Annotated in this window: 100 protein-coding genes, 4 tRNA genes, 2 pseudogenes and 1 riboswitch (1 of these 107 only partly in view); of the genes and pseudogenes, 53 read left to right on the forward strand and 53 right to left on the reverse strand. The window is 70.7% G+C overall.

The window, feature by feature from the left end:
* Positions 1-66 precede the first annotated feature (66 nt).
* The 4 genes from GTY47_RS17905 to GTY47_RS17920 all read right to left on the reverse strand — a co-directional run bounded on the left by GTY47_RS17905 (position 67) and on the right by GTY47_RS17920 (position 3,853).
* The gene (locus tag GTY47_RS17905) at positions 67-576 is read right to left on the reverse strand and encodes a hypothetical protein (RefSeq protein ID WP_010032741.1); all 510 of its coding nucleotides are present in this window, start codon (positions 574-576) and stop codon (positions 67-69) included.
* 123 nt (positions 577-699) lie between these two features.
* Positions 700-1,962, reverse strand: coding sequence for an MFS transporter (locus tag GTY47_RS17910; protein ID WP_010032743.1), 1,263 nt, complete (start codon positions 1,960-1,962; stop codon positions 700-702).
* Between the two features lie 89 nt (positions 1,963-2,051).
* The gene (locus GTY47_RS17915; protein ID WP_010032744.1) at positions 2,052-3,134 is read right to left on the reverse strand and encodes an inositol-3-phosphate synthase; all 1,083 of its coding nucleotides are present in this window, start codon (positions 3,132-3,134) and stop codon (positions 2,052-2,054) included.
* A 44-nt stretch (positions 3,135-3,178) separates the two neighbouring features.
* Positions 3,179-3,853: a PadR family transcriptional regulator gene (locus GTY47_RS17920; RefSeq protein ID WP_010032746.1), complete on the reverse strand. Its 675-nt coding sequence runs from the start codon at positions 3,851-3,853 to the stop codon at positions 3,179-3,181.
* 403 nt (positions 3,854-4,256) lie between these two features.
* Here GTY47_RS17920 and GTY47_RS17925 point away from each other — a divergent pair, with 403 nt between their 5' ends.
* Together GTY47_RS17925 and GTY47_RS17930 are read left to right on the forward strand one after the other, a co-directional pair.
* Positions 4,257-6,896 carry a transglycosylase domain-containing protein gene (locus GTY47_RS17925; RefSeq protein WP_010032748.1) on the forward strand — a complete coding sequence of 880 codons (2,640 nt, stop codon included), beginning with the start codon at positions 4,257-4,259 and terminating at the stop codon, positions 6,894-6,896.
* A gap of 118 nt (positions 6,897-7,014) precedes the next feature.
* Positions 7,015-8,526: a glycosyltransferase 87 family protein gene (locus GTY47_RS17930; protein WP_029180682.1), complete on the forward strand. Its 1,512-nt coding sequence runs from the start codon at positions 7,015-7,017 to the stop codon at positions 8,524-8,526.
* An 81-nt stretch (positions 8,527-8,607) separates the two neighbouring features.
* Here the strand turns inward: GTY47_RS17930 and GTY47_RS17935 are convergent, their stop codons facing one another.
* From GTY47_RS17935 to GTY47_RS17945, 3 genes are all read right to left on the reverse strand, one after another.
* A complete protein-coding gene (locus GTY47_RS17935; protein WP_010032753.1) occupies positions 8,608-9,639 on the reverse strand; it encodes an alanine racemase in 1,032 nt (343 codons plus the stop codon).
* 96 nt (positions 9,640-9,735) lie between these two features.
* A complete protein-coding gene (gene femX / locus GTY47_RS17940; protein WP_010032754.1) occupies positions 9,736-10,857 on the reverse strand; it encodes a peptidoglycan bridge formation glycyltransferase FemX in 1,122 nt (373 codons plus the stop codon).
* A gap of 166 nt (positions 10,858-11,023) precedes the next feature.
* Positions 11,024-11,341 carry a hypothetical protein gene (locus GTY47_RS17945; protein WP_010032756.1) on the reverse strand — a complete coding sequence of 106 codons (318 nt, stop codon included), beginning with the start codon at positions 11,339-11,341 and terminating at the stop codon, positions 11,024-11,026.
* A gap of 263 nt (positions 11,342-11,604) precedes the next feature.
* Here GTY47_RS17945 and rpsF point away from each other — a divergent pair, with 263 nt between their 5' ends.
* The 4 genes from rpsF (at position 11,605) to rplI (ending at position 13,303) form a co-directional block, all read left to right on the forward strand.
* On the forward strand, positions 11,605-11,895 hold the full coding sequence (gene rpsF, locus GTY47_RS17950; RefSeq protein ID WP_003991486.1) for a 30S ribosomal protein S6: 291 nt from the start codon (positions 11,605-11,607) through the stop codon (positions 11,893-11,895).
* 71 nt (positions 11,896-11,966) lie between these two features.
* Positions 11,967-12,557: a single-stranded DNA-binding protein gene (locus GTY47_RS17955; protein WP_010032761.1), complete on the forward strand. Its 591-nt coding sequence runs from the start codon at positions 11,967-11,969 to the stop codon at positions 12,555-12,557.
* A 44-nt stretch (positions 12,558-12,601) separates the two neighbouring features.
* Positions 12,602-12,838, forward strand: coding sequence for a 30S ribosomal protein S18 (gene rpsR, locus GTY47_RS17960; RefSeq protein WP_003949403.1), 237 nt, complete (start codon positions 12,602-12,604; stop codon positions 12,836-12,838).
* Between the two features lie 18 nt (positions 12,839-12,856).
* On the forward strand, positions 12,857-13,303 hold the full coding sequence (rplI, locus tag GTY47_RS17965) for a 50S ribosomal protein L9 (RefSeq protein WP_010032778.1): 447 nt from the start codon (positions 12,857-12,859) through the stop codon (positions 13,301-13,303).
* A gap of 154 nt (positions 13,304-13,457) precedes the next feature.
* On the opposite strand, the gene GTY47_RS17970 is transcribed toward rplI, so the two are convergent.
* Complete coding sequence (locus tag GTY47_RS17970) at positions 13,458-14,795, reverse strand: MATE family efflux transporter (protein WP_029180683.1); 1,338 nt, start codon at positions 14,793-14,795, stop codon at positions 13,458-13,460.
* A gap of 460 nt (positions 14,796-15,255) precedes the next feature.
* Between GTY47_RS17970 and dnaB the strand changes: the two genes are divergently transcribed.
* Together dnaB and GTY47_RS17980 are read left to right on the forward strand one after the other, a co-directional pair.
* On the forward strand, positions 15,256-16,737 hold the full coding sequence (gene dnaB, locus GTY47_RS17975) for a replicative DNA helicase (RefSeq protein ID WP_010032782.1): 1,482 nt from the start codon (positions 15,256-15,258) through the stop codon (positions 16,735-16,737).
* An 82-nt stretch (positions 16,738-16,819) separates the two neighbouring features.
* Entirely contained in the window at positions 16,820-18,205 is a 1,386-nt protein-coding gene (locus GTY47_RS17980) for a serine hydrolase domain-containing protein (RefSeq protein WP_029180684.1), read from the forward strand.
* Positions 18,206-18,263: 58 nt separating this feature from the next.
* Here GTY47_RS17980 and GTY47_RS17985 read toward each other — a convergent pair whose 3' ends face one another.
* Positions 18,264-18,716 (reverse strand): GNAT family N-acetyltransferase, encoded by a 453-nt coding sequence (locus GTY47_RS17985; protein WP_010032787.1) that lies wholly within the window; start codon positions 18,714-18,716, stop codon positions 18,264-18,266.
* 40 nt (positions 18,717-18,756) lie between these two features.
* Positions 18,757-19,221, reverse strand: coding sequence for a MarR family transcriptional regulator (locus GTY47_RS17990; RefSeq protein ID WP_010032788.1), 465 nt, complete (start codon positions 19,219-19,221; stop codon positions 18,757-18,759).
* Between the two features lie 143 nt (positions 19,222-19,364).
* Here GTY47_RS17990 and GTY47_RS17995 point away from each other — a divergent pair, with 143 nt between their 5' ends.
* Positions 19,365-20,573, forward strand: coding sequence for an MFS transporter (locus GTY47_RS17995; RefSeq protein ID WP_010032791.1), 1,209 nt, complete (start codon positions 19,365-19,367; stop codon positions 20,571-20,573).
* Between the two features lie 79 nt (positions 20,574-20,652).
* The gene (locus tag GTY47_RS18000; RefSeq protein WP_010032792.1) at positions 20,653-21,075 is read left to right on the forward strand and encodes a heme-binding protein; all 423 of its coding nucleotides are present in this window, start codon (positions 20,653-20,655) and stop codon (positions 21,073-21,075) included.
* A gap of 72 nt (positions 21,076-21,147) precedes the next feature.
* Here GTY47_RS18000 and GTY47_RS18005 read toward each other — a convergent pair whose 3' ends face one another.
* Positions 21,148-22,014, reverse strand: a complete 867-nt coding sequence (locus GTY47_RS18005; protein ID WP_029180685.1) for a GNAT family N-acetyltransferase — start codon at positions 22,012-22,014, stop codon at positions 21,148-21,150.
* Positions 22,015-22,550: 536 nt separating this feature from the next.
* Here GTY47_RS18005 and GTY47_RS18010 point away from each other — a divergent pair.
* Positions 22,551-24,152: a globin domain-containing protein gene (locus tag GTY47_RS18010; protein ID WP_078602707.1), complete on the forward strand. Its 1,602-nt coding sequence runs from the start codon at positions 22,551-22,553 to the stop codon at positions 24,150-24,152.
* Between the two features lie 13 nt (positions 24,153-24,165).
* On the opposite strand, the gene GTY47_RS18015 is transcribed toward GTY47_RS18010, so the two are convergent.
* From GTY47_RS18015 to GTY47_RS18035, 5 genes are all read right to left on the reverse strand, one after another.
* Complete coding sequence (locus tag GTY47_RS18015; RefSeq protein WP_010032803.1) at positions 24,166-24,648, reverse strand: NUDIX hydrolase; 483 nt, start codon at positions 24,646-24,648, stop codon at positions 24,166-24,168.
* Positions 24,649-24,781: 133 nt separating this feature from the next.
* Positions 24,782-25,687, reverse strand: a complete 906-nt coding sequence (locus GTY47_RS18020) for a LysR family transcriptional regulator (protein WP_010032810.1) — start codon at positions 25,685-25,687, stop codon at positions 24,782-24,784.
* A gap of 197 nt (positions 25,688-25,884) precedes the next feature.
* Positions 25,885-27,108 carry a cystathionine gamma-lyase gene (locus GTY47_RS18025; protein WP_231911153.1) on the reverse strand — a complete coding sequence of 408 codons (1,224 nt, stop codon included), beginning with the start codon at positions 27,106-27,108 and terminating at the stop codon, positions 25,885-25,887.
* Complete coding sequence (locus tag GTY47_RS18030; protein WP_010032817.1) at positions 27,105-27,596, reverse strand: low molecular weight protein-tyrosine-phosphatase; 492 nt, start codon at positions 27,594-27,596, stop codon at positions 27,105-27,107. Before GTY47_RS18030 ends, GTY47_RS18025 begins: the two co-directional genes overlap by 4 nt.
* A 6-nt stretch (positions 27,597-27,602) precedes the next feature.
* On the reverse strand, positions 27,603-27,980 hold the full coding sequence (locus GTY47_RS18035; RefSeq protein ID WP_010032821.1) for a phage holin family protein: 378 nt from the start codon (positions 27,978-27,980) through the stop codon (positions 27,603-27,605).
* A gap of 60 nt (positions 27,981-28,040) precedes the next feature.
* On the opposite strand from GTY47_RS18035, the gene GTY47_RS18040 reads away from it, so the two are divergent.
* From GTY47_RS18040 to GTY47_RS18055, 4 genes are all read left to right on the forward strand, one after another.
* Complete coding sequence (locus GTY47_RS18040; RefSeq protein ID WP_010032823.1) at positions 28,041-28,358, forward strand: cupin domain-containing protein; 318 nt, start codon at positions 28,041-28,043, stop codon at positions 28,356-28,358.
* Positions 28,359-28,522: 164 nt separating this feature from the next.
* Positions 28,523-28,735: a DUF5326 family protein gene (locus tag GTY47_RS18045; protein WP_010032826.1), complete on the forward strand. Its 213-nt coding sequence runs from the start codon at positions 28,523-28,525 to the stop codon at positions 28,733-28,735.
* Positions 28,736-29,064: 329 nt separating this feature from the next.
* A complete protein-coding gene (locus GTY47_RS18050; protein WP_324604434.1) occupies positions 29,065-29,790 on the forward strand; it encodes an IclR family transcriptional regulator C-terminal domain-containing protein in 726 nt (241 codons plus the stop codon).
* Between the two features lie 99 nt (positions 29,791-29,889).
* Positions 29,890-30,324, forward strand: coding sequence for an SsgA family sporulation/cell division regulator (locus GTY47_RS18055; protein WP_010032831.1), 435 nt, complete (start codon positions 29,890-29,892; stop codon positions 30,322-30,324).
* 102 nt (positions 30,325-30,426) lie between these two features.
* On the opposite strand, the gene GTY47_RS18060 is transcribed toward GTY47_RS18055, so the two are convergent.
* Positions 30,427-32,175 carry a YibE/F family protein gene (locus GTY47_RS18060; protein ID WP_078602708.1) on the reverse strand — a complete coding sequence of 583 codons (1,749 nt, stop codon included), beginning with the start codon at positions 32,173-32,175 and terminating at the stop codon, positions 30,427-30,429.
* 72 nt (positions 32,176-32,247) lie between these two features.
* Positions 32,248-32,437: riboswitch (TPP riboswitch) on the forward strand.
* On the opposite strand from GTY47_RS18060, the gene thiC reads away from it, so the two are divergent.
* The gene (gene thiC / locus GTY47_RS18065) at positions 32,430-34,214 is read left to right on the forward strand and encodes a phosphomethylpyrimidine synthase ThiC (protein ID WP_010032836.1); all 1,785 of its coding nucleotides are present in this window, start codon (positions 32,430-32,432) and stop codon (positions 34,212-34,214) included. (Overlaps the previous riboswitch by 8 nt.)
* A gap of 90 nt (positions 34,215-34,304) precedes the next feature.
* Here the strand turns inward: thiC and GTY47_RS18070 are convergent, their stop codons facing one another.
* From GTY47_RS18070 to GTY47_RS18080, 3 genes are all read right to left on the reverse strand, one after another.
* Positions 34,305-35,171 (reverse strand): membrane protein, encoded by an 867-nt coding sequence (locus tag GTY47_RS18070; RefSeq protein WP_010032838.1) that lies wholly within the window; start codon positions 35,169-35,171, stop codon positions 34,305-34,307.
* 183 nt (positions 35,172-35,354) lie between these two features.
* Positions 35,355-36,446 carry a metallophosphoesterase gene (locus GTY47_RS18075; RefSeq protein ID WP_010032840.1) on the reverse strand — a complete coding sequence of 364 codons (1,092 nt, stop codon included), beginning with the start codon at positions 36,444-36,446 and terminating at the stop codon, positions 35,355-35,357.
* Between the two features lie 280 nt (positions 36,447-36,726).
* A complete protein-coding gene (locus GTY47_RS18080) occupies positions 36,727-37,839 on the reverse strand; it encodes a LacI family DNA-binding transcriptional regulator (RefSeq protein ID WP_078602709.1) in 1,113 nt (370 codons plus the stop codon).
* Positions 37,840-38,270: 431 nt separating this feature from the next.
* On the opposite strand from GTY47_RS18080, the gene hisC reads away from it, so the two are divergent.
* On the forward strand, positions 38,271-39,350 hold the full coding sequence (gene hisC, locus GTY47_RS18085; RefSeq protein WP_010032845.1) for a histidinol-phosphate transaminase: 1,080 nt from the start codon (positions 38,271-38,273) through the stop codon (positions 39,348-39,350).
* A 14-nt stretch (positions 39,351-39,364) separates the two neighbouring features.
* Here hisC and GTY47_RS18090 read toward each other — a convergent pair whose 3' ends face one another.
* The gene (locus GTY47_RS18090; RefSeq protein WP_010032846.1) at positions 39,365-39,757 is read right to left on the reverse strand and encodes a cyclophilin-like fold protein; all 393 of its coding nucleotides are present in this window, start codon (positions 39,755-39,757) and stop codon (positions 39,365-39,367) included.
* Positions 39,758-39,906: 149 nt separating this feature from the next.
* Between GTY47_RS18090 and GTY47_RS18095 the strand changes: the two genes are divergently transcribed.
* The 4 genes from GTY47_RS18095 (at position 39,907) to GTY47_RS18110 (ending at position 47,113) form a co-directional block, all read left to right on the forward strand.
* On the forward strand, positions 39,907-41,415 hold the full coding sequence (locus GTY47_RS18095) for a cytochrome ubiquinol oxidase subunit I (protein ID WP_010032847.1): 1,509 nt from the start codon (positions 39,907-39,909) through the stop codon (positions 41,413-41,415).
* Between the two features lie 20 nt (positions 41,416-41,435).
* Positions 41,436-42,440 carry a cytochrome d ubiquinol oxidase subunit II gene (gene cydB, locus GTY47_RS18100; protein ID WP_010032851.1) on the forward strand — a complete coding sequence of 335 codons (1,005 nt, stop codon included), beginning with the start codon at positions 41,436-41,438 and terminating at the stop codon, positions 42,438-42,440.
* A gap of 12 nt (positions 42,441-42,452) precedes the next feature.
* The gene (gene cydD / locus GTY47_RS18105; RefSeq protein WP_010032853.1) at positions 42,453-45,947 is read left to right on the forward strand and encodes a thiol reductant ABC exporter subunit CydD; all 3,495 of its coding nucleotides are present in this window, start codon (positions 42,453-42,455) and stop codon (positions 45,945-45,947) included.
* Positions 45,948-46,054: 107 nt separating this feature from the next.
* The gene (locus GTY47_RS18110) at positions 46,055-47,113 is read left to right on the forward strand and encodes a M23 family metallopeptidase (protein WP_010032854.1); all 1,059 of its coding nucleotides are present in this window, start codon (positions 46,055-46,057) and stop codon (positions 47,111-47,113) included.
* A gap of 50 nt (positions 47,114-47,163) precedes the next feature.
* On the opposite strand, the gene GTY47_RS18115 is transcribed toward GTY47_RS18110, so the two are convergent.
* The 4 genes from GTY47_RS18115 to GTY47_RS18130 form a co-directional block, all read right to left on the reverse strand.
* On the reverse strand, positions 47,164-48,051 hold the full coding sequence (locus tag GTY47_RS18115; RefSeq protein WP_010032855.1) for a Cof-type HAD-IIB family hydrolase: 888 nt from the start codon (positions 48,049-48,051) through the stop codon (positions 47,164-47,166).
* A 76-nt stretch (positions 48,052-48,127) separates the two neighbouring features.
* Positions 48,128-49,030 (reverse strand): LLM class flavin-dependent oxidoreductase, encoded by a 903-nt coding sequence (locus tag GTY47_RS18120; RefSeq protein ID WP_010032856.1) that lies wholly within the window; start codon positions 49,028-49,030, stop codon positions 48,128-48,130.
* 83 nt (positions 49,031-49,113) lie between these two features.
* Positions 49,114-49,662 carry an RNA 2'-phosphotransferase gene (locus GTY47_RS18125; RefSeq protein WP_010032857.1) on the reverse strand — a complete coding sequence of 183 codons (549 nt, stop codon included), beginning with the start codon at positions 49,660-49,662 and terminating at the stop codon, positions 49,114-49,116.
* 137 nt (positions 49,663-49,799) lie between these two features.
* Positions 49,800-51,557 carry an SDR family oxidoreductase gene (locus GTY47_RS18130; protein WP_010032858.1) on the reverse strand — a complete coding sequence of 586 codons (1,758 nt, stop codon included), beginning with the start codon at positions 51,555-51,557 and terminating at the stop codon, positions 49,800-49,802.
* Between the two features lie 168 nt (positions 51,558-51,725).
* On the opposite strand from GTY47_RS18130, the gene GTY47_RS18135 reads away from it, so the two are divergent.
* From GTY47_RS18135 to GTY47_RS18160, 6 genes are all read left to right on the forward strand, one after another.
* Positions 51,726-52,694 carry an ABC transporter ATP-binding protein gene (locus GTY47_RS18135; RefSeq protein WP_010032859.1) on the forward strand — a complete coding sequence of 323 codons (969 nt, stop codon included), beginning with the start codon at positions 51,726-51,728 and terminating at the stop codon, positions 52,692-52,694.
* Positions 52,684-53,598, forward strand: a complete 915-nt coding sequence (locus tag GTY47_RS18140; RefSeq protein ID WP_010032860.1) for a membrane protein — start codon at positions 52,684-52,686, stop codon at positions 53,596-53,598. Before GTY47_RS18135 ends, GTY47_RS18140 begins: the two co-directional genes overlap by 11 nt.
* Entirely contained in the window at positions 53,595-54,506 is a 912-nt protein-coding gene (locus tag GTY47_RS18145) for an ABC transporter ATP-binding protein (RefSeq protein ID WP_010032863.1), read from the forward strand. Before GTY47_RS18140 ends, GTY47_RS18145 begins: the two co-directional genes overlap by 4 nt.
* A gap of 9 nt (positions 54,507-54,515) precedes the next feature.
* Positions 54,516-55,235 carry an ABC transporter permease subunit gene (locus GTY47_RS18150; protein ID WP_010032865.1) on the forward strand — a complete coding sequence of 240 codons (720 nt, stop codon included), beginning with the start codon at positions 54,516-54,518 and terminating at the stop codon, positions 55,233-55,235.
* A 102-nt stretch (positions 55,236-55,337) separates the two neighbouring features.
* The gene (locus GTY47_RS18155; RefSeq protein WP_010032866.1) at positions 55,338-55,592 is read left to right on the forward strand and encodes a hypothetical protein; all 255 of its coding nucleotides are present in this window, start codon (positions 55,338-55,340) and stop codon (positions 55,590-55,592) included.
* A 276-nt stretch (positions 55,593-55,868) separates the two neighbouring features.
* Positions 55,869-55,973, forward strand: a tRNA-OTHER gene (locus GTY47_RS18160).
* A 39-nt stretch (positions 55,974-56,012) separates the two neighbouring features.
* Here GTY47_RS18160 and GTY47_RS18165 read toward each other — a convergent pair.
* The 9 genes from GTY47_RS18165 to GTY47_RS18205 all read right to left on the reverse strand — a co-directional run bounded on the left by GTY47_RS18165 (position 56,013) and on the right by GTY47_RS18205 (position 65,870).
* Entirely contained in the window at positions 56,013-56,819 is an 807-nt protein-coding gene (locus GTY47_RS18165) for an HAD family hydrolase (RefSeq protein ID WP_010032868.1), read from the reverse strand.
* Complete coding sequence (gene serS / locus GTY47_RS18170; protein ID WP_010032869.1) at positions 56,816-58,093, reverse strand: serine--tRNA ligase; 1,278 nt, start codon at positions 58,091-58,093, stop codon at positions 56,816-56,818. Before serS ends, GTY47_RS18165 begins: the two co-directional genes overlap by 4 nt.
* A 518-nt stretch (positions 58,094-58,611) precedes the next feature.
* Positions 58,612-59,544 (reverse strand): prephenate dehydratase, encoded by a 933-nt coding sequence (pheA, locus tag GTY47_RS18175; protein ID WP_010032872.1) that lies wholly within the window; start codon positions 59,542-59,544, stop codon positions 58,612-58,614.
* 62 nt (positions 59,545-59,606) lie between these two features.
* Positions 59,607-60,896 carry an iron uptake transporter deferrochelatase/peroxidase subunit gene (efeB, locus tag GTY47_RS18180; protein WP_010032875.1) on the reverse strand — a complete coding sequence of 430 codons (1,290 nt, stop codon included), beginning with the start codon at positions 60,894-60,896 and terminating at the stop codon, positions 59,607-59,609.
* A gap of 6 nt (positions 60,897-60,902) precedes the next feature.
* Positions 60,903-62,927 (reverse strand): copper resistance protein CopC, encoded by a 2,025-nt coding sequence (locus tag GTY47_RS18185; RefSeq protein WP_010032880.1) that lies wholly within the window; start codon positions 62,925-62,927, stop codon positions 60,903-60,905.
* A gap of 13 nt (positions 62,928-62,940) precedes the next feature.
* Entirely contained in the window at positions 62,941-63,414 is a 474-nt protein-coding gene (locus tag GTY47_RS18190) for a copper chaperone PCu(A)C (protein ID WP_010032883.1), read from the reverse strand.
* On the reverse strand, positions 63,411-64,064 hold the full coding sequence (locus tag GTY47_RS18195) for an SCO family protein (protein WP_010032885.1): 654 nt from the start codon (positions 64,062-64,064) through the stop codon (positions 63,411-63,413). The genes GTY47_RS18190 and GTY47_RS18195 overlap by 4 nt, the downstream gene beginning before the upstream one ends.
* Positions 64,065-64,156: 92 nt before the next feature.
* A complete protein-coding gene (locus tag GTY47_RS18200; protein WP_010032886.1) occupies positions 64,157-64,897 on the reverse strand; it encodes a YcnI family protein in 741 nt (246 codons plus the stop codon).
* Positions 64,898-65,054: 157 nt separating this feature from the next.
* Positions 65,055-65,870 (reverse strand): hypothetical protein, encoded by an 816-nt coding sequence (locus tag GTY47_RS18205; protein WP_010032887.1) that lies wholly within the window; start codon positions 65,868-65,870, stop codon positions 65,055-65,057.
* A 222-nt stretch (positions 65,871-66,092) separates the two neighbouring features.
* On the opposite strand from GTY47_RS18205, the gene GTY47_RS18210 reads away from it, so the two are divergent.
* Entirely contained in the window at positions 66,093-66,563 is a 471-nt protein-coding gene (locus GTY47_RS18210) for an ATP-binding protein (protein WP_010032889.1), read from the forward strand.
* A 98-nt stretch (positions 66,564-66,661) separates the two neighbouring features.
* On the opposite strand, the gene GTY47_RS18215 is transcribed toward GTY47_RS18210, so the two are convergent.
* A complete protein-coding gene (locus tag GTY47_RS18215) occupies positions 66,662-69,655 on the reverse strand; it encodes a glycine--tRNA ligase (RefSeq protein WP_010032894.1) in 2,994 nt (997 codons plus the stop codon).
* Positions 69,656-69,829: 174 nt separating this feature from the next.
* Here GTY47_RS18215 and GTY47_RS18220 point away from each other — a divergent pair.
* Both GTY47_RS18220 and GTY47_RS18225 read left to right on the forward strand, forming a co-directional pair.
* Positions 69,830-70,159, forward strand: a pseudogene (locus tag GTY47_RS18220) (hypothetical protein); the annotation flags it as partial.
* Positions 70,159-71,046, forward strand: coding sequence for a triphosphoribosyl-dephospho-CoA synthase (locus GTY47_RS18225; RefSeq protein ID WP_010032900.1), 888 nt, complete (start codon positions 70,159-70,161; stop codon positions 71,044-71,046). The pseudogene GTY47_RS18220 and the gene GTY47_RS18225, both read left to right, overlap by 1 nt.
* Here GTY47_RS18225 and GTY47_RS18230 read toward each other — a convergent pair.
* Both GTY47_RS18230 and GTY47_RS18235 read right to left on the reverse strand, forming a co-directional pair.
* Positions 71,036-72,523 carry an aminopeptidase P family protein gene (locus GTY47_RS18230; protein WP_040902375.1) on the reverse strand — a complete coding sequence of 496 codons (1,488 nt, stop codon included), beginning with the start codon at positions 72,521-72,523 and terminating at the stop codon, positions 71,036-71,038. The genes GTY47_RS18225 and GTY47_RS18230 overlap by 11 nt on opposite strands.
* Before the next feature lie 76 nt (positions 72,524-72,599).
* Positions 72,600-74,132, reverse strand: coding sequence for a PP2C family protein-serine/threonine phosphatase (locus GTY47_RS18235; protein WP_078602710.1), 1,533 nt, complete (start codon positions 74,130-74,132; stop codon positions 72,600-72,602).
* A gap of 500 nt (positions 74,133-74,632) precedes the next feature.
* Between GTY47_RS18235 and GTY47_RS18240 the strand changes: the two genes are divergently transcribed.
* Positions 74,633-75,298 carry a bifunctional DNA primase/polymerase gene (locus tag GTY47_RS18240; RefSeq protein WP_010032907.1) on the forward strand — a complete coding sequence of 222 codons (666 nt, stop codon included), beginning with the start codon at positions 74,633-74,635 and terminating at the stop codon, positions 75,296-75,298.
* Positions 75,299-75,353: 55 nt separating this feature from the next.
* On the forward strand, positions 75,354-76,022 hold the full coding sequence (locus GTY47_RS18245) for a hypothetical protein (protein ID WP_029180693.1): 669 nt from the start codon (positions 75,354-75,356) through the stop codon (positions 76,020-76,022).
* Between the two features lie 256 nt (positions 76,023-76,278).
* On the opposite strand, the gene GTY47_RS18250 is transcribed toward GTY47_RS18245, so the two are convergent.
* From GTY47_RS18250 to GTY47_RS18260, 3 genes are all read right to left on the reverse strand, one after another.
* Positions 76,279-77,244: a DUF5926 family protein gene (locus GTY47_RS18250; RefSeq protein ID WP_010032913.1), complete on the reverse strand. Its 966-nt coding sequence runs from the start codon at positions 77,242-77,244 to the stop codon at positions 76,279-76,281.
* Positions 77,245-77,417: 173 nt separating this feature from the next.
* Positions 77,418-78,056, reverse strand: coding sequence for an ATP-binding protein (locus tag GTY47_RS18255; RefSeq protein ID WP_040902377.1), 639 nt, complete (start codon positions 78,054-78,056; stop codon positions 77,418-77,420).
* Between the two features lie 144 nt (positions 78,057-78,200).
* Complete coding sequence (locus GTY47_RS18260) at positions 78,201-79,028, reverse strand: glycerophosphodiester phosphodiesterase (RefSeq protein WP_029180694.1); 828 nt, start codon at positions 79,026-79,028, stop codon at positions 78,201-78,203.
* A 285-nt stretch (positions 79,029-79,313) separates the two neighbouring features.
* On the opposite strand from GTY47_RS18260, the pseudogene GTY47_RS18265 reads away from it, so the two are divergent.
* From GTY47_RS18265 to GTY47_RS18280, 4 genes and pseudogenes are all read left to right on the forward strand, one after another.
* Positions 79,314-80,671 (forward strand): annotated as a pseudogene (locus tag GTY47_RS18265) (trypsin-like peptidase domain-containing protein).
* 63 nt (positions 80,672-80,734) lie between these two features.
* Positions 80,735-80,821 (forward strand) — tRNA-Ser (locus tag GTY47_RS18270).
* A gap of 822 nt (positions 80,822-81,643) precedes the next feature.
* A complete protein-coding gene (locus tag GTY47_RS18275; protein WP_231911154.1) occupies positions 81,644-81,958 on the forward strand; it encodes a hypothetical protein in 315 nt (104 codons plus the stop codon).
* Positions 81,959-82,185: 227 nt separating this feature from the next.
* Entirely contained in the window at positions 82,186-82,944 is a 759-nt protein-coding gene (locus GTY47_RS18280; protein ID WP_010032927.1) for a glycosyltransferase family 2 protein, read from the forward strand.
* Positions 82,945-82,962: 18 nt separating this feature from the next.
* Here GTY47_RS18280 and GTY47_RS18285 read toward each other — a convergent pair whose 3' ends face one another.
* The 3 genes from GTY47_RS18285 to GTY47_RS40295 all read right to left on the reverse strand — a co-directional run bounded on the left by GTY47_RS18285 (position 82,963) and on the right by GTY47_RS40295 (position 84,524).
* The gene (locus tag GTY47_RS18285) at positions 82,963-83,724 is read right to left on the reverse strand and encodes a PIG-L deacetylase family protein (protein WP_010032930.1); all 762 of its coding nucleotides are present in this window, start codon (positions 83,722-83,724) and stop codon (positions 82,963-82,965) included.
* A 9-nt stretch (positions 83,725-83,733) separates the two neighbouring features.
* Positions 83,734-83,970, reverse strand: coding sequence for a ferredoxin (locus GTY47_RS18290; RefSeq protein ID WP_010032932.1), 237 nt, complete (start codon positions 83,968-83,970; stop codon positions 83,734-83,736).
* An 89-nt stretch (positions 83,971-84,059) separates the two neighbouring features.
* Positions 84,060-84,524 (reverse strand): hypothetical protein, encoded by a 465-nt coding sequence (locus GTY47_RS40295; protein WP_040902380.1) that lies wholly within the window; start codon positions 84,522-84,524, stop codon positions 84,060-84,062.
* 358 nt (positions 84,525-84,882) lie between these two features.
* On the opposite strand from GTY47_RS40295, the gene GTY47_RS18295 reads away from it, so the two are divergent.
* Complete coding sequence (locus GTY47_RS18295) at positions 84,883-89,034, forward strand: hypothetical protein (protein ID WP_010032935.1); 4,152 nt, start codon at positions 84,883-84,885, stop codon at positions 89,032-89,034.
* Positions 89,035-89,196: 162 nt separating this feature from the next.
* Here the strand turns inward: GTY47_RS18295 and GTY47_RS18300 are convergent, their stop codons facing one another.
* Genes GTY47_RS18300 through GTY47_RS18315 form a run of 4 tightly spaced genes read right to left on the reverse strand, consistent with a single transcriptional unit; the run spans position 89,197 to position 91,705 of the window.
* Positions 89,197-89,784 (reverse strand): GNAT family N-acetyltransferase, encoded by a 588-nt coding sequence (locus tag GTY47_RS18300; RefSeq protein WP_010032938.1) that lies wholly within the window; start codon positions 89,782-89,784, stop codon positions 89,197-89,199.
* Positions 89,785-89,796: 12 nt separating this feature from the next.
* Entirely contained in the window at positions 89,797-90,330 is a 534-nt protein-coding gene (locus tag GTY47_RS18305; RefSeq protein ID WP_010032939.1) for a DinB family protein, read from the reverse strand.
* 9 nt (positions 90,331-90,339) lie between these two features.
* Positions 90,340-90,804, reverse strand: coding sequence for a hypothetical protein (locus GTY47_RS18310; protein WP_010032940.1), 465 nt, complete (start codon positions 90,802-90,804; stop codon positions 90,340-90,342).
* A 34-nt stretch (positions 90,805-90,838) separates the two neighbouring features.
* Positions 90,839-91,705 (reverse strand): bifunctional DNA primase/polymerase, encoded by an 867-nt coding sequence (locus GTY47_RS18315; RefSeq protein ID WP_010032941.1) that lies wholly within the window; start codon positions 91,703-91,705, stop codon positions 90,839-90,841.
* A 329-nt stretch (positions 91,706-92,034) separates the two neighbouring features.
* Between GTY47_RS18315 and GTY47_RS18320 the strand changes: the two genes are divergently transcribed.
* The 6 genes from GTY47_RS18320 to GTY47_RS18345 all read left to right on the forward strand — a co-directional run bounded on the left by GTY47_RS18320 (position 92,035) and on the right by GTY47_RS18345 (position 97,534).
* Positions 92,035-92,358: a hypothetical protein gene (locus tag GTY47_RS18320; protein WP_010032942.1), complete on the forward strand. Its 324-nt coding sequence runs from the start codon at positions 92,035-92,037 to the stop codon at positions 92,356-92,358.
* 165 nt (positions 92,359-92,523) lie between these two features.
* A complete protein-coding gene (locus GTY47_RS18325) occupies positions 92,524-93,483 on the forward strand; it encodes a bifunctional MaoC family dehydratase N-terminal/OB-fold nucleic acid binding domain-containing protein (RefSeq protein ID WP_010032946.1) in 960 nt (319 codons plus the stop codon).
* Positions 93,480-93,869, forward strand: a complete 390-nt coding sequence (locus tag GTY47_RS18330; protein ID WP_010032948.1) for a MaoC family dehydratase — start codon at positions 93,480-93,482, stop codon at positions 93,867-93,869. The genes GTY47_RS18325 and GTY47_RS18330 overlap by 4 nt, the downstream gene beginning before the upstream one ends.
* Positions 93,866-95,038, forward strand: a complete 1,173-nt coding sequence (locus GTY47_RS18335) for a lipid-transfer protein (RefSeq protein ID WP_010032949.1) — start codon at positions 93,866-93,868, stop codon at positions 95,036-95,038. Before GTY47_RS18330 ends, GTY47_RS18335 begins: the two co-directional genes overlap by 4 nt.
* A gap of 133 nt (positions 95,039-95,171) precedes the next feature.
* A complete protein-coding gene (locus GTY47_RS18340) occupies positions 95,172-95,732 on the forward strand; it encodes a SigE family RNA polymerase sigma factor (protein WP_010032950.1) in 561 nt (186 codons plus the stop codon).
* Between the two features lie 125 nt (positions 95,733-95,857).
* Positions 95,858-97,534, forward strand: coding sequence for a long-chain fatty acid--CoA ligase (locus GTY47_RS18345; protein ID WP_029180696.1), 1,677 nt, complete (start codon positions 95,858-95,860; stop codon positions 97,532-97,534).
* 28 nt (positions 97,535-97,562) lie between these two features.
* On the opposite strand, the gene GTY47_RS18350 is transcribed toward GTY47_RS18345, so the two are convergent.
* On the reverse strand, positions 97,563-98,774 hold the full coding sequence (locus GTY47_RS18350) for an MFS transporter (RefSeq protein ID WP_010032953.1): 1,212 nt from the start codon (positions 98,772-98,774) through the stop codon (positions 97,563-97,565).
* A gap of 131 nt (positions 98,775-98,905) precedes the next feature.
* Between GTY47_RS18350 and GTY47_RS18355 the strand changes: the two genes are divergently transcribed.
* Complete coding sequence (locus GTY47_RS18355; protein ID WP_010032954.1) at positions 98,906-99,484, forward strand: TetR family transcriptional regulator; 579 nt, start codon at positions 98,906-98,908, stop codon at positions 99,482-99,484.
* 25 nt (positions 99,485-99,509) lie between these two features.
* Here GTY47_RS18355 and GTY47_RS18360 read toward each other — a convergent pair whose 3' ends face one another.
* Together GTY47_RS18360 and GTY47_RS18365 are read right to left on the reverse strand one after the other, a co-directional pair.
* Entirely contained in the window at positions 99,510-104,234 is a 4,725-nt protein-coding gene (locus tag GTY47_RS18360; RefSeq protein ID WP_078602711.1) for a PAS domain-containing protein, read from the reverse strand.
* A gap of 328 nt (positions 104,235-104,562) precedes the next feature.
* Entirely contained in the window at positions 104,563-105,147 is a 585-nt protein-coding gene (locus GTY47_RS18365; RefSeq protein WP_078602712.1) for an SSI family serine proteinase inhibitor, read from the reverse strand.
* A gap of 241 nt (positions 105,148-105,388) precedes the next feature.
* Here GTY47_RS18365 and GTY47_RS18370 point away from each other — a divergent pair.
* Positions 105,389-105,479 (forward strand) — tRNA-Ser (locus GTY47_RS18370).
* Positions 105,480-105,567: 88 nt separating this feature from the next.
* Here the strand turns inward: GTY47_RS18370 and GTY47_RS18375 are convergent.
* Entirely contained in the window at positions 105,568-106,416 is an 849-nt protein-coding gene (locus tag GTY47_RS18375) for an arginase family protein (protein WP_010032960.1), read from the reverse strand.
* Positions 106,417-106,593: 177 nt separating this feature from the next.
* Between GTY47_RS18375 and GTY47_RS18380 the strand changes: the two genes are divergently transcribed.
* A tRNA-Arg gene (locus tag GTY47_RS18380) sits at positions 106,594-106,666 on the forward strand.
* A gap of 97 nt (positions 106,667-106,763) precedes the next feature.
* Here GTY47_RS18380 and GTY47_RS18385 read toward each other — a convergent pair.
* Positions 106,764-107,060 (reverse strand): GYD domain-containing protein, encoded by a 297-nt coding sequence (locus tag GTY47_RS18385; protein WP_010032962.1) that lies wholly within the window; start codon positions 107,058-107,060, stop codon positions 106,764-106,766.
* 217 nt (positions 107,061-107,277) lie between these two features.
* Between GTY47_RS18385 and GTY47_RS18390 the strand changes: the two genes are divergently transcribed.
* On the forward strand, positions 107,278-107,997 hold the full coding sequence (locus tag GTY47_RS18390) for a hypothetical protein (RefSeq protein WP_010032963.1): 720 nt from the start codon (positions 107,278-107,280) through the stop codon (positions 107,995-107,997).
* A 64-nt stretch (positions 107,998-108,061) separates the two neighbouring features.
* Positions 108,062-108,388: a GYD domain-containing protein gene (locus GTY47_RS18395; protein WP_010032964.1), complete on the forward strand. Its 327-nt coding sequence runs from the start codon at positions 108,062-108,064 to the stop codon at positions 108,386-108,388.
* Positions 108,389-108,500: 112 nt separating this feature from the next.
* On the opposite strand, the gene GTY47_RS18400 is transcribed toward GTY47_RS18395, so the two are convergent.
* Complete coding sequence (locus GTY47_RS18400) at positions 108,501-108,977, reverse strand: MarR family transcriptional regulator (RefSeq protein WP_010032965.1); 477 nt, start codon at positions 108,975-108,977, stop codon at positions 108,501-108,503.
* Positions 108,978-109,082: 105 nt separating this feature from the next.
* Between GTY47_RS18400 and GTY47_RS18405 the strand changes: the two genes are divergently transcribed.
* The 5 genes from GTY47_RS18405 to GTY47_RS18425 all read left to right on the forward strand — a co-directional run.
* Complete coding sequence (locus GTY47_RS18405; protein ID WP_010032966.1) at positions 109,083-109,496, forward strand: HGxxPAAW family protein; 414 nt, start codon at positions 109,083-109,085, stop codon at positions 109,494-109,496.
* A gap of 75 nt (positions 109,497-109,571) precedes the next feature.
* A complete protein-coding gene (locus tag GTY47_RS18410; protein ID WP_029180699.1) occupies positions 109,572-110,444 on the forward strand; it encodes a DUF2797 domain-containing protein in 873 nt (290 codons plus the stop codon).
* A 105-nt stretch (positions 110,445-110,549) separates the two neighbouring features.
* Positions 110,550-111,290, forward strand: coding sequence for a response regulator transcription factor (locus GTY47_RS18415; protein ID WP_010032969.1), 741 nt, complete (start codon positions 110,550-110,552; stop codon positions 111,288-111,290).
* On the forward strand, positions 111,287-112,897 hold the full coding sequence (locus GTY47_RS18420) for a HAMP domain-containing sensor histidine kinase (protein ID WP_010032971.1): 1,611 nt from the start codon (positions 111,287-111,289) through the stop codon (positions 112,895-112,897). The genes GTY47_RS18415 and GTY47_RS18420 overlap by 4 nt, the downstream gene beginning before the upstream one ends.
* A 14-nt stretch (positions 112,898-112,911) precedes the next feature.
* Positions 112,912-113,677: the 5' portion of a bifunctional glycosyltransferase family 2/GtrA family protein gene (locus tag GTY47_RS18425; RefSeq protein ID WP_029180701.1), read on the forward strand. 638 nt of this gene lie beyond the right edge of the window; only the first 766 of its 1,404 coding nucleotides appear in the window; it begins with the start codon at positions 112,912-112,914; its stop codon lies off the right edge, out of view.

Below are 113,677 nucleotides of genomic sequence, written 5' to 3' on the forward strand. Positions count from 1 at the left end.
CATGACCCCGGAGACGGACCGAGGGGCGGTGTTTCACGTGAAACACCGCCCCTCGCCGTGTCTGCCTTACTTCTTGTCCTTCAGGCAGAGCAGGAAGTCCTTGCCGTCACCGCTCTCGGTGTACGTGTACTGGAAGTCCTTGGCTTCGGCCTCGCACTTGCTCGACGCCAGGGTCTGCGTGAGGTACGAGCCCTCGATCTTGGCGAGCACCTCGTACTGAGCCTTCGCATCGCTGCACTCGACGACTTCGAGGTCCGGGTTGTTGTCGTTGGTGCTGCCGCGGTGCATGCAGTCGCCCACGGACGCCGTATTGGCGTCGTCCCGGCTGGTTATGTAGCCGCCGATGGCTATGCCCGCCACCGCGATGACGATGGCGATGTTCTTGATGGTCTTGAAGCTGAGCTTGCGGCCGGTCGGCTGAGGCGGAACCGGAGCGTACGGAGCCGCACCCTGGGGCGGGAAGCCAGGCTGGCCGGGCTGCTGGGGGTAGCCGCCCTGCGGCGGGTACGGGGCCTGGGGCTGACCCGCGGGCTGGCCCTGTGCGAACGGGTTGCCCTGGGGCGGCGGAGTAGTCACTTGGGGGTCCCCCTAGAACATGGTTGAGTGACGCGAACATGTCGCGAGATAAGACCCACGTAAGGTAGCGGTCCCACTGACACCGCAGTAGCCGGATGTGGCTCTGTGTCATTGATGTGACACTTACTGGCGGCCAAACCGGCCCATAGTCACAGCTACTGCCGCGTAGATAACGGCGATCGTGATCACCAGCGGCACGGATCGACCGTCCGGTGGCAGCATCAGGGCGGCGACGGCGGCGGCGCCGACGAAGGAGACGTTGAAGAGGACGTCGTAGACCGAGAAGATCCGGCCACGGAATCCGTCCTCGACGGAGGACTGGACGATCGTGTCCGTGGCGATCTTCGCCCCCTGGGTGGTCAGACCCAGGACGAAGGCCGCGGCCAGCAGAGGCGCAGCGGCGAACGGCAGCCCGAGAGCGGGCTCCAGCAGCGCGGCGGCCCCCGCGCACACGACGATCCAGCGGCCCGGCCCGAGTCGGCCCGCGGTCCAGGGCGTCACTACGGCCGCCGCGAAGAATCCGGCGCCGGAGACAGCCAACGCCAGGCCCAGCAGGGCGAGTCCGTCGTCCGTGGTCGTGGTGAGCGCGTACCGGCAGAGCATCAGCAGCATCACCAGCAGGGCGCCGTAGCAGAAGCGCATCAGCGCCATGGCCGCGAGCGCCCAGGCCGCTTCCCGGCGCTGTTGCGCGGCCAGGTGACGTACGCCCGCCACCAGGTCGCGAGCAGTGCTCGTGAGAGCCGTCGCGATGCGCTCACCCGCCCATGTCCGGTCCGGACCGAGGAGTTCCCGCGCCATGCTGAGCGATCCCAGGGCAGCGCACAGATACAGCACGGCTCCCACGAGCACCACGGCGGCGTCGGAGTCCGCCACCACCAGGCGGACGACGAAGGCGAGACCGCCGCCCGCGGTCGCCGCCAGTGTTCCGGCGGTCGGGGAGAGGGAGTTGGCGATGACGAGGCGCTCGGCGTCGACCACGCGGGGCAGGGCGGCGGACAGGCCGGCCAGGACGAAACGGTTGACAGCGGTGACGCACAGGGCGGAGACGTAGAAGAGCCAGTCCGGAGCGGGGCTGAGTATCAGCAGGGCCGTGGCGCAAGCCAGCAACGCGCGCAGCAGGCTGCCGTACAGGAGGACCTGGCGGCGCCGCCAACGGTCCAGCAGGACACCGGCGAAAGGGCCGACGAGGGAGTACGGGAGCAGCAGCACCGCCATGGCGGAGGCGACCGCGGCCGCCGAGGTCTGCTTCTCGGGCGAGAAGACCACGTACGCGGCGAGCGCGACCTGGTAGACACCGTCGGCGCCCTGGGAGAGCAGTCGCACGCCGAGCAGGCGCCTGAAGCCCTGGAAGCGCAACAGGACACGCAGGTCACGGACTACGGCCATGGGGCACAGCCTCACATACGGAGAGGGTCCCCGGGTCGTACGACCCGGGGACCCTCACAGCCCTGGCAGGAGCGACTGGTTGCGGCGCCTCAGCGCTCGACCTCACCCTTGATGAACTTCTCGACGTTCTCACGGGCCTCGTCGTCGAAGTACTGAACGGGCGGGGACTTCATGAAGTAGCTCGACGCGGAGAGCACGGGGCCGCCGATGCCGCGGTCCTTGGCGATCTTCGCGGCGCGCAGGGCGTCGATGATGACGCCGGCGGAGTTCGGGGAGTCCCAGACCTCCAGCTTGTACTCCAGGTTCAGCGGGACGTCACCGAAGGCGCGGCCCTCGAGGCGGACGTAGGCCCACTTGCGGTCGTCCAGCCAGGCGACGTAGTCGGACGGGCCGATGTGGACGTTGTCCGCACCCAGGTCGCGATCGCGGATCTGCGAGGTGACGGCCTGCGTCTTGGAGATCTTCTTCGACTCGAGGCGGTCGCGCTCGAGCATGTTCTTGAAGTCCATGTTGCCGCCGACGTTCAGCTGCATCGTGCGGTCCAGGATGACGCCCCGGTCCTCGAACAGCTTTGCCATGACGCGGTGCGTGATGGTGGCGCCGACCTGGGACTTGATGTCGTCGCCGACGATCGGGACGCCCGCCTCGGTGAACTTGTCGGCCCACTCCTTGGTGCCGGCGATGAAGACCGGAAGGGCGTTGACGAAGGCGACCTTGGCGTCGATGGCGCACTGGGCGTAGAACTTCGCCGCGTCCTCGGAGCCCACGGGCAGGTAGCAGACGAGGACGTCGACCTGCTTGTCCTTCAGGACCTGGACGACGTCGACCGGCTCCTCGGCGGACTCCTCGATGGTCTCGCGGTAGTACTTGCCGAGGCCGTCGAGCGTGTGGCCGCGCTGGACCGTCACACCGGTGCGGGGCACGTCGCAGATCTTGATGGTGTTGTTCTCGGAGGCGCCGATGGCGTCCGCCAGGTCGAGGCCGACCTTCTTGGCGTCCACGTCGAACGCGGCGACGAACTCGACGTCGCGGACGTGGTAGTCGCCGAACTGGACGTGCATCAGGCCCGGCACCTTGGACGCCGGGTCGGCGTCCTTGTAGTACTCGACTCCCTGCACCAGCGATGCGGCGCAGTTGCCCACACCGACGATGGCTACGCGAACCGAACCCATTCCGGTTGCTCCCTGTGTGTACGAGTGAGGCCCTGGGCGGGCTCTCACGTGGCGGTGTCGCCGGGCGTATCCGGACGGGGGTCGTCCCCCGGCCGGGGCAGGCCGCCCGACGCTCCAGATGTGGTGTCACGCGAACCGGGCTCCCCCGAGGCGGGACCCTTCAGGTCCCGACCCGCCCGCTCGCTCTCGATGAGCTCGTTCAGCCAGCGCACTTCGCGCTCCACGGACTCCATCCCGTGGCGCTGGAGCTCAAGCGTGTAGTCGTCGAGGCGCTCCCGGGTCCGGGCCAGGGAGAGGCGCATCTTCTCCAGGCGCTCCTCCAACCGGCTGCGGCGGCCTTCCAGAACGCGCATGCGGACGTCGCGTGAGGTTTGCCCGAAGAAAGCGAAACGGGCGGCGAATGTCTCGTCCTCGTACGCGTCGGGCCCGGTCTGTGAGAGCAGCTGCTCGAAGTGCTCCTTACCCTCCGCCGTCAACCGGTAGACGATCTTGGCGCGGCGGCCGGTGAGGGGAGCGGCCTCGGTGTCGTTCCCCGGCTCCTCGATCAACCAGCCGTTGGCGACCAGCGTCTTGAGACAGGGATACAGCGTCCCGTAGCTGAACGCACGGAACACACCCAGTGACGTGTTGAGCCGTTTGCGCAGCTCATAGCCGTGCATCGGAGATTCGCGGAGCAGGCCGAGTACGGCGAACTCGAGGATCCCGGAACGCCGGCTCATCGTCGCCTCCTCTCTGCCGCGGTACCGATGCCTCGGGTCGATGTGTCGGCCCGATGTGTCGCGCTGATGTATCGACTCGATACATCACGACGATAGAACGGCCTTCCGGATGCGACAAGAGGGGGTGTGGTGAACGGGATCACATCACCGATTCATCGGACGCGAGTTGCCTGATTTGAGGGGAACTTCTGGCCTCGGCAGGTTTTGACGGTGCGTAGTCTGTGCGCCATGCACATCACCGGGAACCAAGTGGCGCCTGAGGGCGTCGTCGTCTTCGGTGTAGTACGGGTGCATGCGGGACCGATGAATGCGGAGCCGACCGCATCCGTACTTCGGGGGGACCGGAAACCAGCCGCCGTTTCCAGGCGCGCAAGGGTGCGCCTGCCCGAGGAGTAGTCGTTCGATGAGCGAGCACCGTCGCAAACCGCCGCAGCCGCAGGGAGGCGGACGTGCCGCGGCCCGACGCGGCCAGTCCGGCTCGGCCTCCGGCCGCCGCGCGGCCCCGCGAGGCGCCACCGGGTCTCCGTCCGACTCCTATGGGTCGGACTCCTACAGCTCGGGGGGTGAGGAGCGCCCGTACGGCGGTCGTGCCGAGGCCCGGCGTGCGGCGCAGAGAAGCACGGGAGGCGGCCGACGCAGAGCGGCCGAACCGGCCCGTGGCGGCCGGCGCGCCGCCCCCGGAGGGTCGGCCGGGCCCGGGCGAGGCAGGGGGCGGGCGGCTGCCGTCTCCGACAAGAAGCGGCTGATCGACTATCCGCGGGCCGGTAAGTACGGCTGGCAGCGCTGGCTGCCGTCCTGGAAGCTCGTCTCCGGTCTGTGCATCGGCTTCTTCGGCAGCCTGGTGGCCGTGGCGGGCATCGGGTACGCCATGGTGGGCGTCCCCAACGAGGAGAACGCGGCGGCCCTGTCGCAGAACAACGTCTACTACTGGGCCGACGGCAGCCAGATGGTCGCGGCGGGCAGCGGCCAGAACCGGCAGAACGTCACGATCGAGCGCATCCCCAAGGCCATGCAGTGGGCGGTGATCTCGGCCGAGAACAAGAGCTTCTACCAGGACTCCGGCGTCGACCCCATGGGTATCGCCCGGGCCCTGGCGAACATGGCCCGGGGCGGTGACACGCAGGGTGGTTCGACGATCACCCAGCAGTTCGTCAAGAACACCTACCTGAGCCAGGAACAGACGATCACCCGGAAGTTCAAGGAGATGTTCATCTCCATCAAGGTGGGCACGAAGCTCTCCAAGCCGGAGATCCTCCAGGGCTACCTGAACACCTCGTACTACGGCCGTGGTGCCTACGGCATCCAGGCCGCCGCCCAGGCCTACTACGGCAAGGAAGCGAAGGACCTCAAGCCGAGCGAGTGCGCCTTCCTCGCCGCCCTGCTCAAGGGCCCGACGTACTACGACCCCGCGGGCAACGAGAGCATCGACGAGTCGGCGAACGCGGACGCCAACCGCAAGCGCTCTGAGACGCGCTGGCGCTGGATCCTCGAGCAGATGCACAACGACAAGAGGATCACGGACGCCGAGTACCAGGAGGCGATCAAGAAGTACCCGATGCCCCAGGGCCGCAAGGCGACCAAGGGCATGAGCGGCCAGATCGGCTACCTGGCGGACACGGCCAAGAAGTACGTCCTGAACCACTCCAACATCACGGAGAAGCAGTTCGACCAGGGCGGCTACCAGATCAGGACCACCTTCGAGAAGGCCAAGGTCGAGGCGCTGGCCAAGGCCGTGAAGAAGGTCGAGAAGGAAAAGCTGAACCCGGAGAAGCGTGAGCTGGACAAGCACGTCCAGTTCGGCGCGGCGTCGGTGAAGCCCAAGGACGGCGCGATCGTCGCGCTCTACGGTGGTGCGGGTTACGAGAACGGCCACTTCAACAACAACGCGGACACCTCGGGTGTCCCGGTCGGTTCGACGTGGAAGCCGTTCGTGCTCGCCGCCGCCATGGAGCACGGCACCTACCGGAGCGACGGTCCCCTCTCGCCGTTGAGCAAGTACAACGGCAACGACCACCTCAAGGTCCGGAACAACGACGGCTCCTACGTCCTGAAGAAGGACAACACACCGTTCTTCCAGGAGAACGAGAGCGACCACCCCTGGGGCTACATCACCTTGCGCAAGGCGATGGAGCAGTCCGTCAACACCCCGTTCGTCCAGCTCGGCATGGACGTCGGGATGAGGAACGTGCGGGACGTGGCCGAGAAGTCCGGCATCCTGGACGCCAGTTTCGCCACCCTCAACCCGTCGTTCGCGCTCGGTACGTCGACTCCCAGCGCGATCCGCATGGCCGATGCCTACGCGACGTTCGCCGCCGCCGGCAAGCAGGCCTCCCCGTACTCCGTGACCAGCGTCAAGTTCAACGGGCAGGAAGTCGAAGGCTTCGACAAGCCGCGCATCACGCAGGCGATGCCCGAGAACGTGGCCAACAACGTCACGGACGTCCTGGAGAACGTCATCCAGAACGGTACGGGTAAGAACGCCCTGGCCCTGGGCCGTACGGCGGCGGGTAAGACCGGTACCACGGACGAGAACAAGTCGGCCTGGTTCGTCGGCTACACCCAGCAGCTGTCCACCTCGGTCGCGATGTTCCGTGAGGATCCCAAGAGCGCCAAGCTGCTCTCCATGAACGGCACGGCGGGTGAGGAGTCCATCCACGGTGGTGACACTCCCACCCAGGTGTGGACCGAGTACATGAAGGCCGCGCTGAAGGGGGAGCCCGATCCCGGCTTCCCGGAGGCCGAAAGGATCGGCGAGATCCAGCACGAGGTGGGCGCCCCGTCGCCGACCCCGACCCCGAGCGTGGAGCCCAGCGAAACCGCGACCGAGTCGCCGAGCGCCACGCCCAGCGAGAGCCCGACGCCGTCTCCCTCGCCGAGCGACACCTGTGGATTCTTCGGGTGTGAGAACGACGGCGGTACGGAGAACGGCGGCGGCACAGGCGGAGACGTGACGCCCTCGCCCTCGCCGAGCGATACGAGCGAGAACGGCGGCAACACCAGAGGCAACGGCAACGGAGGCATCTTCGGAGGCCCCGCCGGATAGCCGGCCGATCGCCTTTGGGTGTTTCACGTGAAACGCGAAGATGTTTCACGTGAAACACGGGCCGCCGCACCTACCCGGTGCGGCGGCCCTCGGCGTATTGATAGACGCGTACGGCAGGATGTGCGGCATGCCCAGTGCAGAATCGACGCGAGCGAGCGTCCACGAGCCGGACCCGGTGCGGCCGACCCAGGAGGACGAGGTCGCCGCGGCCGGCAGCGAGCTGATCGGCGGCCCGCTCGGGCGGCGTGCCCTGCTCGGGGCGTCCTGGTGGACTCCCGTGCGGGTGATCGCGCTGGTGGCGATCGGCATGTTCGCCCTCGGCCTGGTCCAGAAGGCGCCCTGCTACAACGGCGCCTGGTTCTTCGGTGCCAGCTCCCAGTACACGCACGCGTGCTACTCGGACATCCCGCACCTCTACCAGGGGCGTGGCTTCGCCGACGGGCTCGTGCCGTACTTCGACAAGCTCCCCGGCGACATGCAGTACCTGGAGTACCCGGTGCTCACCGGTGTCTTCATGGAGGTCGCCTCCTGGCTCACGCCAGGCAGCGGCACCATCCAGGACCAGGAGCAGTGGTACTGGATGGTCAACGCCGGAATGCTGATGGTGTGCGCGTCGGTCATCGCCGTCTGCGTGACCCGCACGCATGCCCGGCGCCCCTGGGACGGCCTGCTGGTCGCCCTGGCACCTGCCTTCGCGCTGACGGCGACCATCAACTGGGACCTGCTGGCGGTCGCCCTGACGGCCGCGGCGATGCTGATGTGGTCGCGCGGACGCTCCCTCGCCTTCGGCGTCCTGCTGGGACTCGCCACGGCCGCGAAGCTCTACCCCTTCCTGATCCTCGGGCCGCTGCTGGTGCTGTGCTGGCGCGCGGGCAAGTGGCGTGAGTTCGGGGCCGCCCTGGGCGGGGCGATCGTCGCCTGGGTCGTCGTGAACGGGCCGGTGATGCTCTTCGCGTTCGAGGGCTGGTCGAAGTTCTACACGTTCAGCCAGGAACGAGGCGTCGACTTCGGCTCCTTCTGGCTGATCATGGCCCAGAACTCGGACAACCCCCTTAGCATCGACACCGTCAACACGCTCGCCACGCTGCTGATGCTGGTGTGCTGCGCGGGTGTCGCGGTGCTGGCGCTGACCGCGCCGCGCCGCCCGCGGTTCGCCCAGCTCGCCTTCCTGATCGTCGCGGCGTTCATCCTCACCAACAAGGTCTACTCGCCGCAGTACGTCCTGTGGCTGGTGCCCCTGGCCGCCCTGGCCCGGCCGAAGTGGCGGGACTTCCTGATCTGGCAGGCCTGCGAGGTGGCGTACTTCCTGGGGATCTGGATGTACCTCGCGTACACGACCAGCGGAGACGCCCACAAGGGACTGCCCACCGACGGCTACCACTGGGCCATCGGCCTGCACCTGCTGGGCACGCTGTATCTCTGCGTCATGATCGTGCGAGACATCTTCATGCCGGAGCGGGACCCGGTCCGACGGTCCGGGGACGACGACCCCTCGGGCGGAGTGCTCGACGGCGCGGAGGACGTCTTCGCCCTGGGCCCCGCGGCCCGTCCCGCCCGGCACGCGGCCGCTCAGTTCGACGGTCCGCAGGTCGAGTGGGGCAGGCAGGGCGCGACAGGCGGTTCGCTCTGAGCGAACGATGCGAAAGGCCGTACACGGGAAACCGTGTACGGCCTTCTTGCTGCGCTGGTCCTGGGAGTGCGTGCGCGCCGGTCAGCGGTCCACGATCCGGTCGAACTGCGTGGTGGTGTGCCGCAGATGGGCCACCAGCTCCTCGCCCACCTTCGGCTCCGGCGCGTCCGCGGGCACGAACAGGATCGAGACCTGCATGTGCGGCGGCTCGGCGAACCAGCGCTGCTTGCCGCCCCAGACGAACGGAGAAAGGTTCCGGTTGACCGTCGCGAGGCCGGCCCGGGCGACGCCCTTGGCGCGCGGCATGACGCCATGCAGCGCCTTGGGGGCCTCCAGGCCCACCCCGTGCGACGTACCGCCCGCCACGACCACCAGGAAGCCGTCGGAGGCCGCCTTCTGCTGCCGGTAGCCGAAGCGCTCGCCCTTGGCCACGCGCGTGACGTCCAGGACCGCGCCGCGGTACTCGGTGGCCTCGTGGTCCCCCAGCCACAGCCGCGTGCCGATGCGGGCACGGAACCGGGTCTGCGGGAACTGCTGCTGGAGCCGGATGAGTTCCTCGGCCTTGAGGTGGCTGACGAACATGGTGTGCAGAGGCAGCCGGGCGGCGCGCAGCCGGTCCATCCAGCCGATGACCTCCTCGACCGCGTCCGAGCCGTCGGTGCGGTCCAGCGGCAGGTGGATCGCGAAGCCTTCCAGCCGGATGTTCTCGATGGCGGCGTGCAGCTGGGGCAGATCCTGCTCGCCGATGCCGTGCCGCTTCATCGAGGACATCACCTCGATCACCACACGGGCACCGACCAGGCCGTACACGCCGTCTATCGACGAGACCGAGCGGATGACCCGGTCCGGCAGGGGCACGGGCTCCTCGCCGCGCCGGTACGGCGTCAGCACCAGCAGGTCACCGCTGAACCAGTCCTTGATCCGGGCGGCCTCGTACGTCGTGCCGACGGCGAGGACGTCCGAGCCCAGCCGTGTGGCCTCCTCCGCCAGCCGCTCGTGCCCGAAGCCGTAGCCGTTGCCCTTGCAGACCGGCACGAGGCCGGGGAACTGCTCCTGCACGTGCTTGTGGTGCGCCCGCCAGCGCGCGGTGTCGACGTAGAGCGTGAGCGCCATGGCCGGACCTGGAACCTTTCTCGCGGTTGCCGTGAATCAGTGGTTGCCGTTGTCAGAGGGTGCCGTATCAGAGGTATAGAAGCACTGAACGTGACATCAGCGGCGCGACATGTAGATGTCGAGCGCCTTGTGCAGCAGCTTGTTCAGCGGGAAGTCCCACTCGCCGAGGTACTCGGCGGCCTGTCCGCCGGTGCCCACCTTGAACTGGATCAGGCCGAAGAGGTGGTCGGTCTCGTCCAGCGAGTCGGAGATGCCGCGCAGGTCGTAGACGGTGGCGCCGAGCGCGTAGGCGTCGCGCAGCATCCGCCACTGCATCGCGTTGGAGGGCCGGACTTCACGGCCGATGTTGTCGGAGGCGCCGTAGGAGTACCAGACGTGCCCGCCGACGATCAGCATCGTCGCCGCCGACAGGTTCACGCCGTTGTGCCGGGCGAAGTACAGCCGCATGCGGTTGGGGTCCTCGGTGTTGAGGGCCGTCCACATGCGCTGGAAGTACGACAGCGGGCGCGGCCGGAAGTGGTCGCGCACGGCCGTGATCTCGTACAGCCGCTGCCATTCCTCAAGGTCCTGGTAGCCGCCCTGGACGACCTCGACGCCGGCCTTCTCGGCCTTCTTGATGTTGCGGCGCCACAGCTGGTTGAAGTTCTTGTGGACCTCTTCCAGGGAGCGGTTGGCCAGCGGCACCTGGAAGACGTAGCGGGGCTGGACGTCGCCGAAGCCGGCGCCGCCGTCCTCGCCCTGCTGCCACCCCATGCGGCGCAGTTTGTCGGCGACCTCGAAGGCGCGCGGCTCGATGTGGTCGGCCTCGATGTCGCGCAGCCTCTTCACGTCAGGGTTCTGGATGCCCTGCTTGATGGAGGTGGCCTCCCAGCGCCGGATGACCACCGGCGGGCCCATCTTCACCGAGAAGGCGCCCTGCTGCTTCAGGTGCGCCAGCATCGGCTCGATCCACTCCTGGAGATTCGGCGCGAACCAGTTGATGACCGGGCCCTCGGGCAGATAGGCGAGGTAGCGCTTGATCTTGGGAAGCTGCCGGTAGAGGACCAGACCGGCACCGACCAGCTCGCCCGTCCTGTCGTCGAACCATCCGAGGTTCTCGGAGCGCCACTCCGCCTTGACATCAGCCCAGGCCGGGACCTGCATGTGGCTCGCCGACGGCAGGCTCTGGATGTAGGCCAGATGCTGCTCTCGACTGATGGTCCTCAGGGTCAGGCTCATTTCGGGGCGCTCCTCGGGCTGGTGTGTCCCCATGGGGTCAGGGGCTCCGGCTCTCGCGCGAAGCCTACTGCGCCTTGGATGCGCGCCGGTTGGGCGTACGGAACCTTCGCCCCGGCCGTGGGCGGCCGGGGCGTCACCCGGTGTTCAGAAGGGGATGTCCCTGGCGTCAGTCGATGAGACCGCCGAAGAGACCGCCGTGCGCCATGCCCAGGAAGAACCCGACGCCTGCGGCACCGAGGCCGAGGATCAGGCCGAAGCGCTCCCTGGTCGTCTCCGAGACCCACTGGCCGTACGCGCCGGTGAGAATGCCCACCAGGCCGGTCCAGGAGCTGAGCAGGTGCAGGTCCTCGTCGACGAGTGCCGTGATGAACGACGTGATGCCCAGGACCAGGGTCACCGCGAGCAGGGCGTCCTGGAGTGGGTGGGGCTTGCCGTCCGTGGCGAAGAGGCCGCCGGCGGTGTTGGGTCGCAATGCCTGTGCCATAGGGCACCTCCTGCGAAAGTCGGCGCATCGTAGCGCCATACACACCCGATGTGTACAGATTGGCTGCCCTCGCGGCCGGATTTCAACCGCAAGCCACTGTGCGGGTAGTCTGTACCGTCCGCACCGGTGTCTGCCCATGTCACGACAGGGGCTTCTCGACAGAACCCCCGACTGTCAGTGGTGGCCGATACCGTTGCTACGCATCACAACCCTCCTGCCACGGAACGACCGTGGCCGCTGAGTCCAAAGGAGGTGGGTTCCACATGCGTCACTACGAGGTGATGGTCATCCTCGACCCCGACGTCGAGGAGCGCGCTGTCTCCCCGCTGATCGAGAACTTCCTCTCTGTCGTCCGTGACGGCGGCGGAAAGGTCGAGAAGGTCGACACCTGGGGCCGTCGTCGTCTCGCGTACGAGATCAAGAAGAAGCCCGAGGGCATCTACTCGGTCATCGACCTTCAGGCTGAGCCTGCGGTCGTCAAGGAGCTCGACCGCCAGATGAACCTGAACGAGTCGGTCCTCCGGACCAAGGTCCTCCGTCCCGAGACCCACTGAGCTCTCCCGCTCAGCTGATTCCGGGATTCGAGTAGCAAGCAGCCAGAGCAAACCCGCCGAGAGGTTCCCCCATGGCAGGCGAGACCGTCATCACGGTGGTCGGCAATCTTGTCGACGACCCCGAGCTGCGCTTCACCCCCTCCGGTGCGGCCGTCGCGAAGTTCCGTGTCGCGTCCACTCCCCGCACCTTCGACCGCCAGACGAACGAGTGGAAGGACGGCGAGAGCCTCTTCCTGACCTGCTCGGTCTGGCGTCAGGCGGCGGAGAACGTCGCCGAGTCGCTCCAGCGAGGCATGCGCGTCATCGTGCAGGGCCGGCTGAAGCAGCGGTCCTACGAGGACCGTGAGGGCGTCAAGCGCACGGTCTACGAGCTGGACGTCGAGGAAGTCGGCGCCAGCCTGCGCAATGCCACGGCCAAGGTCACCAAGACCACCGGCCGCGGTGGCCAGGGCGGCTACGGCGGCGGTGGCGGTGGCGGCCAGGGTGGCGGCGGCTGGGGCGGCGGCCCCGGCGGCGGCCAGCAGGGCGGCGGCGCTCCCGCTGACGACCCGTGGGCGACCGGCGCTCCCGCCGGTGGCAACCAGGGCGGTGGCGGCGGCTGGGGCGGTGGCTCCGGCGGCGGCCAGCAGGGCGGCGGCTACTCGGACGAGCCCCCCTTCTAGGGCGGGTTCGCACCCCAACTTCTTGATCACACAGGAGATACACCATGGCGAAGCCGCCTGTGCGCAAGCCGAAGAAGAAGGTCTGCGCATTCTGCAAGGACAAGGTCACGTACGTGGACTACAAGGACACGAACATGCTGCGGAAGTTCATTTCCGACCGCGGCAAGATCCGTGCCCGCCGCGTGACCGGCAACTGCACGCAGCACCAGCGTGACGTCGCCACGGCCGTCAAGAACAGCCGTGAGATGGCGCTGCTGCCCTACACGTCCACCGCGCGATAAGGGAAGGGTGACCGACACATGAAGATCATCCTCACCCACGAGGTCTCCGGCCTCGGTGCCGCGGGCGACGTCGTCGACGTCAAGGACGGTTACGCTCGCAACTACCTGATCCCGCGGAAGTTCGCTATCCGCTGGACCAAGGGTGGCGAGAAGGACGTCGAGCAGATCCGTCGTGCTCGCAAGATCCACGAGATCCAGACCATCGAGCAGGCCAACCAGGTGAAGGCCCAGCTCGAGGGCGTCAAGGTCCGCCTGGCTGTCCGCTCCGGCGACGCCGGTCGTCTCTTCGGTTCCGTCACCCCGGCCGACATCGCTTCCGCGATCAAGGCTTCCGGTGGCCCCGAGGTCGACAAGCGCCGCATCGAGCTGGGCTCGCCGATCAAGACGCTGGGCGCTCACGAGACGTCCGTGCGTCTGCACCCCGAGGTTGCCGCCAAGGTCAACATCGAGGTCGTCGCGGCCTGAGTGCCGCGCTCGCTGAAGCAGTGAGCGATGGGGTCGCACCTTTCACGGGTGCGGCCCCATCGTCGTTTCGGCCCCATCGTCGATGTGGCCCGTCGTCGTTTCACGTGAAACACCGTGTTTCACGTGAAACAGCAGTGAGGGCCGAGTCCGGCGGTCAGCGGGTCGCGCCCGTCACGATCCAGCGGCCCGAGCGGGTCCGGAGCCACAGCGTCAGCATCCGCACGGTCATCATCAGCGTCATGGTGGCCCAGAGGGCGGTGAGTCCACCGCCCAGTACTGGCACCAGCAGGGCGACCGGGGTGAAGACCGCCAGAGTGAGCAGCATGGCCCAGGCCAGGTAGGGGCCGTCACCGGCGCCCATCAAGACTCCGTCCAGGACGAAGACGATGCCGGAGATCGGCTGCGAGAGGGCGACGATGAGCAGGGCGGGCAGCGCCACGTCCTTGACCGTCGCGTCACTGGTGAACAGGGGCAGGAATGCCGGTCGGGTGATGACGACCAGGATGCCGAGAACGACCCCGACGGCGATCCCCCACTCGACCATGCGACGGCACGCGTCGCGGGCACCTTGCGCGTCACCGGCTCCGAGGTAGCGACCGATGATCGCCTGTCCCGCGATGGCGATGGCGTCGAGGGCGAAGGCGAGCAGGCTCCACAGGGACAGGATGATCTGATGTGCGGCGATGTCGGCATCCCCGAGACGGGCGGCGACCGCCGTGGCGATCATCAGGATCGCTCGCAGGGAGAGGGTGCGAACCAACAGGGGCACACCGGCCTGTGCGGAGGCCCTGATGCCTGCGGCGTCCGGGCGCAGCGAGGCACCGTACCGGCGCGCCCCGCGCAGAACCACGGCGAGGTAGACCAGGGCCATGCCCCACTGGGCGATGACGGTGCCCCAGGCGGAGCCGGCGATCCCCAGGTCGGCGCCGTAGACGAGCCCCGCGTTGAGGGCGCCATTGGCGACGAAGCCGGCGATGGCCACATAGAGAGGCGTTTTGGTGTCCTGGAGGCCGCGCAGCACGCCGGTCGCGGCGAGGACGACGAGCATGGCCGGTATGCCGAGCGTGGAGATGCGCAGGTACGTGGTCGCATAGGGAGCCGCCGCGTCGGAAGCGCCGAAGAGGTCCACGACAGAGGATGCCGTCGGCAGGACGACGGCGACGACGGCAGCGCCGAGGAGCAGGGCCAGCCAGATACCGTCCATGCCCTGGCGAATGGCGGCCTGGAGATCACCCGCGCCGACGCGGCGGGCGACCGCCGCTGTCGTGGCGTAGGCGAGGAAGACGAAGACACTGACGGCGGTCATCAGCAGGGCCGAGGCGACGCCGAGGCCGGCGAGTTGGGCCGTGCCCAGATGGCCCACGATGGCGGTGTCGGCCATGAGGAAGAGGGGCTCGGCGACGAGGGAGCCGAAGGCCGGCACGGCGAGAGCGACGATCTCTCGGTCGTGCTGTCTCCGGCCGGTTCTGCGGCGCGCGGGGGCCTGTGTCATGTGCACCAATCTAATCGTCCACAGGTAAGAGATGCAACGGCCTTGTGGCCCTTACTTTCCGTCCAGGGGTGCGCACTGCTGTACACCGTTCGAAGCGATCTTGCGCCGGTCGGGGAAGTTTTTCTTCTGCACAGCCGGTGGACGGCAAATCCGCAGGTCACAGCAGCCTTTCCCGGGCAGCTCGCTGCTTGTTCACAGGCCTGTCCACCGGGTCGTGCACAGGTTTTGAGGAGTTCTCCACAGCATCTGGGCCGTCGTCCACATGGCCTGTGGATAACCAGATTGGCTGACGGTGCCGACAGGCCTAACGTGGTCCGGCGCCCGCTCCGTCTGCCGGTTTTCAAAATGTCACAAAACCGGCGTTGGTCAACCGGAGTTGGGCGTCTCATTTGTCAGTGCCGTGCCGTAGAAAAGAGGGGCACGGCGAGGTCTGCTGCGGCGGACGGGAGGAGGTGGCTCGGTGAGCATTTCCGAGCCCTTGGACGACCCGTGGGCCGACAGCGGTCCCAGTGATCGTCTGCCCGCCTCCCGCCGACGTGGCGACGGAGCCCGTGGCCGCGACGAACAACACGAGCGCGGCAGGGACAACGGGGCCTGGGACGGCGGCGCCGCCCCGACGTTCGAGCGGGTACCGCCGCAGGACATCGAGGCCGAGCAGTCCGTCCTCGGCGGCATGCTGCTCTCCAAGGACGCCATCGCCGACGTCGTCGAGATCCTCAAGGGCCACGACTTCTACAAGCCGGCCCACGAGACGATCTACCAGGCCGTCCTCGACGTCTACGCCAAGGGCGAGCCGGCCGACCCCATCACGATCGCCGCCGAGCTCACCAAGCGCGGCGAGATCAACAAGGTCGGCGGGGCCTCGTATCTGCACACCCTCGTCCAGACGGTGCCCACGGCCGCCAACGCGGCCTACTACGCGGAGATCGTCCACGAGCGGGCCGTGCTGCGCCGCCTGGTCGAGGCGGGTACGCGCATCACGCAGATGGGATACGCGGCCGACGACGACGTCGACGAGATCGTCAACCGCGCCCAGGCGGAGGTCTACGCGGTCACCGAGCAGCGCACCAGCGAGGACTACCTGCCGCTCGGCGACATCATGGAGGGCGCGCTCGACGAGATCGAGGCGATCGGCTCGCGCAGCGGTGAGATGACCGGCGTGCCCACGGGGTTCACGGACTTCGACTCGCTCACCAACGGGTTGCACCCGGGCCAGATGATCGTCATCGCCGCGCGTCCCGCCATGGGTAAGTCGACGCTCGCGCTGGACTTCGCGCGGGCCGCCTCGATCAAGAACAACCTGCCGAGCGTGATCTTCTCGCTCGAAATGGGACGCAACGAGATCGCGATGCGTCTGCTGTCCGCCGAGGCGCGAGTCGCCCTGCACCACATGCGGTCCGGCACGATGACGGACGAGGACTGGACGCGCCTGGCCCGGCGGATGCCGGACGTCTCGGCCGCCCCGCTCTACATCGACGACTCCCCGAACCTGTCGATGATGGAGATCCGCGCCAAGTGCCGCCGCCTCAAGCAGCGCAACGATCTCCGGCTGGTGGTCATCGACTACCTCCAGCTGATGCAGTCCGGCGGTTCCAAGCGGGCCGAGAGCCGTCAGCAGGAGGTCTCGGACATGTCCCGTAACCTCAAGCTGCTGGCCAAGGAGCTGGAGATCCCGGTCATTGCGCTCTCCCAGCTGAACCGTGGTCCCGAGCAGCGCACGGACAAGAAGCCGATGGTCTCCGACCTGCGTGAGTCGGGTTCCATCGAGCAGGACGCCGACATGGTCATCCTGCTGCACCGCGAGGACGCCTACGAGAAGGAGTCACCGCGCGCGGGCGAGGCCGACCTGATCGTGGCCAAGCACCGAAACGGTCCGACGGCGACGATCACGGTCGCCTTCCAGGGTCACTACTCGCGGTTCGTGGACATGGCGCAGACCTGATCCGGTGCCGACGCAGACCTGAATCGGTGGCGACGGCGAAATGAGGTCGACTCGGTCGTGCCCGGCCAGGTGGACTTGGCCCATGACGACACCTCAGGAAGAGCTGCTTCCAGCAACGAGTCGTGCGCTGCTGCACCGGATCGCCGTGGCACAGGCCGAGGGGCGGGCGCCGTCGCTGGTCGCGTCCGTCGTCCGGGACGGCCGGGCGGTGTGGCACGGTGCCCGCACATCGGTGGACGGGCAAGTGCCCGACGAGAACGTCCAGTACCGCATCGGCTCGATCACCAAGACCTTCACCGCCGTTCTCGTGATGCGCCTGCGGGACGAGGGGCTGCTCGGGCTCGGGGATCCACTGGAGAAGTTCGTGCCGGGTACCGGCGCGGGGGAGGCGACCATCGCCGAACTGCTCGCGCACACGGGCGGGCTGGCGGCCGAATCGCCCGGCCCATGGTGGGAACGCACGCCCGGATCCCTGCGGCCGGAACTGTCCGACGTGCTCGGTGAGCAGCCCCTTCTGCACCCCGTCGGCCGACGGCACCATTACTCGAACCCCGGCTACACGTTGCTGGGCGCACTCGTGGAGGAGCTGCGGGGGATCTCCTGGGAGGAGGCACTACGGCGTGAAGTGCTCGAACCACTGGGGCTCGACCGGACAACCGTGCGACCGCAGGCCCCGCACGCGGGTGGCTGGGCCGTGCATCCCTGGGCCGATGTTCTGCTGCCCGAGCCCGCCGAGGACCTCGGTCGTATGGCACCCGCCGGTCAACTCTGGTCGACCACGGCAGACCTGGCCCGTTTCGCGGCCTTCCTGGTGAAGGGCGACGAGAGGGTGCTGAGTGCAGAGTCCGTGTGCGAGATGCGGACTCCGGCGGCGCCGGCGGAAGCGGTGGACGTGATGTCCGGTGACGCCTACGGCCTCGGCATGCAGATCCAGCGTCGGCACGGTCGGCTGCTCGTGGGGCACAGCGGATCCCTGCCGGGCTTCCTGGCGAGTGTGAGCATCAGCGTCGAGGACGACGTAGCGGCGGTCGTCCTGGCCAACTGCACCTCAGGCCCACTGGTCTCCGGCGTCGCCGCCGATCTCGTCCGTATCGTCGCAGAGGCGGAGCCACGCATCCCCGACGCCTGGATTCCGATGCGTGCGGTCGATCCGTCGGTGCTGGAGCTGACGGGGCAGTGGTACTGGGGGACGTACGCCTTCGCCCTGCGGCTCACGGCCGACGGGCTCGCCTCGCTGGAGCCGCTTTCCGGCAACGGGCGGCGCTCGCGGTTCCGTCCGAACGGCGACGGCACCTGGACCGGGCTGGAGGGCTACTACGCCGGGGAGCTGCTGAAGGCCGTACGGCGCCCCGACGGGTCCGTGAGCCATCTGGACCTCGGCTCGTTCGTGTTCACGCGGCAGCCGTACGACGAGGCGGCCCCGGTGCCCGGTGGGGTCGACCCTGAGGGGTGGCGCGGCATCGGATAGGCGGTGACATGACTGGGCGCCCTGTTTCACGTGAAACAGGGCGCCCACGCGCATCCGGTCACAGCGGGAGCTTGAAGCCCGTGTGGGAGGCCGTGAAGCCGAGTCGCTCGTAGAAGCGGTGGGCGTCGGTGCGGGTCTTGTCGGAGGTCAGCTGGACCAACTGGCAGCCCTGATGCCGGGATTCGTCGATCGCCCACTCGATGAGCCGTGTTCCCAGGCCGCTGCCGCGCTCCTCGGCGTGGACGCGTACGCCCTCGATGATCGACCTGGTCGCACCGCGACGGGACAGCCCCGGAACGATCGTGAGCTGGAGCGTGCCGACGACGCGGCCTTCCCGGACCGCCACGACCAGGCGCTGATTCCGGTCGGCGCTGAGCCGTTCCAGCGCGGCCAGGTACGGGGTGAGGTCGTCGGGTGACTCGCGCTGTGCGCCCAGGGGGTCGTCCGCGAGCATGGCGACGATCGCCGGCACGTCGTCCGCGACGGCAGCACGTATCTCAAGATCTCCCATGACCGCACCCTACGCAGAGACGCCCGGTGCGGAGTCCGGCTTATGCGGGCACCGGAGTCTTCAGAGTCTCCACGACCCGGACCAGCGGGGCCAGTTCGGGATTCTTCGCCGCCTCGTCGAGGGCCTCGCGCAGCGCGGCGTCGTTGGTCGGCCGGGCCTCTTCGAGCAGCTTGAGGCCCGCCTCGGTGACGTTCGTGTAGATGCCCCGGCGGTCGGTGGGGCAGAGGTAGCGCTCCAGGAGTCCGCGGTCCTCGAGCCGGGTGACCAGACGCGTGGTGGCGCTCTGGCTGAGGACGACGGCGTCGGCGACCTGCTTCATCTGGAGATGCCCTCCGTCCCCGTCGTGCTGCCGGCTGAGCACGTCAAGCAGGGAGTACTCGCGCACGCTCAGGTCGTGCTTGGCCTGCAGGGCGCGCTCGATGTGGGCCTCGATCCTCCCGTGCAGGAGGGAGAGGGCGCACCAGCTCTGGGCGAGAGCGGTGAGCGCGGGGTCCGTCGCTGTCATTGGCGTTTCCTCCGTCCCGGAGCGGCTGACCTCCAGGATAGAGCAGGAGCGCAATTGACGGCGGTTGCATATATCCCGCGTCTGCAATTATTGTGGGCGCACGCAAAGCGCTCCTGCAATCGTCTGGGAAGGTGTACCCCTCCATGCCTCTCGCGCTTCTGGCCCTCGCGATCGGGGCCTTCGGAATCGGAACGACCGAGTTCGTGATCATGGGCTTGCTGCCCGAGGTCGCGGGCGACTACGGGGTCTCCATTCCCACCGCCGGGTACCTGGTGACCGGCTACGCGCTCGGGGTCATGTTCGGCGCCCCGCTGATGACCGTGGTGGGCACCAGGATCTCCCGCAAGCGGATGCTGATGTTGCTGATGGGCCTGTTCATCGCCGGCAACCTGATCTCGGCACTCGCTCCCGCCTTCTCCGTCATGCTGATCGGCCGGATCGTCGCCTCGCTGGCCCACGGCGCCTTCTTCGGCATCGGCTCGGTCGTCGCGGCCGACCTCGTCGCCCCGGACAAGAAGGCCGGAGCCATCGCGATGATGTTCACCGGTCTGACCGTCGCCAACGTCGTCGGCGTCCCGCTGGGCACCCTCGTCGGGCAGTCCGTCGGCTGGCGGGTGACCTTCGGTATCGTCGCCGCCCTCGGGGCCGTCGGCCTGGCCGGCATCGCCCGGCTCGTCCCCGACATGCCCAAGCCGGAGGGAGTGCGCCTGCGGCACGAGCTCGCCGCCTTCAAGAACGTGCAGGTACTGCTCGCGATGGCGATGACCGTACTCGGCTTCGGCGGCGTCTTCGCGGCCATCACCTACATCGCTCCGATGATGACGCACACCGCGGGCTTCGCCGACGGCTCCGTCACCTGGCTGCTGGTCCTCTTCGGCCTCGGCATGGTCGGTGGCAACCTCGTGGGCGGCAAGTTCGCCGACCGCGCCCTGATGCCCATGCTGTACGTGTCCCTCGGTGCCCTGGCCGTCGTCCTGGCGCTGTTCACCCTCACCGCGCACGACAAGCTGCTGTCGGCCGTCACGATCGCCCTGATCGGCGCGCTGGGCTTCGCCACCGTCCCGCCGCTCCAGAAGCGGGTCCTTGACCAGGCGCACGGTGCCCCCACGCTGGCCTCCGCCGTGAACATCGGCGCCTTCAACCTCGGCAACGCTCTGTCCGCCTGGCTCGGCGGCCTCGTGATCGCGGCGGGCTTCGGCTACACCGCCCCCAACTGGGTCGGTGCCGCCCTGGCCGGGGGAGCCCTGGTCCTGGCCTTCCTCTCGGCCGCACTGGAACGCCGTACCGGTGCTCCCAGCACCGTCGTCACGGGATCCGCGCCGACCGAGCAGCGGACCGCCGCCCATCACTGAGCCACCGGGTCGGCCAGGCTCACCGCCTTCTCCGACCCGGACCAGCATGATCAGCGAATTTTCCTAGGAGAACTCCCCCATGAGCACCACCACCGCGGTCGCGCCGCTGACCACCCAGGACGCCGACGTCCTCGTCACCGCCGCCCGGCGTGCCGCCGAGGCAGCAGGTGTCACCGTCAGCGTCACCGTCCTGGACGCCGGCGGCCATCTGCTCGCCTTCCGGCGTGACGACCGTGCCGTGCTGATCTCCGGCGAGACCAGCACCCGCAAGGCCTACACGGCTCTCCAACTGAACGCGCCCACCGCCGACCTCGTCGACGCCGTGCAGCCCGGAGGCCTCTTCCACACTCTGCCCACCGCGCTCGACCGGCCGCTGTTGTTCATCGCCGGCGGCGTGCCGGTGCACCGTGACGGCCGGCTGATCGGGGCGATCGGTGTCGGCGGCGGTGCGCCGGAGCAGGATCACGCCTTCGCCACGACCGCCCTGAAGGCCCTCGCCTGACCGGGCCCTTCAGCGAGGCGACGCCGGTTCCCCGAAACTCAGGGGGGCCGGCGTCGTCGTATCGGGGGCTCGTCAGCCCGCCGCGACCGTGACCGGGGCGAACCGACGGCTCCAGTCCCCGGGCAGCTCGGTGATCCCGTAGGTCATCACCGAGTTGAAGGCGGCGGACGCCAAGCCCCGCTCCTTCGCCCACGCGAGCAGCTCTGTGTGCCGTACGTCGATGTCGGTGCGCAGGGGACGGTCGATGTGGGCGGCGAGGGAGGCGATGAGGGCCTGGGCGACCGACGTGTCACGTGCGATGAGCGGACCGATGACATGGGTGTCCATGTTGGGCCAGGCGGCCGCGTATCCGATGATCCCCCCGTCCTCCTCCGCCACGCGCAACTGGTCGGCGAAGGCCGGCAGTCGGGTGACGATGTGGGTGCGGTCGGTCCCGAACGCCTGCTCGTCGAGCCGGAGGATCGCAGACAGGTCCTCGGCGGTCGCGGCACGGGTGGCGACCGCCGGCTGCGGCCCGCCAGGAGTGAAACGCCCGCACACCATCTCCGCCCGCCCGGTGACCTTGAAGCCGAGTTCCTCGTAGAGGGGTCGGCCGTACGGCGTCGCATGCAGGGTGAGGGGCGTGGGGCCCATCGCGGAGATGACGTGGCGCATCAGCCGACGTCCCACGCCGTGCCGGGTGTGCCGTTCGGCGACGAGGACCATGCCGATCGCCGCGAGGGCGGGGCGCTCCTGCGGTCCGTACTCGGTAACGACACAGGCGCTCACGAGGCCGCCGTCGGGGTCGTCGATGCCGTAGCCCTTCCCGGCCGTGAGGAGGAAGCCCCACTTGTGCTCCTCCCGTGGCCACCCCCGGTCCTCGGACAAGTCGGCGCAGGCGGCGAGATCGCGGAGCGTCAGACGGCGGATGGGCAAAGAGGCAAGGGAAGGAGTCGGCACGCAGGTCAGGCTGTCCGACCGAAGCCCCTGACGTCCACCTCTTTCCCTGGACACATACGAGCTTTTGGCCAGTTGTAGCCGACTGAACAGAGCACGGACAGACGCCGGACGTTTCACGTGAAACACCGGCGCGGCGCCCGGTATTGACCGCGCTCTGGCAGTTCGCGCCGTGCCCTCATTCGTGACGGGGCAAGGGGGGACTTGTGTGCGCAGCGGTGGCCGGTAGGGTCGACTCCGGTTCATGTCCGGGGCGGCTGACCCGTTCTGAGTGGGCCGCGTACAGGGCAATGCAGCCTAACGGGACGGAGAGATCGAAAACCCGCGTTTCCGGATATGCGACTGAGCCGCCCAGGCGAGTGGGAAGCTCGGGTGGGAGTACTGCGGCCAATGTCACACTCTTGCCTTACTTGTCCGTACAGAGCTGGAACACGGGTTGAATGTGGCCGCATTGGCCGCGACACCGGATGGGAACGCCGTCCGTCCACGGGGGAAAGCAGGCACCTTCCGACTGGGGAAGTGCGCAGACCGACCGAAAGATGCTCGAGGCGAGGCACACCATGGACGCTCCGACCACCACGTCGGCCGACAACGGCACTTCTGGCGGCGGGGGCGACTGGTTCACGCCCCGCAACAAGCCGACGTCGACGCCGGACAACGAGCCCGGGACGGCGGAGGGCCGTCGACCTGCGGTGATACGCCCAGTGGGTCGGCAGACGGCCGACCCGGAAGCGCCGACAGACGGCGCGGCGGCCCCGCCCGCCTCGACGACAGACAGCGCGAACACCGGTGTACCGGACCAGGAGCGCGGATCCCCTGAGGCGATAGCCGGGCCCGCCTCCATGCCCCCACCCACCGCCTCCTCGCCCGCGGCCTCGTCACCACGACCCGCGCCCACGCCGGTCACACCGGCCCCGGCGCCCTTCGCCTCCGCCACGGCTCCTCCCGCCGAGCCGCGTGTCCCCGCCCAGCGGCCCGCACCTGTGTCGTCCCCAGGGCCGGCCCGCTCAGCCCCGGACACGGAAGCGTCCCCCGACGCCGTCCTCATCCGCCGCGCGATGGCAGAGATCACGCCCGTGGCCGACAAGGTCACCTCGTACTTCTACGCCCTGCTCTTCGTCCGCCACCCCGACCTGCGCTCGCTCTTCCCGGCCGCGATGGACACCCAGCGGGACCGGCTGCTCAGGGCGCTGCTCACGGCCGCCGAGCACATCGACAACACCGATGTCCTGGTCGACTACCTCCAGAACCTCGGCCGGGGCCACCGGAAGTACGGAACGCGGGCCGAGCACTACCCGGCCGTCGGCGAATGCCTGATCGGCGCGCTCAGCAAGTACGCCGCCGGGGTCTGGGACGCGGAGATGGAAGCGGCCTGGGTGCGGACGTACACCACGATCTCCCAGGTCATGATCGACGCGGCGGCCGCCGACGAACTGCGTGCTCCGGCCTGGTGGTACGCCGAGATCGTCACCCACGACCTCAGGACCCCGGACGTCGCGGTCGTCACCGTCCGCCCCGACCAGCCCTACCCCTTCCTCGCCGGGCAGTACACGAGCCTGGAGACCCCGTGGTGGCCCCGGATTTGGCGGCACTACTCCTTCGCCTCGGCACCCCGCTCCGACGGCCTGCTGTCGTTCCACGTGAAGGCCGTCCCGGCGGGCTGGGTCTCCAACGCCCTGGTGCACCGCGCCCGCCCCGGTGACATCGTCAGGCTCGGCCCGCCCGCCGGTTCCATGACCGTGGACCACACCACCGACAGCGGACTGCTCTGCCTGGGCGGCGGCACCGGTATAGCGCCCATCAAGGCGCTGGTCGAGGACGTCGCCGAGCACGGGGAACGCCGGCCGGTCGAGGTCTTCTACGGCGCCCGTACCGACCATGATCTGTACGACATCGACACCATGCTCCGCCTCCAGCAGAGCCACCCCTGGCTCTCGGTCCGCGCGATCATCGACCAGCAGGCGCACCAGCAGCTTCCGGACGCGGTACGTGCCTTCGGGCCGTGGAACGAGTACGACGCCTATCTGTCGGGCCCGCCGGGGATGATCCGCAGTGGTGTGGACGCCCTGCGGGACATCGGCATCCCGTCGGAGCGCATACGGCACGACTCCGTGGAGGAACTGGTCGCGGCCGGTTCCTGATCCGCCGCCGGTATCAGCCCAGGTCGGGGGCGTGCATGGCGCGCACGCCCTCGATGTTGCCGTCCAGGTAGTGCCGCAGCGAGAGCGGCACGAGGTGAACGGAGGCGATGCCCACCCGGGTGAAGGGCACACGCACGATCTCGTACTCGCCGACGGGTTCGTCCACCTCGGGGCCGTGGCGGAGGGAGGGATCCATGGACTCCAGGCGGCAGACGAAGAAGTGCTGCACTTTCACACCCGTCGCGCCGCCGTCCTCCCCGATGTGCTCCACGGTGTCCACGAAGCAGGGCACGACGTCGGTGATCTTCGCGCCGAGCTCCTCGTACACCTCGCGGTGCAGGGCATCGACAACGGTCGGGTCGTCGGGCTCGACCCCGCCGCCGGGAGTGAGCCAGTAGGGATCCATGCCCGGCTTGGTGCGCTTGATCAGGATCAGGTCGTCCCCGTCCAGCAGAACGGCACGGGCGGTGCGCTTGACCACGGGTCGGACGGTCATGGGTGAAATGTGGCCCGGCTGGTTCCACGTGAAACATCGCGAAAAGTCACCGGTCGAGCTCCCAGAGTGAGGCGCTGTCCGGGCAGCCGGCATGCGCGCCCGCGCAACCCGTCACCCGCGCCCGGGGGCCTCCTCAGCACCAGTCGGCCGCCGCCCGCTGCAACCACTCGTGGGCCCGGGCGATGTGGGGCATCGCGAGCGTCCCGGTGCGCACCACCAGGAAGTACGTGCGCAGCGGCGGCACCGCCGGCTCATGCAGGGCGACGACGTCACCCCGCTCCAACGCGGCCACGCACAGATAGCGGGGCAGCACCGCCAGGCCCGCGCCCGCGATCGCGCACGCCAGAACCGCACGCAGGTCGGGGACGACGACAGTGCCCGGGGCGGCTGGGCGCGAGTCGAAGACGGAGGCCCAGTAGCGGGAGACGAACGGCAGCGACTCGTGCACCTCGACGACGGGCACCTGCTCCAGGGCCGGTTCCGGCTTGCGGTCGGGCTGCCCGGCACCGATCTGTTCGGCCCAGCGCGGGGCGGCGACGAGGACGTGCTCCTCGTCGCAGAGCGCAGTCGCCGTGAGCAGGGCACCGCGCGGACGGGCCGTGCTGATGGCCAGATCATGGTGCCCGGCGGAAAGCCCTTCCAGCGTTTCCTCGACATTCCCGAAGGAGGCGCGCAGAGCGAAGCCCTGGCCGTCCTCTCCGGTCAGCTCCGTGAGGGCGGGCAGGGCTCGTTCGGCGGTGAACTCCGGGGGTCCGGCGAGGTGCAGCGTCCGTAAGGAGGAGTCGTCGTCGAGGCCGGTCTCGGCTATCTCCACCAAGGCGTCCAGATGCGGGGCGGCCTTGTGGGCGAGTTCGTCGCCGATGCTGGTCGGAGTCACGCCGCGGGCCTGCCGCAGGAACAGGGGGCGGCCCAGCTGCCGTTCCAGCGTGCGAATCTGCGAGGTGACGGCCGGCTGGGAGAGGCCGAGCAGGGCGGCGGCGCGGGTGAAGGAGCCGGCCCGGTGCACGGTCACGAAGGTCCGCAGCAAGGCCAGATCCACCGTGCGCCCTCCCCTCTTCGGCCCCGCTCCCGGCCCCCGACCGCGCCCAACTATAAATAAGTCGATAGGTCTCTGTCGCTACTGTGATTGGACACTGACAGAGAGTCAACTAGCCTTGGTCGCGCGGTTCTTGCGCGCGGAACCGGGGGACGGTCCGAGCCACGAGGGGGGAGGCTCGGACCGTCCGTGGGGGATGGTCAGGCTGCCGACGCGTCCAGCGCGCGCAGCACATCGGCCACCAGGTCCTCGGGGTCCTCAGCGCCGACCGACAGGCGGATGAAGCCCTCAGGCACCGCGTCGCCGCCCCAGCGTCCACGCCGTTCGGCCGTGGACCGCACTCCGCCGAAGCTCGTCGCGTCGTCCACGAGCCGCAGGGCGTCGAGAAAACGCTCGGCACGCGCGCGCGTGGGCAGCGAGAACGACACCACGCAGCCGTAGCGCCGCATCTGCCGCGCGGCGATCTTGTGGGCGGGGTCGTCGGGAAGTCCGGGGTAGCGCAGCCCGGTCACCTCGGGCCGCTCGCGCAGCGCCTCGGCGACCGCCAGGGCCGTCGCGCTCTGCCGGTCGACCCGCATCTGGAGCGTCGCGATCGAACGGTGCGCCAGCCAGGCCTCCATCGGCCCGGGAATCGCACCGACGATCTTGCGCCACCGGCGTACGGCGGCCATGGCCTCGGGGTTCCGGCCGACGACGTAGCCCAGGAGGATGTCGCCGTGACCGGTGAGCTGCTTGGTGCCGCTGGCCACCGCGAAGTCGGCGCCGAGCTCCAGAGGGCGCTGGCCGAGCGGCGTCGCCAGGGTGTTGTCGACGGCCACCAGGGCGCCACGCGCGTGCGCCGCCTTTGCGAGCCGCCTGATGTCGCACACGTCGAGGCCGGGGTTCGACGGAGTCTCGATCCACAGCAGCTTCGCGCCGTCGAGGACGCCGAGCTGGGCGTCACCGCCGGTAGGCGCGGTGCGCACCTCGATGCCGTACGCCTCCAGCTGGGCGCGCACCAGGGGCAGTGCCTGGTAGCCGTCGTCGGGCAGGACGCACACGTCTCCGGCGCGCAGCTGGGAGAAGAGCACCGCCGAGATCGCGGCCATACCGGAGGCGAACACGAGCGTCTCGACGCCGTCCTGGCCGGGTGCTTCCAGCTCGCCGACGGCGCGTTCCAGCAGCGTCCAGGTCGGGTTCTCGTCGCGGCCGTAGGCGTAGGGGCCGGTGGGCTCGCCCGGCAGGTGGTAGTGGGCGGCGAAGACCGGTCCGGGCAGGGTCGGCTCGTACTTGGCCGGCTCGGGCAGCCCGGCCCGCACCGCGCGCGTGCCGTCACCGGCGCCGGCGGTCACCTGGTCCAGGTCGCGCGCCACTCGGCCCGTGGCATCCGCCCGCCCGGCGTCGCCTGCCACCCGATGCGCGTCACCCGTCGCGGAATCGCTCATGCAGCCTGTCCCTCCACGTCCTCACGTACCGCGGCGAGCAGACCGGCGCTCGCCGCCTCCACCATCTCAAGGCACTCCTCGAAGCCCTCGGCTCCCCCGTAGTAGGGGTCCGGTACGTCGAGGTCATCGCCTGCGGCGGGGTCGTACGAACGCAGCAGACGCACCTTCTGCGCGTCCTGTTCCGTGGGCGCGAGGCGGCGCAGCGCCCTGAGGTGGCCGGAGTCGAGGGCGACGACCAGGTCGAGGCGGGAGAACCACGACGGCTGGAACTGCCGGGCCGTGTGGCCGCCGGCGTAGCCGTTCTCCTCCAGGACGGCCACCGTGCGCGGGTCGGCGCCGTCGCCCTCGTGCCAGCCGCCCGTGCCGGCACTGTCGACCTCCACCAGGCCGTCGAGACCGGCCTCCGCCACGCGCGCGCGGAAGACGATCTCGGCCATCGGGGAACGGCAGATGTTGCCCGTGCAGACGAAGCAGACGCGGTACGTCATGCGCGCTCAGTCCTTGTCGGGCAGGACGACGTGCAGCGCCCAGGAGACGACGGAGATGATCAGGCCGCCCAGGACGGCCGTCCAGAAGCCCTCGACGTGGAAGCTGAGATCGAGCTGGTCGGCCAGCCACGAGGTGAGCAGCAGCATCAGCGCGTTGACGACCAGGGTGAACAGGCCGAGCGTCAGAATCAGCAGCGGGAGGCTGAGGAGCTTGACGACCGGCTTGACCAGGAAGTTCACCAGGCCGAAGATCAGCGCGACGATTATCAGGGTGCCGGCCTTCTTGCCCGTGCTGTCACCGGTCAGGGTGATCTTGTCGAGCAGCCATACGGCGACCGCCAGGGCACCCGCGTTGGCGATCGTCTTGACTACGAAATTCATCATGTGTCTGATCGTGGCAGACCTGATCGGACATGGGGACACGAGGCAGGGGCGGACAAGACGATGAAGGCATTCCGGCTGGACGAACTGGAGGCGGAGCGCGCCGCCAACGAGGGCGCCTACCTGCAGTTTCTGCGGGAGCAGAACATGTCGGTCGGCCTGTACGCCCTCGATGCGGGCGACCAGGATCCACAGAAGCCGCACAATCAGGACGAGGTCTACTTCGTTGTGAGCGGCCGTGCCGCGATCACCGTCGGACTGGAGACGACGCAGGTGGCGCGCGGGAGCGTGATCTACGTCCCGGCCGGTGTCGCGCACAAGTTCCACCACATCACCGAGGACCTGAGGGTGCTGGTGGTCTTCTCTCCGCCCGAGAGCTGACGAGCCGCCTCAGGGTTCCCTAGGGGATCGGTCAGGGGAGGACAAGGGATGCGAGGCACCCGCAGGGCCCCCTCCCGGACCTAGCATCGAGTGCAGGACATCAGGATCCGAAGAGAGCGACAGGACCCGGCACTCGAACGGGTGGAGAGGTAAGGACGAGGGCGATGCGAGAGATCTTCACGGGACTGCCGTGGTGGGTGAAGTGGATCGCGGTGCCGGTCATCGCCCTGGTCGTGTTCGGCGGGCTGATCGCCAGCGTGGTCGGTTTCGTCATCGGACTGCTCTTCAAGGTGCTGGTCTTCGTGGCCCTGGTGGGCGGACTGATCTACGTCGTACGGAAGTTCACGGCGAGCTCCTCGTCGCGCAGCGACTGGTGAGACCGGTGGGAAACCGGTGGGGGTAGCGGGAAACACCGGGAGCCGCCGGTTCGCTCGGCCGGGGGAAGTTTCCGTTCCGGGCCGTCTGCGTGCGGTGGCAGACGAATAGAGTCCGGAACTCGACGCGGGGACATCCCCGCGAGCGGCGTACACCCCCACCCGTGTCCATCGGCACGGTCTGCCCCCTCGCGCTTCGGGAGTGACCCTTGGCCCCGGCTGACACCGCACCTGTCCACCTGCACACCGTCCCCGCGCAACCGCGTTCGACGCCCTGCTCCGAGCAACCGCCTCCCGCCACGCCGCCCCCTCCGGCGACCCTCATCGGGTCCGTGCAGCGCGCGATGCGCCTGCTGGAGACCGTCGCCGCGCACGAGTACGGCGCCCCCGCCAAGCAACTGGCCCGGGAGACCGGGCTGGCCCTGCCCACGACCTACCACCTGCTGCGCACGCTCGTGCACGAGGGCTATCTGAGCCGGGACAAGGGCCTGTTCTTTCTCGGTGACGCCGCCGAGCGGCTGAGCAGCAGCGGGGCACGGCAGAAACGTCGCAGCACGATCGTCGACGCACTCGCGCACTGGCGGGACGTGCTCGGCGTCCCCGTGTACTACGCGGTGTACCGCGAGGGCGAGATCGAGGTCATGTGCGTCTCCGACACCCCGGGCAATCCCGCGGTCGAGGAGTGGGCCGACTTCCGGGAGACCGGGCACGCGCACGCCATCGGGCAGTGCCTGCTGTCCCAACTGGACGAGGAGGCCCGCCGGGACCACCTCGACCGCTATCCCGTGCAGGCCCTCACGCCGTACACCGTGCGGGACAACCACAGCCTGCTGCGCCGCCTGGAACGGGTGCGGCGGATGGAACCGGTGATCGAGCGTCAGGAGTACGCCCTGGGCGCCGTCTGCGCGGCGATCCCGCTCACCCTCGGCACCACGGCCGCCACGATGGCCATCTCCCTGCCCGCCCACCAGGAGCACCGGCTGCTCCCGGCGGCCCGGCAGTTGCAGAGCGAGGTCGGGAGTCTGCTCGGGTCGCTCGCGCTCTCTATCAGTATGTGAAAACTCACTCCTTGTGATCTGCTGTGTACGTTCAGCAAGATTCCACCAAGTGTCAGAGGTTCGTTCCCGGCCAGTCCACGGCGAATGACGGGGTTAGCGATGCGCGAGTCCGTACAGGCAGAGGTCATGATGAGCTTTCTCGTGTCCGAGGAGCTCTCCTTCCGCATTCCGGTGGAGCTGCGCTATGAGACCAGTGATCCCTATGCCGTCAGGCTGACCTTCCACCTGCCCGGTGATGCCCCGGTGACGTGGGCTTTCGGCCGGGAGTTGCTGATCGACGGGGTCGGCCGGCCGTGCGGGGAGGGCGATGTGCGGGTCACGCCCGTCGACCCGGACTCGCTGGGCGAGGTGCTGATCCGGCTTCAGGTGGGCAGTGACCAGGCGCTGTTCCGGTCGTCGACGGCACCGCTGGTCGCCTTCCTCGATCGCACCGACAAGTTGGTGCCGCTGGGCCAGGAGGGGTCGCTCGCCGACTTCGACGCCCATCTCGACGAGGCCCTGGACCGCATCCTCGCGGAACAAGGCGCCGGCTGAGGCATCCGTCGGGCGGCACGGTGGAGTAACGCTTCACCGGATGCCGCCGAGCTGTGCAGGAACGCTTCTCTGTGCGGCGGGGGCTTCGGAGTTCGAGAGGCGTCAGCGCTTGCGGCGCCGGCCCCTCCCCCCGCGTGCCGGGGCCGCGACCGCCTCCGCGGCCGGCTGCGCTCCCGAGCGGTCCGCCGAGACCACCAGTGCCGCCAGCGCCGTGGTGACCGGCACCGAGGCGACCAGGCCGATCGAACCGACCAGCGTGCGCACGATCTCCTCCGCGACCAGCTCGCTGTTGGCGACCGTCCCGACACCGCTCTGCGCGATGGAGAACAGCAGGAGCAGCGGCAGCGCGGCACCCGCGTACGCGAGGACGAGCGTGTTGACGACCGAGGCGATGTGGTCGCGGCCGATCCGGATCCCCGCGCGGTACAGGCCCCGCCAGCCCATGGACGGGTTGGCCTCGTGCAGCTCCCACACCGCCGACGTCTGTGTGACCGTCACGTCGTCGAGCACGCCGAGCGATCCGATGATGACGCCGGCGAGCAGCAGACCACTCATGTCGATCGTCGGGTAGAGCCCGTGGATCAGACCGGTGTTGTCGTCGGTGTTGCCGGTGAGCGCGGCCCAGTCGATGAACAGCGAGCCGAGAACGCCGATCAGCAGCAGCGAGACGAGGGTGCCGAGCACCGCCACGGAGGTCCGGGCGGACAGGCCGTGACACAGATACAGGGCGATGAGCATGATGGCGCTCGCGCCCACCACCGCCACGAGCAGCGGGTTCGAGCCCTGAAGGATCGCGGGCAGGATGAAGAAGTTCAGCACCAGGAAGCTGATGGCCAGTGCGACCAGGGCCATGACACCCCGCAGTCGCCCGACGACCACGACGGCGAGGGCGAAGATGCCGGCGAGCAGCGCCATGGGCAGGCGGCGGTTGATGTCGGTGACCGAGTACTGGAGGTCCTTCGGCGCGGAGGGCTCGTAGGCGACCACGACCTTCTGGCCCTCGTGCAACTGGCGGGACTGGTCCGGCTGGACGATCTCGGTGAAGGTACGGCCCTTGTCCTTGCCGCTGTCGACCCGGATCGTCGCCCGCTTGCAGGTCCCCTTCTCCTGCTGCACAGCGGAGGAACCCTCGGCGGTGGAGGTGTCGCCGGTCGGCGGGACGCCCGAGGCGCCGGCCTCCTTGCAGCTCACCGCCACGACCTTGGTGACCGAGGCCTGCTGCGTCTGCCGGTCGAAGCCGACGCCGGTGCGCTCGTGCGGCGGGGCCCCGCCCGGCCACAGCACGGCGAGACCGACCAGCACGGCAGCGGCGAACGGGATCAGGACCGCCGCGATGACCTTGCGCAGGTGCATCGAGACCGGCGTGGCAGGGCCGTGGCTGTGACTGTGCCCGTGCCCGCCGCCCGGGGCGGAGCCGGGTCCGTTTCCGTGACCGTGCCCGTCGCCGCCGCCGTGGCCGTTGCGCCCACCGTGCCCATGGCCGCCGCCGGGGCCGTGGCCTTCGCCGTACCCGTCGTCTCCGCCGCGCCCGTGGCCTCCGCCGGGCCTGTCGCCTTGTCCGTGCTCGTGCCCGTACCCGTTGCCTCCGCCGGGTCGGTCGCTTTCCCTGGGGCCGGGGCCGGAATCGTGCCAGCTGCCGGAGCCGGCCCCATACGTACCGGCCGGACCGGCCGCACCGGCACCCTGCCCGCTGCCGGGACCTGGCCTGTGCCCCTGCGTCTGCCCCCGGGCAGGCCCGAACCCGCCCCCGGCGGCGAAATCGTGCTCGCGCCCACGGCCGTTGCCGTTGCCGGCGCCGGACCCGCGGGGCGGTTCGGGCGGTGGGTAAGGAGGACGCTGCGTCGTGGTCACCGACCGATCATCGCAAGAACGAGGGGGGCCCTCTGTTCACCGCGCCAGAATTGCCGCTAGCGTGGAGGCACCTTTTGTACACGCGGGAGCTCGGAGCACCGGGCTGAGAGGGCGCTGACCTCCGTCCCAGCGATGTTTCACATGAAACATCACCGAAGTCGAGTGATGTTTCACACGGAACGTCGGCAGACGGAAGCCGCTGCGTCGACCGCCGAACCTGTTACCGGGTAATGCCGGCGTAGGGAGTAGGTCTCATGACCAACAAGGACGCACGCACGCCTGCCTCCGTTCAGGACGAACAGTCCGAGGAGGCCGGGAAGTCCATCGGCTGGCACAAGGCGTACGTCGAGGGCAGCCGCCCCGACCTGCGGGTGCCGGTCCGACAGGTGCATCTCACCAACGGCCAGTCGGTCACGCTGTACGACACGTCGGGCCCGTACACCGATCCGCTCGTCGACACGGACGTCCGCAGGGGCCTGTCGCCACTGCGCGAGAACTGGATCATCGCCCGTGGCGACACCGAGGAGTACGCCGGCCGGCCCGTCCGACCCGAGGACGACGGCATCAAGCACACCTCGCCACGCGGTGGCCTCCGCAACCTCGACGCCGTCTTCCCCGGTCGGCCGCGCCAACCGCGCCGCAGCAGGGACGGCAAGGCGGTCACGCAGCTCGCGTACGCCCGCCGCGGCGAGATCACGCCCGAGATGGAGTACGTGGCCATTCGGGAGAACGTCTCGCCCGAGGTGGTCCGCGACGAGATCGCGGCCGGCCGGGCGGTGCTGCCGGCCAACGTCAACCACCCGGAGATCGAGCCGATGATCATCGGCAAGCGGTTCCTGGTGAAGGTCAACGCCAACATCGGCAACTCGGCGGTGACGTCCTCCATCGAGGAGGAGGTCGAGAAGATGACCTGGGCGACCCGCTGGGGCGCCGACACGGTCATGGACCTGTCCACCGGCCGCAACATCCACACCACGCGCGAGTGGGTGCTGCGCAACTCCCCCGTGCCCATCGGCACCGTGCCGCTCTACCAGGCCCTGGAGAAGGTCGACGGCAAGGCCGAGGAACTGACCTGGGACATCTACAAGGACACGGTCATCGAACAGGCCGAGCAGGGCGTGGACTACATGACGGTCCACGCGGGCGTGCGCCTGCCGTACGTGCCGCTGACGGCCAACCGCAAGACCGGCATCGTCTCGCGCGGTGGCTCGATCATGGCCGCCTGGTGCCTCGCGCACCACAAGGAGTCGTTCCTGTACGAGAACTTCGAGGAACTCTGCGAGATCCTCGCCGCGTACGACGTCACATACTCTCTCGGAGACGGTCTGCGGCCGGGCTCGATCGCGGACGCCAACGACGAGGCGCAGTTCGCGGAACTCCGGACTCTCGGGGAACTCAACCGGATCGCGAAGCGTTTCAACGTACAGACCATGATCGAAGGCCCGGGCCACGTCCCGATGCACAAGATCAAGGAGAACATCGACCTTCAGCAGGAGATCTGCGATGAAGCTCCGTTCTATACGCTCGGCCCGCTGACCACGGACGTCGCGCCGGCGTACGACCACATCACCTCCGGCATCGGCGCCGCGATGATCGCCTGGTGGGGCACGGCCATGCTGTGTTACGTCACGCCCAAGGAGCACTTGGGCCTGCCGAACCGAGACGACGTCAAGACCGGCGTCATCACCTACAAGATCGCCGCCCACGCAGCGGATCTCGCCAAGGGACACCCGGGCGCCCAGGAGTGGGACGACGCGCTGTCCGACGCCCGTTTCGAGTTCCGGTGGGAGGACCAGTTCAATCTCGCCCTCGACCCGGACACGGCACGGGAGTTCCACGACGAGACCCTGCCGGCGGAGCCCGCCAAGACGGCTCACTTCTGCTCGATGTGCGGTCCCAAGTTCTGCAGCATGAAGATCTCGCAGGACATCCGCCGTGAACACGGCGGCACCAAGGCCGAGATCGAGGACGGCATGGCCCAGAAGTCGAAGGAGTTCGCGGCGAGCGGGAACCGCGTGTACCTGCCCATCGCGGAATGATCCGCCCGCACACAGGCCGAGGGCCGGGGACCGGTGGTCCCTGGTCCCCTGGCCCGCGGGAGAGGCCCGGTCCGGGGCACTGCCCGACGGCTACTCCGGCTGGTGTTCCGGCCCTCCGAAGTCCGGGCTCGTGTAGTCCGGGCTGCTGAAGCTCGGCCGCGAGCCGCGGTCGCCGTCGTCCGGGCTGGTGAAACCCGGGCGGTCGTAGCCGAGATGCGGGATGCGGCTGACCGGCGTGGACGGGGCGGTGTGGTGCAGCGCGGCGGCCGCGTTCGGATCGACGAGGGCCTCCCGGAGGAAGGGCACGATGCCGCGTTCCAGCAGGGCCTCGCGCCAGGCCTCCCTGGCCCGGTCCACCTCCCCCTGTGCTTCGCCGTGCGGGCCGCCTTCGGCCGTCGGCTTGTTGCGCAGGGCGGTGATCAGCAGTCCCACCGCGGCGACGAGGATCGCGACCGCTGTCACGGCGCCGAACACCCAGCCCGTGGTGAGCATGGTCCGGGCGAACGTCTGCTCGGGGTTGAGCATCTGAAGGATGTAGCCGACGAGCAGGAAGATCGCCGCGGCGGTGCCGGCCAGGACGGGAGCGAGGACGGCGACGACGGCGACGGCGCCCGCGCCGGCGGTCTCGGCGACCTCGCCCATGGTGGCGGCGAGGCCCGCCGCACCCGTGTCCGGCTCGGAGGAGCCGGTCGCGCGCACGGCCGGTTGGCTGGACGGCGCCGGCTGCCGCTGTTCCTCGCGGACCTTGACGTAGTGCTGGTATTCGGTCGACGCGGCCGCCGTGATGAGCGCGGTGGCGTTCAGCGCCATGGTGCGCAGTTGCTCGGGGTTGAGCCGCTGTCCGACAGCGGCCAGTTCCGGACGGTGTGGTGCGGAGCGCAGCGCCTCATCGAGGATCCGCTCGTATTCCTGGCGGTCCTCGCTCAGCAGGTGCTGCGGAACGCTGTTCATGTGCATCCCCCGATGCTCCGTAGGGCTTGGGGCTCGGCATGCTGACGAGCCGTCGGGCAGAAACGGAGGGGAGCCTGCTACGGATAAGCCGATGGTAGAGCCGTGAAGGTGGGCGGTGACAGGGGGTTTACCGAAATTGGCCCCTCAGCGGTCCGGTCCTGTGACGGGAAACGCCTGCCCGGTGAACGTTCACGTATCCAGCGGCAGTTGCTGGACCAGCAGCTTTCCGGCCATGGTCACGCCGCCGTCCATGGCGATGGCGAGTCCGTCGGCGTAGACGTGCGGCCCCTCGACCACGGGGTCGTTGCTGTCCTCGTCGTCCTCGGAGCCGACCTCGCCCAGCAGATACGGAATCGGGCTGTGACCGTGAACGATGCGGGTGCCCCCGTACGTATCGAGCAGGGAGCGCACGGCGTCCGCGCCGCCCTCGTCACGGAAGGAGAACCGCTTGGTGAACTTGCGGAACAGGTCCCAGACCTCGTCCGCGTCGTTGCGCGTGAGCGTCTCGCGGACGGTGTCGTTGACCTCTTCGATGGAGCGGCCGTAGTCGAGGTAGGCGGTGGTGTCGGAGTGGACGAGCAGGTGGCCGTCGACTTCCTCGACGGCGTCCAGACGGGCCATCCACTGCAGGTGGTGGTCCTGGAGACGGTCCATGTCGGTCTTCTGGCCGCCGTTGAGCAGCCAGGCCGCCTGGAAAGTGGCGGTGCCCGCACCGGAGTTGACGGGAGTGTCGCCGAACCGCTTGGCGCCGAGCAGCAGCAGCTCGTGGTTGCCCATGAGCGCCTTGCAGTAACCGCCGGCCGCGGCGGCCTCGGCGGACAGCCGCATCACCAGGTCGATGACGCCGATGCCGTCGGGCCCGCGGTCGGTGAAGTCGCCGAGGAACCACAGCCGGGCGGTGCCCGCGCACCAGTGGCCGTCGGCGTCGAGGAGGCCCTTCTCCTGGAGGGCCGCCACCAGCTGGTCGAGGTAGCCGTGCACATCGCCCACGACGTAGAGCGGGCCCTGCCCGGTGTCGGCCTGCGGCGCTGCGACGGCCTCGGGGTCGACGGTCACCTGGACGGTGTCGCCCCGGTGGATCACGGGCAGATCGCGCTCGGTCGGCGTGTACCCCTCCGGGTAGGTCTCCTCGGGCGGCGGGGCGACCTCGCCGGGGTGGGCGCTGTGGACGTACGGACCGGTCTCGTGGACGTACGCGGGCACCCGGAAGTCGCGCAGCGTCGCCGTCCGCTCCACCTCGGGTCCCTGACCGGCCCCCTGAGTCATCGACCCCTCCACCATCGCGCCGCATCTGCACCGCATCGGACTGCCTGGTCGTAGCGGCCCGTGGGTGTCGTGGGCCCATCATAGGAATGCGGATCGCGCCATGTGATGACCCAGGGGTGGTGAATCAGAGCAAGAGTCCAGTTCACCGCGGCTTTCGCCCCGATTGAGCCGGGCTTTGACCACCGTGTGACCATCCTCGCTTTCCTTCTCTTCGCGAGAACGATCCCTTCTCTCCGGGGGACCGGCCCCGTTTCTCCCCAGGAAGGCGATCGTCCCTTTACCCGGGTGTACCGGCCTACGTCTCCTCGGGTGACCGCGGCGGGCTGACCGTCGTGCGCGGCGGGCGCCGCTGGGACGACGTGCGCACGATCAGCTCCGTCGGTATCACCTGCTCCACCGGACGGTCCGATTCCACTCCCTCGATGGCGTCGATGAGGAGCTGCACGACCGCCGTGCCGATCCGGCGCGGTTTGAGAGAGAGCGTCGTGATGGACGGCTCGGTGTTGGCGTACACGGTGGACTCGCTGCAACAGACCAGCAGCAGGTCGTCCGGTACGCGCAGGCCGTAGCGCCGGGCGGCGGCGAGCAGGTCGGTGCCGTTCGGGTCGAACAGCCCGTAGACCGCGTCCGGCCGGTCGGGTCGGGCGAGCAGCCGGTCGGCGGCGACGGCGCCCGCGCATGGATCGTGCGCCGGGTAGGCCTCGTACACCGGATCCTGGCCGACGCGCTCGCACCAGCGCAGGTACGCGGTGGTCGACAGGTGGGTGTACGTGTCGGTCGTCGTGCCGGTCAGCAGGCCGATGCGGCGGGCGCCGGCGGCGGCCAGGTGGTCGAGGATGCCGAGGACGGCGGCCTCGTGGTCGTTGTCGACCCAGGCCGTGACCGGCAGCGAGCCGGCCGGGCGGCCGTCGGAGACGACCGGCAGGCCCTGCCGCACGAGTTCGCTGACGACCGGGTCCTGGTCGGAGGGGTCGATGACGACCGTGCCGTCCAGGGCGACGTTCGACCACACGTCGTGGCGGGAGGTCGCGGGAAGGATGACGAGGGCGTAGCCGCGGGCGAGCGCCGCTGAGGTGGCGGCCCGCGCCATCTCGGCGAAGTACGCGAACTCGGTGAAGGTGAAAGGTTCATCCCCGTACGTGGTCACGGTCAGGCCGATGAGTCCCGACTTGCCGGTACGGAGGGTCCGGGCGGCGGCCGAGGGCCGGTAGCCCAGCCGGTCGGCGACCTCACGGACATGGCGCCGGGTGGCGTCCGGGAGCCGGCCCTTGCCGTTGAGGGCGTCGGAGACGGTCGTGATGGAGACTCCGGCGGCGGCGGCCACGTCTCTGATACCCGCCCGGCCCGGCCGACTGCCTCGACGTGAGGTTTCCGCGCGGCTCACCTGGTGCTTCCCTGCTGCTGTCATGGCGAGCCGATAGTAGGGCTCATGCGGTGGGGTAGTGCGGACGCATATGCGCGCGTTGACAGGTACGTTTCTGCATGATCATTGAGCTTCAATTGCCTTGGAAACCAAGGGCGTTGAGCGCTCCCATGCCAGTACGTGACGTGGCGGCCCGCACGGGCCTGCCAAGTGGCCGATGTTGCGAAGAGGTCTCAACTCACCTGCACGGGGGATGCGCGCCACGGCGTGCACTACCGGCGCGTAGATATATGTGCGGCGCGCCCCTGCATTCGTACGCCTTCGTACGGCGATGCCCCTGATGCCGCTGTGGCGCACGAGGCCGGCGCTCGTCGCGCCGTCGTGGCTATACGCAGCGGCGCCGAATCCTCATAAGGTGAGGAGTATTGGATGTCGGCGGCGGTCATGGGCCGCCGGTCTTCGCGAGGAGGACTGCGGTGAGCGAGACGAGCCCCAAGCTGCGCGCCGAGCTGGAGGGGATCCCCACCTACAAGCCGGGCAAGCCGGCCGCGGCGGGTGGGCCGGTGGCCTACAAGCTGTCCTCCAACGAGAACCCCTACCCGCCGCTGCCGGGCGTGATGGAAACGGTGACGGCGGCGGTCGGCAACTTCAACCGCTACCCGGACATGGCCTGCACGGCGCTGATGAACGAGCTGTCCGAGCGGTTCGGCGTCCCCCTCTCCCACCTGGCCACCGGCACCGGGTCGGTCGGTGTCGCACAGCAGCTGATCCAGGCCACGTCAGGTCCCGGCGACGAGGTCATCTACGCCTGGCGGTCCTTCGAGGCGTACCCGATCATCACGCAGATCAGCGGCGCGACATCGGTGCAGGTGCCGCTGACGTCCGGTGATGTGCACGACCTCGACGCGATGGCCGACGCGATCACCGAGCGGACCCGGCTGATCTTCGTCTGCAACCCCAACAACCCGACGGGCACGGTCGTGCGGCGGGCGGAGCTGGAGCGCTTCCTCGATCGCGTGCCCGGTGATGTGCTGGTGGTGCTCGACGAGGCCTACCGCGAGTTCATCCGTGACCCCGAGGTGCCGGACGGTGTCGAGCTCTACCGAGACCGACCCAACGTCTGCGTCCTGCGGACCTTCTCCAAGGCCTACGGTCTCGCCGGCCTGCGCGTCGGGTTCGCCATCGCCCACGAGCCGGTGGCCGCGGCGCTGCGCAAGACAGCGGTCCCGTTCGGGGTGAGCCAGCTCGCGCAGGAGGCGGCGATCGCCTCGCTGCGTGCCGAGGACGAACTGTTCGGCCGGGTCGGGTCGCTGGTGTGTGAGCGCACGCGCGTGGTCGACGGGCTGCGCGCCCAGGGCTGGACGGTGCCCGAGACCCAGGCCAACTTCGTGTGGCTGCGGCTGGGGGAGCGCACGGTCCCGTTCGCGGAGGCGTGTGAGCAGGCGGGCGTGGTGATCCGGCCGTTCCCGGGCGAGGGTGTGCGGGTGACGGTCGGGGAGACCGAGGCGAACGACATCTTCTTGAAGGTGGCGGAAGGGTTCCGTAAGGAGCTGTAGGGCTCCGAGCCTGGTCAGGCGTCCAGGAGTTCCACGCGCACGGGGTCGCCGTCCCGCACCGTCGCGAGCACTCCTGGGTCGCCGTCGATGCGGCCCAGGACGTTGCACGGGCTTGCGAGGCGGCACTCGTCGCCCTGCGAGATAGGCGTGGGTCCGTAGGGGAGGGCGAGGGCGTCGCCGTCGGTCCAGAAGGCGACCGTGCCCGGCTCGACTACCTCCCTGGCCCCTGTTTCACGTGAAACAGACACCCCTGTGTCGAAATACACCTCCTTGCCCCAAGTGCGTGCGGTCGAGACGAAGGGCAGTGCCTTGGCGAGGGCCTTGGTGGTCGGGGTGTCGTCGAGAGCGGCGGTGAGATGCCCCGCCGGCCAGGAGATCCGTATCTGTAGTGATGGCGGTGTCTGCATGCCGTCGATTCAACAATATGTTGAAGCCCCGGCCAAGGGGTCGACTGTGACGGGGGAGACAGGGGGTCCCCTCTAGGTCCCGAAAGTCCGTGCTGCATAATGGCTTGTGAATGTGAACGCTTTCACAAGCGTATGTAAGGAGCGGCGACGTGGACCTGGCTTTGGCGCCGGAGACCCTGGCGCGATGGCAGTTCGGCATCACCACCGTCTACCACTTTCTGTTCGTCCCCCTGACGATCTCGCTGGCCGCCCTGACGGCCGGGCTGCAGACCGCCTGGGTGCGGACGGAGAAGGAGAAGTACCTCCAGGCGACGAAGTTCTGGGGCAAGCTCTTCCTGATCAACATCGCGATGGGTGTGGTCACCGGCATCGTGCAGGAGTTCCAGTTCGGCATGAACTGGTCCGACTACTCGCGCTTCGTCGGTGACGTCTTCGGTGCGCCGCTCGCCTTCGAGGCCCTGATCGCCTTCTTCTTCGAGTCCACCTTCATCGGCCTGTGGATCTTCGGCTGGGACAAGCTGCCCAAGAAGATCCACCTGGCCTGCATATGGATGGTCTCGATCGGCACGATCCTGTCGGCCTACTTCATCCTCGCGGCCAACTCCTGGATGCAGCACCCGGTCGGCTACCGGATCAACGAGGCGAAGGGGCGGGCCGAGCTCACCGACTTCTGGCTGGTGCTGACCCAGAACACCGCGCTCGCCCAGGTCTTCCACACGCTCACCGCGGCCTTCCTGACCGGTGGCGCCTTCATGGTCGGCATCGCCGCCTTCCACCTGGTCCGCAAGAAGCACGTCCCCGTGATGAAGACCTCGCTGCGGCTGGGCCTCGTCACCGTCGTCGTCGGCGGACTGCTCACCGCGGTCAGCGGTGACGTCCTCGGCAAGATCATGTACCAGCAGCAGCCGATGAAGATGGCCGCGGCCGAGGCGCTGTGGGACGGCGAGAAGCCGGCGCCCTTCTCGGTCTTCGCCATCGGCGACGTCGACAAGGGGCACAACAAGGTCGCCATCGAGATTCCCGGCCTGCTGTCCTTCCTCGCGAAGGACGACTTCACCTCGTACGTGCCCGGCATCAACGACGTCAACAAGGCCGAGCAGGAGAAGTACGGGCCCGGCGACTACCGGCCCAACATCCCCGTCGCCTATTGGGGCTTCCGCTGGATGATCGGCTTCGGCATGACGTCCTTCGCCATCGGTCTGGCCGGACTGTGGCTGACCCGTAAGAAGTTCCTGCTGCCGCAGCATCTGCGGGTGGGTGAGGACGAGGTGCCGCATCTCGTGCTCCTGCCGAAAAAGGCCCTCGGTCCGACCCTCACCAAGTGGTACTGGCGCATCGCGATCCTCACCCTGGGCTTCCCGCTGATCGCCAGCTCCTGGGGCTGGATCTTCACGGAGATGGGCCGCCAGCCGTGGGTCGTCTACGGCGTGCTCCAGACCCGGCACGCGGTCTCCCCCGGTGTCTCCCAGGCCGAGGTCATCACGTCGATGATCGTCTTCACCACGCTGTACGCGATCCTCGCCGTCGTCGAGGTCAAGCTGCTGGTCAAGTACGTCAAGGCGGGCCCGCCGGAGCTCACCGAGGCCGACCTCAACCCGCCCACGAAGATCGGCGGCGACTCCCGTGACGCCGACAAGCCGATGGCCTTCTCGTACTAGGCCGAGGGAGCTGCACAGTCATGGAACTGCACGACGTCTGGTTCGTCCTGATCGCCGTCCTGTGGACCGGCTACTTCTTCCTGGAGGGCTTCGACTTCGGGGTCGGTGTGCTCACGAAGCTGCTCGCCCGCAACCGGCCCGAGAAGCGGGTGCTGATCAACACCATCGGCCCCGTCTGGGACGGCAACGAGGTGTGGCTGCTGTCGGCGGGCGGTGCCACCTTCGCCGCCTTCCCCGAGTGGTACGCCACGCTCTTCTCCGGCTTCTACCTGCCCCTGCTGCTCATCCTGGTCTGTCTCATCGTCCGGGGTGTGGCCTTCGAGTACCGCGCCAAGCGACCCGAGGAGAACTGGCAGCGCAACTGGGAGACGGCGATCTTCTGGACCTCGCTGATCCCGGCGTTCCTGTGGGGTGTGGCCTTCGGCAACATCGTGCGGGGCGTGAAGATCGACCAGGACTTCAACTACGCCGGCGGCGTCCTGGACCTGCTCAACCCGTACGCGCTGCTGGGCGGTCTGGTCACGCTGGCGCTGTTCACCTTCCACGGGACGGTCTTCGTCGGGCTCAAGACGGTCGGGGAGATCCGGGAGCGGGCGCGGAAGCTGGCACTGCGCGTCGGGTTGGTGACCGCCCTGCTGGCTCTCGCCTTCCTGCTGTGGACGCAGTCCGACCGGGGCGACGGGGCATCGCTCGTCGCGGCGGTCGTGGCGGTGGTGTCGCTCGTCGTGGCCATGGTCGCGGCACGGGCGAGGCGTGAGGGCTGGGCGTTCGCCCTGTCGGGGCTCACCATCGTGGCCACGGTGGCGATGCTCTTCCTGACGCTGTTCCCGAACGTCATGCCGTCGACGCTGAACCCGGACTGGAGCCTGACGGTCACCAACGCCTCGTCCAGCCCGTACACGCTGAAGATCATGACCTGGTGCGCGGCGATCGCCACTCCGGTCGTGCTGGTCTACCAGGGCTGGACGTACTGGGTGTTCCGCAAGCGGATCGGTACGCAGCACATCGCCGAAACTGTGCACTGAGGTGTGTTTCACGTGAAACCGATCGATCCGCGTCTGCTCCGGTACGCCCGTGCCACCCGAGTCTTCCTGGTGGCGGTCGTCGCCCTGGGCGCCGTCGGGGCGGGGCTGGTCATCGCGCAGGCGATGCTCATCGCCGAGGTGGTGGTCGGCGCGTTCCAGCACCGTATGGCGGTGTCCGAACTCGGCACTCCCCTGCTGCTGCTGGTCGCCGTCGCGGTCGGCCGGGCGCTGGTCGGCTGGCTCACCGAGCTCGCCGCGCACCGGGCGAGCGCGGCGGTGAAGTCCGAGCTGCGGGGGCGGTTGCTGGAGCGTTCCGCTCAGCTGGGACCGGGTTGGCTGAGCGGGCAGCGGACCGGTTCGCTGGTGGCTCTGGCCACGCGGGGTGTCGACGCCCTCGACGACTACTTCTCGCGGTATCTGCCGCAGTTGGGTCTCGCGGTGGTCGTGCCGGTGGCGGTGCTGGCGCGGATCGTCACCGAGGACTGGGTGTCCGCGGCCATCATCGTGGGCACCTTGCCGCTCATTCCGGTCTTCATGGTGCTGATCGGCTGGGCCACCCAGTCCCGGATGGACCGCCAGTGGCGGCTGCTGTCGCGGCTGTCGGGTCACTTCCTGGACGTCGTCGCGGGGCTGCCGACGCTGAAGGTCTTCGGGCGGGCCAAGGCGCAGGCCGAGTCGATCCGGCGGATCACCGGCGAGTACCGGCATGCGACCATGCGGACGCTGCGGATCGCCTTCATCTCCTCCTTCGCGCTGGAGCTGCTCGCGACGATCTCCGTGGCGCTGGTCGCCGTGACGATCGGCATGCGGCTGGTGCACGGCGAGATGGACCTGTACATCGGCCTGGTCATCCTGATCCTGGCACCCGAGGCGTATCTGCCGTTGCGGCAGGTCGGGGCGCAGTACCACGCGGCGGCGGAGGGGCTCGCCGCGGCCGAGGAGATCTTCGAGGTTCTGGAGACGCCCGTTCCGGCGTCGGGTTCCGGGGCCGTGCCGGCGGGTGCGCTGGCTTTCGAGGGAGTGACCGTCCGCTACCCGGGGCGATCGGCCGAGGCCGTGTCGGACGTGTCCTTCACCGTCGAGCCCGGGGAGACGGTCGCGCTGGTCGGGCCGAGCGGTGCCGGCAAGTCGACGCTGCTGCACGTCCTGCTGGGATTCGTACCACCGGCCGAGGGGCGGGTGCGGGTCGGGGGAGCCGACCTCGCCGACGTGGACCTGGAGCAGTGGCGGTCCCGGATCGCGTGGGTGCCGCAGCGGCCGCATCTGTACGCCGGGACGATCGCCGAGAACGTACGGCTGGCACGGCCCGAGGCCGACGACGATGCCGTACGGCGGGCGCTGCGGGACGCCGGGGCGCTGGAGTTCGTGGAGGCGCTGCCCGAGGGGGCGGACACCGTGCTCGGCGAGGACGGGGCCGGGCTGTCCGCCGGGCAGCGGCAGCGGCTCGCGCTGGCCCGGGCCTTCCTCGCGGACCGGCCCGTGCTGCTGCTCGACGAGCCGACGGCGGCGCTGGACGGGGCCACCGAGGCCGAGGTCGTGGCGGCCGTACGGCGGCTCGCGGCCGGGCGGACGGTGCTGCTGGTGGTGCACCGGCCGGCGCTGCTGGGGGTGGCGGACCGGGTGGTGCGGCTGGCGGAGCCCGAGACCGCCGCGGTGCCTGTCGCGTCCGCCGCTGTCCGGATTCCAGGAACGGTCTCCGTCGAGGCCGAGCTTCCCTCCGCGGTCTCTCCGACGGAGCCCGGCAGCTCGCCCGCTTCGGACGGTGTCCTCGCGCGGGTCCGTGCCATGTCCGGTGCCCGGCGCGGGCGGCTGGGACTCGCCCTGCTGCTCGGGAGCCTCGCGCTCGGGAGTGCCGTGGGGCTCATGGCCACCTCCGGGTGGCTGATCTCGCGGGCCTCGCAGCAGCCGCCCGTGCTGTATCTGATGGTGGCGGTGACGGCGACGCGCGCCTTCGGGATCGGGCGGGCCGTGTTCCGGTACGCCGAGCGGCTGGTCTCGCACGACGCCGTGCTGCGGATGCTGGCGGACACCCGGGTCGCGGTGTTCCGCCGGCTGGAGCGGCTGGCGCCCGCCGGGCTGCGCCGGACTCGCCGGGGTGATCTGCTGTCCCGGCTGGTCGCGGACGTGGACGCGTTGCAGGACTACTGGCTGCGGTGGCTGCTGCCGGCCGGGGCGGCCGTCGTCGTGTCGGCGGCGTCCGTCGGTTTCACGGCGTGGCTGCTGCCCGAGGCCGGGGCCGTGCTCGCGGCCGGACTGCTGGCCGCGGGGGCGGGGGTGCCCCTCGTCACGGGCGCCGTCGCGCGGCGGGCCGAGCACAGGCTGGCGCCCGCCCGCGGCGTGCTCGCGACACGGGTGGCCGATCTGCTCACCGGAACCGCGGAGCTGACCGTCGCCGGTGCCCTGCCCGCGCGGACAACCCAGGCACGCGAGGCAGACGGCGCACTCACCCGGATCGCGTCGCGCGCCGCCACCGCGACGGCACTCGGCGACGGGCTCACCGCGCTGATCTCCGGCCTGACCGTCACTGCCGCCGCCCTGGTCGGCGCACAGGCGGTCGCGGCAGGGCGGCTGGACGGCGTGACCATGGCCGTCGTCGTCCTCACCCCGCTGGCCGCCTTCGAGGCCGTGCTCGGGCTGCCGCTCGCCGTGCAGTACCGGCAGCGGGTGCGCCGGAGCGCCGAGCGGGTGTACGAGGTGCTGGACGCCCCGGAGCCGGTGGCGGAGCCTGCGCAGCCCCGGCAGGCTCCCGCGTCGCCGTTCCCGGTCGCCGTCAAGGGGCTGGCCGCGCGGCACGCGGGGCAGGACCGGGACGCGCTCGCCGGGCTGGACCTGATCCTCGAAGAGGGCCGCCGGGTCGCCGTGGTCGGACCCTCCGGCTCCGGCAAGACGACCCTGGCGCAGGTGCTGCTGCGCTTCCTCGACGCGGACGCGGGTTCGTACACGCTGGCGGGCGTGGACGCGTACGCGTTGCGCGGGGACGACGTACGAAGGCTCGTCGGGCTGTGCGCGCAGGACGCGCACCTCTTCGACAGCTCGCTGCGCGAGAACCTGCTGCTCGCGAAGAAGGACGCCACCGAGGACGACCTGCGTGCCGCGCTCGGGCGGGCCCGCCTGCTGGACTGGGCCGGCGGCCTGCCCGACGGGCTCGACACGCTCGTCGGCGAGCACGGGGCGCGGCTGTCGGGAGGACAGCGGCAGCGGCTGGCGCTGGCCCGGGCGCTCCTCGCCGACTTCCCCGTCCTGGTCCTCGACGAACCCGCCGAACACCTGGACCTGCCGACCGCCGACGCGCTCACCGCCGACCTGCTGGCCGCCACCGAGGGCCGCACGACCCTGCTCATCACACACCGGCTGGCGGGTCTGGAGGCGGTGGACGAGGTCATCGTGCTGGACCAGGGACGTGTCGTGCAGCGCGGGGCGTACGCGGAGCTGGTGGCCGTGGACGGGCCGCTGCGGGAGATGGCGGAGCGGGAGGCGGCGTCGCAGTCGCTGGTGGCCGCACCCTAGTGGGGCCACGCCGGCCGGTGCCGCACTGAGCCGTTCGGGGCAGCCGGTCCCCCGGCCGTACGAGGCGAACAGGGTCAGGGCGGCCGGGCTGCGCGACGATCACTGACATGCGCTCATATCGCCGTCTTCGGCTGCTCGTTCCGGTTCTGCTGTGTGCGCTGGCGGTTCTCGCGGCCCGGCCGACCGCGGCGCACAAGGAACCCGGGAGCGGCACCGGCGGGGACTCGGGACTCAGTGCCGAGGTGGCGCGGCTGTACGAGGAGGCCGCGGCGGCGACGCAGGCGTACGAGGCGGGGCGCCGAGAGGCCGAGGAGCAACGGGCCAGAGCCCAGCGGGCCGAAGAACTCCTGGAGGGTCAGCGGCGGCACATCGCGGCCCTGCACGAGGACCTGGGCAGGATCGCCCGTGCCCAGTACCGCTCCAGCGGTGGGCTGCCGGTGGCCGCGCAGATGTTCCTCGCCGACGGCCCCGACGACCTGATGCGAGGCCAGCACGCCTTCTCGCAGACGAACCTCGCCGTGAACAACGCGATCTCCAAGAGCCGCCGGGCCGAGGCACGGCTCGCCGCCGACGAGGCCAAGGCCGCGGCCCACTGGCAGGCGCTGGAGAAGCGGAACACGCAACTCGCCGGTCTCAAGGCGGACATCGAGCAGAAGCTGGAAACGGCACGCTCGCGGCTCCAGGGCCAGGCGGACGCCTCGGTCGCCGCCGGAGCGTGCCGTGGGGCCGTGCGGCTCGACCAGCCGGAGACGGGGTTCACCAGTGCCTGGGTCGCGCCCGTGGAGACGTACGAGTTGTCCGCGTCGTACGGCAGCGGCGGTGCGCGGTGGTCGAACCGGCACACCGGGCAGGACTTCGCCGTGCCGATCGGCACGCCGGTGCGGGCCGTGGGTGCGGGCCGGGTGGTGAAGGTGTCCTGCGGGGGTGCCTTCGGCATCGAGATCGTGCTCGAGCACGCGGGCGGCTACTACACGCAGTACGCCCATCTCGCGTCCGTCGCGGTCGACCAGGGGGAGCACGTCACCCCCGGCCAGTGGATCGGCCAGTCGGGCACCACGGGCAACTCCACCGGACCGCACCTGCACTTCGAGACCAGGGTCACGCCGGAGATGGGCTCGTCCGTGAATCCGGTGTCATGGCTGACGGCTCGCGGGGTGCTGCTCTGACCCCGGCGAGAGCCGCAGCCGCACAGCCGCCACACCTACAACCGCGACACCTATGGCAGTTCCGTCAGCAACTGCTCGATCACGACCGCCACGCCGTCCTCGTTGTTCGCGACCGTCCGTCCCGAGGCCGCGGCGATCACGTCCGGGTGGGCGTTGCCCATCGCGTAGGACCGGCCCGCCCAGGTCAGCATCTCGACGTCGTTCGGCATGTCACCGAAGGCGACGACCTGCTCGTGCGAGATGCCGCGCTCGGCACAGCACAGGGCGAGCGTGCTGGCCTTGGACACCCCGGGGCCGCTGATCTCGAGCAGGGCACTGGGGCTGGAACGGGTGACGTTGGCGCGGTCGCCGATGGCGAGCCGGGCCAGGGTCAGGAAGGCGTCCGGGTCCATCTCCGGGTGGTACGCCAGGATCTTCAGCACCGGCTCCGCGGCCGCGCGGTGGTCCGGCGACAGCAGTTCCTCCGCCGGGGCGAGGCTGTCGGGGATCTCCATGTGCAGCTTCGGATAGGCCGGTTCCTGGTAGAAGCCGTACGTCTGCTCCACCGCGTACACCGTGCCCGGAGCCGCGTCACGCAGCAGCCGTACGGCGTCCAGCGCGTTCGCCCGCTCCAGCTCCCGGACCTTCACGAACCGGTGGGCACCGGGGCCGCCGTGCAGGTCGACCACGGCGGCGCCGTTGCCGCAGATCGCCAGGCCGTGGCCGTGCACGTGGTCGCTGACGACATCCATCCAGCGGGCCGGGCGGCCGGTGACGAAGAAGACCTCGATGCCCGCCTCCTCGGCGGCTGCCAGGGCGGCCACCGTGCGGGGGGACACCGACTTGTCGTCGCGCAGCAGCGTGCCGTCGAGGTCGGTGGCGATCAGCCGCGGCGGGACGGTCTCGGCCGCGGTCTCGGGCTGTCGGGTCGCTGAGGTCACCCGGCCATTGTCCCGCATATGCCTGCACGGGCGTGCGGGAGTCCGCACAGGTGAGTGGATACCGCCCTCACCAGGAACTTCCCGAGGGCGCCTCTCAGCGCAACTGCGCCGGCGCCTCCATGGCGATCTGCTCGAAGGCCTTCTCGTCCGCCGCGAAGGGCGAGTCGGGGATGGGCCAGTGGACCACGATGTCCGTGAAGCCCAGCTCCATGTGCCGGCCGGCGAAGTCGACGAAGGCGTCCAGGGACTGGAGCGGTCCTCCGCGGTCCGGGGTGAATCCGGTGAGCAGGACCTTGTCGAGGTCGGTCATGTCCCGGCCGATCTCGGCGCAGATGTCGGCGAGTTTCTCCGCCTGCCCGCGAATGGCCTGAACCGACTGTTCAGGAGTGCCGTTCTCGTACAGCTTGGGGTCGCCGGTGGTCACCCACGCCTGCCCGTACCGGGCGGCGAGCCGCATCCCGCGCGGCCCGGTCGCAGCCACCGCGAACGGCAGTCTGGGGCGCTGCACACAGCCGGGGATGTTCCGTGCCTCGTGTGCCGAGTAGAAGTCGCCCTCGTACGACACCGCGTCCTCGCTGAGCAGCCGGTCGAGCAGCGGGACGAACTCGGCGAAGCGGTCGGCGCGCTCCCGCGGGGTCCACGGCTCCTGGCCGAGCGCGGTGGCGTCGAAGCCCGAGCCGCCCGCGCCGATGCCCAGCGTGACCCGCCCGCCGGAGATGTCGTCGAGGGAGATCAGCTCCTTGGCGAGCGTCACCGGGTGCCGGAAGTTCGGCGAGGTCACCAGCGTGCCCAGCCGCAGCTGGTCGGTGATGGTCGCGGCGGCGGTGAGGGTCGGTACGGCACCGAACCAGGGGCCGTCCCGGAAGCTGCGCCACGACAGATGGTCGTAGGTGTACGCGGTGTGGAAGCCGAGCTGCTCGGCACGCGTCCAGGCCGCACGGCCGCCTTCCTGCCAGCGACGGTAGGGGAGGATCACGGTGCTCAGACGCAGACTCATGGCATCGAGCCTAAGGGAGCGCGGCGAGTGGCCCGTGTTTCACGTGAAACACTCACCGTGAGTCGCTCGTCCCGCACAGCGCGTCAGTGAGGCTCGGGAAAGCGCAGATAGCGCGGCGGTACGGCCTGGGTGAGCCACACGCCGTTCGCGCTCACTTGGAAGACATGACCGTCGCGGTGCATCGCGCCCGCGTCCACGGCCAGCACGACCGGCCGGCCACGGCGGGCACCGACGCGGGTCGCCGTCTCGCGGTCGGACGAGAGGTGCACGGCATGCCGGTCCATCGGCCTGAGCCCCTCGGCCCGGATCGCGTCCAGGTTGCGGGCGACGGTGCCGTGGTAGAGGTACGCGGGCGGAGTCGCCGTCGGCAGCCCGAGGTCGACCGCGACGCTGTGGCCCTGGCTGGCACGGATCCGGGTGCCCTCGACGGCGAAACGCCGCTTGTCGTTGGTGGCGACGACGTGGTCCAGCTCGGAACGGGTGAACCGGAAGCCATGGGCGGTGGCTGCGGCGATCAGTGTGTCGATCTCGACCCAGCCACCCTCGTCGAGCGTGAGCCCGATCCGTTCCGGTTGATGCCGCAGATGCTTCGAGAGGTACTTCGACACCTTGACGGTGCGTCTTTCGTCCATCCCATCAGGGTGCGGGAGAGACCTGAATCACGCGATCGAGTTTTACCTTGAAGGTTTGATCCACAGCCAAGTGATGTTATCCACAGGGGAATTGGCCAGTCTGTGGACAACTGGCCCTCCCTCTGGGCGACTTGAGGTCACATCGGCGGCTTCATCCGTGCGATCCCCCGCAGTGCCCCCGGCGCGAACCGCGACAGCCAGCGCGCACCCCGCGCCTCCGGCGTGACCGGGGCCACCGCCTCGTTGCGCACCACCGCCCGCAGGATCGCGGCGGCGACCTTCTCCGGCGGGTAGTTCCGCAGCCCGTACAGGCGGGCGGCGCGCTGCTGGAGCCGCTTCTCCTCCCTGGCGTCGACCCCGGCGAAGTGCGCCGTGGAGGTGATGGCGGTGTTGACGAAGCCGGGGCAGACCGCGGTCACACCGATGCCCTGCCCGGCGAGCTCCGCGCGCAGGCACTCGCTGAGCATCAGCACGGCCGCCTTGGAGGTGCTGTAGGCGGGCAGCGCCCGGGAGGGCTGGTAGGCCGCCGCCGAGGCCACGTTGACGATGTGGCCCCCCTGCCCGCGCTCGGACATCCGCCGGCCGAAGAGCCGGCAGCCGTGGATGACACCCCAGAGGTTGACGTCGAGGACCTTCCTCCAGTCCTCCGGCGTCGTGTCGAAGAAGGAGCCGGACAGTCCGATCCCGGCGTTGTTCACGAGGACGTCCACCACGCCGTACTCGGTGGTGACCTTCTCGGCGAGCTTCTCCATGGCCTGCTCGTCGGAGACGTCGACCGTCTCCGCCCAGGCCGCTGGAGCGCCCGCCCGGCGGGACGACTCGGCGGTGCGGGCCGCCGCCTGAGGGTTCCGGTCGACGGCGACCACGCGCGCGCCGGCCTCGGCGAACGCCAGCGCCGTCGCCCGCCCGATGCCGCTGCCCGCCCCGGTGACCAGCACGAGCTGCCCGCCGAACCGCTGGGCGTGCTTGCCGCCTGCCGGCCCGGGGGACCGGCCGCTCTCCACGGACGTCACGAACTCCTCGATCCACGAAGCCAGCTGATCCGGACGGGTGCGTGGGATCCAGTGCCCCGCCTGAACGGTCCTGCGGGTCAGCTGCGGAACCCACTGATCGAGGTCATCGTGGAGCCGCTCGGACAGGAACCGGTCCTCCAACGGTGTCACGATCTGCACGGGCGCGTGCGCGTACGCGTCCGGGCGTGGCCTGCGCAGTCGGGGACGGACGTTGTCCCGGTACAGCCAGGCCCCGTGGGCCGCGTCCGACGGCAGGGACGAGGTCGGGTAACCACCCCGGGGCACCTTCTCGACGCGCTCCAGGACCCGGGGCCACCGCTTGCCGAGCGGGCCGCGCCAGGCCAGCTCGGGCAGCACGGGCGTGTGCAGCAGGTACACGTACCAGGACCGGGCGCCCTGCCCGAGGAGCTGGCCGATCCGGCGCGGGGTGGGCCGCTTCACACGGCTGTCGATCCAGTGGCCGAAGTGGTCCAGGGAGGGCCCGGACATCGACGTGAAGGAGGCGATGCGGCCCTCGGTGCGCCGGACGGTGGTGAACTCCCAGGCCTGCACCGAGCCCCAGTCGTGCCCGACGAGATGCACCGGCCGATCCGGGCTGACCGCGTCCGCGACGGCCAGGAAGTCGTCCGTCAGCTTCTCCAGCGTGAACCCGCCCCGCAGCGGCCGTGGCGCCGTGGACCGCCCGTGGCCGCGGACGTCGTACGCCACCACGTGGAACTGCCCGGCGAGACGCGCGGCGACCTCGGACCACACCTCCTTGCTGTCGGGGTAGCCGTGCACCAGGACGACCGTCGGACGCCCCGGATCGCCCAGCTCGGCCACACACAGCTCGACTTCGCCGGTCCGCACCCAGCGCTCCCGCGCGCCCGTGAGCAACGTCATCCGGCGAATCTGGCAGTTGTTAGAGAGTTCGTCAATAGAGGCTCCCCGGGCGTGGTAACTCTCGAGAACCAGCTCCCCTAGGGGCACGTAATACTCAGGGCTGACCCGAAGACAGCTCTGGGGGGTGACGACCGTCACGCGCACGGCCCCTACCTTCATAGGGTGACTGTGATCGCGACCGAAAGCCTGAGCAAGCGGTTCCCCCGGGTGACCGCGCTTGACCGGCTCTCCGTGGACGTCGGGCCCGGTGTGACCGGACTCGTCGGAGCCAACGGAGCCGGCAAGTCCACACTGATCAAGATCCTGCTGGGTCTGTCCCCCGCCACCGAGGGCCGTGCCGAAGTGCTCGGCCTCGACGTCGCCACCAAGGGCGCCGACATCCGCGAGCGGGTCGGCTACATGCCCGAGCACGACTGCCTGCCGCCGGACGTCTCGGCCACCGAGTTCGTCGTCCACATGGCGCGCATGTCCGGCCTGCCGCCCACCGCCGCCCGCGAGCGCACGGCCGACACCCTGCGCCACGTCGGTCTGTACGAGGAGCGCTACCGCCCCATCGGTGGTTACTCGACCGGCATGAAGCAGCGCGTGAAGCTCGCGCAGGCCCTCGTCCACGACCCGCAGCTGGTCTTCCTGGACGAGCCGACCAACGGCCTCGATCCGGTCGGCCGCGACGAGATGCTCGGCCTGATCCGCCGGATCCACACCGACTTCGGCATCTCGGTCCTGGTCACCTCGCACCTGCTGGGAGAACTGGAGCGCACCTGCGACCACGTCGTCGTCATCGACGGCGGCAAGCTCCTGCGCTCCAGCTCCACCACGGACTTCACGCAGATCACGACGACCCTCGCGATCGAGGTCACCGACACCGACGAGCACCCGGACGGCACCCGCGCGGTGCGCGATGCGCTGCACGCGCGCGGGGTGAGCGTCCAGGACGGCAGCGGTCTGCCGGGCGCCGGCCACGTCCTGCTGCTCACCGCGCAGGGCGAGGAGACGTACGACCTGGTCCGGGACGTGATCGCGGACCTCGGGCTCGGCCTGGTGCGCATGGAGCAGCGCCGGCACCACATCTCCGAGGTCTTCACGACCAGTGACCAGCACGAGCAGCGGAAGGAGGCGGTCGGCCATGGCGGTTGAGCACTCCACGGGGGCAGCCCCGGTGCCGGGTGACCAGACCCGCATCCACAACATCGGCTACCGCAACTACGACGGCCCCCGCCTGGGCCGCGCCTACGCCCGCCGCTCGCTGTACTCGCAGTCCCTGCGCGGCTCCTACGGCCTCGGCCGCTCGGTGAAGTCGAAGGTGCTGCCGATGCTGCTGTTCGTGGTGATGTGCGTGCCCGCGGCCATCATGGTCGCCGTCGCGGTCTTCACCAAGGCCAAGGAACTGCCCCTGGACTACACGCGCTACGCGATCGTCATGCAGGCGGTCATCAGCCTGTACGTCGCCTCGCAGGCACCCCAGTCCGTCTCACGCGACCTGCGCTTCAAGACCGTTCCGCTGTACTTCTCGCGCCCCATCGAGATCGCCGACTACGTCCGCGCCAAGTTCGCGGCGCTGGCCTCGGCGCTGTTCGTCCTCACGGCCGCTCCCCTGCTCGTGCTCTATGTGGGCGCGCTGCTGGCCAAGCTCGACTTCGCCGACCAGACCAAGGGATTCGCACAGGGAATCGTCTCCGTGGCACTGCTCTCACTGCTCTTCGCCGGCATCGGCCTGGTCATCGCGTCCTTCACCCCGCGCCGCGGCTTCGGCATCGCGGCCGTGATCGCCGTACTGACCATCACCTACGGCGCGGTCTCCACCCTCCAGGCCATCGCCGACGCCCAGGGCAGCAGCGCCGCCGTGCCGTGGATCGGGCTGTTCTCGCCCATCACGCTCATCGACGGCGCGCAGTCCGCGTTCCTGGGCGCGACCTCCGCCTTCCCCGGCGGGGTGGGCCCGAGCAACGCCGAGGGCGTCGTCTACGTCCTCGTCGCCCTGGGCCTGATCGCGGCGAGCTACGGCCTCCTGATGCGCCGCTACAAGAAGGTGGGACTGTGACCACGCTCTCCATCGACCACGTCTCCCGCTGGTTCGGCAACGTGGTCGCCGTCAACGACATCACCATGACCATCGGCCCCGGCGTCACGGGTCTGCTGGGCCCCAACGGCGCCGGAAAGTCCACCCTCATCAACATGATGGGCGGCTTCCTGGCCCCCTCCACCGGCACGGTCACCCTCGACGGCCAGGCCGTGTGGCGCAACGAGCAGATCTACAAGCACATCGGCGTCGTCCCCGAGCGGGAGGCGATGTACGACTTCCTCACCGGGAAGGAGTTCGTCCTCGCCAACGCCGAGCTGCACGGCCTGGGCGCCAAGGCGGCCCAGCGGGCGCTCGCCACGGTCGAGATGGAGTACGCGCAGGACCGCAAGATCCAGACGTACTCCAAGGGCATGCGCCAGCGCGTGAAGATGGCCTCGGCCCTGGTCCACGACCCGTCCCTGCTCCTGCTGGACGAGCCCTTCAACGGCATGGACCCGCGCCAGCGCATGCAGCTCATGGACCTGCTGCGCCGCATGGGCGACGAGGGCCGCACGGTGCTTTTCTCGTCCCACATCCTCGAAGAGGTCGAGCAACTCGCCTGGCACATCGAGGTCGTCGTCGCCGGCCGGCACGCCGCCAGCGGTGACTTCCGCAAGATCCGCCGTCTGATGACCGACCGGCCGCACCGCTACCTGGTGCGCTCCAGCGACGACCGCGCCCTCGCGGCCGCGCTGATCGCCGACCCGTCGACGTCCGGCATCGAGGTCGACCTCGCCGAGGGCGCGCTGCGCATCCAGGCCGTCGACTTCGGCCGCTTCACGGCCCTGCTGCCGCGGGTGGCCAGGGACCACGGCATCCGGCTGCTCACGGTCTCGCCGTCCGACGAGTCCCTCGAGTCCGTCTTCTCGTACCTCGTCGCGGCGTAGGAGGCCCTGATGTACGACCCCACAGTCGCCCGGCTCACGTACCGGGCCCTGCTCGGCCGGCGCCGGGCCCTCATCCTCGGAGCCCTGCCGCTGCTGCTCATCGCCATCTCGGTGGTGGTGCGTTTCCTCGCCGGGGCGGACGACCAGACGGCGGCGGACCTGCTGGGCGGCCTCGCCCTCGCCACGATGGTGCCGATCATCGGCGTCATCGCCGGAACCGGCGCGATCGGGCCGGAGATCGACGACGGCTCGGTGGTGTACCTGCTCTCCAAGCCGATCAAACGCCCGGCGATCATCTTCACCAAGCTGATCGTCGCGATCGCGGTGACGATGGTGTTCTCCGCGGTGCCGACGCTCATCGCGGGCTTCATCCTGAACGGCAACGGCCAGCAGATCGCCGTCGCCTACACGGTGGCCGCACTGGTCGCCTCCATCGCGTACGCGGCCCTGTTCCTGCTGCTCGGCACGGTCTCCCGGCACGCGGTGGTGTTCGGGCTCGTCTACGCGCTGGTCTGGGAGGCCCTGTTCGGCTCCCTGGTGCCGGGCGCCCGCACGCTGAGCGTCCAGCAGTGGGCGCTGGCCGTGGCCCAGAAGGTGTCCGGCGGCGACCTGGTGACCTCGGACGTCGGCCTCACCACGGCGACGGTGCTGCTGGTCGCCGTCACGGTGCTGGCCACCTGGTACGCCGGTCAGAAGCTGCGCTCGCTGACCCTCGCCGGCGAGGAGTGACGTGCCCCGGCCTTGACGGGGGCTTCACCCCTGTCAGGGCACACTGGGCGAACGGAACGCAGGGATGTCGCACGGAAGTTGGACGGCTGGAAGGGGACGGGGATGGCGGCCGAGAGGGCTCAGTACGACGACCGCGGACAGTCGGGATCCGGCTCCGGAGACGGCGCCTGGGACGACCTCGTCCTGGACGACGACTTCATACGCTCCGCCGAGACCTCCGAGCCGTCCGCCCGCGCCCGGATGCTCGCCGCGCGCTGGCGCCGCGAGGAACCGGAGCCGCAGCCCTGGCGGTCGGACGAGCCGCCTGCGGGCTGGTTCTTCAGCAAGGCCCGGCGGCGCAGGTGGCGCAAGCGCTGACCGACCCCCGTCCGGCCGCCGATTTAATCGGTGGCGTCCTTTTCGCCCGGCAGGCAGAGTAGTCGTGTCCCTGCCGGACGACGAGTCCGGCGTCACGTTCTGGGAGAGGAGCCGGACGATGTCCATGTACGGCAGTACGTCCAGCTCCCTTCAGGGCAGCCCGCGGCGGGCTCCGGAGTAATCGCTACCCCTCCGTAGAGCCCGCCCCACACGGGGAGCTGCCCGGGGCGGCCGCTTCGAGCACGCGAATCGCACGTCGCGTGAGGCCGCCCACCCGGAGGATTGGCCGAGTGGCAAGGCACTGGCTTGCGCTGTGTTTGATCAGGAGCGAGTCATGGTCGGGCTGGAAAGCCCGCGCACGTTCGATCCGTGCATCCTCCGCCGAACGCGATACCCAAGGGAAGCGCGAGGACTGAAGGTTCAGCCCAGCAGCCGCTCGAGCACCACGGCGATCCCGTCCTCCTCGTTCGAGGACGTCACCTCGTCGGCCACCGCCTTCAGTTCCTCGTGGGCGTCCGCCATCGCCACACCGTAGGAGGCCCAGGCGAACATCGGTATGTCGTTGGGCATGTCGCCGAAGGCGATCGTGTCGGCCGCCTTCACCTTGAGCCGACGCGCCGCCAGGGACAGGCCGGTCGCCTTGGACAGGCCCAGAGGCAGGAGTTCGACGATGCCCTCGCCCGCCATGACGACGGTGACGAAACCGCCGGCGGTGCGCGTGGCCGCCTCGCACAGCTCGTCGTCCGAGAGCGTCGGGTGCTGGATGTACAGCTTGTTCAGGGGCGCGCTCCACAGGTCCGACGCGTCCGTGAACGGGGTCGCGGGCAGATTGCCGTGGGCCGCGTAGCCGGGACCCACCAGCACCTCGCCGTCGAGGCCGTCGCGGCTCGCCGCCAGGTACAGCGGGCCGACCTCCGCCTCGATCTTGGCCAGCGCCACTCCGGCCAGCTGCCGGTCCAGCGTCACCGACGTCAGCAACCGGTGGGCGCCGGCGTCGTACACCTGTGCGCCCTGGCCGCAGACGGCCAGCCCCTGGTAGCCGAGGTCGTCGAGGATGTGCCGGGTCCACGGGACCGCGCGGCCGGTGACGACGATGTGCGCGGCACCTGCCGAGGCGGCCTCGGCGAGCGCGTCACGGGTGCGGGGCGACACCGACTCGTCGGAACGCAGCAGCGTCCCGTCGAGGTCGGTCGCGATCAGCTGGTACGGGAAACCGGTGGTGGTCACTTGGCCACCGGCTCCAGGACCTCCCGGCCGCCCAGGTACGGACGCAGCACCTCGGGCACCCGCACCGAGCCGTCGGCCTGCTGGTGGTTCTCCAGGATCGCCACGATCGTGCGCGGCACGGCGCACAGCGTGCCGTTGAGCGTGGCCAGCGGGCGGACCTGCTTGCCGTCACGGACGCGGATCGACAGGCGGCGGGACTGGAACTCGGTGCAGTCCGAGGTCGAGGTCAGCTCGCGGTACTTGCCCTGCGTCGGGATCCACGCCTCGCAGTCGAACTTGCGCGACGCCGAGGCGCCAAGGTCGGCGCTCGCCACGTCGATCACGCGGTACGGCAGCTCCAGCGAGGTCAGCCACTGCTTCTCCCACTCCAGCAGCCGCTGGTGCTCGGCCTGCGAGTCCTCCGGGGCGACGTAGGAGAACATCTCGACCTTGTCGAACTGGTGCACGCGGAAGATGCCCCGGGTGTCCTTGCCGTGCGAGCCGGCCTCGCGGCGGAAGCAGGGCGAGAAGCCCGCGTAGCGCAGCGGCAGCTTCTCGGCGTCGAGGATCTCGTCCATGTGGTACGCGGCGAGCGGGACCTCGGACGTGCCGACCAGGTAGAGGTCGTCGGCCGCGAGGTGGTAGACGTCCTGCGCGGCCTGGCCGAGGAAGCCGGTGCCCGCCATGGACTGGGGGCGGACCAGGGCCGGGGTCAGCATCGGCGTGAAGCCGGCCGCGGTGGCCTGGGCCATCGCCGCGTTCACCAGGGCCAGCTCCAGCAGGGCGCCGACGCCCGTCAGGAAGTAGAAGCGCGAGCCGGAGACCTTGGCGCCCCGCTCGACGTCGATCGCGCCGAGGATCTGGCCGAGCTCCAGGTGGTCCCTGGGCTCGAAGCCCTCGGCGGTGAAGTCGCGGATCGTGCCGTGCGTCTCCAGCGTGACGAAGTCCTCCTCGCCGCCCACCGGCACGTCCGGGTGGACGAGGTTGCCGAGCCTCAGGAGCAGCTCCTGGGTCTCGGTGGCGGCCGCGTCGCGGTCCGCGTCGGCGGCCTTGACGTCGGCGGCGAGCTGGCCCGCCTTCTTCAGCAGCTCGGCCTTCTCGTCTCCGGAAGCCTTGGGGATGAGCTTGCCGAGCGCCTTCTGCTCGGCGCGCAGCTCGTCGAAGCGGACGCCGGACGACCTGCGCCGCTCGTCGGCAGACAGGAGGGAGTCGACGAGCGCGACGTCCTCTCCACGGGCGCGCTGCGACGCGCGCACACGGTCGGGGTCCTCACGGAGCAGGCGAAGGTCAATCACGCGCCCAAGGCTACCGGTGCGGGGTGACCGCCCACGACTCACTATTCCGGGCGTAGCTTACATACCGTTATGGGGGAATTGCGCACTGTGTCAATATACCGACCACCTCTCCCCGGAACGAGGCATCCGCAGGGCGCGACGTTGACTCGAATCCCTTGTGGGGAACGGGACTTGGGGCTCGGTTGTCCACAGGGATCCACACCCGCCCAAAAGTTATCCACAGGCTGTGTGGAAGATCTGTGGACGTCGGAATTGATCACTCCGGAAGGCTCTGCCGCACCGAAGAATTCCCGGTGCAAACCTGCCCTGTCCTCACTTTCGAGTGGAAATGGGTCACCCCGAAGAGTTACGCAAGGGAAAACGGTAGACGAAGGGTGACCTGCACGCCGATGGACGCATCAGGTGCCTGTAGGGCGATTTGTCGACTGACCAACACTTCGTTGTCGACTTGTCCCCAGGTCGAGAACCAAGCCTGTGGATAACTTCTGTGGATAACGACAATCAGCAGGTACGACGGCCTAGAACCGGCCGTCCTGGCACCGCGCCACCCAGTCCGCCGCCGCCACGAACTCCTCGTCCGACGTCCCCAGCCGCGGCGGCTGGACATCCCCCGGCTTCATGTCCGCGCGCGGATAGGAGCCGAGATAACGCACCTGGAGGCAGATCCGCTTCAGGCCCATCAGGGCTTCGGCCACCCGGCGGTCGGAGATATGGCCCTCGGCGTCGATGCAGAAGCAGTAGTTGCCGATGCCCGCGCCGGTGGGCCGGGACTGGAGCAGCATCAGGTTGATGCCGCGCGTGGCGAACTCGCCCAGCAGATCGCGCAGGCCTCCGGGGTGGTCGTCGCGCTGCCACAGCACGACGGAGGTCTTGTCCGCGCCGGTCGGCGCCGCGGGCCGGGCGGGCCGGCCGACCAGCACGAACCGCGTCTGGGCGTTCTCCGCGTCGTGGATCCCGGTCTCCAGGGCCTCCAGGCCGTAGCGGGCGGCCGCGAACTCGCCGGCGAAGGCGGCGTCGTACTGACCCTCCTGGACCAGCCGGGCGGCGTCCGCGTTCGAGGCGGCCGACTCCCAGTGGGCGTCCGGGAGGTGCTTCTTCAGCCAGTTGCGCACCTGCGGCTGCGCGGCCGGGTGGGCGGAGACGGTCTTGATGTCCGACAGCTTGGTGCCGGGGCGGACCAGCAGCGCGAAGGTGATCGACAGCAGCACCTCGCGGTAGATCATCAGCGGCGCGCCGGCGACCAGTTCGTCGAGGGTGGTGGTGATGCCGCCCTCGACGGAGTTCTCGATCGGCACGAACGCGGCCTCGGCCTCGCCGGCGCGTACCGCGTCGAGCGCGGACTGGACGGACACGTACGGGATGAGCTCCCGGGTGGCGGCCTCGGGAAGCGTGCGCAGGGCGACTTCGGTGAAGGTGCCCTCGGGGCCGAGATACGCATAGCTCGCTGGCATGACCTCACCCTAGTGGGCCCGCGGAAGCGCTATCCCCCACAAGCCCGCCCAGAGACCAACTCTCACCCCTCCAGCAACTTCTGTCCCACGTACTCGCCCTCCGCGGCCCCACCGGGCACCGCGAACAGCCCGCTCGACTCGTGCCGGATGAACTGCGACAGGGCGTCGCCGCGGTCGAGCTTGCGCTGCACCGGCACGAAGCCGCGCAGCGGATCGGCCTGCCAGCAGATGAAGAGCAGGCCCGCGTCCGGGACCCCGTCCGGGTCGATGCCGTCGTGGAAGGAGAACGGGCGGCGGAGCATCGCCGCGCCACCGTTCTGGTCGGGCCGTGTGATGCGGGCGTGGGCGTTGATCGGGACGACCAGGTTGCCCCGGGAGTCCGTCTTCTCCAGGTCCATCTCGGTCGTCTCGGTGCCGCCGGACAGCGCCGCCCCGTCGGACTTGCGGCGGCCTATCACGTCCTCCTGGGCCTTGACGGAGAGCTTCTCCCAGTCGTCGAGGAGCATGCGGATACGGCGTACGACGGCGTAGGAGCCGTTCGCCATCCAGGCCGGTTCGCCCTTCTCCGGCACGAAGATCCGCTGGTCGAAGTCGGCCTCGGACGGCTTCGGATTGCGGGTGCCGTCGATCTGCCCCATCAGGTTGCGGGCCGTCATGGGGTGGGCGGTCGCGCCCGGCGAGCGGTTGAAGCCGTTCATCTGCCAGCGCACCTTGGCGGCCCGGCCCGCGTCCTTCTGGATCGCGCGCAGGGCGTGGAAGGCCACGAGGGCGTCGTTGGCGCCGACCTGCACCCACAGGTCGCCGTTGCTGCGGTTCCTGTCGAGGTGGTCGGAGGAGAACTCGGGCAGCGGGTCCAGGGCGGTCGGCCGCTGCTGCTCCAGGCCGGTCCTGCCGAAGAAGCTGTGGCCGAAGCCGAAGGTGATCGTCAGCGACGAGGGTCCGGCGTCGCGGGCCACATCGGTGTCGTCGTGCGCGCTCGGCTCGCCCGCCATCAGCCGCCGGGCGGTCTCCGACCAGCGGCGCAGCAGGGCGGCGGCCTCCTTGCGGCCGGCGCCTGCCGCCAGGTCGAAGGCGACGAGGTGGCCGCGGGCCTGGAGGCCCTCGGTGATGCCGGGCTGATGTTTCCCGTGAAACATCGCCCGGTCGGTGCCGAGCGAGGTGAGCGGAGCGGCGGCGTCGGAGGGGGCGGCGGCGTATCCGACGGCCGCGCCCGCCGTGCCGAGGACGAGCCCGGTGGCACCGGCGGTGCCGAGCAGGCGGCGCCGTGAGATGCCGTCCTGGGCAGGGGCCGCTTCGGTCTCCCCCGGCACGGTGCCGGGGGTACGGGCTTGCGGAATGGACTGGTCAGCCATGGTGGTTCAGCCGATCTGCGCGTTCTTGGAGACGGTCACCTCGTCGATGTCGGAGGTCCGCACGGTCACGTCGACCTTCCAGTCGCCGGCCATGGGGATCTGCACTCCGTTCGCCGACCAGTGTCCGGTTGCGATGTGGTCGGGGACGACGGGCAGCGGCCCGATGTCCTTGGCTTTGAGGGTGAAGTCGACCTTGACCTCGGGGATGTCGAAGGCCCCGCCGCCTGGCCGCTCCACGTAGACGTGCATCTCGTTGTCGCCCACGCGTGCGGGGTCGAGGTCGACCGTGACGATGCCCTTGCCGTCCTGGCCGCCGGTGTCGAAGGGCATGTTCAGGGTCAGTGCCCCGGACCCGCTCGTGTCGGGCGCGGTGGACGCGGAGGACGATGTGGCGGCCTTGGCCTCCTGCTCCGTGCGTCCCGGCTCGGTCTGTGTGAGGACGGTGGTGACGGCGAGCAGGACGACCGCGATGCCGGCCTCGGTCAGCACGGAGCGGCGCAGGCCGGAGCGGTTCGGGTCGGCGTCCCGCAGCCGCTTCTGCCGGGCGGCGTCCCGGGCGGCCCGTTGCCGGGCGAGCTGCGCGGCCCGCTCGGTGTCGGCGGGCTCGGAATCAGGCTGCTCGTCGGACTCGGCGTCGGCGTCGGTGTCCGTGTCGGTGTCGGCGTCGGCAGCGGCCTCTGGGTCCGTGCCGGTCTCGTCATTGCCGGTCACAGCGGGCTCGGCCGGACCGGCAGCGTCACCGGAGGCATCGGCCCCTGCTCCGACCCGCGCCTTCTCCCGCTCCGCCGATGCCGGCACCGCTTCCGCCAGGCGCCCGGTCCACCGGCGCGAGATCCACGCGACGCCGACCAGGACCGCCACGAGGGCGATCTTGGCGAGGAGCAGTTGTCCGTACCGCGTGTCGGTGAAGGCCGACCAGGAGCCGAGCTGGCGCCAGGACTGGTACGTCCCGGTCGCGATCAGCGCGACGACGCTGCCGAAGGCGACGCGGGAGAAGCGGCGTACGGCCGTCGCGTCGACGGGCGCGTCGGCCGGTGCCCGGTACAGGGCGATCAGCAGCGCGCCCAGCCCGCCGAGCCACGCGGCGACGGCGAGCAGATGGAGGACGTCGACCGGCATGGCGATGCCCGCCTGGAGCCCGACCGAGGCGTGCTCGGACATCGCCCAGCTCGCGGCGAGTCCGGCCGCCACGACGACGCCGCCGATAGCGAGCCCGAAGGTCAGGTCGCGCTTCTCCTGGGGGTCCTCCCGCTTGTCGTACGCCCCGAACAGTACGGCGATGAACAGCGCCGCCGCGGCGAGCAGCAACAGCCGGGACACCAGGGCCGCGCCGGTCTTGGTCTGGAGCACCTGCCCGAGCAGGGACAGGTCGAAGACGTCGGCGACCTTCCCGGAGCCGGTGAAGGAGCCGCGCAGGAGCAGCAGGGCGAGGGTGGCGGCGGTCAGCGCGAGCCACCCGGAGACGACGAATCGCTGCACGGGCCGCACCCCGGAGCCGCGCGGCCAGCAGGCGAGTACGAAGGCGGCGCCGCCGGCCATCACGATGAACCCGGCGTAGGACACGTACCGCCCGAAGCCGTACAGCCAGCCGACCACGCCGTCGTCGGTCGACTGCCCGGAGACCGACACGGACGTCTTGGAGGGGGCACCGATGGAGAAGGTGTAGGCACCGGCCACGGGATGGCTGTCCGCGGACACCACCTGGTAGGCGACCGTGTAGGTGCCGTCGGGCAGTCCGGAATGGAGCCGCACGGCGTAGGTCGTGCCGCTGACACCGGACGGTTCGCCCGCGTCGACGCGCTTGCCCTCGGGGTCGAGCACGCGCAACGAGTCGTCGGACAGCGCGACCTGCTCGGAGAAGGTGAGCGAGATCCGGGCCGGTGCCTTGTCGACCACCGCCCCCTGCGCGGGGTCGCTGCCGGTCACCGCGGCGTGCGCGGAGGCCGGACCTGCTCCGGCCAGGAGTGCGCAGGCCGCGGCCAGGAGCAGCAGCACCACAGTCCGGACACGGGGGGCGATGGTCTGCGTCACAGTGGTCCCTCCCTCAGTGTCCGGTCTTCGGGTTGTAGGTCGCCGACTTCACCGGCATCTCGACCTTGACCGGGCCGGAGTGGGCGAAGTGGAGCTCGACGGAGACCGTCTGACCTTCCTTCGGCTTGCGCTTCAGCTGCTCGAACATCAGGTGGTTGCCGCCGCTCTTCAGCACGAGTTCGCCGTGGGCGGGGACCTTCAGGGCCTTGACCTCCTGCATGGCCCCGCCGGTGGTCTCGTGAACGGTGACCTGCCCGGCGACGTCGCTGGTGACCGAGGTCAGCTCGTCGGCGGCACCGCCCTTGTTGGTGACGGTGAAGAAGCCGGCCGCCATCTCGTCGGAGACGGGCTGCGGCATGTACGCGGAGCCCACGGAGAGTTCCGCCTTGCCGCTCCCGGAACCGGAGTCCGAGGCCGAGCCGCCGCAACCCGCCAGGGCCAGTGCCCCGGCTATGACGAGGGCCGCAGGTGCGAGTCGCCGCCTCACGGGTTCTCTCCCTTGGCGATCTTGGGGAGGTCCTTGGTGTAGTCGTCGACGGTGGCGTCCTCGCCGTAGAGCACATAGCCGCCGTCGGTCTTCGGCGAGAAGGCGATGACCTGGGTGCCGTGCTCGGAGATGATCTTGCCGTTCTTGTCCTTGTGCGGCGGATCGATGGAGATGCCGAGGGTGCGGGCTCCGGCCTGGATGGTGGCGAAGTCGCCGGTGAGGCCGATGAACTGCGGGTCGATGCCCTTGAGCCACTTGCCGAGCTCGGCCGGCTTGTCGCGGTCCGGGTCGGTGGTGACGAACACGACACGCATCTCGTCCTGCTCGGCCTTGGGCAGCTGCTTCTTGGCCACGGCGATGTTGCTCATCGTCGACGGGCAGACGTCGGGGCAGTGGGTGTAGCCGAAGTAGATCAGCGTGGGCTTGCCCTCGGTCTCCTTGCGGAGGTCGTACTTCTTGCCCTGCGTGTCGGTGAGGACCAGGTCCGGCTTCTCGAACGGCTTGTCGAGAACGGTGGCGGCCTTGTCGCTGCCGGCCTGCTCGGACACGACGGCGACCGGCTTGTCGCTGTCGTTGCCGCTGCCGCAGGCGGTCAGGGTCAGGGAGGCCGCGGCGAGCAGAGCGGCCGCGGCGAAGGTCTTGGTGCGCATAGAAAATGTCCCAGATGTCGGTGACCCGGCGCGCACCGGGGTTTCCGCCCGGGGGGGGGGTGACCCGGTGCGCGCCGGCAACGGAAGCGGCGTCAGGCGTTGGTGCGCCGACGCCCGGCCAGCACGCCGTAGGCGACGCCCGCCGCGCCGACCACGATGCCGACGATGCCCAGGACGCGGGCGGTCGTGTCGGTGCTGCCGGAGGAGGTGGTGTCGGCGGCGGTGTCGGCGGAGGCCTTCTCCGCCGACGTGGCGCCGGAGGCCTCGTCGCCCGAGGAGGCGTGGTGCCCGTCGTCGGAGGCGGCGGACAGCTCCAGCACCGGGGCCGGGTTGTCGGGCTCCTCCTGGCCCTCCTGCGGTACCTCGATCCAGCGGACGATCTCCTTGTTGGAGTACGTCTGGAGGGCCTTGAAGACCAGCTGGTCGGTGTCCTCGGGAAGTTGGCCGATCGAGACCGGGAACTTCTCGAAGTAGCCGGGCTCGATGCCCTTGCCGTCGGCGGTCCAGGTGACCTTGGTGACGGCCTCGGAGATCTTCTCGCCGTGCATCTCCAGCGGCTTGTCCAGCTTGGACTTGGTGACGTCGATCTTCCAGCCGGGCATCGGCTCCGGCATCACCGAGGCCAGCGGGTGGTCGGTGGGGAAGTTGACCTCGAGCTTGGTGGTCGAGGCGTCGTCCCGCTCGTTGGGGACCTTGAAGTCGACGACCGCGTAGCCGCCCTTGGCGGCTGCGCCCTCGGGCTGCACGCTGACGTGCGCGAAGGCGGGGACGGACAGGGCGAGAACGGTGATGCCGGCGGCGGCACCGGCCGCGGCGATACGGGAAGCCTTCATGGAAGGAGCACTCCGCTGTGAGTCGGTCCGGATGGGAAGGGATACGCGCACGCGCGCGGGCCGCACGACCGCGGCCCCCCTCCAAGCCGTCCGAGGCATCCGGAATCAACCGAATCAACCGGATCGTACGAAAAGGCGGAGTGGTGGTCGCGTCGCGTCAGGCGGCGAGGGCGAGTGCGGATGCGCGAGCCGTGGCGGTCGGCGGGCCGCGCCGGATCACCGTGTGCTGAAGTGCGGTCGTGCGCGGCATCGCAGGCGCGGGCCGCGCGGCCTGCACGGGGCGCGGACAGGCCTCCGGGGCTCCCGGCAGCCCGGCGCGCAGGGCGCGCACCAGCGCGAGCGCGGCCCGCAGGGAGCGCACGAGCGCCCCTTCCGTGACTCCCTGCGCCGATAGTTCGGTGAGCCGCAGCAGGGCCAGGTCGCCGTGGCGCAACAGCCAGCCGGCGGCGATGGCCGCGAGGACGTGGCCGAGCAGCATCGGCAGGGACGGCCACAGCGAGGTCGACGCCCCGGCGTCCGTCGGCAGATGCGTGTGCGTGCCCGGGGCCGGCTGGATCCGGGCTTCGGTGAGGATCTTGTGCGCCTGCGCCGGGCTGATCGCCGCCGCCGTCGTGCCGCACACGAACCGCGCGGCCTGCTGGACCAGCGTGGCGTCGCTCGTGCCCGCCGGCACCGACGATGTGACGGCGGCCGTGCCGTGCTGACCGAGTCCGAACAGGGCGTGCAACACCGTCTGACCGGCCGCGAGCAGTGCCGCGATCCCCGGCAGCGAGCGCACGCGCCCGGCGAACGGTGCCGCCACGGCGACCACCCCGAGGAACCCGGCGACCAGCGTCCACAACGGAATGCCGTCGCAGGAGGCGAGCGCGTGACCTGCCCCGGCCAGCACGACACAGACCGCGGCGAACACCGCGGCCCGCAGGATCCGGAGCGTGAGTCCGGAGCGCGTCGCGCGCGCGTGGGGGGCAGTCATGGCGGGCTCATCATCGCACTGGCCACCCGGGCCTCGTGCGGCAGGTCCGCAAGATGCCCTACGACCGGAACGTCACTCTCTGACCCCTCCCGCCCCCACATACACCGATCAGAGCTGGGGCGCATCCGCCGTATGGGCGGCGTCACGTCAACTTCACGCTTACATGCGGGGACTCGGGGCAATACGTAACGGTATGTCGAGCCGCGGCCGGGAGGCTGGAGCATGAGCATCTGGTGGTCACTCCATCTGCGGCGCGAAGCTGCCAGCGTGCCGCTCGCCAGGCGCCTTCTGATCGGCACCATGGAGACCGCGGGCGTCGACCCCGACATCTCCTACGACCTCTCCGTCGCCCTCAGCGAGGCCTGCGCGAACGCCGTGGAGCACGGCGGGGACACAGCACGGGGCGGCCCCGGTTCGGAGGCCTACCGGGTCACGGCGTACCTCGACGGCGAGAAGTGCCGGATCGAGGTCGCCGACGCGGGCCCAGGGTTTCCCGCGGGTTCGGCCGGCCGGTCCCGCCCGCCGATCCGGCCCGCGCACACCGACGCGGAGAACGGCAGAGGGCTGTGCCTCATCGAGGAGCTGGCCGACCATGTCCACATCGGCAACAAGCCGGGCCGGGGCGGGGCCGTGGTGAGCTTCGACAAAGTCCTCAAGTGGCGCGAGGACGCCGCGCCGCTGATGGCGGTCTGACCTCTGCGGACGTCCGATCGGCTGGGATCCGGTGTTTCACGTGAAACGTCAGCCCCGTAACCCTCCGCCCCACCCCTCCGCGCTCTTGCGCCCGCCTCCTACAGCGCACCCCAGTCCAGCGTCGTACGCGCCAGCCCCGCCACCTGCGTGAGCAGCGCAAGCCGGGCCGCGCGGACCGCCGGGTCGGGGTCCATCACCAGCACCTCTTCGAAGAAGGCGCTGATCGCGTCGACCAGTGGAGCGGAGACCTCGATCAACGCGCCGAGGTCGTCCTCGCGGCCGTGCAGGGCCTGGCGCACTGCGTCGGCGCTCTCGGCGAGACGCAGCTCGGCGGGCGCGGTCAGCAAGGACAGATCCGCCGCCTCGACGCCGCCCTCGGGAAGGATGCGCACGACCCGCTGGAACGCGGCAGCGAGTGCCTCGAACTCCTCCGTGCCGATGTGCCGCTCCAGCGTGGCCAGGGTGCGGTCGCCGTGGGAGGGCAGGTCGGCCCACACCAGGACGGCCTGAACGAGCCGATGCTCGTGCCCGGCGTCCGTGAGCTGCTGCTCGTAGCGCCGGGTGATCAGCTCGGCGGCCTCGGCGACCCGCTCGGCGGGCACTTCGACGCCCTGCGCGGCGTACCGTACGGCCGCCGCGCGCAGTCCTTCGCTCACCCGCACCCCGGACACGGCAGGACGACTCCGCAAGACGTTGAGCAGCCCGATCGCGGCCCGGCGCACCCCGTACGGATCGGAGCTCCCGGTCGGCGCGGCGCCGATCAAGAACATGCCCGTCACCAGGTCGAACCGGTCGGCGAGCGACAGCACGGCACCCGCGTCCCCGGCCGGCAGGGCGCCGCCGGCGGAGCGCGGCAGCTCCATCTCGGCCAGGGCCCGGGCAACCTCGGGGGACTCGCCGGCCCGGTGCGCGTACTCCTCGGCCATCACCCCGGCCAGTCCGGAGAACTCGATCACCATCTGTGACGCCAGGTCGAACTTGGCCAGCGCACCGGCGCGCCGGACGACGTCCACCGCCTCCCCGGGGAGCCCGGCGCGCCCGGCCAGGTCGAGGGCGAGGGAGGCGATGCGGTCGGCGCGGTCGGCGACCGTACCGAGCCGGTCCTCGAACGTCAGCTTGTCCAGCCGGCGCCGGAACTCCGCCGGCGGCACCTTCAGGTCCGCCCGCCAGAAGAACGCGGCGTCCTCGTAACGGGCCCGCAGCACCGCCTCGTTGCCCGCCCGCACCACGTCGTCGTCGCACAGGGCGTTGGCGAAGGTGACGAAGTGCGGCATCAGCCGCTCGCCGTCCAGCACCGGCAGATAGCGCTGGTGCTTGCGCATCACGGTGGTCAGGACGCTCGCGGGCAGTTCGAGGTAGCGCTCGTCGAAGGACCCCCGCACGGCGTAGGGGAACTCCAGGATGTCGGTGATCTCGTCGATCAGATCGGCCTGACCCGCCACGTCGATCCGCCCACCCACCTCGGCCGCCGCCTCCACGGCACCCCGGACCACCGCGCCGCGCCGGGCGTCCCGGTCGAGCAGGATGCCGTGCATGTGCAGGAAGTGGGGGTAGCCCTCGGCCGAGGTGACGCGGACCTCCGGGTAAGGGGCCTGGCGCTGCACCCGTGTCGTGTCGCTCGCGGCGAGCGAGGAGACCACCACGGGCAGGGGAGTACGGCCCAGCAGCGCGAGCAGCCAGCGCACGGGCCGTGAGAACGACAGACCCGGGTCGCTCCACCGCATGTTGCGCCCGGCGCGCAGCCCCGACACGACCTCGGCCAGCAGATCGCTGAGCACCTCGACGGCCGGACGGCCTTCCTCGTGCCGGGTGACCGCCACGTACTCGACACCCTTGACATCGACGATCCGCACGTCCGTCGGTTCGGCGCCCTGGCTGCGGGCAAAGCCCAGCAGGGCCGCGGTGGGGGCGCCGTCCTTGAAGGCGGCGGCGACCTTGGGGCCGCGCACGGTCCGCATGGTGTCCCGCTCGCGGGGCTGCACGCCCTCGACCGTGATCACGATCCGGCGCGGCGTGGCCATCACGGTGATCGCGCCGTGGCCCAGCCGGGTCGCGGCCAGCTTGGCGGTGACCGACTCGCGCACCGCCTCGGTGGTGGCGGGGACGTCGGCGTACGGCAGTTCCTCCACGCCGATCTCGAACAGCAGCGTCTCGACGCCGGGCACCTTGGGCAGCGCGGCCCGCTCGGCCGGGGCCGGTGCGGCCGCCACTCCGAGCGGATGCTCCAGCGCGGCCCGCCGCCGCTCCCACAGCTTGGCCGACTCGTGCGTCAGGCCGCGCATCAGCGCGAACGCCTTGGCTCGCTCGGTGGTGCTGATCGCGCCGCGCGCGTCGAGCACGTTGAAGGTGTGGCTGCACTTGAGCACGTACGTGTACGCCGGGACCGGCAGCTCCAGGTCGAGCAGGCGCCGGGCCTCGGCCGCGTACGCCTCGAAGAGCCGGTGGTTGGTGTCGAGGTCGGCGTCGTCGAGGTAGTAGCGGCTCATCTCGTACTCGTTCTGCCCGAACACCTCGCCGTACGTGATGCCCGGCGCGTAGACGATGTCCTTGAAGTGGGACACGCCCTGAAGGTTCATCAGGATGCGTTCGAGGCCGTACGTGATCTCCACCGACACCGGGTCCAGGGCGACACCGCCGACCTGCTGGAAGTAGGTGAACTGGGTGATCTCCATGCCGTCCAGCCAGACCTCCCAGCCCAGTCCCCAGGCGCCGAGCGCGGGCGAGGCCCAGTTGTCCTCGACGAACCGCACGTCGTGCGCGTTCAGGTCGACGCCCAGTGCGCGCAGGCTGCCCAGGTACAGCTCCTGCGGGTTGCCCGGGTCGGGCTTGAGGATGACCTGGAACTGGGTGTGGGTCTGGAGCCGGTTCGGGTTCTCGCCGTAGCGCGAGTCGTCCGGCCGCACGCTCGGCTCCACGTAGGCGACGCTCCACGGCTCCGGGCCGAGCACCCGCAGCGCCGTGGCCGGGTTGGCCGTACCCGCTCCGACCTCGGTGTTCAACGGCTGCGTGATCATGCAGCCGTTGTCGCTCCAGTACTTCTGAAGGGTGAGGATGGCGTCCTGCATGGTCAGCGCCGTCTGGACGTTCTTCATGATGATCGCGCCTGTTCCCCGAGTCGACCCGGCAAGGTCGGCCATGATCTCACAGGACAATTACCGTTGACCTGCGGGTTTTTGGCCGCTGTCCGGATGGCGCCGGTTGATACACAGCCGGCTCTCAGGCCGGCCTCACGCATCTGACGGGTGGTGTACCTAAGTTCGCCGTTCATGACGGGAAACCACTGGAACACCTCGCTCACCCGCCGTCGCGCCCTCGTGGTCGCGGGCGGCACGGTCGCCGCGGGCGGCCTGGCCGCGACCGGCTACCAGCTCGTCCGCAAGGCCATCACCGAGGGCAAGAGCGGCGTCCCGCTCACCCTGCGCCTCACCGTCGTCGACGCCACCGACGGCTGCACCCCGGTCCCCGGCGCGGCCGACGGCCTCCTCACGCTCGAACCGGTGCACGAGAAGGACCCGTCCAAGGGCTACAAGGGCTCCCTCACCCTGGGCATCGACCCGGACGCGGAGAACACGGGCGCGGGCAGCGGCGGCGGAGGATGAACGGCCCGGAGGACGAGGCACTCGCACACGCCGCCGTCGACGCGCTGATCGGCCAGCTGGCCCTGGCCCCCAAGCCGGGCCTGCCCGACCCGCGCGACCTGACGGCCCGGGCCACCCGCCGGGACCACCGCGCCCTGCGCTGGTCGGCCAGGGCACTGCTCCCCGGCCTCACGGCGATGGCCGCCGCGGCCCGCCGCACGGGTGAACCCAGCGCCCGGCTCCGTGCGGAACTGGGCGCGATCGGCCGCTCCACCGAACACACGGTGGGCCTCGCGGGCGGCGGCCACCGGGGCGCCCTGTGGACGCTCGGCCTGCTGGTCGCGGCGGCGGCGCTGCAACCGGGCACGGCCCCGGCCGAGACGACGACCCTCGCCAGACACATCGCCGCCCACCCCGACCGCCACGCCCCGCGCCGCCCGTCCCGCGGCTCCACGGTGTCGGCCCGCTACGGCGCGGCCGGTGCCCGCGGCGAGGCCAGGGCCGGATTCCCCCACGTCCGCCGCGCCCTGAACACGCTCACCACTGCCCGGACCCAGGGCGCCGCAGAGCCCCAGGCCCGTCTGGACGCCCTGCTCACGGTGATGTCGACGCTCCAGGACACGGAGTTGCTGTACAGGGCGGGCCCCATGGGCCTACGGCACGTCCAGGCGGCGGCGCGCGGTGTGCTGGAGGCGGGCGGCACGGCGACGGGACCGGGTGCCCTGGCTCTGCGAGCGCTGGACACCGACCTCGTCAGCCGTGCCTGGAGCCCTCGAGGCAGCGCCCCTCTGCTTGCGGGAGCGCTGTTCCTGGACGCCCTGGGGGCGCGGGACAGCGTGGATGTGCGACTCCGCCGCGGAGCGCGACCAGACCCCACACACCCGCACCCCAAACTCAGCCCTTGACGGACGCCATCCACGCCTCGACCTCGTCCGCCCGACGAGGCAACGCCGCACTCAGATTCCGGTTGCCGTCCTCCGTCACGAGGATGTCGTCCTCGATCCGCACACCGATACCCCGGTACTCCTCCGGCACCGTCAGATCATCGGCCTGGAAGTACAGCCCCGGCTCGACGGTCAGGCACATCCCCGGCTCCAGCACCCCGTCGACATACGTCTCGGTCCGCGCGGCAGCGCAGTCGTGCACGTCCATCCCGAGCATGTGCCCGGTGCCGTGCAGCGTCCACCGCCGCTGAAGCCCCAGCTCCAGCACGCGCTCCACCGGCCCCTCGACCAGCCCCCACTCGACCAGCCTCTCGGCCAGCACCCGCTGCGCGGCGTCGTGGAAGTCCCGGTACTTCGCGCCGGGCCGCACCGCCGCGATCCCGGCCTCCTGGGCCTCGTACACGGCGTCGTAGATCTTCCGCTGGATCTCGCTGAACCGCCCGTTGATCGGCAGCGTGCGCGTCACGTCGGCGGTGTAGTACGTGTGCGTCTCCACACCCGCGTCGAGCAGCAGCAGATCGCCCGACCGCACGGGCCCGTCGTTGCGCACCCAGTGCAGCGTGCAGGCGTGCGGCCCGGCCGCGGCGATCGTGCCGTAGCCGACGTCGTTGCCCTCCACCCGCGCACGGAGGAAGAACGTGCCCTCGATGTACCGCTCGGAGGTCGCCTCGGCCTGGTCGAGGACCTTCACCACGTCCTCGAAGCCGCGCACGGTCGAGTCGACCGCCTTCTGGAGCTCGCCGATCTCGAACTCGTCCTTGACCAGCCGTGCCTCGGAGAGGAAGACCCGCAGCTCCTCGTCGCGCTCGGCGGTGACCTTGTCGGTCAGCGCGGCCTCGATGCCGGCGTCGTACCCGCGCACGACCCGCACCGGACCCGTGGCCTCGCGCAGTGCCCCGGCCAGCTCGCGCACGTCGGAGGCGGGGATGCCGTACAGCTTCTCCGCCTCGGTGAGGGAGTGCCGGCGGCCGACCCACAGCTCGCCCTGGCCGTCCAGCCAGAACTCGCCGTTCTCCCGGTTCGAACGCGGCAGCAGGTAGATCGTCGCCTCGTGGCCCTCGCCCTTGGGCTCCAGGACCAGGACGCCGTCCTCGGTCTGGTTGCCGGTCAGGTAGGCGTACTCGACGGAGGAGCGGAAGGCGTACTCGGTGTCGTTCGAGCGGGTCTTCAGGTTGCCCGCGGGGATCACCAGCCGCTCGCCCGGGAAGCGCGCGGACAGCGCGGCCCGGCGGGCGGCGGTCTCGGCGGCCTGGGGGATGGGCTGGAGGTCACGCAGCTCGGTGTCGGCCCAGCCGCTCTTCATGTTCTCGGCAAGCTCGTCGGACACGCCGGGGTACAGTCCGTTCTTCCGCTGCTTGATCGGCTCTTCGCTCTCGTCCGGGCCCGCTGCGTCAGCAGCATCAGGCACTGCCGGGGTGAGCTCCTCCGCCACGGTCATCCTCCTCGATACGGCACTGGACCGTCCTCCACTCTACGGTGGCGCGGAAGCGGCCTCAGGGCGATGACGAGGAGCGTTACTCGAACCGCACCGCCAGCAGCACGACGTCCTCCGCCCCGTCCGCCGCGTCCAGCCCGTCGGGCAGCACGCTCCGCAGGACGTGGTCGGCGATGGCGCCGGGGTCGCGGCGCAGTGCCCGAGGTGCTCCGGCCGCCGCCGCGTGCAGCCGGGCGAAGGCGCGGTCGGTGGTCTCGCCGGTGCGGTGCAGCAGCCCGTCGGTGTAGAGCAGAACCGTCTCTCCCGGCTCGGCGAGGATCTCCACGCTGGGCGCCTCCCAACAGGCGAGCATGCCCAGCGGGGCGGAGACCGACGTCTCCACGAACTCGGTGCGGTGCTGTCCGATCAGCAGCGGCGGGCTGTGCCCGGCACCTGCCAGCGTGATCTTGCGCGCGGCCGGTTCGCAGTAGCCGAACAGGGCGGTGGCCGAGCGGGCCGGCTCGGTCAGCCGCAGCAGCAGCTCCAGGTCGGACAGGACGGCGACCGGATCCTCCCCCTCCATCACGGCGTACGCGCGCAGCGACGCCCGCAGCCGCCCCATCGCGGCGACCGCGCTGGGCCCCGCCCCCGTGACGGATCCGACGGCGAGGCCGAGGGCGGCGTCGGGCAGTGGCAGCGCGTCGTACCAGTCGCCGCCGCCCCGCGGGCCGGTGCGGTGCCGCGCGGCGAGATGGACACCGGCCACCCGCGGCAGCCGGGCGGGCAGCAACTCGTCCGAGATGGTCGCCATGGACGCGCGCGTGCGTTCCAGTTCGAGCAGCCGGGCGAGGTGTTCGGCGGCGTACCGGGCGTACAGGCCGACGAGGTGGCCCTGCCGTTCGTTCGGTTCGGCGGGTTCGTCGTAGAGCCACACGACGGCACCGAGGGGGCCGGCGGAGTCGGGGGACCCGGTGGACTCGGGGGTCAGGGGGAGGGCGTAGCTGGCGGCGTAGCCGAGGCGGGCCGCGACCTCGCGGTGGCGGGGGTCGAGCCCCTCCTCGGCGAACAGGTCGGGCTCGGCGATGCCGTCCTCGCCGCCCGGCAGTCCGTCGAGGATCCGGCCGTAGGACAGGGCGCTGCGGGGCACGGTCTCGATGTGGCCGAGGTCGGCGCGGGCCAGGCCCAGGCCGATGGTGGTGTCCGGGCCGAGTCCGTCGCCGGGTTCCAGGACGACGAGGCCGCGGCGGGCACCCACCAGGGCGGCGCCGGCCCGCAGGAGTTCCTGGAGCGCCTCGTCGAGCGCGGACGTGCGGGTCAGGCGCTCGGTCAGCTCGTGGAGGGTGGTGAGGTCGGAGACCCAGCCGGCGAGACGGTCCTGGAGTACCGCGCCCGGTGGGGCCGGAGGGTTTGACGGGGCAGCCGGGGAGGTACCCGCCGCGACGGGCGCGACAGTGTGTGCGGGCGCCGGAACCGTTGAATCGATTCCAGCCACTTTCGGAGGGTGCGGGGCGTTCATGGCGTCCGGCTTTCCGACCAGCGCGTACTGCTCAAAAGCATCGCAAACCCCCATGTCATTCTGCGCCGCTAGCAGTGTCTCCACATGTACACGCACTCGTGAGGAGATGTCCAGCATTGTCCTGCTGGGATTCCTGGTGTCTGTGAGGTCGGAGGGACATCTCTCCTTCCCCTTGCCGAAATGCAAAGTTGGCTTAAAACTGCCGCAAGGGACGGCTTATTGCGGTCGACTGGGCTTGCTCCACGGAGCGTCACAACGGTCGCGATGGGTACGTACTCGGTGAAGGCCAGGGGTGGTTGAGAACTACCCGGAACCTGGTGACGGACCCGGGCGTCTTAGCCACCGACGACCGTGCCCCATCCTCCCGTGGCGGAGGCGGAGAGAAATACGCGCGACGGCAAACGCCATACTTCGCCACCCCTACGCCACGCCCGTGCTTTTGATAGACGCAGTATGGGCGGGACGGCCGCGGAGGCAGCCAATGCTCGACCCATAGGGGTTCCCCTCGCCCACGGCAGGGTGTGATGCGCCAACAGGTACGCACAGTGAAGTGATCGACACATGATGTGATGTGGACCACGGTGTTGCCGGCGTGCAACGGAAAGGAACGAGCGCTCATGCGCGAGATCCTCGGAAGGCGACGCAGGCTCCTGTCCCAGCGCAGCGACGGGAGGCCTGAGCTGATCGGCGCGGCCCTGACCTACGCGACGGAATGGCAGTGGCCCGTACTCCCGGGCGTGGCGGCGGACCCCGAGGGGCGCAGCCGCTGCGGTTGCCCTGACCCCGAGTGCACGGTGCCCGGCGCGCACCCCTTCGACCCCGGCCTCCTCGCGGCCACCACCGACGGGCGCATGGTCCGCTGGTGGTGGAGCAACCGGCCGACGGCACCGATCGTCCTGGCCACCGGCGGCAAGGCCCCCTGCGCGGTCTCCCTGCCGGCCCTGCCGGCCGCCCGTGCCCTCGAAGCGCTCGACCGCACGGGCATGCGGCTCGGCCCGGTCGTCGCCTCCCCCAGCCGGTGGGCGATCCTCGTGAAGCCGTACTCCATGGAGCAGCTCGGCGAACTGCTCTACGCCAAGGACTTCGTCCCCGGCTCCCTCCGCTTCCACAGCGAGGGCGGCTATCTGGCGCTGCCGCCGTCCGAGACGGGCCAGGGCGAGATCCGCTGGGAGCGGGCGCCGCTGCCCGGCTCGGCCTCGCCGTGGGTGCCCGATGTGGAGGCCGTGGTGGACGCCGTGGTCGAGGCCCTCACTCGTACGGGTGTGAGCGCGCCCGAGTTCTAGGACTGTCGGGCGCGCCGAGCCCGGGTTCCGCCCCGGGGCGTTATGTTCCGGGGCCATGCCGCGTCATTCCCGGGGCCGTTCCGGGGACCCCCGAAAGATCCGACTGCTCGCCCTGACGGGCGTCGTGGCGGCGTGCGCGGTCGCACTGCCGCTGGCGGTGGCGTCCGCGGGGCCTCCCGGTTCCCCGGGGCCTTCGGGTTCCACGGGTGCAGGGGACACGGCACGTGCCGGGAGCTCGTCGGACACCGGCGGCCCGGCGAAGGGTGCCGACGTACGCGGAGGTTCTGTGTCCGGTTCCGGACCGGACGGCGTACGTTCCTCTGCGCCGTCCGCGGACGGCAAGGTGCCCTCCGCCGTGGCCGGCCTCCCCGCTGTCGGCCCGGGCCTGTCGGCCGCCGTGCGCTGCGGTCCCGAACTCTCCTCCCCCGAGGGCGTCGAGGCACAGACCTGTGTCGTGACGCAGGCCGCGGACACCTGGGCGCGGACCTACTACCGCAATGCGACCGGCGAGGCGCTGGACGCCGTACTGACCCTGATGGGGCCCGGCGCCCGGACCGTGCGGATCACCTGCGCGGTCGGTGCCGAGGACGAACCGGGGACGTGTGAGACGCCTCGCGAGCCCGCACGCGGGGATCTGGCGGCGTACACGGCGGTCGCGGAGTTCGCCCGGCGGGCCGGACAGGGGCCGCTGCTGCTGCGCTCGGGGAGCAACTCGCCTTCGTAAGCGGGCAGTTGAGGAGCGGCGGTGTTCGGTGAACGGCCGCGCGCATGGAAAGACCCGGTTGCTGGCGACGGGGGATGCACCAGCAACCGGGCTACAGGAACGGTAACAAGAGATCGGCTGTTCGCAAATTCGATCTCTCCCTTTCCAGTCACCGATCGGCTTGCCCCGGCAGGGAGTTGTGCACGGCGTCACCGGTCCGGAGTGCGCGGGTCCGGTCGGCCGTCCGAGCGGCCGGACCGGGCCCTGTGACGAGCCGTCAGCTGAGCGTGACCTGCCGGTTGGTGAGGCCGCCACGCGCACGGCGCTCGTCCGGCGTGAGCGGCGCGTCCGTCGCCAGGGCGGTGGCGAGGCGCTCGGCGAACTCCGCCGCCGGCTTCTCCACGTCCTCGGCCTTGACCCCGCTCGGCAGGTCCCAGACCGGCACGGTGAGCCCGTGAGCGCGGAAGGAGCCCACCAGGCGGGTGCCCTCGCCCAGGCTCGACCGGCCCGCGGCGTGCAGCCGGGCGAGAGCGTCCAGAAGCTGCTCCTCGGCGTGCGGCATGACCCACCGCAAATGGTTCTTCTCGGGCGTCTCGCACCAGTACGCGGCGTCCACGCCCTGGAGCTTCACGGTCGGGATGGCCGCGGCGTTGGCCCGCTCCAGGGAGGCGGCCACCTCCGCAGTGGCGTTCTCCGGGTCCGGCACCCAGAACTCGAAGCCGCTGTGCACTTCTGGCTCGAAGGCGCCCTCCGGGTCGAGCAGATCCTGGAGCCGCGGTCCGTCGGCCGGGGCGCGGCGGCCCTGCACGGGGGTGCCGGGCTCGGCTTCCAGGGCGCGCTGGAGGATGTCGGCGAGGTCGCGGCTGATGTCGCCCGACGAGGTGTCGTTCTGAAGGCCGAGCAGGACCGAGCCGTCGTCGCGGCGCAGGGCGGGCCAGGCCATCGGCAGGACCGTGGCCAGCGTGACCGCCGGGACGCCCTCGGGGAGGCCGCCCTTGAGCGTCAGCCCGGCCGTGGCCGCCGGGACCAGCTCGCGCAGGGCCACCCAGTCGCACTCGCCCGGCAGACCCTCGAAGGGGCGGTGCACCAGCTCGGTCGCGGCGTGGGCCGCGGCCCGGCCGTGACAGGCCTTGTAGCGGCGGCCGCTGCCGCAGGGGCAGGGCTCACGAGCGCCGACGACCGGGATCTCTCCGTCCGTGATCTGCGGGCGCTTGGCCTTCGTCTGGGGTCGCTTCTTGGCCATCGATGGGTCTCCCGGTTACGGCTCGTCTCGTACGGTCGCGAGCCTAGCCGTTCAGGCCTCCGGGGACGGGATGCTGTGGACAACGCGTCCGGTGGACAACGCGGGGCTGGTGGACACGCGGGTCCTGTGGACAACGCGGGTCCTGTGGACGACGGGGCGGGCCGAGGCCCGGGTCAGTCCATGTCGTCGAAGGCGTCCGCGAAGTCCAGTCCGGGTATCTGGGACACCGCCGGGGCCGTGACGCGTGTCGCGAAGTCGTCGCGGCGGTGTCCGGCGTCCGGGTCGTACACGTCGGCGTGGACGACGACCCATACGGTGACCTCGCCGCGGATGTCGTCCCGGACACCCCAGTCGTCGGCCAGCGCGGTGATGATGTTCAGCCCGCGGCCGCCGTGCGCCGTGACCGACGGGGTCGCCGGGGCGGGGCGGGTCGGGCCGCCGCCGTCCGTGACCTCGACGATGAGCCGGCCGGAGGGGTCCACGCGCCACGCGGCACGGACGTCACCGTCGCCGGAGAGCGCGTCGCCCAGGGGTCTGCCGTGTTTGCACGCGTTGCTCAAAAGTTCGGAAAGGATCAGTACGGCGTCGTCGATGACCGATTCCGCTACGCCACCTCTGCGCAACTGCACGCGCATACGGTGTCTCGCTTCCCCCACGCCCGCAGGGCCATGGGGTACGGCCATGCTCGACGACGTGGGCACCTCCTGTGCCACCACCAACGCCACCCCCGAGACCTCCTTCGCCCCACGCCACGGTGTGGATGCCCCATTGGCCTGTACCGGAAACCGGCCAATCCACGTCCGGTGACGCATTCACCACGATCGAATACGGGTCGAACGCGCCGGAGCACTCCCTGTAATCGTGTGGCTGGATTTCATCGGTGTGGCCGAGACGCGAGGATCCCGTCTGCCAAGGGTGAGGTCAAGAGGGGTGCGTGGGACTGGTGGGACTCGACCTCAGCGGCCGAGCTGGTCGAGCACCGCGCGCGGGCGGTTGGTGATGATGGCGTCGACGCCCAGGCCGACGCAGAGATCCACGTCCTCGGGCTCGTTCACGGTCCACACGTGCACCTGGTGGCCGGCCCGCTTCAGCCGCTCCACGTAGACGGGGTGGTTGCGCACGATCCGCAGGGAGGGCCCCGCGATCGGCACGCCCAGGGGCAGCCGCCCGTCGCGCAGCCGGGGTGAGACGAACTGCATCAGGTAGACCGTCGGCAGCGTCGGCGCCGCGGCACGCACGCGGTGCAGCGACCGGGCCGAGAAGCTCATGACCCGCACCGGGGACTCCTCGGCGGTGGCCGGGGCGTCGAGACCGAACCGCTTCAGCAGGACCAGCAGCCGCTCCTCGACCTGCCCCGCCCAGCGCGTGGGGTGCTTGGTCTCGATGGCCAGTTCCACCCGGCGTCCGGCGTCGGCGACGAGTTCGAGCAGCCGCTCCAGGGTGAGCACGGACGTCGCCTCGCGGTCCTCCGGGGGGTGCTCCCAGTCGGGTTCCTCGTCGCGTCCCTTCCAGGCCTCGCCCCTCTTCCAGGAACCGAAGTCCAGGGCGGCGAGGTCGGCGAGCTCCAGGGCGGAGACCGCGCCGCGGCCGTTGGACGTACGGTTGATCCGGCGGTCGTGTACGCACACCAGGTGGCCGTCGGCGGTGAGGCGCACATCGCATTCGAGGGCGTCCGCGCCGTCCTCGATCGCCTTGGTGTACGCGGCCAGGGTGTGTTCCGGGGCGTCCTCGGAGGCCCCGCGGTGGGCGACGACTTGAATCACATGCTGTCGTGCGTGGGTCACCGCGTCATGGTGCCACCGCGCGCGGGTACGCGTCCGGTCGGACGGACCCGGCGGATTCACAGGTCCGGACGGAGGCACTGGAATTGCGCCCCTTTCGTTAGTAATGACCTATATAAAGAATGGCCCCGGACCCACAGCCACCGCTTATGGTGCTCTGACGGCCAGTGGGAAAAGCTGACGGCATACAAAGGGACAAGCACAGCTGTATCGCGCCGGACCGTCGCCAGCGTGAAAAGCGTGACCGAGTGCGACCCAGGAAACAGCCGTGGATCGAGGAGAGAAGCTGTGAGCACCGAGAACGAGGGCACCGCGGTACCCCCCGCCCCGTCCGCACCCCCGTGCCGGTCGACGCTCCCGCTGCTCCGGCGCCCGAGGGGCAGGCATCTCAGGGGCCGGGACCGTACGGACAGGACTCCCAGGGCCAGCCCGCCCACGGTCAGGGCGCTCCTGGTGACGCCGCACATCACGGCGTCTCCTCCTCCTGTCTCTTATCGTCCTACCAGCAGCCGGAGCCGAAGTCCGGCCGTGGCCGTGGCGGTCTGGTCGCCGCGCTCCTGGTGGCCGCGCTGGTCGCGGGCGGCCTGGGCGGCGGTCTCGGCTACACGCTGGCGAAGAACAACGACGACAACAGCGGCTCGACGACGGTGTCCGCCGCCACCAGCGGCGGCGACGTCAAGCGCGACCCGGGCACGGTCGCGGGCGTGGCCGCCAAGGCGCTGCCGAGCACGGTCACGATCGAGGCCGAGAGCACCAACGGCGAGGGCGGCACCGGCACGGGCTTCGTTTTCGACAAGCAGGGCCACATCGTCACCAACAACCACGTCGTGGCCGGCGCGGTGGACGGCGGCAAGCTCACCGCGACGTTCCCGAGCGGCAAGAAGTACGACGCCGAGGTGGTCGGGCACGCGCAGGGCTACGACGTGGCGGTCATCAAGCTCAAGGACGCCCCGTCGGACCTGAAGCCGCTCACCCTCGGCGACTCGGACAAGGTGGCGGTCGGCGACGCGACCATCGCGATCGGCGCCCCCTTCGGCCTGTCCGACACGGTGACGACGGGCATCATCAGCGCCAAGAACCGCCCGGTGGCCTCCAGCGACGGCAGTGGCAGCCAGGCGTCGTACATGAGCGCCCTCCAGACCGACGCCTCGATCAACCCGGGCAACTCGGGCGGCCCGCTGCTGGACGCGCAGGGCAACGTCATCGGCATCAACTCCGCGATCCAGTCCACCGGCAACGGCGGCTTCGGCACCGGCCAGTCCGGCTCGATCGGCTTGGGCTTCGCCATCCCGATCAACCAGGCCGAGTACGTCGCCCAGGAGCTGATCAAGACCGGCAAGCCGGTGTACGCGAAGATCGGCGCGTCCGTCTCCCTGGACGACACCTCGGGCGGCGCACAGATCTCCAAGGAGGGCGCGGGCGGCGCCGCCGCACCGGTCGAGCCGGGCGGTCCGGCCGCGAAGGCGGGACTCAAGCCGGGCGACGTCATCACCAAGCTCGACGACCGGGTGATCGACTCCGGGCCGACCCTGATCGGCGAGATCTGGACCCACAAGCCCGGCGACAAGGTCACGATCACCTACGAGCGCGGCGGCAAGCAGCACACGGTCGACGTGACCCTGGGCTCGCGCATCGGCGACAACTGAGCCCCACCCGCGCGCACCGACCCGTTACCCTTGTCCCCGCGCCGCCGATCACGGCCGGCGCGGGGAGGCGTGCCCGAGCGGCCGAAGGGAACGGTCTTGAAAACCGTCGTGGCAGCGATGTCACCGTGGGTTCAAATCCCACCGCCTCCGCGTGGTGAGCAGTGAGAACGGCCCCTGACCTGGATGATTGGTCGGGGGCCGTTCTCATGCCGGGACTCTGTGACTGCCCGGTGTTCCCCGTCGCCTACCGCTTTGTCGGGCACGGCTGGGGCACGCCCACTGGGCCCCCGCGTCCGACGCTTGTACCGTTCCGAAGTGGCCTGGATATCACTACTTGCAACACTTGCTGGTGGCGTGATTGCTCTGGGATCGGCACTTCTCGTGGAGCACCGAAGAGCGCGGCGAGAATCGGTGTCTGAGTGGGATAGGACACGGCGGGAGCTCTACTCAAGGTTTCTCGCGGCTCATGCCCAAGCCGGCAGCGATCTGCGGAACATTGCTGCCACGCCCGGCCTCGATGCGGGCGAGCGGTACCGGCTGACACGGTCGGCCTACACCCACTGCTACGCGTCACGCCATGAGTTGGAGCTTCTCGCGCCGCCCTCCGTCGTTCGCCCGGCTGAGGAATGCAGCCGGGCAGTGCGAATGATGCGCGATGCCGTGAGCGCGGGGGCGCGTCTTGACAGCGATGAACTCGAGGAACTGACACGCAGGTACCTGGAACTGCGTCTGGAGACCAGAGGTGCCATGCGCTCGGACATCTCGGCCGACAACCTTTGACCTGCTTCGGGCCCGGGTGTTCGGTCGGGGGTCGTTTTCATGTCCGGCTACCGTGACTGGCGGGTGTTCCCCCCTGGTTTCCCGCTCGATCGGCATCTGAGTACCCGTGCTCATGTCCAGTGCCCGCTGCAGCCACCATGCTGACCGCATGTACTTGGTGGATCGTCGCCTGCAGACAGGATGGCAGTGGGCATGAGACGGGCGAATGAGCCGTCGACTGGTCAGCAGATCGGCGTCAGCGTGGCGCTGCTCGTCATCGACTTCATGCTCATCGCTTGGTCGGTGTACAGCGTTGGGATGGCGGGCTGGGCCGACAGCTACGAAAGCGATGGCGTCGCTCCGTCGAGCGCGTCGCGGGCGGCGTCACAGGCATCGTGGCTTCTCGGGGGCGGCGCAGTACTGACAGGCGGTGGCCTCCTCGCCCTGGGATGGCGCATTCCTGGCATCGTGCAGCTGGCCGTCCTCGGGTTCGGGGCGGTGCTGGTCTCTTCACTGGCTGCCGGTTGATGGCGCCCTGACAAAGGCTGTCCGCAGTGCCGGCCGGACAGCGCGCTCGGGTTCTTCGACCGGGGGCCGTGGTCCGTGCGTGGGCTGCAGCACTAGGATCGATCCGTAATCTGCGCAGGTCGCGGGGGGTTTCGCATGCGAGGTGGAGCGCGGCGGGGTGGGCGCCTTCGTCAAGGGCACACCGAGGGAGCGGTCTTGAGAGCCGTCGTGGCAGCGAGCGTGCCGGCGTGAGCGGGCGCATCGTCGTCGTCACCGCTGTGCACGGCCCGTCGGCCCGGTTTCTGCCGGAGGCCCACAAGTCCCTGTGCGAGCAGTGGCTGCCGGAGGGCTGGCGGTGGCACTGGGTGATCCAGGAGGACGGCGAGAGCGCGGACGTACGGCCGTACGTGCCCGACGACGAGCGGGTGACGTTCCGGCAGGGGCGGGCCGGGGGGCCCGGTGTCGCCCGGACCATCGCGCTGGCGCATGCCGAGGGTGCGTACGTGAAGGTCCTGGACGCCGACGACCGGCTGACGCCGGGCACGCTCGCGCGGGATCTGGCGGCGCTGGAGGCCGACAGCGGCCTCGGGTGGGCGACGTCGCGCGTGCTGGACCTCATGCGCGACGGGTCGACGGTCGGTTTCCGGGGCGACCCCGACCCGGGGCCGATCGAGCGCGGGGACGTGCTCGACCAGTGGAAGGCCAACGGCTTCATCGCACCGGTCCACCCGGCGTCGCTGTTCGTACGGTGGGAGTTGCTGCTCGCCCTGGGCGGCTGGATGGCGCTGCCGGCGTCGGAGGACACGGGGCTGCTGCTCGCACTGAACGCCGTGAGCCGCGGGTGGTTCTCGGGTGAGGTGGGGCTGCTGTACCGGAAGTGGGAGGGGCAGGTGACCGGACAGACGGCCCATGTGGACCAGGCCGAGCGCGCTGCCCGGATGGCGGTCGTGGAGGCCAGGGCCCGGGCGTTGGCCGGTCTTCGGTGGCCCTTTCCGGCGGGGCACTGACCCGAGCCGGTCAGCGACCTACGGCTTGAGCTCCGTCCCTGCCGGGGCCCTCGCGAGAAGGTCATGGCGGATGTACCACTCGGTACCGAGCAACCGCTCCCGCTCCGGTCCCGGCAGCGCGGCGATGAGACCGGGGGCGGCTCCCCGTTCCACCTCCGTGCGGTGCGCCAGCACGGCGGCGATTTTCCGGTCCAGCCAGGGAGAGACGTCGATGGTCGCCGTGACCCGGTCGTCCGGGACCGTGCGCATCGTCTTGCCGGCGGGGGCCAGGTGGCCGCCCCACGCCCGGACGGCGGAGTGCGGGTGCGTCGCCAGGTACAGGGCGCTCGGCTGCCAGGGCTCACCGGCGTCCGGGTAGAGGCGTTCGAGTCCGGCGGCGTGGGCCGCCAGCAGGGTCACGCGGTGGGTGTGGACGTGGTCCTCGTGGCCGGTCAGGCCGCCGTAGGCGTCGTGGGTGACGACGATGTCCGGGCGGAAGTCCCGGATCCGTGCGACCAGGGCGCCCACCGCCTCGTCGAGTGGGGCGTCGCACAGGCGCTGGCTGCCCGGGGCCGACCGCGGGACGCGGGAGTCGGCGTAGCCCAGCATGCGTGGCCGGCCGGCGCCGAGGATGTGGAGCGCGTCGGCCAGTTCCGCGGCGCGCGGGGTGTCCGCCGCCCAGGTGGCCGTGACGACCGCCGTGCGGGCGCCCGCCGCCGAATGCCGGGCGAGGGTGCCACCCGCCATCAGTGACTCGTCGTCGGGATGGGCGAAGACCGCGAGCAGGCTCGGTACCGGCACCGGAACTCGCTACGGACGGTCCGGTGACGAGGGCGCGTCAGCGATGGTGATGCTGATGGCCTGGCTGGGGCACTTCTCGGCCGCCTCCAGGATCTCCGGGGCGTCGCCCGCCTCTTCCCGGCCCGGGCGGACGACACCGAATCCGTCGACGAACTCGAAGACCGCCGGGGCCCTGTGGACGCACTCGGCGGAGCCGTAGCAAAGCTCGCGGTCGACAGAGACCTTCTGCCCCTTCATCCCCTTCATCCCCCTCGTCCCCCCACCGGCCGATACCGGAAGCCGGTGGGACCCGAGGTGTTGCCTGCCCAGCGCGAGACCGGCTGAACCGGCCTGCCCTACCGCGCGCCGGCGACCGCGAGCCAGTGGGCGACCCGGCGTACGGCGGCCTCGTCGAGCCGTTCGGCGAGTGCCTGGACGGTCGCGTCGTCCTCGGGGGAGAGGTCGTAGAGGCCCGCCCTGCTCAACCCGGACATGAGGACCTGGTGGCGACGGGCGGTCATGCGTTCCGCCAGGATGGTTGGTTCGGCGGCGGAGGCCTCTGGTTCCGGCCGGGGCGAAGCCGCCTGCTTCAGGGGTGTGTCGAAGCGGTGCCAGTCGCCGTCCTTCGGGCCCCACAGGGCGAAGGCCACCTCGTCCCCACGGGCCCGCAGTGTCTGTGTCATCTCGCCGAGGGCGTGCAGCACGGGTGAGCGGTGGGGCGACTCCGCGGCCGCCCGCCAGGTCTGCTCGGCCGGCCGACGGTACATCGCCACCCAGCGCGGGGCGCCCTGCGGTCGCGGACTCTCGGGACGTGTCTCCACTGTGCTCACCCCTGTACGTCGCTTTGGAAGCGGTACGGCAGGCCGGCCTCGGCAACGGCAGGCAGACCATAGCTGACGGATCGTCAGTTATCCAGGGTTGGAGAGCGCGGTCCGGTGGGGAGGATCACCACGTCGTCCGGCACCGGTCCCTCCCCTCGTGGGGACCGGTGCCGAACGGTGGGGTCACCGTGGTCTGACTCCGCTGGGAGTTGGCCGGATGAGTGCGCTGCTGCGTCCGGATCCTGCCAGTTCCGGCCGCCGACGAGGAGTCTCCGGTTCCGGGTGGGCGGTATTACCGCAGGTCAGGCATATAGAGTGAGTTTTCCGGTCCGGACGTCCAGGCGCGGGGAGTTGAGGAGTGGAGACCTTGGGTTCCGACCCCGGGGCACGCACCGCCTTCGCGGAGCGCCTCGCGCTGCTGTACAAGGAAGCCGGGAACCCGCCACTCAAACGAGTGTCCGAAGCGGTCGTCCGGCTCCAGCGCGTCGACGAACGCGGGCGTCCCGTCCGGGTGTCCGCGCAGCGCATCAGCGACTGGCGCCGGGCACGGAACGTACCCGCTCAGTTCACCGCCCTCGCGACGGTGCTGCACGTGCTGATACCCGAGGCGCGGCGCGCGCGGCCCACGCCGGTGTCGCCGGGCCTGTACGACCTCGGCCAGTGGCAGCGGTTGTGGGAGGCGGCGGTGGCCGACCCGGTCGGTGAGCGCGGCCCGGACTCCGCCGAGCCGGGGCGGCCGGACGCCGAGGCCCCGCCCGTGCCGCCCGGCGGGGTGTGCCCGTACCGGGGGCTGGCCTCGTACCGCAGGGAGGACGCCCGGTGGTTCTTCGGCCGGGAGCGGAGCACGGACGCGCTCGTCGCCCAGCTCCGGGCCGTGGCGGAGACGGGCGGGCTGGTCATGCTCGTGGGGGCGTCGGGGGCGGGCAAGTCCTCACTGCTGAACGCCGGGCTGGTGCCCGCCCTGCGGAACGGCGCGCTGGATGAGCGCCCTGATCGCGGCGCCCGGGGTGACAACAGCCACTACAGCGGTACCGAAGACAACAGCCGTACCAACGGCGACAGCGACAACAGCCGTACCAGCGGTGTCGGCATCGGTCGGGGCCGCCAGGCAGCGGAGGTCGTACAGCTCGTGCCCGGCGGTCATCCCCTGGCGGAGCTGACCCGGTGCATCCCCGAGCTGGGACCGGTCGTCTCGGCCGGGGGCGGGGCCGACGCATCCGGTGCGGAGGATCCCGTCGTCCCCACCACCGTGGGCCCACGCGTCCCCAGGGCCCCTGACGTCCGCGCCGCCGTCGCCGCCTGGGCGCGGCGCGCGGCGCCGTCCGGTGCGCGGCCGGTCGTCATCGTGGACCAGTTCGAGGAGACGTTCACCCTCTGCCCCGACGAGGCGGAGCGGCGTGCCTTCGTCGAGGTCCTGCACGCCGTCTGTTCTCCGGCCGGCGACGGCGACCCGGCCCCGGCGGTCGTGGTGCTGGGCATACGGGCCGACTTCTACGAACGGTGCCTCAGGTATCCCGAACTGGCCGACGCGCTCCAGCACCGGCACATGGTGCTCGGACCCCTGACCACCGCGGAGCTGCGCGAGGCGGTGACGGGCCCGGCCAAGGCCGTCGGCCTGGAACTGGAGCCGGGCCTGGCGGAGCTGATCGTCCGGGAGGTGAGCGCCGACGGCCCGCGCGGGGCGCACGACGCGGGAGTGCTGCCGCTCCTCTCGCACGCCCTGCTCGCCACCTGGCAGCGCAGAAAGGCGGGCCGGCTGACGCTCGCCGGGTACCGCGCGGCCGGCGGCATCCAGGGCGCGGTCGCGGCGACCGCCGAGCGGGCCTGGTCCGGTCTCGACCCGGCGGCGCGCACGGCGGCCCGGCTGCTCCTGCTCCGGCTGGTCCGGCTGGGCGAGGACACCCAGGCCACGCGCAGGCGGGGCACCCGGCGCCAACTGGCGGAGGAGTCGACCGACCCCGGCAAGACCGAGGAGTCCCTGGAGGCGCTGGTCCGCGCCCGGCTGGTGACGCTCGACGCGGAGACCGTGGAGATCACCCACGAGGCGCTGCTGCACGCCTGGCCGCGGCTGCGCGACTGGATCGACGACGACCGGCAGGGCAACCTGCTGCGCCAGCGCCTGGAGGAGGACGGCCGGGCCTGGGAGGAGTCGGACCGCGACACCTCGCTCCTCTACCGGGGCTCCCGTCTGGAACAGGCCCACGGGTGGGCGAAATCCGCCGGGGACACGTTCCTGACCCGGAGCGCGGTGGAGTTCCTGGCCGCCTCGGTCAGGTTGCGTCGGCGCACCATCTGGATCAGCCGGGGCGCGGTGGCGGCCCTGGTCGTGCTGGCGGTGCTGGCCGTCGGGGCGGCCGTCGTCGCCTGGAAGCAGCGCGACGAGGCCGTGTTCGAACAGGTGCTCGCCCAGGCTGATCGCGTCCAGTACACGGATCCCTCGCTGTCCGCGCAGCTCGACCTGGTGGCACACCGGCTGCGGCCGGACGACAAGGGCGCGAACAGCCGCCTGATCTCCATCGTGAACGCCCCGCTGTCCACGCCGCTGGCCGGCCACGCCGGCGCCGTCTACCTCACGACGTTCAGCCCCGACGGACGGACACTGGCGACCGCCAGCTACGACCGGACCGTACGGCTGTGGGACGTGACCGACCCGAAGCGCCCGAAGCCCCTGGGCAAGCCGCTCACCGGCCACACCAGCTGGGTGAGCAGCGCGGTCTTCAGCCCGGACGGCCGTACCCTCGCCAGCGCCTCCGACGACGGCACGATCCGGCTGTGGGACGTGACCGACCCCGGGCACCCGAAGCGGCTCGGCAAGCCCCTGACCGGCCACGACGGCACGATCTACCTGGTCGCCTTCAGCCCGGACGGGCGCACTCTGGCCTCCGTCGGCGACGATCACACCGTACGGCTGTGGGACGTGGCCGATCCACGCCGGCCGCGGGCGCTGGGCAAGCCCCTGACCGGGCACAAGGCCGCCGTGCGCTCGGTGGCGTTCAGCCCGGACGGCCGGACGCTGGCGGCCGGTGGTGACGACGGCACGATCCGGCTGTGGGACGTGACCGACCCCGGGCACCCGAAGCGGCTCGGCGAGCCGCTGACCGGCCACACCGCCACGGTGCACTCCGTGGCCTTCAGCCCCGACGGCCGTACGCTCGCCAGCGGCAGCTCGGACAACACCGTCCGGCTGTGGACCGTGGCCGACCGGCGTCACCCGGCAGCGATCGGAGCGCCGCTCACCGGCCACACGGGCGCGGTGTGGTCCGTGGCCTTCAGCCCCGACGGAAGCATGCTCGCCGCCGCCAGCGCGGACAGCACGGCGAGTCTGTGGAAGGTCGGTGACCCGGAGTACCCGTCACAGGTCGGCGCGCCCCTGGCGGGCAGCAGCGGCGAGATGTACGCGCTCGGCTTCAGCCCGGACGGGCGCACCCTGGCCACGGGGTCGGGTGACAACAAGGTCCGTCTGTGGGCGCTGCCGACGGCGGACATGATCGGGCGGACCGGAGTGTTCCGGCCGGACGGGCGGGTGCTCGCGACGGCGGCGCTCGACGGACGGGTCCGGCTGTGGGACGTACGCAAGCCCGGCAGGCCCGTGCCGATGGGCGAACCGTTCCGGCCCGAGGGCGGCGTGCGCTCCCTGGAGTTCTCCGCGGACGGCCGCACCCTCGCGGTGGTGGCGGGGAACCGGACCTTGCAGCTGTGGAACCTCGGCGATCCGGACCGGCCCGTCCCCCACGGATCGCCCGTCCCCCTGCGCATCCGGTTCGCCGACCCGCTGGCGTTCAGCCCGGACGGTCGCCTGCTGGCGACGGCCGACGACGACCGCACCGTCCAGCTGTGGGACATCGGCGACCCGTCCCGTCCCCGCCCGCTCGGCGCGCCCCTCACCGGTCACAAGGGGTACGTCAACTCCCTCGTCTTCAGCCCGGACGGCCACACGCTCGCCAGCGGCAGCGCCGACGGCACCATCCGGCTGTGGAACGTGACGGACCCCGGACGTGCCGTCCTGCGGGGTGCGCCGCTCAAGGGCCATCTCGGCGCCGTCAACGTCCTCGCCTACAGCCCCGACGGGCAGACACTGGCCAGCGGCGGCGACGACAACTCGGTCCGGCTCTGGGACATGCAGGACCCCTCGAAGGCCTCGGAGCGGACGAGCCTCACGGGCCACACCGAGGCCGTCGTGTCCCTGACGTTCAGCCGGAGCGGCCGCACCCTGGCCAGCGGCGGCAACGACAGCACGGTCCGGCTCTGGAACGTCTCCGACCCCGCCAGGGCCACCGCGATCGGCCAGTCGATGAGCCCCAACACCAAGAGCGGCGGCACCTTCCTGTCGTTCCGACCGCACAGCCACATGATCGGGGTGTCGAGCGGCACCGACACCATCCGGCTGTGGAACCTGGACGTCGACGACGCCGCACGCCGCGTCTGCACGATGACCCGGGGCGTTCTGACGCCGGAGACCTGGGGCGAGTACCTCCCCCGGCTGTCCTACGACCCGCCGTGCGAGCCCTGACCGGACCGGGCCGCCCAACGGGCCCCGCAATCACCGCAGTTGAGTGATCCGAGTCACACCACGGGCTTTGCTGACGAACAGTCGGTTCCGATGGGCAAGCGCTTGTTACCCTTGGCCATAGCTCGACCGCTGGTGCATCCCCCGTCGCCAGCGGTCGAGCATTTATGTGTGCGCGTGCCCCCGCAGGTCGAGCCGCATCAGGACCCGGGGGTGGCCGGCCAGCACCGAGGTGGTGGCTGCCGCGCAGGTGAAGCCGGCGCGTTCGAAGTTCTTCCGGAGGCCTGCGTACGCCATCGTCAGGTCGACCTTGGCGTCGCCGTTGTCGAGGGGGTACGCCTCGATCGCCGGTGCGCCGTGGGCGCGGGCGAACTCGACCGCTCCGGCGATGAGGGCGTGCGAGATGCCCTGCTTCCGGTGACCGGGGCGCACCCGGACGCACCACAGCGACCAGACGGGCAGGTCGTCGACGTGCGGGATCTTGCGGTTGCGGGCGAACGAGGTGTCCGCGCGCGGGGCGACGGCGGCCCAGCCGACCGGTTCGCCGCCGTCGTAGGCGAGCACGCCGGGCGGGGGATCCTGGTGGCACAGCTCGGCGACGTACTCGCCGCGGGCCGGTCCGCGCAGCTCGTTGTTGAGCTTGGAGGGGATCCGGTAGCTCAGGCACCAGCAGACGTTCGCACCGGGCGACTTGGGCCCCAGCACGGCACGAACGTCCTCGAAGACCGTGGCCGGCCGAACGTCGATGCTCATGCGACCACGATGTCACGCGCCGCCCGGCCGCGCCGCCCGCAGCAGTCGCAGGTGGCCGATCTCCGTCACGTTCTTCATCAGTTCCGCGTTCACCCAGGCCGCCATGTGCGCGACGGTGTACCCGGGATCGTCCTGCGAGGGGAACGGCGCCGGGGCGTCCAGGTCGGCGTCGGTGAGGTCGTCCAGGACGGCCAGCCATTCCGTGCGCAGCCCGCGCAGCCAGTCGACGGCCGGTGTGCCCTCGCCGGGCCACACGACGTCCGTGCGGTCGCGGGGCGGGCGGCCCCGGGCGTGGTCGAGGGTCACGCTCCACCACCAGCCGATGTGCCAGCTCACCCAGGCGATGGTGGGGACGGGCACGGGGTCGGGCTCGGTCTCCGCCCAGTCCGGTACCCAGGTGCCGTCGGGGCCCCTGCGCATCGTCCAGCAGAGCGGCGCCGGTTCCCAGAGGAAGTCCTCCGGCTCCAGCCTCTCCAGGTGGTACTCGAACAACGACCAGGTCAACTCGTGCTGCCAGCGCAGCAGTTCCGTCCGTGAAGCGCTCATCGGACGACCCTACGCAAGAGCCCGGGCGTCCCGCGCCAGTCCCGTCCAGTCGAGGTCCCGCAGCCCCGGCTCAGCGTCGCAGCCCGACGGCAGGCGGGGCGTGGCCTGGAACCAGAGGACGGTGAGCCGGGAGCGGTACGCGACCGGGTCGTGGGCGGGGTCGAGGGCCGTGGAGTGGAACGTGCCGACGCAGGCCACGGCGGGCAGGACCTCGACGGGTCCGAGGCCGCCCGCGTACTGGTCGGGGTATTCGCGCCGGGGCGGGAGCAGGTGGACCGGCGTGCCGGGGCGGGCCCGCTCGGCGGCGCGCAGCAGGCCGCGGATCCGCAGGTCGTTCACCGGCTTGCAGGGGTAGCCCTCCAGCAGGTCGCCGTACGTCGACGTGAACCGCAGCTCGGCGAGATCCACCGAGCGGCCGGAGGCCAGGACGAGGCGGGCGAGCGCCAGGGCCGGCGTTCTGACGTGCTGCTGCATGGGGGTCTTTCGGTGTTCATGGACGGGGCCCGGCTCATGGCCGGTGCCCCGTCAGCCGTGCCGCCGAGGCGATCGTCGCCCGGGCCTCCCGTTCGGACAGGCCGGTGGTGAGCGCCGCCTCGACCAGGGGATCCACGAGCGCGGGGCCGATGCCGTCCTCGTAGGCCCGGCAGGCCGCCCAGAACAGCCGGGTGTTGCGCTGGCCCTCGTGCGCGGCGAGGACGAACTGGACCAGGCCCTGGCCGTGTCCGCCGGTCGTCGGGGGCGCGGGGTGGTGGGTGCGGGGCGGCGGCAGGAGCAGGCGCAGGAGGGAGCGCGGGCAGGGCGCGGGGGCCAGGTGCGCGGTCCCCGGGGCCGCGGCGTACACGCCCTGGCCGGTGCGGGAGCCGGGGCCGACGAGGTAGCCGCCGGCGCCCCGGATGTCGATGCCGGGCGCGAGGCGGCCCGCCGAGTTCGGGACGACGACGTCGGGCGGGCCGCTCAGCCAGAGGTGGCGGCCGCCGGACGGGGTCACGACGACCACCGTCGGCGGGATGGTGAACAGATGCCGCAGCGCCAGCTCGCGCAGGGCGGCCGAGGAGTCCGTGCCGGTCTTCACGTCCAGGTCGATGCCGATCAGATGGTGCGGGGGCAGGCCGCAGGCGATGCCGTAGCCGGTCGCCCAGGGCGCCGCGGCGAACAGTTCGCGGATGCGGGCCGGGTCGCTGGAGGCGTCGTAGACCCCGTGGCCGAGCCGGCCGCACTCGCCGTGGCAGGGGGAGGGCTCGTGGTCGTCACGGTGCGGGGAACGCAGTGCCGGGAGCTTGGTGCGGGACAGGGGGAGGACGGCCAGTCCGCGTTCGGCGGCTGACAGGGCGTGTGCGAGGGCCAGCGTCGTGGCCTGCCGGTCGGTGGTGGCCATGCTCCTAGTTTCGTACGTACGTTCGAAAAAGGAAAGAGGGAGCGGGCGTGACGCGCCGGGGGGCAGAGCCGGACGGGAAAACCGCGGGAATGCTTCGGCCCTTGCGGCACCTGGGTTCGAACGCCCCCTTTCGCTCCCGTCCGGGACGGAAGTGACGCAAAGGGGTTTATCGACTTGTCCTCACGCTTGCGTGCGAATGGTGGCTTCCGGGGTGGTTCGCCGGGGATTCGGTGGGCAACTCTGGACTCGCGACGTCGCACACCGCGCCGGGTGGTCGGCCGACTTCCCTGGTGACAGCAGTACTTCTGAAGTCCTGGAGGGACAACAACATGGCACGTACCCGTTCCGGCCGCGTCATCGCCGCCGTCTCCGCACTGCCGCTCGCGGCCGCTCTCTTCGCCGGTGTCGCGGCGGCGGACAACGGCTCCTTCGCGGACAACGGATCGATCGCGTCCGTCACGGAGGCCGAGCAGGGCAACCTCGGCAGCGGCGTCGGCGGCGACAACTTCGGCACCGTGGCCACCACCCAGCAGCAGGCCCTCGGCGAGGGTGCCACGAACCAGAGCAACACCGCCCAGGTCAACGGCTCGGAGCCCACGGCCGTCAACCAGGGCAACGCCAACACCGCCGTCACCTTCGCCCCCCTGTGGTGAGCTGAGCGGGCCGGTGTACCGACCACCGGCCCGCGTCCTGTGTGGTGTGCTTCGTTCGTGAGGGTGACATGCGCCTGTGCGGCGGTACTCCGGTACCGCCGCACAGGCGTTTTCGCGGCTGCGGGGTCTTGACGGTGTCATGTATCTGACGGACAGTCAGAAACTGTGAGTGGTGACCCGGAGATCCACGAGGAGCACGAGGGGTTCGAGGCGCGCCTGAAGGCCTACGAGGGCCGCCCGGCCGCCGCCACCGGGACCGGCCGGGACCCCGTCAACGAGCCGATGATCAGGCACTGGTGCGAGGCCATGGGCGACACCAACCCGGCGTACACGGGCCCGGACGCCATCGCTCCCCCCACGATGCTCCAGGCGTGGACCATGGCCGGCCTCTCCCGCCGTCCCGAACGCACGGCGGCCTACGACGAGCTGCTCGGCCTGCTCGACGCGACGGGTCACGACGCGGTCGTCGCCACCGACTGCGAGCAGGAGTACCTCCGCCCGCTGCGCCCCGGGGACGAGATCACCTTCGACTCGGTGATCGAGTCGGTGTCCGGCCGCAAGACCACGAAGCTCGGGACCGGCTACTTCGTCACCACCCGCACGGACGTCAGGGTGGGCGGCGAACTCGCCGGCACGCACCGCTTCCGCATCCTCAAGTACGCCCCCGCACGCCGGCCGAGGAAGCGGAAGGAGCCGGAGGAGCCGGAGACGCGGAAGGAGCCGGAGGGGCGCCGCCCCCGCCCGGTCGTCAACCGCGACAACGCCGGCTTCTGGGAGGGCGTGGCGCGCCACGAGCTGCTGATCCAGCGCTGCACCGGCTGCGGAACCCTGCGTTTCCCCTGGCTGCCGGGGTGCAACGGCTGCGGCTCCCCGGACTGGGAGACGGTCGAGGCGAGCGGCGAGGGCTCGGTCTACTCGTACGTCGTCATGCACCACCCGTCCTTCCCGGCCTTCGAGCCTCCTTACGCGGTCGGGCTGATCGAGCTCGCCGAAGGCGTGCGGATCATCAGCAACGTGGTCGGGGTGCCGTACGACAAGGTGCGGGTCGGCATGCCGGTGCGGCTGGAGTTCCGGCGGTACGACGACGAGCTGGTGCTGCCGGTCTTCCAAGGGGTGACACCGTGAACGCCGGCGACCGCCTCCCGCCCCTGGAGATCCCCGTCACCCGCACCCTGATCGTCGCCGGGGCGATCGCCTCCCGGGACTACCAGGACGTGCACCACGACCCGGAGCTGGCCCGGCAGAAGGGCTCCCCCGACATCTTCATGAACATCCTGACGACCAACGGCCTGGTCGGGCGGTACGTCACCGACCACTTCGGCCCCCGGGCCGAGCTGCGCCGGGTGGCGATCCGGCTCGGCGCTCCCAACCACCCCGGCGACACGATGGTGCTGACGGGCACGGTCGAGGAGGTCGACGGGGACATGGTGACGGTCCGGGTCGTCGGCGCGAACGGCATCGGCAAGCACGTCACGGGCACGGTGACGGTGACGGTGAGGGTTCCGGCATGAGCCTGAGAGGACGGGACGGTCTCGGAGGGCGCGCCGCCATCACCGGCATCGGGGCCACCGAGTTCTCCAAGGACTCGGGCCGCAGCGAACTGCGGCTGGCCGTCGAGGCGGTGCGGGCGGCCCTGGACGACGCGGGCCTCACCCCGGCCGACGTGGACGGGATGGTCACGTTCACCATGGACACCAGCCCCGAGATCACCGTCGCCCAGGCGGCCGGCATCGGCGAGCTCTCATTCTTCTCCCGGATCCACTACGGCGGCGGCGCGGCCTGCGCCACCGTCCAGCAGGCGGCCCTGGCGATCACCGCGGGCGTGGCGGACGTGGTCGTCTGCTACCGGGCGTTCAACGAGCGCTCGGGCCGCCGCTTCGGCTCCGGGGTGCGGCACCGGGAGCCGTCGGCGGAGGGCGCGGCGCTCGGCTGGGCGCTGCCGTTCGGCCTGCTCACCCCGGCCTCGTGGGCGGCGATGGCGGCCCAGCGCTACCTCCACACCCACGGCCTGACCCCGGAGGCCTTCGGGCACGTGGCCGTCGTCGGCCGCAGGCACGCGGCGACCAACCCGGCGGCGTACTTCCACGGCCGGCCCATCACCCTGGCCGACCATGCCGCGTCCCGCTGGATCGTCGAGCCGCTGCGGCTGCTGGACTGCTGCCAGGAGACGGACGGCGGGCAGGCGCTCGTCGTCACGTCCCTGGAGCGGGCCCGCGATCTGCCGCACCCGCCCGCCGTGATCGCGGCGGCCGCCCAGGGCGCGGGGCGCGCGCAGGAGCAGATGACCAGCTTCTACCGCGACGACTTGACCGGTCTGCCCGAGACGGCGGTGGTGGCCCGGCAGCTGTGGCGGACCTCGGGACTCGCGCCGGCCGACCTCGACGCGGGGATCCTCTACGACCACTTCACGCCGTTCGTGCTGATGCAGCTGGAGGAGTTCGGCTTCTGCGGCCCCGGCGAGGCGCCGGACTTCGTGGCCGAGGAGCGCCTGCCGCTCAACACCCACGGCGGCCAGCTGGGAGAGGCGTACCTGCACGGGATGAACGGGGTGGCGGAGGCCGTCCGGCAGATCAGGGGGACGGCGGTGAACCAGATACCCGGTGCCGAGCGGGTCCTGGTGACCGCGGGGACGGGCGTGCCCACGTCGGGACTCGTACTGACCGCCGACCCTCAGGGGTGAACCCGCAGTACCCCGGGTCCTCCGCTCCACCTACAGGAGGTGCAGCGGGCCCTACCCCTACAACCTGAGGGGGACCCCGCTTCGGGACCTGCGGCCGATCCGCTGACGGCGGCCCCGCTCATAGCGTTGAGTCATGACCACACTCGTCTGCACCAGCGCGTCGAAGGCCGCTGCACCGGCGGCGCAGACCCTTCCGTACCCGTCGTTCTCGTCGTACGTCAGGGCCCGACAGCCGGTGCTGCTGCGTACCGCCCGCTCGCTCACCGGCAACCCGAGTGACGCTGAGGACCTGTTGCAGACCGCGCTCACCAAGACGTACGTCGCCTGGGAGCGTATCGAGGACCACCGCGCCCTCGACGGCTATGTGCGCCGAGCGCTGCTGAACACGCGGACGTCGCAGTGGCGCAAGCGCAAGGTCGACGAGTTCGCCTGCGACGAGCTGCCCGAGCCGGAGCCGGTGCCCGGTGGCGACGACCCCGCCGAGCAGCAGGCGCTGCGCGACGCGATGTGGCGGGCGATCATGCGGCTGCCGGCCCGGCAGCGGGCGATGGTGGTCCTCAGGTACTACGAGGACCTGAGCGAGGCCCAGACGGCCCAGGTGCTCGGTGTCTCGGTGGGCACGGTGAAGTCGGCCGTCTCCCGTGCGCTCGGCAAGCTACGCGAGGACGCTGAGCTGGGGCTTGTGCGTCAGTGAGCGGACGTGTCGGTCGCCGCTGAGCGGTTCCGTCGGCAGCCGTGACGTGATCGATCACCCGGTCCTAGTGACATACCGCGCGGTATGTGAGCAGAATCAGCGCAGCCCTTACCACCGCGCAGGCAATGTCGCCCCGGGAGGACGCCGTGCTGAGCACCATGCAGGACGTACCGCTGCTGATCTCGAGGATCCTGACCCACGGGTCGACGATCCACGGGACATCACAGGTGACCACCTGGACCGGTGACGACGAGCCGCACCGCCGCTCCTTCGCCGAGATCGGCGCCCGCGCGGCCCAGCTCGCACACGCCCTGCGCGAGGACCTCGGCGTCGCCGCCGACGACCGGGTCGCCACCCTGATGTGGAACAACGCGGAGCATGTGGAGGCCTACTTCGCGATCCCCTCCATGGGCGCGGTCCTCCACACCCTGAACCTCCGGCTCCCGCCCGAGCAGCTGGCCTGGATCGTCAACCACGCCGCCGACCGCGTGATCATCGCCAACGGTTCGCTGCTCCCCCTGCTCGCCCCGCTGCTCCCGCACCTGAAGACGGTCGAGCACGTGGTCGTCTCCGGCCCCGGGGACCGCTCCCTGCTCGCGGACGCGACCGCGCGGGTCCACGACTACGACGACCTGATCGCCGGGAAGCCCGCCTCGTACGACTGGCCGCAGCTGGACGAACGCCAGGCCGCCGCCATGTGCTACACCTCCGGCACCACCGGCGACCCCAAGGGCGTGGTCTACAGCCACCGCTCCATCTATCTGCACTCCATGCAGGTCAACATGGCCCAGTCGATGGGCCTCACCGACCAGGACACCTCCCTGGTCGTCGTGCCTCAATTCCACGTGAATGCGTGGGGGCTGCCGCACGCGACCTTCATGACCGGCGTGAACCTGCTGATGCCGGACCGCTTCCTCCAGCCGGCCCCGCTCGCCGCGATGATCGAGAGCGAGAAGCCGACCCACGCGGCGGCCGTCCCGACCATCTGGCAGGGCCTGCTCGCCGAGCTGACCGCGCACCCCCGCGAGGTCTCCTCCCTCACCCAGGTCACCATCGGCGGCTCGGCCTGCCCGCCGTCCCTCATGGAGGCCTTCGACAAGCTGGGCATGCGGGTCTGCCACGCCTGGGGCATGACGGAGACGTCCCCGCTCGGCACGATCGCCCGTCCCCCGGCCGGTGTGGTCGGCACGGAGGAGGAGTTCGCCTACCGCCTCACCCAGGGTCGTTTCCCGGCCGGCGTCGAGGCCCGGCTGACCGGCCCGGGCGGCGAGCGCCTCCCCTGGGACGGCGAGTCGGCCGGTGAGCTGGAGGTGCGCGGCCCGTGGATCGCCGGCGCCTACTACAACGGCCCGGGCGCCGACCCCCTGCGCCCCGCCGACAAGTTCAGCGAGGACGGCTGGCTCAAGACGGGCGACGTGGGGACGATCTCCCCCGACGGCTACCTCACCCTGACCGACCGGGCCAAGGACGTCATCAAGTCCGGCGGCGAGTGGATCTCGTCGGTGGAGCTGGAGAACGCGCTGATGTCCCACCCGGACGTCGCCGAGGCGGCCGTCGTCGCCGTCCCCGACGAGAAGTGGGGCGAGCGCCCCCTGGCCACGGTCGTCCTCAAGGAGGGCGCCACCGCCACCTTCGAAACCCTGCGCGCCTTCCTCGCCGAGGAGGGCAGCATCGCCAAGTGGCAGCTCCCGGAGCGCTGGACGGTCATCGAGGCGGTTCCGAAGACGAGCGTCGGCAAGTTCGACAAGAAGGTGCTGCGCAGGCGGTACGCGGAGGGGGAGCTGGACGTCACCCGGCTCTGACCCCGCGCCCGCCCGGGCCTGACCGCCGTCACCGTCGTACGGCGGTCAGCCCCCACCCCAGCACCAGCCAAACCGCCGCCACCCCGCACACCCCGCCCCAGCCGAAGTGGCTGAAGGCGAACCCGGCGAGGGCCGAGGCGCCCGCGCCGCCCGCGAAACCGGCGACCACATAGGCGGTGTTGGCGGTGGCCGGGGTGGACGTGGCGGTCAGGGCGAGGGTCTGGTTGGCGACGTGCGACGCCACCAGCGCCGCGTGGATCAGCACCGCGGCGGCGAAGAGCGCGCCCAGCGTGTGCCCGCCCAGCCAGAACAGCGGCACGGACACGGCGGCGAGCAGATACGCGGACCGCACGACTCGCGCCGCCCCGAACCGGTCCACGAGCCCGCCGGCCAGCGGTGCCACCGCACTCGCAGTCAGCCCGAAGAGCCCGAAGAGCCCGGCCGTCGCGGTGGACAGCCCGTACTCCGGCCCGGTCAGCAGCAGGGCGAGCGAGGTCCACAGCGCGCTCCACGCCCCGAACATCCCGGCCTGGCGCAGGCAGGCGCGCCACAGGTCGGGCGAGTGGCGCAGCACCGAGGGCAGCGCGGCGAGCCCGGCGAACAGCGGGCCTTCCCGCCGCCGCTGCGACGGCAGGACGAGGGCGGTCGCGAGCCCCAGCACGAGGGTGAGTACGGCCGAGCCCGCGAACACCCACCGCCAGCCGAAGGCCTGCCCGGCCAGTCCGCCCAGCACCCGGGCCGCCACGATGCCGGCGAACAGGCCCGCGATGACGGCCGCGACATGGCGGCCACGCCGCTCGGCCGGGGCGCGTTCGGCGACCAGCGGGACGAGCAGCTGCGGGATGACGGTCGCGGCCGAGGCGACGAACACGGCGACCGCGAGGGCGGTGATCCCCGGGGCGGCCGCACTGGCGGCCAGCGCGGCGGTGGTGACGAGCGTGAGCCCGCCGACCAGCCGGCGCCGGTTCACGCTGTCGCCGAGCGGGGCGAAGAACAGCAGGCCGACCGCGTAGCCGAGCTGTGCGACCGAGGCGATCCAGGCGACGGCCGAGGGTGCCGAGCCGAAGTCGCGGGCCATGAGCGAGAGCAGCGGGGCGGCGAGGTAGATGTTGGCGGCGGTGACCGCGCTGCACACGGCGATCAGGGTGAGGAAGAGACCGGGGGCGGGCGTACGCGCCTGCCGCACGGGGGCCGTACCGGCCCGGGGGGACGTGGTCGTGCTCGTGGACGCTGACGGCATGGAAGGAGGACTCCTCGGAGTCGGCTCTAACAACTAACTGGTTGGTTGGACAATGGGGCAACAGTGTGGGCCGCTCTGCGATTCCCTGTCAACCAAACAGTTGGTTACCGTTGCGCGCTACCCTCTCTCCCATGGCAGCAAGGGACCCCGAGGCCACCAAGGCCCGGATCTTCGAGGCGGCGGTCGCCGAGTTCGCCCGGCACGGCATCGCCGGTGCCCGCATCGACCGCATCGCCGCCGAGGCGAAGGCCAACAAGCAGTTGATCTACGCCTACTTCGGCAACAAGGCGGAGCTGTTCGCGATCGTCCTCGAGAAGAAGATGCTCCACCTCGCCGAGGCCGTCCCCGTCGACCCGGACGACATCGAGGGCTGGGTCGACCGCCTGATGGACTACCACGCCGCCCACCCGGAGCTGCTGCGCCTGCTCTTCTGGGAGGGCCTGGAGTACGGCAGCGACGAACTGCCCCACGAGTCCGACCGTCAGGAGCACTACGCCCGCAAGGTCGCCGCCCTCCAGGACGGTCAGGACCGAGGGGTCGTCACCGACGCCATCCCGGCGGCCGACCTGCTGTTCCTGCTGACTGCCCTGGCCAACTGGACCGTGGTCGTGCCGCAGATGCGGCGCATCCTGGTCGGGGGCGAGGACCCCGACCGGGACCGCCTGCGCACGTCGGTCAAGGAGGCGGCGCGGCGCCTCACCGCCCGATAAGGCCCGCTGGTTCGTCTAGTTGGTCCTAGTTGGTGCCGATCCGGGTCAGCAGTTCGACGATCCGGGTCTGCACCTCGCCACTGGTGGACCGCTCCGCGAGGAACAGCACCGTCTCGCCCGAGGCCAGCCGCGGCAGGTCGGCCTGGTCGACGGCGGCCGTGTAGACGACGAGCGGGGTGCGGTTGAGCTGCCCGTTCGCGCGCAGCCAGTCCACGATGCCGGCCTGCCGCCGGTGCACCTGCATCAGGTCCATCACGACCAGGTTCGGCCGGAACTGTCCCGCCAGCGTCACCGCGTCCGCGTCACTCGCCGCCCGCGCGACCTGCATCCCACGCCGCTCCAGCGTCGCCGTCAGCGCGAGCGCGATCTCCGCGTGCTCCTCGATCAGCAGTACGCGCGGCGGGTGCTGCTCACTGTCGCGCGGTGCCAGCGCCTTCAGCAGGACGGCGGGATCGGCACCGTACGCCGCGTCCCGCGAGGCCTGCCCGAGTCCGGCCGTGACCAGGACGGGCACCTCGGCGGCGACGGCGGCCTGCCGCAGCGACTGCAACGCCGTACGCGTGATCGGCCCGGTCAGCGGGTCGACGAACAGCGCCGCGGGGAAGGCCGCGATCTGCGCGTCGACCTCCTCCCGCGAGTTCACGATCACGGGCCGGTAGCCGCGGTCGCTCAGCGCCTGCTGGGTGCTGACGTCCGGCGCCGGCCACACCAGCAGCCGCCGCGGGTTGTCCAGCGGCTCCGGCGGCAGCTCGTCGTCCATCGGCTGCGGCAGCGGTGGATCGGCCACCTCGACGGCACCGCCGGGCCCGTCCAGCGGCTCCGGCCCCTCGGCGGCGTTCTCGTCCGGCGCGCCTATGGCGTACGAGCGCCCGCCGCCCTCGGTCATCTGCGCGAGCCGCGACTGACCGGCCAGGGACGGCTGCGCCGGGACGGGCGCGGGGGCCGGGGCGGTGCCGTGCGCGGTGCCGTGCGCGGGAGTCGGCTCGGCCGCCGGATGCGGGCGCGCGGCCTGCTCCGGGCGGGGCGCCGGTTCCTGGCGGGGGGCCTGTTCGGTCCGGCCGGCCTGTTCCGTCCGCGTGGCCGGGTCGGGCGGCGTGCCGAGCTTGCGGCGCCGGCCCGATCCGCCCGACTGGTGCGGGGGCGGCGTCGCCGACGACTGGGGCGCGGGCGCGCCCGGCGCCTGCGGTACGGAACCGGCCGAGGGATGCGCGGCGGGCATGCCCGACGGCTGCTGCACCTGAGCCGCCTGCCGGTTGAACGGCACGCCCTGACCCAGCGTCCGCACGCTGATCGCCCGCCCCTGCGTGGAATTCGGGTCGACGGGTGAGGCCGCCTCCGCGGGCAACGGCTGAGCCGCCCGTTGCGCCTGCGCCGCGCCCTCCGGTGGCAGCGGGGTGCCGGGGGCCGGGGTGTGGGTCTGCGGAGCCTGGGCCGGGGCCGCGGGGGTGCCGTTCGGGGGCACGGGGTGGGCGGTTCCGTCGGGGGCTACGGGCTGTGCCGCGCCGTTCGGAGGAACGGCCTGTGCCGCGCCGTTCGGGGGTACGGCGACACCGGCCCCCGAGCTGTCGTCGGCGGCGGGCCAGGGCTGTGGCCGGGGGGCGGTGGTGGCTTGGACCGGGACCGGGGCTCCGGGGGCGGTGGTGCCCTGGGCAGGGGTGCCCTGTCCGGGGGCGGCCTCGGCGGGGAGCGGTTGACCGGCGGAGGACTGCTGCTCCGGCGTGGCGACGCCCTGCTGCGGCAACGGCTGTGCGCCGTAGGGCTGGTGCGGGGACGCGGGCTGAAGCACCTGACCCGGGAGGGCCGCCGCCTGCACGCTGTGCCCGAGACCACCCGGGGCGGGCACGGACACGCCCTGCGGCGGTACGGCCGTACCGGGCGCTGCCTGGCCTACGGCCGGTCCGGCCCGGCCCGCCGGAAACTGACCGGTGACGTCCTGCTGTGCGGGAATCCCCTGCTCGGAACCGGGCACGGAGCCTGCCGGGGCGAGACCCGGCTGGCCGGCACCGCCCTGCGCAGGGACCTGCTGTCCAGCCGCCCCCGGCACGGGCGAACCGGCCACCGCGCCCGCCGTGCCCGGCGCCTGCACTCCGGCCCCGTCCGTCGGCTGCGCGCCCGCGGCCCGCCGCCGACGCCCGGTCGGCGCACTCGTGGGATGCGGCTGGGGCGGGGTGTGATCGGCGCTCTGGTCGTGCGGAACGGCGTCGTGCCGGCCCTCCTCGGCCACCCCGCCACCGGAGCCGGCCGAACCGGGAACCGCCACGGCTCCGTGCCCTTGGCCGGGCAGCTGCCCAGGCCCGGGCACCTGCTCGTGGCCGGGCACACCACTCGGCGCGACCTGCTGCCCCTGGGCGGCCCGGGCCTGGTCCGCCTCGGCCGGCGGCAGGGCGAACACCGGACGCGGCCCCGCCGCCTCCTGCGCAGCCGCCCGCTCGGCGGCGGCAGCCAGCGCCCGCCGCCGACGCCCGGTCGGCTGCGAAACCTGACCTTGTCCCTGACCCTGGCCCTGGGCCGCATCGGCGGACCCCGCGGCGGCCTCACCGGACGACGCGGGCAGGGCGGGCGGCAGCGCGTGCTGCTCGCCGGGTTCACGGCGGGCCCGCCGGCCGGACGGCGCGGGCACGCCCTGCGGCGGAACGGTCCCGCCCAGCCCCGTACCCGAGGCGGCGGTCCCCGCCGCATGCTCGGCGGCCGTGACGACGGCCCCTTCGGCGACGCCCTGGACGGCACCCCCGACGGGCAGGGCCGCAGCCGCGGCGGCGTCCTCGGCCGCCCGCCGCCGACGCCCGGTGCCGCCCGACACGGCCGCGCCCTCACCGGACGCCTGCGCGGGAAGGGCAGCCGGTTCCCCGGCGGCCCGCCTCCGGCGCCGCCCGGTGGGCGCGGCCCCCTCGGCAGCGGGCCCACCGGACCCACCGGCCCCGTCGCCGTCAGCCGGAACGTCACCGTCCAGGAAGGCATCGGTGGTGGCCCGCCGCGCCCGGCGCCGCCCCCCACCGGAGGTCTGCCCACCGGAGGTCTGCTCACCGTCGGCAGCGGGCAGCAGTGCCTCGTCGACCGCCTCGGCGGCGGCATCCGCGGCGACGGCCCCGGCCCCGCCCCCGATCGGCACTTCGAGGACGTACGCGTTACCGCTCATCCCCGGCACCTCATGCGTCTGGAGCACGCCGCCGTGAGCCCGGACGATCCCGCGGACGATGGGCTCGTGCACGGTGTCGCCGCCGGCGTACGGCCCGCGCACCTCGATGCGTACGACCTCACCGCGCTGCGCCGCCGCCACCACGACGGTGTTGTCCATGTAACCGCCCGCCGACACGGGCGTGTTGCCGGTCGCGTCGACCCCCGCCACGTCCGCGACCAGGTGGGCGAGGGCGGTGGCGAGCAGCCGGGGATCGACCTCGGCCTCGATGGGCGGCGCGTGCACGGCGAACTGCACCCGCCCGGGCCCGATGAGCTCGACGGCCCCGTCGACACCGGCGGCGACGACGGCGTCCAGCATCACCTTCGTACGGGAGATGCCCTCGCTGCCCGCGTCGAGCCGCTGGTAGCCGAGGACGTTGTCGATGAGCGTCGTGATACGCGAATAGCCGGCGGACAGGTGGTGCAGCACCTGGTTGGCCTCGGGCCACAGCTGCCCGGCGTCGTCCGCGGCCAGCGCGGCCAGCTCGCGCCGCAGCTCCTCCAGCGGCCCGCGCAGCGACCGCCCGAGCAGGGTCAGCAACTGCTCGTGCCGCGCGGCGAGCGCCTCGTACCGGTCCTTCTCGCGCTCCCCGAGGGCGGCGTACCGGTCCTCGTTCGCGCCGAGTTCCTCGGCGTGCCGCTCGCGCAGCTCCTCCAGCTCGGTGACGTGCTGCTGGCGCAGCGCGGTCAGCTCGGAGGCGTGCTCCTCGGCGATCCGCTCCAGCTCTTCCGCGTGGCGCTTCTCCGCCGCCTCCTTCTCCTCGACGACGGCGTCGTACGGCCGCCGGTCGGTGAAGGTCATGACGGCGCCGACGAGCTGATCGCCGTCCCGCACGGGCGCGGTCGTCAGATCGACCGGCACCTTGCCGCCGTCCTTGGCGTACAGCACCTGCCCGCGCACCCGGTGCTTGCGCCCGGAGCGCAGGGTGTCGGCGAGCGGCGACTCCTCGTACGGGAAGGGCGATCCGTCGGCCCGCGAGTGCAGCACGAGATCGTGCAGTGGGCGGCCGCCGAGATCGCTGGCCCGGAAACCCAGTATCTGAGCGGCGGCCGGATTGACGAGCACGATGCGCCCGTCGGTGTCGGTCCCGACGACGCCCTCGGCCGCGGCCCGCAGAATCATCTCGGTCTGCCGCTGCGACCGGGCGAGCTCGGCCTCGGTGTCCACGGTCCCGGACAGGTCGCGCACGACGAGCATGAGCAACTCGTCGCCGGTGTAGCCGTAACCGTCGTAGGCCTGCTGCCCGTTCTCCAGATTCGCACTGGTGACCTCGACGGGGAACTCGGTCCCGTCCGTCCTGCGCGCGATCATCCGGGTCGGCTTGGTCCGGGCATGCGGATCGAGGTGCTCCGGCCGCCGCATGGACCCCGGGATGAGCTTGGAGTCGAACTGCGGCAGCAGATCGAGCAGCCCGCGCCCCACCAGAGCGGTCCCCGGCGTCTCGAAGGCCTCCAGGGCGATGGTGTTCGCGTTGACGACCGTCCCGTTGGCATTGACCAGCACCAACGCGTCGGGGAGGGCGTCCAGTATGGCTGCGAGGCGAGCAGCGCCTCGGGATGGCCTGCTGCTCACGAGACGCTTCCTCCCTGTTACCGCACCTTGCCGACCGCTCGGGCCATCTTGCCAACCGTCCCGCGGCGTGTCACGCGAGGGAGTCTAAGGGCTGCGGTTGCGCTCGCGACGCCGGATGAGTGCGAGGTCGCACGAGGAAGTGACCCCGAACTGACGACCGAGTAACCGTCAAACGCCCGCCCTCCTGCAACGACGTCGCGGGACCTTCGCGGGACCTTTACGAGGGCAGTGTTTCTGTACCTTTTTGCCCGGGTGGCCGAATGGGGCCGTGAGGTGGCCGGATAGGGGCACGAGCGGCGACACGGGGTGAAACCGCCACGGGCTTCCCTCAGAGGCGCTTGCCGGACCGCATGTCCGGCAGCAGCGGCACGAGCCGGTCCCAGCGGGCGATCGCGCAGCCGTCACGCCGGTCGTACCTGGCGTCGACGGGCCGTCCGGACCAGGTGCCGGTGACATGCGCGGTGGCCGGCCCGCCGTACTGCATGGTGCAGAAGCCGCCTGCCGGGGCGGGTGCGAAGACGTCCCTGCCCCACCGCGTGTCCCGCTTCAGGGCGGCACAGGCTCCGCGCGGGTCGGGGTGGCTGCCGCCGTCGGGTTCGCAGTACAGCTCGTACGTCCCGTCGAGGTCACCGCCCGCGTTCCGCACGGTGACGGTGAGGTGGTCCCGGTCCGGGCCCTGGCCTCCCGCGAGCCCGGCCGGGGACGGGGCGGCCTGGGCGTACGAGGCCGGGGACACCGCGGTCAGCGACCCGAAGGCGGCGACGGACGCGGCGGCACCGACGACGAGACGCCGCAGACCGGGACGAGCGGTGGTCCAGGAGGTTCGGGAGGTCGGAGAGATCGGAGAGGTCCGGGAGGTGAGGGGACTCCGGGACGCGTTTCCGGGGGCAGCCCGGCGAATGGCATGCAACATGGCCTGACTAACGCGGCGCGGCCCGGTACGTTGCGCGCCGGTCCGAGGCGCCGCACGACTGCACCGCACACCCCGCGACCCCACACCCTCGCGCACTCCCTGGTGCCGGCGGTACCGGCCGGACAAGGCCTTTGCCCTGCGACCTTCCGGCCTAGTACCGTGGGGGTCGATTGGTGACAGCACGCTCGACTGTGTCATCATCGGCACGCACCGACTCGCGCTCGCGCGGGAGGATGTGCCTGGAGGCGTCGCCTAGTCCGGTCTATGGCGCCGCACTGCTAATGCGGTTTGGGCCTTAAAGCCCATCGAGGGTTCAAATCCCTCCGCCTCCGCACTCTGACCAGGGAGTTCGGCCCCACGTGGCTGGACTCCCTGAGTCGCGTTCGAGGCCCTTGTCCGACGCCGGCGCCGAGGCGCTGCTCAGCCTCGGCCGGCCCCGAACAGTCCCTCGACGATCCGCCGCAGTACCGCCTCCTCCTTCTCCCGCTCGCCGGCGGCTTCCGTCCGCTCGTACTCGGTGAGCGCGAGGCCGGCGAGCGTGAACTCCTCCGTCAGCGCCCGCACCGCTCCGAGCAGCTCCTCCACGCCGAGTCCGCGCGGCTCGGGCGTGCCGACGGCCGGGAACACCTGCGGGTCGAGGACGTCGAGGTCGATGTGGAGGTACACCGCCTCGGCGCCGGTGGCGCGCACGGCGGCCAGGAGCGGCCCTGGTTCCGTCAGGTCCTCGACGCCGAGGTGCCGTATGCCGCGGCGCTCGACGAGGTCCTGTTCGCCCGGGTCCAGTGACCGCGCACCCGCCAGGACCACGCGGTCGGCCGACAGGCTCCGCGCCGGCCGCAGGCCCTCCGGCCCGTCGCCGATGAGTGCGCGCAGCACCATGCCGTGGAAGGCCCCGGAAGGTGACGAGTCCGGAGTGTTCAGGTCTCCGTGCGCGTCGAACCACACCAGCGCCAGCCGGTCCCCGAACGCGGAGAGCGCGGCCTCGACCGGTGCGAGGTCGACCGCGCAGTCGCCGCCGACGGTCACGGTCCGCTCGCCCGGCGGAACCTCGGCCAGTGCCGCGCGCACCGCCGGCAGATGGCGCTCCAGCACATCGGCGTTCCGTACGCCGCCCCGCGCGTTCCCGGCGTTGTCGTCGAGCGTCACCGTGCGCCGCCGACCTGCGGGTATCAGCTCGGCGAGCCAGGCAGCCCCGCTGGGCAACCGGCGGGCCGTAGGGGCACCCGACCCCTGCCACTGCGCCACCTCGAGCACGACCGGACCGCGCATGACCGCTCCCTTCCCCACTCCGCTCCGCACCTGGTCGCGAAGCCCCATCTGAGGCCATTTCCGCAGGTCACAAGCGGTATGGCAAACGGATTTCACATGGCGGCGGCAGTCATGTAATGTTCTTCCTGTCGCCGCGAGCGCGCCGGAAGGCCCGGGAGCGGCGAAAAAACAGAACAGGCACTCGTAGCTTAACGGATAGAGCATCTGACTACGGATCAGAAGGTTGCAGGTTCGAATCCTGCCGAGTGCGCACAGAGCAGAGGCCCCGGAGAGATCCGGGGCCTCTGGCGTTTCAGGCGCGGACAGCGGCGAAGCACAGCAACGGCTGATGTACGTCCCCCACGTCTTCAGCCGGCGGCCTTGGCGATGATGCGGTCCATCTCCTCGCGGCCGAAGGCCCGCAGGGTCGTGGTACGGACGTTGCCCACCCCGCCCAGCTGAAGGAGCGCCGCGGTGGCGGTTTCGTCGTCCGGTGCCTCGACGAGGGCCACGAGGTCGTACGGACCGACGGTCCAGTAGACGTTCAGGAGCTTCGCCCCGATCTTCTGCACCGCTGAACCGAAGGCCTCGGCACGCTTCGCGGTGTCCTTGTAGTTTCGGATCCCTTGATCGGTCCAGTTCAGCAACGTGACATACGTCGGCATGGTCTTTCGCCTTCATGAGGGAACACATCGCGCACCCCATCCTGGATGCCATGGGGGAAACCCGCACAAGGTGCGCACCTGAACGAGTAATACGAGCGATGACAAGTTGTTGATAACGGAACCTTCAGGACTGCCTGGCTGGGATCAACGCCGAGTAGCGCGTACGGAGTCGGCGTGCCCAACCTGGAAAGAGACAGCTGAAGAAGGGCGAACGATCATGAGAGTCCAGCGTGCAATTCTTACCCGTGTGACCTGCACGGCGACGCTGGTGGTCGTCGGCCTCGCGGGCGGTGTGACGACGCAGGACTCGAACGGCATCGAGGACCTCCCTGCGAACGAGATTATGGAGAAGGCCGCTGACGCGACCAAGAGCGCGGACTCCCTTCGGCTGAAGGGAACGACGACGAGCGGCCCGGATGAGGTCCTGGTAGACCTCGCTCTGAACGAGGACGGTGATTGCAAGGGCACCATCGGCCCTCGGGAAAACGTGACTGCGGAGATCATCAAAGTCGGCGATGCCGCGTATCTCAAAGGAGATGAGACCTTCTGGAAGGAGATGGAATCCGGGAGCGATGAGGTCGACCTTCTCGCGGATCAGTGGCTGAAAGTGTCCGCCCAGTCTGAGGGATTCGAAGACCTGGCCGAGCTGTGTGATGCCGACCGTCTGCTCCAGGACATTCCCGATCACCCTGACCCCGGGCTGACCAAAGGCAAGATCCACGACGTCAATGACCAGCCTGCAATTCCGGTTGTGAGAAAGGATGACGGCGTCACCAGCACCGTGGATGTCGCGACGGAGGGTGAGCCCTACATTCTGAGGCTCAGTCGGACCGGAGGAGACGAGCCCGCGGATTTGGTGATGAGCGACTACAACAAGCCCGTCAATGCTGAGGCGCCGCCCGCCGAGGACGTTCTCGACATCGAGGATCTTCAGTGAGTCACCGCCGGCGCCCTTCCCGCCTCGCGGGGTGCATCCCTTGATGGAACGAAAGGCAGACATGATGCCGCTCTACCTGTCGAGGTTCAGCTACACACCGGAGACCTGGGCGAGGCTGATCGGCCGCCCGGAGGACCGTGCGCAGGCCGCTCAGTCGTACATCGAGTCCGTCGGTGGGAAGCTCCACGGCTTCTGGTACGCCTTCGGCACGCACGACGGTTACAACCTGTGGGAAGCCCCGGACAACGTGTCCATGGCCGCGGTGGCCCTGGCGATCAGCGGAGGCGGCGCGCTGAGTTCGTTCGAGACGACGGTCCTCCTGACCGTCGACGAAACGATCGAGGCCCTGCGCACAGCCGAGCAGGTCCGGTACCGGGCTCCTGGCGCGTAGCGGAAGGCCGCGGCTCAGACCTCCACGCTCACGCGCTGATGCTCGGCAGTGAGCCACTCGATGTATGCAATGAGGTATGGCACAACGGGCGTCCGCTGCTCAGGGCCGGTGTTCAGTCGGTGCGGCAGTGTTCCTCCAAGTAGTTCGCCGCGAGGCCGCTCGCGCGGGTGAACCAGTCGTTCAGGACCGCGATTTCGTCGGGGGAGTAGTCCGCGAAGAGTTCCGTGAGGCGGGCGTAGTACGGCTCGTAGACCGCTCGGACGCGGGCGACCGCGTCGGGCTGGGCGGCTACGCGGATGCGGCGGCGGTCGGTCGGGTCGGGGCGGCGGGTGATGTAGCCGGCGCGTTCCAGGCGGTTGAGGATGCCGGTGACCGCGCCCGTCGTGACGTGGACTCGGGCTGCCAGGTCGCCGGCCGTGGGCAGGTTCTCACCGGCTTCGATGACGTAGGCGAAACAGGTGAGGTCGGTCACACTCAGGCCTACCTGTTGGGCGATCTCATGCTGTCCGACCAGGTGGGTCGCGATGAGGTGGTCCATCGCCGACAGTGCCTGCTCCGGCGTGGCAGCCGGACGCGGCTTGGCTTGCATTCCCAGATCCCTTAGTTCGTGAGATGTTTGGGCTCTAAAAGGCTTAGCTGGTGAGAGGCTCGGGGGCGCGGGTTCCCGGGGCCTTCGTGTGTGAGGGGGCAGCATATGAGCGCACATCAGTATGACCACGGTCATACCGTCGCGGGATGGGTCGGAACCGGGATCGCGAGTGTCGGGGCCGCTCTGGCGGGTGCGGGGGTGTGTTTCGTCTCGGGCGTGCTGATCGCCGGTGGGCTCGCGATCGGTGTGGTCGCCCTGCTGGTCACCTGGGCGCTGCACCTGGCCGGCTGGGGGAAGGGGCCGGGGCTCCGGCCCAGGGAGGAGTGGGGCTGGCGGGTCCGGGACTCGGGGGCGCGGGCCGGACATGACGAGTGCCTCGGGTGCCGGCTGGCCGGGCGGGGGCGTACGGCGGGCTCGGGCCGTACGACCGAGGTGGCCGGGGGTGCTTCCGTACGCGCTGAGGTGAGCGTGGGCGGGCAGAGCGAGGCCGCTGCCGTGGGGGCCGACTCCGGGCGCTGACGCGCGGACGCCGCTGCAGCGGATGCCGCTGTCACCGGACGCCGTTGTCAGTGGTGCCCTCTACGCTCGGCAGAGATGGCACAGGCATGGAAGTGCTCGGGGCTGCGGTGGTCGGCTGACGGTCCCGTGCTGGTGTGGCACGGCGGGCGGCGCACTGCGCTGACCTGGGGGAAACGGGTGGCCTTCGGGGTCGCGGAGGGGGGCGTGCGGACCTGCGTGGGGGCTCGGGGGCATGCCTGTCCGACGGGGGCGGCCGTGTCGGGGCGGAGTACGGGGGCGCGGTGCGAGGAGTGTGCGCGGCTGGACCGGGCGCACTCCGTGGCCGCCGACACGATCGCCGACGACCCGCGGCCGTATCGCGTGTATCTGGCGTGGTTCGGGCCCGGCATGGTCAAGGTCGGGATCACGGCGCAGGAGCGGGGCTCCGCGCGGCTGCTGGAGCAGGGGGCCGTGTGCTTCAGCTGGCTCGGTGCCGGGCCGCTCATGGCCGCGCGGCGTACGGAGGAGTTGTTGCGGGCCGCGCTGCGGGTGCCCGACCGGATCCCCTACGTCGAGAAGCGGGCCGTGCGGGCCGTGCTTCCGGAGGCTGCGGCCGACCGGGCCGTCGAGGTCGCCGAGCTGCACGCGCGGGCGGTCGCGCTCGGTGGGTGGCCGGAGTCGCTCGCGCGGGAGCCCCTGCGCGTTGTCGATCACCTGGAGGTGTTCGGGCTCGCCGGTCTGCCCGTCGCGGTCGGGGAAGTGGGCGAGCTCGTCGCCGGTGGGGTCGTGAGCGGGGAGCTCGTGGCCGCTGCCGGGCCCGATCTGCATCTGGCGACCGGGGGTGGGGTCGTCGTGCTGGACACGCGGCTGATGAGCGGATGGGAGCTGGTGCCCGCCGAGGGTTCGGAACTCACCGTGCCGGTGCGGGGGTTCAAGGAGAAGGCAGGTGTGCAGGACGGGTTGTTCTGACCCTCCCGATTCCCAGGCGTTCCCTGAGAAGCACCTGTGTGTTTCTCAGGGAAATCACAGGTTGCCGAAAGGGTGCTCTCAGAGCACGCCGACATCGTGTGCACCATGACCACGACCTCGCCCCAGGGGCGCACCGAACTGCTGAGGCCGGACGGGAGCCCCGTCCGAGTGCTTGTGGTGGACGACGAGATGTCGATCACCGAACTGCTGTCCATGGCCCTCCGCTACGAGGGCTGGCAGATCCGGAGCGCGGGAGACGGCCAGGGCGCCCTCCAGACCGCGCGCGACTTCCGGCCCGACGCCGTCGTCCTCGACATGATGCTGCCCGACATGGACGGGCTGGCGGTACTCGGCCGGCTGCGCCGTGAGCTGCCGGACGTGCCGGTTCTCTTCCTCACCGCCAAGGACGCCGTCGAGGACCGGATCGCCGGGCTGACGGCAGGCGGGGACGACTACGTCACCAAGCCGTTCAGCCTCGAAGAGGTCGTCGCGCGGCTGCGCGGGCTGATACGGCGGTCCGGTGCCGCCGACCGGCGCTCCGACTCCATGCTGGTCGTCGGCGACCTCACCCTCGACGAGGACAGCCACGAGGTCACCCGGGCCGGTGAGAACATCCACCTGACCGCGACCGAGTTCGAGCTGCTGCGGTTCCTGATGCGCAATCCGCGGCGCGTGCTCAGCAAGGCGCAGATCCTCGACCGCGTGTGGTCGTACGACTTCGGCGGGCAGGCCAACGTCGTCGAGCTGTACATCTCGTATCTGCGGCGGAAGATCGACGCGGGGCGCGAGCCGATGATCCACACCCGGCGTGGTGCCGGTTACCTGATCAAGCCCGCGGCCTCATGAGCGGACGGCGACGGCCGAGTACGCAGCAGAGGACGGGCGGGCTGTCGCGAGCGCGCAAGCCGCGCACGCTGCGGACCCGGCTCGTCGTCGCGTCCGTGGTGCTGATCGCCGTGGTGTGCGCGGTGATCGGGACCGTGACGACCCTCGCCCTCAGGTCGCATCTGTACGAGCAGCTGGACGGGCAGCTCGACGGAGCCGCGTCCAGGGCCGCGCTCAGCCCGCCCCGGGAGCCGGGCGAGGTCGGGGCCGACGGGCCCGCGAAGACGAAGAACGAAAGCCTCACCGACTTCGTCACGAGGGGGCCGCAGCCGGGCGGTACGGTCGCCGCCAAGATCGAGGGCGGCCGGATCACGGAGTCCGCGTACGGCGTCTCGGAAGACAACTACCGGATGAGCGCACGGTCGCTGAACTCCGCACAGAGAGCCGCCCTCGCTTCCGTGCCACAGACCGAGGGACAGCCGGCAACCATCGACATCCCGGGCCTCGGCGAGTACCGGGTCGAGTACAAGAGCGGTGACAAGGGCAGCTACTACGTGGCCATCCCGACCACGGACGTCACCAACACCGTCAACACCCTCATCCTGGTCGAGATCAGCGTCACGGCAGCCGGACTGGCCGCCGCGGGACTGGCCGGTTCCGTGCTCGTCGGCGTCGCCACCCGCCCCCTCCGCCGCGTCGCCGCCACCGCCACCCGGGTCTCCGAACTCCCCCTGCACACCGGCGAGGTCAACCTCAGCGAACGGGTCCCCGACTCCGAGACCGATCCGCACACCGAGGTCGGCCAGGTCGGCGCCGCGCTCAACCGGATGCTCGACCACGTCCACGGCGCCCTGCACGCACGGCAGCAGAGCGAGATGCGGGTCAGGCAGTTCGTCGCCGACGCCAGTCACGAGCTGCGGACCCCCCTGGCCTCCATCCGCGGGTACGCCGAGCTGACCCGGCGCGGCAGGGAGGACGTCGGACCCGACACCCGGCACGCCCTCGGGCGGATCGAGTCCGAGGCCGGGCGCATGACCCTCCTCGTCGAGGACCTGCTGCTGCTCGCCCGGCTGGACGCCGGGCGGCCGCTCACGTTCGAGCAGACCGACCTCGTACCGCTCGTCGTCGACACGGTCAGCGACGCCCGTGCGGCCGGACAGGACCACGTCTGGCGTCTCGACCTGCCCGACGAGCCCGCGCTGGTGTCGGCTGACGCGGCCCGGGTGCAACAGGTCCTCGTCAACCTGCTCGGCAACGCCCGCAACCACACCCCGCCCGGCACGACCGTCACCGCACGCGTGCAGCGGCGCGGCACCTGGCTGTGCGTGGACGTCGAGGACAACGGGCAGGGCATCCCGGCCGAGTTGCTGCCGCACGTCTTCGAACGGTTCGCGCGCGGCGACTCCGCGCGGTCCCGCGCCACCGGCTCGACCGGTCTCGGCCTCGCCATCGTGCAGGCCGTGGCGGCCGCGCACGGCGGTGCCGTGACCGTCGACAGCGTGCCCGGGCGGACCGTGTTCACGGTGCACCTGCCCGCGCTGCCGGCGCAGCCGCAGCCGGAAATGAGCTGGCAGCAGCACTCACAGGCACGCCACAGCGTCACCACATGGGCACAACAGGGCGCCTGACGAAAGTCGGTTCCATGCGAACCGATTCTTCTCCCGGCACCCTGCCGGCGCGGGAGCACCTCCCGGCCGCACCAGCCGGTACGCCTGTCCTGGACGTAGTGATCCCCGTCTACAACGAGGAGAAGGACCTCCAGCCGTGCGTCCGCAGACTGCACGAGCACCTCGCCCGCACCTTCCCGTACCCGTTCCGCATCACGATCGCGGACAACGCCTCCACGGACACCACCCCGCGGGTGGCGGCCCGGCTGGCGGCGGAGCTCCCCGAGGTCGCCCTCTTCCGCCTGGAGCAGAAGGGCCGGGGCCGGGCGCTGCGGGCCGTCTGGTCGGCCTCGGACGCTCCGGTCCTCGCCTACATGGACGTGGACCTGTCCACCGACCTCAACGCCCTGCTCCCGCTGGTGGCGCCGCTGATCTCCGGTCACTCGGACCTGGCGATCGGCTCCCGGCTAACCCACAGCTCGCGTGTGGTGCGCGGGCCCAAGCGGGAGTTCATCAGCCGGGCCTACAACCTCATCCTGCGCGGCTCGCTCCACGCCCGCTTCTCGGACGCCCAGTGCGGGTTCAAGGCGATCCGCCGTGACGTGGCGCAGGTGCTGCTGCCCCTGGTCGAGGACACCGGCTGGTTCTTCGACACCGAGATGCTGGTGCTCGCCGAGCGCGCGGGCCTGCGTATCCACGAGGTGCCGGTCGACTGGGTCGACGACCCCGACTCGACCGTGCACATCGTCAGGACCGCGACCGACGACCTCAAGGGCGTGTGGCGGGTCGGCAGGGCCCTGG

The organism is Streptomyces sp. SID5464 (genome assembly GCF_009862985.1).
Lineage (GTDB): Bacteria > Actinomycetota > Actinomycetes > Streptomycetales > Streptomycetaceae > Streptomyces > Streptomyces chartreusis_D.

Coding starts and splice junctions, on each gene's coding strand:
- GTY47_RS17910 (WP_010032743.1), bottom strand. CDS start 1,962: ATGGCCGTAGTCCGTGACCTGCGTGTCCTGTTGCGCTTCCAGGGCTTC.
- GTY47_RS17915 (WP_010032744.1), bottom strand. CDS start 3,134: ATGGGTTCGGTTCGCGTAGCCATCGTCGGTGTGGGCAACTGCGCCGCA.
- GTY47_RS17920 (WP_010032746.1), bottom strand. CDS start 3,853: ATGAGCCGGCGTTCCGGGATCCTCGAGTTCGCCGTACTCGGCCTGCTC.
- GTY47_RS17925 (WP_010032748.1), top strand. CDS start 4,257: ATGAGCGAGCACCGTCGCAAACCGCCGCAGCCGCAGGGAGGCGGACGT.
- GTY47_RS17930 (WP_029180682.1), top strand. CDS start 7,015: ATGTGCGGCATGCCCAGTGCAGAATCGACGCGAGCGAGCGTCCACGAG.
- GTY47_RS17935 (WP_010032753.1), bottom strand. CDS start 9,639: ATGGCGCTCACGCTCTACGTCGACACCGCGCGCTGGCGGGCGCACCAC.
- femX (WP_010032754.1), bottom strand. CDS start 10,857: ATGAGCCTGACCCTGAGGACCATCAGTCGAGAGCAGCATCTGGCCTAC.
- GTY47_RS17945 (WP_010032756.1), bottom strand. CDS start 11,341: ATGGCACAGGCATTGCGACCCAACACCGCCGGCGGCCTCTTCGCCACG.
- rpsF (WP_003991486.1), top strand. CDS start 11,605: ATGCGTCACTACGAGGTGATGGTCATCCTCGACCCCGACGTCGAGGAG.
- GTY47_RS17955 (WP_010032761.1), top strand. CDS start 11,967: ATGGCAGGCGAGACCGTCATCACGGTGGTCGGCAATCTTGTCGACGAC.
- rpsR (WP_003949403.1), top strand. CDS start 12,602: ATGGCGAAGCCGCCTGTGCGCAAGCCGAAGAAGAAGGTCTGCGCATTC.
- rplI (WP_010032778.1), top strand. CDS start 12,857: ATGAAGATCATCCTCACCCACGAGGTCTCCGGCCTCGGTGCCGCGGGC.
- GTY47_RS17970 (WP_029180683.1), bottom strand. CDS start 14,795: ATGACACAGGCCCCCGCGCGCCGCAGAACCGGCCGGAGACAGCACGAC.
- GTY47_RS17980 (WP_029180684.1), top strand. CDS start 16,820: ATGACGACACCTCAGGAAGAGCTGCTTCCAGCAACGAGTCGTGCGCTG.
- GTY47_RS17985 (WP_010032787.1), bottom strand. CDS start 18,716: ATGGGAGATCTTGAGATACGTGCTGCCGTCGCGGACGACGTGCCGGCG.
- GTY47_RS17990 (WP_010032788.1), bottom strand. CDS start 19,221: ATGACAGCGACGGACCCCGCGCTCACCGCTCTCGCCCAGAGCTGGTGC.
- GTY47_RS17995 (WP_010032791.1), top strand. CDS start 19,365: ATGCCTCTCGCGCTTCTGGCCCTCGCGATCGGGGCCTTCGGAATCGGA.
- GTY47_RS18000 (WP_010032792.1), top strand. CDS start 20,653: ATGAGCACCACCACCGCGGTCGCGCCGCTGACCACCCAGGACGCCGAC.
- GTY47_RS18010 (WP_078602707.1), top strand. CDS start 22,551: ATGCTCGAGGCGAGGCACACCATGGACGCTCCGACCACCACGTCGGCC.
- GTY47_RS18015 (WP_010032803.1), bottom strand. CDS start 24,648: ATGACCGTCCGACCCGTGGTCAAGCGCACCGCCCGTGCCGTTCTGCTG.
- GTY47_RS18025 (WP_231911153.1), bottom strand. CDS start 27,108: ATGAGCGATTCCGCGACGGGTGACGCGCATCGGGTGGCAGGCGACGCC.
- GTY47_RS18030 (WP_010032817.1), bottom strand. CDS start 27,596: ATGACGTACCGCGTCTGCTTCGTCTGCACGGGCAACATCTGCCGTTCC.
- GTY47_RS18035 (WP_010032821.1), bottom strand. CDS start 27,980: ATGATGAATTTCGTAGTCAAGACGATCGCCAACGCGGGTGCCCTGGCG.
- GTY47_RS18040 (WP_010032823.1), top strand. CDS start 28,041: ATGAAGGCATTCCGGCTGGACGAACTGGAGGCGGAGCGCGCCGCCAAC.
- GTY47_RS18045 (WP_010032826.1), top strand. CDS start 28,523: ATGCGAGAGATCTTCACGGGACTGCCGTGGTGGGTGAAGTGGATCGCG.
- GTY47_RS18055 (WP_010032831.1), top strand. CDS start 29,890: ATGCGCGAGTCCGTACAGGCAGAGGTCATGATGAGCTTTCTCGTGTCC.
- thiC (WP_010032836.1), top strand. CDS start 32,430: ATGACCAACAAGGACGCACGCACGCCTGCCTCCGTTCAGGACGAACAG.
- GTY47_RS18070 (WP_010032838.1), bottom strand. CDS start 35,171: ATGCACATGAACAGCGTTCCGCAGCACCTGCTGAGCGAGGACCGCCAG.
- GTY47_RS18075 (WP_010032840.1), bottom strand. CDS start 36,446: ATGGTGGAGGGGTCGATGACTCAGGGGGCCGGTCAGGGACCCGAGGTG.
- GTY47_RS18080 (WP_078602709.1), bottom strand. CDS start 37,839: ATGACAGCAGCAGGGAAGCACCAGGTGAGCCGCGCGGAAACCTCACGT.
- GTY47_RS18090 (WP_010032846.1), bottom strand. CDS start 39,757: ATGCAGACACCGCCATCACTACAGATACGGATCTCCTGGCCGGCGGGG.
- cydB (WP_010032851.1), top strand. CDS start 41,436: ATGGAACTGCACGACGTCTGGTTCGTCCTGATCGCCGTCCTGTGGACC.
- GTY47_RS18110 (WP_010032854.1), top strand. CDS start 46,055: ATGCGCTCATATCGCCGTCTTCGGCTGCTCGTTCCGGTTCTGCTGTGT.
- GTY47_RS18115 (WP_010032855.1), bottom strand. CDS start 48,051: ATGCGGGACAATGGCCGGGTGACCTCAGCGACCCGACAGCCCGAGACC.
- GTY47_RS18120 (WP_010032856.1), bottom strand. CDS start 49,030: ATGAGTCTGCGTCTGAGCACCGTGATCCTCCCCTACCGTCGCTGGCAG.
- GTY47_RS18125 (WP_010032857.1), bottom strand. CDS start 49,662: ATGGACGAAAGACGCACCGTCAAGGTGTCGAAGTACCTCTCGAAGCAT.
- GTY47_RS18130 (WP_010032858.1), bottom strand. CDS start 51,557: ATGACGTTGCTCACGGGCGCGCGGGAGCGCTGGGTGCGGACCGGCGAA.
- GTY47_RS18140 (WP_010032860.1), top strand. CDS start 52,684: ATGGCGGTTGAGCACTCCACGGGGGCAGCCCCGGTGCCGGGTGACCAG.
- GTY47_RS18150 (WP_010032865.1), top strand. CDS start 54,516: ATGTACGACCCCACAGTCGCCCGGCTCACGTACCGGGCCCTGCTCGGC.
- GTY47_RS18155 (WP_010032866.1), top strand. CDS start 55,338: ATGGCGGCCGAGAGGGCTCAGTACGACGACCGCGGACAGTCGGGATCC.
- pheA (WP_010032872.1), bottom strand. CDS start 59,544: ATGCCAGCGAGCTATGCGTATCTCGGCCCCGAGGGCACCTTCACCGAA.
- efeB (WP_010032875.1), bottom strand. CDS start 60,896: ATGGCTGACCAGTCCATTCCGCAAGCCCGTACCCCCGGCACCGTGCCG.
- GTY47_RS18195 (WP_010032885.1), bottom strand. CDS start 64,064: ATGCGCACCAAGACCTTCGCCGCGGCCGCTCTGCTCGCCGCGGCCTCC.
- GTY47_RS18200 (WP_010032886.1), bottom strand. CDS start 64,897: ATGAAGGCTTCCCGTATCGCCGCGGCCGGTGCCGCCGCCGGCATCACC.
- GTY47_RS18205 (WP_010032887.1), bottom strand. CDS start 65,870: ATGACTGCCCCCCACGCGCGCGCGACGCGCTCCGGACTCACGCTCCGG.
- GTY47_RS18210 (WP_010032889.1), top strand. CDS start 66,093: ATGAGCATCTGGTGGTCACTCCATCTGCGGCGCGAAGCTGCCAGCGTG.
- GTY47_RS18215 (WP_010032894.1), bottom strand. CDS start 69,655: ATGAAGAACGTCCAGACGGCGCTGACCATGCAGGACGCCATCCTCACC.
- GTY47_RS18225 (WP_010032900.1), top strand. CDS start 70,159: ATGAACGGCCCGGAGGACGAGGCACTCGCACACGCCGCCGTCGACGCG.
- GTY47_RS18230 (WP_040902375.1), bottom strand. CDS start 72,523: ATGACCGTGGCGGAGGAGCTCACCCCGGCAGTGCCTGATGCTGCTGAC.
- GTY47_RS18235 (WP_078602710.1), bottom strand. CDS start 74,132: ATGCTGGACATCTCCTCACGAGTGCGTGTACATGTGGAGACACTGCTA.
- GTY47_RS18240 (WP_010032907.1), top strand. CDS start 74,633: ATGCGCGAGATCCTCGGAAGGCGACGCAGGCTCCTGTCCCAGCGCAGC.
- GTY47_RS18245 (WP_029180693.1), top strand. CDS start 75,354: ATGCCGCGTCATTCCCGGGGCCGTTCCGGGGACCCCCGAAAGATCCGA.
- GTY47_RS18250 (WP_010032913.1), bottom strand. CDS start 77,244: ATGGCCAAGAAGCGACCCCAGACGAAGGCCAAGCGCCCGCAGATCACG.
- GTY47_RS18255 (WP_040902377.1), bottom strand. CDS start 78,056: ATGCGTCACCGGACGTGGATTGGCCGGTTTCCGGTACAGGCCAATGGG.
- GTY47_RS18275 (WP_231911154.1), top strand. CDS start 81,644: ATGAGACGGGCGAATGAGCCGTCGACTGGTCAGCAGATCGGCGTCAGC.
- GTY47_RS18290 (WP_010032932.1), bottom strand. CDS start 83,970: ATGAAGGGGATGAAGGGGCAGAAGGTCTCTGTCGACCGCGAGCTTTGC.
- GTY47_RS18300 (WP_010032938.1), bottom strand. CDS start 89,784: ATGAGCATCGACGTTCGGCCGGCCACGGTCTTCGAGGACGTTCGTGCC.
- GTY47_RS18305 (WP_010032939.1), bottom strand. CDS start 90,330: ATGAGCGCTTCACGGACGGAACTGCTGCGCTGGCAGCACGAGTTGACC.
- GTY47_RS18310 (WP_010032940.1), bottom strand. CDS start 90,804: ATGCAGCAGCACGTCAGAACGCCGGCCCTGGCGCTCGCCCGCCTCGTC.
- GTY47_RS18315 (WP_010032941.1), bottom strand. CDS start 91,705: ATGGCCACCACCGACCGGCAGGCCACGACGCTGGCCCTCGCACACGCC.
- GTY47_RS18320 (WP_010032942.1), top strand. CDS start 92,035: ATGGCACGTACCCGTTCCGGCCGCGTCATCGCCGCCGTCTCCGCACTG.
- GTY47_RS18335 (WP_010032949.1), top strand. CDS start 93,866: ATGAGCCTGAGAGGACGGGACGGTCTCGGAGGGCGCGCCGCCATCACC.
- GTY47_RS18340 (WP_010032950.1), top strand. CDS start 95,172: ATGACCACACTCGTCTGCACCAGCGCGTCGAAGGCCGCTGCACCGGCG.
- GTY47_RS18345 (WP_029180696.1), top strand. CDS start 95,858: ATGTCGCCCCGGGAGGACGCCGTGCTGAGCACCATGCAGGACGTACCG.
- GTY47_RS18350 (WP_010032953.1), bottom strand. CDS start 98,774: ATGCCGTCAGCGTCCACGAGCACGACCACGTCCCCCCGGGCCGGTACG.
- GTY47_RS18355 (WP_010032954.1), top strand. CDS start 98,906: ATGGCAGCAAGGGACCCCGAGGCCACCAAGGCCCGGATCTTCGAGGCG.
- GTY47_RS18365 (WP_078602712.1), bottom strand. CDS start 105,147: ATGTTGCATGCCATTCGCCGGGCTGCCCCCGGAAACGCGTCCCGGAGT.
- GTY47_RS18375 (WP_010032960.1), bottom strand. CDS start 106,416: ATGCGCGGTCCGGTCGTGCTCGAGGTGGCGCAGTGGCAGGGGTCGGGT.
- GTY47_RS18385 (WP_010032962.1), bottom strand. CDS start 107,060: ATGCCGACGTATGTCACGTTGCTGAACTGGACCGATCAAGGGATCCGA.
- GTY47_RS18390 (WP_010032963.1), top strand. CDS start 107,278: ATGAGAGTCCAGCGTGCAATTCTTACCCGTGTGACCTGCACGGCGACG.
- GTY47_RS18395 (WP_010032964.1), top strand. CDS start 108,062: ATGCCGCTCTACCTGTCGAGGTTCAGCTACACACCGGAGACCTGGGCG.
- GTY47_RS18400 (WP_010032965.1), bottom strand. CDS start 108,977: ATGCAAGCCAAGCCGCGTCCGGCTGCCACGCCGGAGCAGGCACTGTCG.
- GTY47_RS18405 (WP_010032966.1), top strand. CDS start 109,083: ATGAGCGCACATCAGTATGACCACGGTCATACCGTCGCGGGATGGGTC.
- GTY47_RS18410 (WP_029180699.1), top strand. CDS start 109,572: ATGGCACAGGCATGGAAGTGCTCGGGGCTGCGGTGGTCGGCTGACGGT.
- GTY47_RS18415 (WP_010032969.1), top strand. CDS start 110,550: ATGACCACGACCTCGCCCCAGGGGCGCACCGAACTGCTGAGGCCGGAC.
- GTY47_RS18420 (WP_010032971.1), top strand. CDS start 111,287: ATGAGCGGACGGCGACGGCCGAGTACGCAGCAGAGGACGGGCGGGCTG.